Below are 114,769 nucleotides of genomic sequence, written 5' to 3'. Positions count from 1 at the left end.
CGCGCTGGCGTCCATGCGCGCGGTTTGCCGCTACCTGGGTATCGCGCTGGACAGCAAGTTTGTCGACTCGCCTGAGCTGGACATTCCCGGCCGCAATACCGACCGTGTGCTCGCCATCGTGAAGAAGCTGCAAGGCGACACCTACATCACCGGACACGGCGCCAAAAACTACCTGGCCCACGCCGAGTTCGAGCAGCAAGGCGTTGCCGTCGAATACATGAATTACGCCATGCGGCCGTATCCGCAGTTGCATGGCGCGTTCACCCCGTTTGTCAGCAGCCTGGATCTGATTGCCAATCATGGCCCGGCCGGCAAGCAGTACATGTGCCCTCAGACCCTCCACTGGCGCGAGTTCATCCAATGAGTGAAATCGAAGCAATCCAAACCGAAGCGCTACGAGACGTGGCGCCCGTGAAGCAGGCGGAGGCCATCCAGCAGGTTGCGCTGAGCGTCTGCATCCCGACCTACAACCGCGCCCGCTATCTCGACAACCTGCTCGCAGAACTGGTCTCGCAGATCGGCGAACTGAAGTTCAGCTACGAACTGCTGATCGGCGACAACTGCTCGACCGACGCCACCGAAGAGGTCGTCGGCCGCTATCAGGACAAGCTGAACATCCGGTACTTCCGCCGCCCATCCAATCTGGGCTCCGCAGAAAACCTGAACCAGCTTTATCGCAGCGCGCAGGGCAAGTACGTGCTCTACCACGCCGATGATGACCTGCCGATCTTGGCCGAGATCAACAACAACATCGACATCTTCGAGCGCAACCCGGGCGTGGATGTGATCTTTGCGCCGTGGTTCATTCACGACTTGCCGACGCGGCAGGATGTCACCGCGTTCTATCGGCAGGACGACAACTACCTGATCGAGCAGCACGACTACGCCAAACTGCTGGCGCTCGTCTTGTCGCACCACCTGTTTCCGGAGATCTACCTGGCACGCCGCGAGGTGATGGACCGCATCTACTTCAGCGCGCCGGAACACGCGTTCTACGCCTTCGTACACGCGGCAGAAATGCTCGGCTCCAGCGCCGTGTACTTCAGCAAGACGCCGTTCTATCGCTCGGTCTCGCGCTACTTTGCCGATGAGACCCGCGCCCAGGCAGGCAACGAAGAAGTGAAGCATGCGTGGGACCGCTATCGCGGCGGTCTGGAATACCTGTTCGGCAAGTTTTCGCACACGCTGCCGGCAGCCGAGCGCCCGGAGTGGCTGAACGCCATCAACCAGTTCGTGCTGGCGCGCATGAAGGTCGCGCTGCGCCTGCGCACGCATGAAGGCGGCAACTGGATCGACAACTATTACATCGCCAACCGCGTCCGCGCGCTGGGTGAAGTGTCCGATCTGCCCGCGCCGTATGACCTGTACCGCGTCAACGCGGCGTTCGAATACCTGACCAAGCTCGACCCGTTCAAGCCCGAGCCGCCCAAGTACGCCACCCTGCGCCGCGCGCCGCTGCAGGTCTTCCACCACGCGCACGGCTTTGCCGAAACCGAGTTTCTGGTGCTCGACGACGATGCTGCCATTCCGCATCACACCATCGTCGTGACGCCAATCCCGATGGACATTGCGGTGCCGGCCGGCCGCGAGGTCCGCTTCGTATCGGAACTCGAAACGCTCGCCAAATTCCCCTGAGTCACGTCACGCCAACATGGATCTCTCCAACGCCAATTCCGTGGTCTCGCTGATGAACAGCGTGCTGGCACCGTCAAGCGCCGTCGGCGGCAGCACCGCCAGCGGCGATGCCGGCAAACCCAGCGTCGACTTCGGCTCCGTGCTCAAGTCATCGCTGGACCGTGTCGACGCTTCACAACAAAAGGCCGAAGCCATTTCGCGCAGCTTTGAGATGGGCAACAACGACGTCGACCTGCACGACGTGATGCTCTCGCTGCAAAAAGCCAACATCGACATGCAGACTGCCGTGCAGGTGCGCAACAAGCTGGTCTCGGCTTATCAAAGCATCATGAGCATGTCGATCTGAGATCACGCCCCTCCGCCCCTCCGCCCTTCTCCACCTTCCGGAAGAGGGTTTCCGGTTGTCCTTGCCATTTATATTGTGTGCAATATAATTGCGCCATCGATTTTAAGATCGATTCCCGGCCGACGTGTCGCCGACCGGGCTTCCCATATAAGAGGACCCGACCATGAAGACGCTCTACCAGACCCAAGTCACCGCTGAAGGCGGCCGCGCCGGCCATGTTCGCAGCGCCGATGGCACGCTGGATCTGCCCCTGTCGCTGCCACGCGAACTCGGCGGCGCCGGCGGTGCCGCCACGAACCCGGAGCAACTATTTGCCGCCGGTTATGCCGCCTGCTTTGAAAACGCTGTGCTGCATGTTGCACGTGGCAAGCAGATCAAGCTGGCGTCGACATCGGTCACGGCCACGGTGGGCATTGGCCCGCGCGAAGATGGCGGGTTTGCGTTGACAGTGTCGCTGGCTGCCACCCTGGGCGGCGTGGATCAGGCGACGGCGGAGGCGCTTGTGACTGCCGCACACGGTGTATGCCCCTATTCGCATGCCGTCCGTGGCAATATTGACGTCCAATTGAACACGGTCACGCGCTGAGCCTCGCTTAGCCCTTTTCGGGCCGATGCGGCACTCGCCGCTCGAGCGCCAGACCGTCCCCCCGGGAGTTTTCCGTGAACGACGTGCTGGCGCTCGATCAGCAGCTTTGCTTTCCTTTGTATGCCGCCGGCCATTTGCTGACGCGCCTCTACCGCCCGCTGCTGGATGAACTGGGCCTGACCTACCCGCAATACCTCGTGATGCTGGCGTGCTGGCAGCAGGCGCCGTGCGCTGTGGGTGACCTCGGCCGCACGCTGTACCTCGATACGGGCACGCTGACGCCGCTGCTCAAGCGCCTGGAAGAACAGGGCCTCGTCACCCGCACGCGCGATCCCGATGACCAGCGTCGCGTCGTTATTGAGTTGACCGATGCCGGCCGCACGCTACGCGAACGCGCCGCCAAGGTGCCCGAAGCGCTTGCGTGCAAGATTCCGCTCGAACGCGATGAAATTGGCGCCACGCGCAACGTGCTGCGCAAGCTGCTCGACGCCCTTGCCACGGCGGAGGACCGCGAATGAGCGCCCCGTCCGCTTCTGCCGACGTGGCGTTGGTCGTCATCGCCCGCAATGAAGCCGCCAGCATTGCACGCTGCCTGCTGAGCGCGAAGCCGTTTGTCGATCGCATGGTAGTGCTGGATACAGGCTCCACGGATGACACCGTGGCCATTGCCCAGTCGTGCGGCGCGCTCGTCAGCCACATGGCCTGGACGAACGACTTTTCGGCCGCGCGCAACACCGCACTGCAGGCTGCCAATGCCGACTGGAACCTCATCCTCGACGCTGACGAATGGCTGGAAAGCGGCGGCGAACATCTGCGCACGCTCAGCGGTGCCGAGCCGGCCGTCGGCGTGGTGTGCGTCAAGAACGATACCGATGCGGCCGAAGCCGCCAGCCAACTGGTTGCGTGGATCCCGCGTGTGCTGCCCCGTGGCGTGCACTACACGGGGCGCATTCACGAGCAGCCCGTGTCGTCATTGCCTGCGGCGCGCGTGCCAATCGTGGTGCGCCACGACGGCTATACCGCGGCCAAGATGCAGAAGAAAGGCGAGCGCAATATGCAACTGCTGCTCGATGAACTCGCGCACAGGCCGGACGACCCATATGTGCTGTATCAGCTCGGCAAGGAAACCGAACTGCATCACGAAGACTACGCAAAGGCCGTGAATTACTACGCGCGCGCCTTCAGTCTGGCGCCGCCTGGTGCGCCGTACCGCCGCAACCTCACGCTGCGCTATGTGTACAGCCTGGGCAAGGCCGATCGCGTTGAAGAAGCGCTCGCGCAAGGCGATGTCGCCATCCAGACGTGGCCAGATTTTCCGGACCTTTGTTTTGCGCTGGGATTGGTCTTGCTGGATGCGGCGGCCCGGCACCCTGATGAGGCAGGTGCCCGGTGGCTACCACTGGCAGAACAGGTCTTCAACCGCTGCCTTGAGATCGGCGATCATCCGGAGATGGACGGCAGCGTCGTCGGCCGGGGCAGCTTCCTCGCTGCCCAGCAACTGGCGATCGTGTACCAGATGCAGAGTCACGCGCTCGCACGCAAGTCCGAGCACTATCTGACGCTGTCAAAACAACTGCAGGACGCTTCGTCTCAGTAACGCGCCATGCTGCCGTAAGCGTTGCTTGCGGTGGCGGCGCGGCGCGCCGTGTCGATACGCTTTTGCAGGCGGTCCAGGCGCGGATACACCATGGCGCGCACGCGGGCGTCATCTTCCAGAATGCGTACGAGCAGCGTGCGCTTGCGCTCCACGTCGGCGCGCGAGAGTTGCGGATGCGGCTCGGAACGGCGCAGCGCATCCACATAGGCGGCGCTCTCGCGTTCAAGCGTACTGACGACTTCCCAGTTACCCACTTCGGCCGCGCTGACCATTTCGGCGGTCAGGCGTGCGATGGCTTCGTAGCAGGTGAACAGACTTTCGCTGTCCTTGATCGGGATGTTGCGGTGCATATTGGCTCCAGTTGGGCCGAATTCAGTCAAAGGTCGCTTTACTAAAACGACCGGCAATCAGCTCACAACGCTCAGGTGGCTGTTCGCCACGGCGGCGCCAGGCTGGCCCATCTGGCCAATGGCGAGCCACGCATCCTGCAGCGGGACCAGCAAGCCATCCACTTCTGCAAGGATCGTCAGATCGTTGTTGCCGTTGGCCACCAGCAGGCGGCGCAGCATGTAGTCGTACAGCGTGTTCAGTTGCACGGCGATGTCGCCGCCGCGCTGGTGATCAAGGCTGGCCTGCAGGCCCTGGCCGATGATCGAGATGGCCTTGTCAAACGCCCTCACCTTGGCCAGCACGTCGCCACGCTGGATGGCGGCGCCAGCCAGGTTGATGGCGGCGCGCGCGCCTTCAAACAGCATGGCGATCAGGCGGTGCGGATTGGCGTCTACCACGGACGTCTCGATGCCGACTTGCGCATAGGCACCGATGGCACGGCGTGCAGCGTACATGGAAAAGGTCCTCGCTGTAGTCTGTTTTGTTTTGGGTTGTGCTCTAAACCTGAACCTGGCTTAGTTGCTGCTCGAAGTCTGCTTTGTAATGGCCGCGAGCTGCGTCGTCAGGTAATTGCTTGTGTTCGTCATGCTCGCCACCGCGGCCGACAACGCGTTGAACTGCGTGTAGTACAGCGCCTGCTTGTTATCCAGCCGCGTCTGCATGGCGGTGATCTGGCTGGCAAGCGAGGTGAGCGAGCTGTTGATCGAGTCCGTCTCGTTCTGCACCATGCCGCTGGACGACAGCAGGTTGGTCATCACCGTGTTGAGCTGGGCAGCGTAACCGCGCTGCACCGTGACCGTGCCACGGGCGCCCAGCGGGCCGCCGGCCACCTGCACCGTCAAGCCGTCGGTGGCCGAACCGCTGACGCCATACAGGTTCTGCCCCGAACCGGTGGCAGCAACGCCGTTGATCGTGCCCTGCACATCCACACCGTTGGCGGCCGTGGGGCTCGCGCCGAAGAGCGACGAAGCACCCGCCCCTGATACAGACACTGCCGACACCGAGCCGAACTGGCTATCGGTAACGCTCAGCACGCCGCTGGCATCAGCCGACACCGACGCGTTAACCTTGGCGCCTTGCAGCGTGGTCGATGCGTTGATCTGGCTCTGGATCTGCGCAGCCAGCGTCGCCGCGGTATAGCTGCCGGCCGCCAAGGTCACGTTGACGGACATGCCGCTGATGTTGAACGCGAGCGTGTCGTTCACACCCGCCGTGATGGTCGTGTTGGCGGCGGCCGAACCCGTAAGCGTGCCCTGCGTGGCCAACTGCGTCACGTTGACGGCGTAGCTGCCGGACTGCGTGGAATCCGAGAACGTCGGCACGCTGACCAGCGAATCGGTGGCCGTGCCGGTACCGGCAAACAAACCGGCCACCTGGCTGGGCGACTTTGCAACCGCAGCCGACAGTTTGGTGTTGTCAACCGACAGCGTGCCGTCGGAATTCATCGTTACGCCCACGCTGCCCAGCGACTGGTAATTGCCGTTGCCCACTGCCTGGCCCAGCACGTCGGTAATCTGGTTGATGAGCGTCTTGGTGCTCACATCGCCCGCCAGCGGGCCGTTGTTGGCCTTGTTGGTGGTGTCGATATTGGTGAGCGAGTTCAGTTGCGTGCGCAGCGCGTTGTAGCCGCTGACGAAGTTGTTGACGGCGGTGGTGGTGGCGGTCGGGTCGTTGGCGACCGTCACGTTCGTGCTGCCCGTCTTGGACAGCGTGAACGACGTACCGTCCACCACGTTCGACAACGTGTTGGTCGGGCTCTGCACGGCAATGCCGTTGATGGTGGCCAGGGCGTTCTGGCCCGTGGTCACTTCGGTCATGTTCTGTGTGCCTGCCGGGTCTTGCGAGAGCAGCGATTGCAGCGTCGAGTCGCCCGACACTGAAATCTTCATCTCCGAGCTGGAGCCGCCCGCGGTCGACGTCAGCACCAGGCGGTACGGGCTGCCGCTGCCGTCGTTCACGATGCTGGCCGAGACACCCACGTTGGCCGAGTTGATCGCATCACGGATACCCGCGAGCGTGTTGTTGGACGAGTCGATCGTGATCGAGCCACCCGCCAGGTTGCCGTTCTGCGTGAACGTCGAACCGGTGTACTTGCCACCCGAAAGCGAGCCGCCCGACACCGAGCCGAACGAGAACGAAATCGTGGTCGAGGCGCCGCTGCCGATGGCGGTCGTGGTGGACGTCTGCCCCTGCGCCGCCAGCACCTGCGATTGCGCAAGCTGCGTGACATTCACCGCGTAGGAACCTGCAGGCGCCGAGCCCGTCACCGACGCACTCAGCATCGAGGTGTCGTAGCCGCTGGCCTTCATCGCGCTGTAGTTCGACGCGCTCGTCAGGTTCGACAGCGCGGTCTGGAAGGTCGACAGCGCACTCTTGAGCGAGCCCACGGCCGACAGCTGCGTCTGGTACGAGCTTTGCTGCGTCTGCAGTTGCGTCAGCGGCAGGCTTTCCACCTTCATGAGGCTGGACACCAGCGAATTGACGTCGATGCTCGTCCCGATGCCGGGAATGGAGATCGGCGGTACGTAGCTGCTGGTTGAGGAGGTGGTAGTGGTAGTCGCCATGATCGGGTCCGATAAGCATCTGCGCCGGCGGAAGTCTCTCTACACAACGGCACGGGCTGCAGCTTCTTTAGGGCAGGTTATGCAGGCGCCACCCACGAAAAAGTGGGGTATCCGTCAAAAGAAAAAGGGCCGGCGCCCCGAGGAGCGCCGGCCCTTGGCCCAACCGCGAGGCGGCGGGGCTGCATCCAACTTACTGATTAACCCTTCAGCAGGCTCAGGATGCTGTTCGGTGCCGAGTTGGCTTGCGCCAGCATCGCCGTACCCGCTTGCTGCAGGATGTTCTGGCGGGTCATGTTCGACGTTTCCGACGCGTAGTCCGTATCGACCATGGCCGACTTGGCAGCCGACAGGGCGGTGTTCGACGAGGTCAGCGTGTTGATGGTCGAGCTCAGACCGCTTTGCTGTGCACCCAGGTCAGCGCGAGCTGCCTTCAGGCTGGCCAGATCGGTGTCGATCTTGCCCTGAGCGGCCGTTGCGTTGGCCGTCGACGTCACGCTCGTGCCGGTCAGCGTACCGAAGCTTGCCAGGTTGGCGTTGGTGACGGTTGCCACGTCGGTCGACGCGTTTTGGCCGTACTGGAACGTGGTCGAGCTTACCGAACCATCGAACAGCTTGGCGCCGTTGTAGTTGGCGTTCGTCTCGATGTTCTTGTTGGCCGTGGCCAGCTGTTGGTATTCCTTGTCCAGGTTGGCCTGGTCGGTGGTCGACAGACCGCCGTTGTTGGCTTCCACAGCCAGTTGGCGCATACGTTGCAGGTTGTTTTCAACCTGGCCCAGGTACGAGTCAGCCGTTTGCAGGTACGACTGTGCGTTGTTGGCGTTCTGGATACCTTGGGTTTGCGAGTTCAGCGTGGTCGTCAGGCTGGAGGCCACAGCGTAGGCAGCGGCATCGTCCTTCGCGCTGTTCACGCGCAGGCCGGTCGACAGACGTTGCAGCGAGGTCTGCAGCGCATCCTTCGAGGCCGACAGTGCTTGCTGCGTTTGCAGGGACGAGATATTGGTATTGAGGCTGAGGGACATGACGGCTCCTAAGTTTCCCGATGGTTTGTTGCCCGTGTTTGCTAATTCCGGCTAGGCCGGGCAACGTGACCTGCAACTTGAAGGGGATCAGGTCTGCGTTGTACTCAGGTTATCGGTGGCCTCTGAGGAAAGTTTAGGGTCGCCTTGACAAATTTGTGCGTCGGCGGCGGTTTGGGCTTGCGGGCGCCTGACTTCCGACACCCCCTCCAAAAGAGGCGGCAAGCCTGCTTCTTGGCCTGCAGACCCTCGGCTATACTCGTTCGACCAGTCCATAGGCGCCAGCATCCCTCTATATATAGAGCGCCACACAGTGCACAGATGGGGAGTTGCAAGCCCGCCAGTTCGGCCGGAAGGCCTGCGGGCGGAAAGAAGAGCTCGATGCGAGCCCGCGTTTGACCCGCAACACCCACCATGCTCAATGTCCTGATCGTCGAACCGCACGATATTGCCCGTGTCGGCCTGCGCCAGATCCTCAAGGATTCGCGCCTGGCCCGGCAGATCGAGGCCGTGCCGGACCTGCGCGATGCCAATAACGACCTGCTCGCCCAGCGCGAGTGGGACGTCATGCTCTTCTCGGTGGAATCGGCCACCGGAGACGAATTCCAGACCATCAAGACCGTGCGCCAGCAGCATGCGCGCCTGGCTGTGCTGGCACTGGGCCGCCACCCTGAAGCGCTGCTTGCCGTCCGGGCGCTCAAGGCGGGCGCCGCTGGCTATCTGCCGATGGACGCCAGCCAGCCGCAGTTGCTGGCCGCCGTCAACGCCATCTCCAAGGGCAAGAAATACTTGCCTTCGGACCTTGTGGAAGTCCTGGCCGACAACCTGAACGTCGACTGGGACAAGCCCCGCCACGACATCCTTTCCGACCGCGAATTCCAGACGCTGCGCATGCTCGGCTCCGGCCGCACGTTGGGCGAGATTGCCGAGGCGCTTCAGATCAGCGTCAAGACGGTCAGCGTGTACCGGGGGCGCGTGCTCTCGAAAATGAAGCTGCGCAACAACGCCGAGCTGACCATGTACGTAGTCGGCAACGGCCTCCAACTCTAGGGTGCCCCGTAAAGCTACTGCGCACCCCGATCTTGGCCTTGCGATGCTCGCCGTACACGTGTACGGCTGCGCTTCTCACGCCAACCTCGGGGCGCTCGCTACGCTTTCCGGGACACCCTAAATAGACTCAAGACTCATAGAAACCGGGGAACGCGCTCGCCGTAGCGGCGGGCGTTCTCGCGCACGAGATCCTGCACCGCTGTCGGCTCCAGCGGCCGCGTGAGCAGATAGCCCTGAAACTCGTCGCAGCCGACTTCGCGCAGGAATTCAAGTTGCCCGGTGGTCTCCACGCCTTCGGCCACGGTCTTCATGCCCATGGCCTGCGCCATCATGATGATGGCCCGCGTGATGGCCGCGCGCTCTGCCACGTGCGGCAGGTCTTGCACGAACGAGCGGTCGATCTTCAACGTATCGATCGGGAAGCGGTGCAGATACGACAGCGACGAATATCCGGTACCGAAATCGTCCAGCGCCAGCGACACGCCCATCGCGCGCAGCTCGGTCAGCAACGCATGCAATGACGGATCGTCGCGAATCAGAATGCCTTCGGTCATCTCCAGTTCCACCGCGTTGCCAGGCAAGCCGCTGGTTGATAGCGCGCCACGTACCATCGCGCTCAACTGCCCAGAGCTGAATGCCTGGCCCGACAGGTTGATCGACATGCGCAAGTCCGGCAGCCCGATGCGGCGCCAGCGCGCAAGCTGGTCGCAGGCGGCGCGCAGAATCCAGCGGTCGATCTCGACGATCAGGCCGGTTTCTTCGGCGTCCTGAATGAACTGGCCGGGCATCATGTGGCCGAAATCGGCCGAATTCCAGCGGATGAGTGCTTCCACGCCGACGATGCGGCCGCTTCTGACGTCGACGCGCGGCTGGTAATCGGCGTAGAACTCGTTGCGGTCGCTCGCACGCCGCAGGCCCGACTCAATGCGGAAGCGGCGCGAGACGCGGTCGTCCAGGTCGCTCGTAAAGGTCTGGAAGTTGTTGCGGCCGCGCTCCTTTGCCAGATACATGGCGGCATCGGCCTTGCGCAGCAGCGTGTTCGGGTCGTCGCCGTCGTGCGGCGCCACCGCAATACCGATCGACACACCCAGGTACAGCTCCTGCCCTTCGATATAGAACGGCGCGCTGATGGCCGAGAGAATGCGCTCGGCCACGCGCCGCGTGCCCAGGCCATCGAGCGCTTCGAGCATGACGACAAATTCGTCGCCGCCCAGCCGGGCCACGGTATCGGCCTCGCGCGCGCAGGCCTGTAGGCGGGCCGCCACTTCGCGCAGCAGCATGTCGCCAAACTGGTGGCCCAGCGTGTCGTTGACGTTCTTGAAACGATCCAGGTCGAGGAACATGACCGAGACGCGCGAGCGATTGCGGCGCGCGATCGCCAGCGCGTGCTCCAGGCGATCTTCCAGCGCGGAGCGGTTCAGCAAACCCGTGAGCGTGTCGTGCGTGGCCAGGTGCCGGATGCGTTGCTGCGCTTCGCGGATCTGCGTGATGTCGACCAGCGACACCAGCACCGAGTATGGCGTTGCACCAGCCTCCGAAGCCCGCGGGGAGGCCGTCATCGAATGACCACCATCGGCATACAGCGGCGTCCAGTTGCTGGAAACCCACACCGTGCGGCCGTCCACACAGTGCATCCCGAAGATCTGATTCAACTGCGGCTGCCCTTCGGCAATCACGTCCTGATCGGGCCAGTCGGTCTCGTGGATGGACGCGTCGAACTCGTCCACCGCGGCATTGACGACCGTGGGCAGCAAACGCCCCACCAGCGCTTCCACCGGCAAACCCAGCAGCCGCGCGGCGCTCGGATTGGCGTAAGTGACGCGACGGTCTGACCCACACACGAGAATGCCCTCTGTCAGCGCGTTGACCATCGACAGCAGATCCAGCTTCGGGCAGAAGCCCGGCGGCTCGCCGCGCGCAGGACAGTCGGCCGGCAAGCCATCGGCATCGACGAGCGCAAGGTCAATACGAGTGGAAAAGGGCAAGGAATTCAAGGCGGCTTCCGGCAAAACAATGCAGGTATGCAGGGCCGGACCATGCCGGCCTGTTCCTTCCTTACAACGGCAAGCACGGGCAAATCTTTCGGACCAACGTCACTTTTGCGGTGGAACAGACTTACAGGGGTACCGGTCAGGCGCCCGAGGCAACGTAGCCGCCACATAAAAGTGAACTAAAAATCACTTGTAAGAATCGTACGGTTTTGCACCGCACATCGCAAACGCCCGAGATAAGCGGGATTGACCGCGTTTCTTGCTGGAATGAGCTGGACAGAGGTGGGGAAGAATGCCATCCGAGAACCCGACTCTGTGCTTTGCGTTGATTTACGGTGTTTTGCGCGACGCGAGCCGGGAAAGCCCACCCCCCCCTAGTCCCCGAGTGATCCCCATGGCCGAAGCCGCTGCCGCCACTACCGCCCCCGCCCCAGCAAAGGGCGGCTCCACCAAGCTGCTGCTGATCATCCTGATCGTGCTCCTGCTCGTCGGCATGGGCGGCGGCGCTGCCTGGTTCTTCCTCGGAGGCGGCAATCACGCCGCATCCGGCCCCGCCGCACCGCCCAAGCCCAAAGAGCCTGTGTTCGTGGCCATGGAAACCCTGACCGTCAATCTGCAGCCCGAAGAAGGCAACGACCGTTACCTGCAGATCGGCATTACGTTCAAGAGCTTCGACAAGCATGCCGAAGACGAGATCAAGACCTATACGCCCGAGCTGCGCAGCAAGGTCCTGATGCTGCTGGCCAGCAAGACGCCCACCGAGCTGTACCCGGCGGAGGGCAAGGTCAAGCTGTCCAAGGAAATCGTTGAACTGTGCGAACACGTCTTCAAGGCTGTCGGCAAGGAATCGCCCGTGGCAGACGTCTTGTTCACCAACTTTGTGATCCAGTGACATGCTCAAGGAAGAGTTTCTTTCCCAGGAGGAAATCGACGCGCTCCTGAAGGGCGTGTCCGATGACGCCGACGACGACCCCGTCGAAGCCGCCGACCCCTCAGGCGTACGCTCGTACAACCTGGGCTCGCAGGAGCGCATTGTCCGTGGGCGCATGCCCACGCTGGAAATCATCAACGAGCGGTTCGCGCGCAACTGGCGCATCGGGCTGTTCAACTTCATGCGGCGCAACGCGGAAATCTCCGTCGGGCCGGTGAAGGTGCAGAAGTACAGCGAGTTCATCCGCAACCTGGTGGTGCCGACCTCGCTCAACCTTGTGCACGTCAAGCCGCTGCGCGGCACGGCGCTGTTCGTGTTCGACCCCAACTTGATCTTCCTGGTGGTCGACAACCTGTTCGGCGGTGACGGGCGCTTCCACATGCGCGTGGAAGGCCGCGACTTTACCGACGTGGAGCAGCGCATCATCCAGCGCATGCTGCACCTCGTCTTCGAGCACTACGCCAAGGCGTGGCAGCCGGTCTACCCGATCGATTTCGAATTCCTGCGCATGGAAATGCACACCGAGTTCGCCAACGTGGCCACGCCCAATGAAGTGGTGATCACCACCAGCTTCAGCATTGAGCTTGGCAACAATGGCGGCGACGTGCACATCTGCATGCCGTACACCATGATCGAGCCGATCCGCGACCGGCTCACCTCTGCCATCCAGGGCGAAGCGCTGGAAGTGGACAAGCGCTGGCTGCGGCTGCTGTCGCAACAGGTGCAGACCGCCGAGGTGGAGCTGATTGCCGACCTCGCTACGGCCAAGGTGCAGGTGTCCGACATCCTGAACATGAAGGTGGGCGACGTCATTCCGCTGGAGCTGGACGACTGCGTGACCGCCAAGGTAGACGGCGTGCCCGTCATGGAATGCAACTACGGCACGTTCAACGGCCAATACGCACTGCGGGTCAACCGCATGCTGAATATGAGCGGCAGCGAGTCTGCCACGGAGTCTGACGATGACAACTGAACCGACCATGAACCCCGAAGCCAACGCCGACGACATCGATGTCGAGATGACGATGGAAGAGGCCATGGCCCTGGAAGCCGCACAGCGTGCCGCGGCCAACCCGCCGGCCGCTGCGCCCGCCGCCGAATCCAGCACGGTGTTCAAGCCCCTGACGGCCGACGGCATGGGCGGCACCCAACGCCAAGACATCGACATGATCCTGGACATCCCCGTGCAGTTGACGGTGGAGCTGGGTCGCACCAAGGTGCCCATCAAGAACCTGCTGCAACTCGCGCAAGGTTCGGTGGTGGAACTCGACGCGCTGGCCGGTGAGCCGATGGATGTCCTTGTCAACGGCTACCTGATCGCCCAAGGTGAAGTGGTGGTGGTCAACGAGAAGTTCGGTATCCGCCTCACCGACATCATTACGCCGTCGGAACGTATCCGTAAGTTGAACCGATAAGCCACACAAGTGCGCCGTCAATCGGCACCCTGACAGCAACCAGTGCTCCCCCCGGGCAAGGTGTTGAAATGAACCATGCAGTGGATTGGGCCCGCACCCTAGGCGGGCTGTTTGTAGTGTTGGCGATGATCGTGGCGGCCGGCTGGCTGCTGCGCCGTCTGCAGCAGCGCGCGGGCATGGGCCCCGCAGGTTTAGGCCGGCGCCGCAGCCAGGTGATTACCGTGGTCGCACAGCAGATGCTGGGCGCCCGCGAGAAGGTCGTCGTCGTCGATGTGGAAGGCACTTGGCTCGTGTTGGGCGTGACTCAGCAGCACGTGCAGACGCTCCACACGCTGCCGCGCCCCGCAGAAGCTGCTTCCGCGCCGGACGACCAATCCGGCGACGGCACTTCCGGCTCCGGCAAGCCGCCCCGCTTTGCCGACGCGCTGTCCATCCAGCTCAAGCGTCACCTGACGGGAAAGTCGGAATGAGCGCGCGCACCTTCTTCCGTTGCCTGATTGCATTGGCGCTGCTGGGCGCCGCGCCCGCCGTATTCGCACAGGCGCAACCCGGTCTGCCGCTGCTCACGGGCACCGCCGGTGGCCAAAGCTATTCGCTGCCCGTCCAGACGCTGGTCTTCCTGACCTCGCTCGGGTTTCTGCCGGCGATCATCCTGATGATGAGCAGCTTCACGCGCATCATCATCGTGCTGTCATTGCTGCGCCATGCGCTGGGCACGCAAACCACGCCGCCCAACCAGGTGCTGATCGGGCTGGCGCTGTTCCTCACGTTCTTCGTCATGTCGCCGGTGCTCGACAAGGTCTACACCGACGCCTACGTGCCACTGCGTGACAACAAGATCACCGTCGAACAAGCCATGGATACGGCCGCCACACCGCTGCGCCAGTTCATGCTCAAGCAGACGCGCGAGCCAGACCTCGCCCTGTTCGTCAAGATGGGCAACATGCCGGCCATTGCCTCGCCCGAGCAAACGCCCATGCGTGCGCTCATCCCCGCCTTCGTCACCAGCGAGCTGAAGAGCGCATTCCAGATCGGGTTTGCCATCTTCATCCCGTTCCTCGTGATCGACATCGTGGTGGCGGCGGTGCTGATGTCGATGGGGATGATGATGGTCACGCCGTCGATCTTCTCGCTGCCATTCAAGATCATGCTGTTCGTGCTGGTGGATGGCTGGCACCTGCTGCTGGGCTCGCTGGCGCAGAGCTTTGTGCAATAAGCGCCGATAGGAAACCGACATGACACCCGAGTACGTTCTGGATATGGCCCGCCAGGCCATGCAGGTCGCCATGATGGTGGGCGCGCCGATGTTGCTGGTGTCGCTCGTCGTCGGCCTGCTGGTGGCAGTGTTCCAGGCCGCCACGCAGCTCAACGAGCAGACGCTGTCGTTCATCCCCAAGCTGCTGGCCGTTGCTGCCACGATGGTGCTGGCCGGCCCGTGGATCGTCGCCGTGATCGTCGACTACACGCGCGGCGTGCTGACCAATATCCCCAACTACGTCAACTGACGCGACGTAGCGCGCAGGCCACCGATGATCCAATTCACCGCCACGCAACTCAACGGCTGGATCGCCATGTACTGGTGGCCGCTGGTGCGCGTACTGGCGTTTATCGCCATTGCGCCCCCGTTTGCCAATACCGAGATCCCGACATCGATCAAGGTGGCATTTGGCGTGGTCATCACGGTGGCGCTGGCGCCCATGCTGCCGGTGCCTGCAGGCGTGTCGGTGGGCTCATACGAAGGGCTGTGGATCACGCTGGTGCAGGTGTTGATCGGGTTGGCGCTGGGCTTTTGCGTGCAGCTCGTGTTCTCGGCCATCAGTGGTGCCGGCGAGGTGATGTCGGTGCAGATAGGCCTGGGTTTCGCCTCGCTGCTCGACCCGACGCAAACCGAGAGCAGCATGCTGCTCGGCCGCTTCCTCAGCCTCACGGCCGTCACCGCGTTCATTGCCGGCGACGGCCATCTCGTGTTGCTGCACGCCCTGTTCGACAGCTTCACCGCCCTGCCCGTCTCAGCAGCGCCGCTGGCCAATCCGGGCTGGCAGACGCTGGCCGGCGGCGGCACGATCGTCTTTGCGCTGGCCCTGCGCATCGCCCTGCCCATCATCGCGATCATGATGATCGTCAACCTCGGCTTTGCCGTGCTCTCGCGCACGGCACAGGCGCTCAACCCGTTTGCGGTCGGCATCGCCGCCACGCTCGTGGTCGGGCTGATGCTCGTCATGGTGATGATGACGTCGCTGGCGCCGGTGGTGGAGCGGTCTGTGATGGATGCGCTGGATTTGGGTGGGCGGGCGTTTAGCGAGTTCAGTACCCTGCCGCGGTAAGCGTCCACCGCTCGCGCGGGCAAGCCCCCGGCTCATGCGATGATCGCGGTATTCAGCCGAACGATCTTCAAGGGAGTCTCACCACATGAGCCGCCGTGTTCTTGTGACGGGTGCGAGCCGCGGTATTGGCCGCGCCATCGCCTATCAACTGGCATCCGACGGGTTTGACGTTTCCGTGCATTGCCGCAGCAGCCGTGCAGAGGCCGATGCCATCGTCGCAGACATCCAGGCAAAGGGCGGCATTGCCCGCGTGCTGCAGTTCGACGTGCGCGATCGCGACGCCTGCCGCACACAACTCAACGCGGACCTTGAAGCACACGGTGCCTACTACGGCATCGTCCTCAGCGCAGGCGTCACACGTGACGCTGCCTTCCCCGCCCTGACCGACGAAGACTGGGACATCGTTCTTGAAACCGGCCTGGACGGTTTCTACAACGTTGTGCACCCCCTGACCATGCCGATGGTGCGTGCGCGCAACGGCGGACGCATCGTCACCATAGCGTCCGTCTCGGGTGTGATGGGCAACCGCGGGCAGGTCAATTACAGCGCGGCCAAGGCCGGCCTGATCGGTGCCACCAAGGCACTGGCAGTGGAGCTTGCCTCGCGCCACATCACCGTCAACTGCGTGGCACCCGGGTTGATCGAAACCGACATGCTGGCCCACCTGGAACACATCGACCAAGCCCTGCAAGCCGTGCCGATGCAACGTGTCGGCCAACCCGCAGAAGTGGCTTCCGTGGTCGGCTTCCTGATGTCGGATGCAGCGTCGTATGTGACGCGACAAGTGATTGGCGTAAACGGAGGCATGATCTGATGACCGCTGAAGCAACACACGTCGACGTCGCCATCATTGGCGCGGGCCCTTCAGGCGCGGTAGCGGCAGCCTTGCTGCAGCGCGCCGGGCGCAATGTGCTGGTGCTCGAACGCCAGCATTTCCCGCGCTTCTCCATTGGCGAAAGCCTGCTGCCCCAAAGCATGGCTTACCTTGAAGCGGCGGGCATGCTGCAAGCCGTTGTGGAAGCAGGATTCCAGTACAAGAACGGGGCGTATTTCGTACATCAGGACAAGCACGCCTCCTTCGATTTCCGAGACAAGCATTCCGCGGGTTGGGGCACGACGTATCAGGTCGAACGCGCGGTGTTTGATCAAACACTGATCACAAGCGCCGCCGAACAAGGCGCCGACGTTCGCTTCGGCCACACCGTGCGCACGATGCAGCCGGGCGATGCGCCTGTGCTGGAAGTTGAAGACGAAGCCGGGAACGCTTATGCCGTTCATGCCCGCTTCGTGCTAGACGCCAGCGGTTTTGGCCGCGTGCTACCGCGCCTGCTGAATCTTGAAGCGCCGACCCGCATGCCAACGCGTGCAGCGCTGTTCACGCACGTGCGCGACGCCTTACCTGCCGGTAGCACCGATCGCGACAAGATCTGCATCGCCGTTCACCCAGAGCGGCGCGATGTCTGGTACTGGATGATCCCGCTGGCCAACGGTCGCTCGTCAGTCGGCTGCGTAGCCGAAGCGAGTTTCCTCGACGTGCCGGATGCAGAGCGCGAAGCGACCTTGCGCAAGCTGATTCAGGCCGAACCGAATATTGCAGCGCTGATTGGCGACGCGCCATTCCTCATGCCCGTGCGACAGATCGGTGGCTACGCGGCCAATGTAGAGCGCCTCTATGGGCCAGGCTATGCGTTGCTGGGCAATGCGGGCGAGTTCCTGGACCCGGTGTTTTCGTCAGGCGTAACGATCGCATTGCGCTCGGCGGACCTGGCGACGCGCGTCCTCGTGCGTCAACTCAACGGCGAAACCGTCGATTGGCTTGCCGATTACGACAAGCCGCTACGCAAAGGCGTCGATACGTTCCGCGCCTTCGTTGACCGGTGGTACTCGGGCGAGCTACAGGACATCATCTTCCACCCGCGCCACTCGCCAGGCATTCGCCGCATGATCAGCGCCATCCTGGCGGGCTACGCCTGGGACGAAACGAATCCGTTTGTAGTCAATCCGGAGCGGCGCCTGAATACGCTGCACGAGGTATGCCGGCGGGAAATGGCCTAAGGGAAGCGCCGCGCGCGCAGGCCGATGCAGCCCGGGCCCGCTTACCACCTGCGCGCCAACAAATCATCCACCACCGGCACAACGGCCAGCAGCATCAGGATGGACGCCAGCGGAATCGTGGCGGCATAACCCAGATACTTGAAGCCCAACGCGCCTGCCACGCCGCCCACGAAGAACATCCCCAGCAACGACGCCAGCAGTCGCAGCTTGGGCCGGTTGGCCACGACGGCCGGCAGGTTGCGATGCCCGTGGTTCCAGTAGATCGCCTTGCCGATTTCGATGCCGATATCGGTGGCCAGGCCGGTCACGTGCGTGGTGCGGATTTCCGCTTTCGAAATCTTGGTGATGATGGCGTTCTGCAGGCCCATCAGGAAACACAGCAGCGCCACGGTGGCCGGCACGAACACGACCCGGTATTGCCCCAGCGACGTGCCCATCAGGCCGAAGAGCAACAGCAGCGCGGCCTCAAGCATGAGCGGCAACGCGAATTCGCTCTGCGTGCTGCGCCGGCGGCCCCAGTTGACGAGCACCGCCGTGCAGGCGGCACCACAAAGGAATGCCAGCAGCGAGGCGAAGCCGGCGAGCACAAGCACGATATCGCCCAGCACAAGCGAGTCGGCCATCGCCGAGACGATGCCGGACATGTGGGAGGTGTATTGCTTGACGGCGAGGAATCCGCCTGCGTTGGCGGCGCCCGCCACGAAGGCCAGCGACTGACCGAGGCGCCGGTTGGCGTCCTCTGAGCGTTCCGGGCTGGTCAGGCGGCGAAGATACTGGATAGGCATGACCAGTCCTGACTGTAGGTTAGCCGACATGATACGCCGCGCCACCCCACCGTCTGCCCGCGGCGGATCAAGGATTGATGTACTGGAACAGCGACATGCCCTGCATGGCCGTGAACGTCTTCTGCGCGGCCTGCAGCGACACCTGCTGCTGAGAAAACTGCGAAATGGCGGTGGTGTAGTCCACCGATTGCAGCTTCGAGATCTGCTCCTTCAACTGCTCGCCGTAGTTCGAGCCGCTGCTGTTGAGCGTGGTGATCTGCGCTTGCTGCGTGCCCACCGTCACCTGCGCTTGCAGGGCGACCTGATAGGCGTTGTCCAGATTGCCCTGCGCCGTCTGCACGGCCTTTTGCAGGTTCGCGACGTCGGTGGCCTGGGTGGCCGCGCTGATCGGGGTCGACAGCGCCGAGATCAGGTTCTCGTACGTCTTGAAGATGCTCTGGTTGGTGTTCGGGTTGGACGTATCCGAGTTGGGGATGCGCACGAACACCGAATCACCCGACACCGAATTCGGCATCGAGATGTTCTGGGATACCTGCACCGTGGGCGGCTGACCGCTACCAACGTACTGCACGGAACCGCTGGTATTGGTGAAAGGATCGGTCGTGCCGTTGGCGCCGCCAAACAGGGCCACGCCTGCGGCATCGCGCTGGTTGGCCGTCGACAGCAACTGCTGGTACTGCTGCTTGACCTGCGCCAGCACACCAATTCGCTGCGAATCCGTCATCAGCGAGGTGTTGGCCCCCACCAATGTCTGCTTGCCCTGCTGCAGCGTGGTCACCAGGTTGGTCAGCGCCGAAGACACGTTGGTCAGGCGCGCGTCGGTGGCGTCGCGATTGGCTTGGTATTGATCGTTGGCGTCCTGCGTTTGCTGCAGTTGCGCCATCTGACCAAACGCGCTGGGGTTGTCGCCCGCGCTGTTGAGCGCGATGCCGCTCGCAATCTGCTGCTGCAACGTGAGCAGGTTCGATTGCGTGTTCTGCATCGAAGCGGAAGACGCTGCAAAGAATTGGGCGGTACTGACTCGCATGATCGGTCCGGACGGTAGGGCTTTAGGACGTTATCGGCAGGCGGGGCGATTTCTTCAGCCGTCCCGATCAGCCGCCGGCAATCGACAGCAAGCTGGCGAACAGCGAATTGGCGGTCTGCATCACCTTGGCGGACGCCTGGTAGGCCTGCTGATACTTCATCAGGTTCATCGCTTCGTCATCGAGGTTCACCCCCGACACCGACTGCTGCTGTTGCGTGGAGCTGGCCAGCAGCGCCTTCTGCGAGGTCAGGTTGGTGCTGGCCCGGTTGGCCTGCACACCCACCTGGGTGACGAGGTTGTTCCACGCTGTGCCGATCGACGTCGTGCCGCCGTCCAGCAGGTTGCTGTTGCGCAGCTTGGCCAGCGCGCTGGCGTTGCCGTTGTCGGTGCTGTTGGCGGTGTTGGCCGAAATGGTGAACGTATCGCCGTTGCCGGGCGAGCCCGACAGCGTCATCTGCACGCCGTTGAACGCATACGTCGCGCCCTGCGTGTACGGTGCCGTGCCACCCGTGTACGTGGTGGACGTGCCGCCCGCCGTGACCGTCACGCTGCCTGGGAACCCCGACAGCGAGCCGCCGACGGCCGAGCTGTACGTCAGGTTGATTGGCGAAGTAAGCGGCGAACCGGCATACGTGCTGTCCACGCCCAACGACGACACCGCGGCGCTGCCCGTGTTGTTGCTGCCCTGGTTGAACACCACGGGCGAGGCCGCCGCCACGTTGTGGTAATCGGTGGTGAGCGTCTGCATGGTCGCGGCCGCGTTGGCGGTCGGACGCACCAGGAAGGAATCGCCGCTGTTCATCGTGCCCGACAGGTTCAGCGTGACACCGTCAATCGTGGTCGGCCAGCTCGACACCGTTACAGAGGCGGAGCCGTCCGGATAGTGCGAAACGGTGTAGGCGCCGCCCTGGTACTTGACCTGGTAGTCGTAGCCTTGCCCCGCATTGGCGTTGGTGATGCTGGCAGTGAGCGTGCCGCTGCCGGTGTTGTTCGTGCTGGGCGCAACGCTCGGGCTGGCCACGGAGAAGAGGTCCGTGCCCATCTTGCCGTTGGCGTCCATGCCGAGCTTGTTCTGCGCATTCACGTCGGCCGTCACGGCCGTGGCCAAGCGGCCCAGGCTGTTCTGCGCCGGAATGAGCGTATTGCTGCGGAAGTCCATCAGGCCGCCGAGCGCACCGCCGCCGAGCTGGCTGTCGTCGATGTTGACCGTGCCGCCCGGGCTCTTGTAGCCGACCGACAGTTGCGTCGGGTCGTACTGCGACGGCACCGCCGTCAACTGGTAGCTCTGGTTGCCCTGCACCAGCGCCTGGCCGTTGCCCACGTAGATGTTGAACTGGCCGTCGCCGGTCTGCACCACGCTCGCCTTGATCGACTGGTTGAGCGTCTGCACAAGCTGGTCGCGCTGGTCACGCAGGTCATTGGCCGGCTGGCCGGTCGACGCTTCCGCCTTGGAAATCTGGTCGTTCAACGAGGCGATCTGCTGCGCGGTGCCGTTGACCGAGCTGATCTGCGTCTGCACCTGCGTATTGACCTGGTTGTTGAGCGAACTCAGCTGCCCGGCAATCGAATTGAAGCGGCTTTGCAGGCCCGCAGCCGCGTTCAGGAAAACCTGGCGCGCGGTGGTATCCGATGGCTTGGAGGCCAGGCCATCGGCGGCATTGAAGAAACTGGTGAGCGACGAAGTCAGGCCGCTGTTGCTGTCCGACATGTACTTGCTCAGGCCCGACACCAGGCTGTTGAGCTGATCGGCCGCGCTGGTCGAAGCCTGGCCGCTTTGTACCTGCGCAGTCAGGAACTGGTCGTAGATGCGCTTGACGGTCGTGACATTGGCGCCCTGGCCGAGATAGCCCACGCCGGCGTACAGCGGAATGTTTTCCGTCTGCACGGCTTCCTGGCGCGAATAGCCGGGCGTGCTGGCGTTGGCAATGTTGTTGCCGGTCACTTGCAGGTTGATATCGGCAACCCGCAGGCCGGACGCGCCAATATTCAGAAGGGAGCTGCTCATAGTTGTCTCGGTGCGGGCAGCATGAAGCCGCCGAAATAAGCTCTAGAAACAACATCGGCCGGACAAGCGCAAACTTGAGCCGGCCGTCGTCGCCAAAATATGCTTCTTAGATCACTCAAACGATCTGTTTGAGCACCGCCATGATCTTGTGGGCGTAGTTCGGATCGGTGGCGTAGCCCGCGCGCTGCAAGCCCTTGGCGAACGACGCCGCGTCGTTGCCGTTGCCGGCTGCCACGACGTTGCTGTAGCGCGGGTTGTTGGCCAGCAGGTTGGCGTAGTCCTTGAATGCCTCGGCATATGAGCTGTAGGCGCGGAATTTCTCCTGAACCTTGTGGGCGACGCCGCCGATGTATTCGGTGGTGGTCACCGTGGCAGTTTTGCCTGCCCACGAGCCGCCAGCCTTGATGCCGAACAGGTTGTGCGTGTTCGTGCCGTCGCGTGCCTTGATCTCGCGACGGCCCCAGCCGGACTCCAGCGCGGCATGGCCGATCATGAAGTTGGCCGGAATGCCAGTTTCCTGCGCGGCCTGCGATGCGTGGCCGATCAGCTTGTTGTAGAAGCTGGTCATGCGCTCGCCACGCGGCTCAGCGGCCACCGTCGACAGGTCAACCTCGGGCGGTGCGCTCGGCGCCTGGGCTTGCGCATCCGCCTGCTTGCGCAGGGCGGCCAGTGCACGTTGCACGCGTTCTTCCAGGCCCGGGCGCGGCACGGTGCTGATGCCCGAACCGTCGTCTTCCGTGCCTGGCGCAACGGCGGCGGCCATGCTGTTGAGCGACGAACGGGCGATCGCCTTGGCGGCATCGCTCGTGGAGCCGGTCGCACCTGGCAGCGCGGTATTGGTGGCCGTGGTGTTGGACAGCGCGGTATTCACCTTGCCGCCCGCATCCGGGTTCACGTGCGTAGCCTGACGCAGCATCTGCTTCAGAAGCTGGTCTGCCACGCCCACGCCGCGCGAGGCCATCGTCTGCGAAAGCTGCTGGTCGAGCATCGACGTGTACATCTTGCTCGACGACGAATCGAGCGGCCCGTTCTGCGGCGTTGCATCGCGCATCTGCTTGAGCATCATGTTCACGAAGATCGCGTCGAACTGCTTGGCGACGGTCTTGGCGGCGCCGGTCGGGTCCGTACGCGCCGTTTGCTTGAGCGACTCGAAACCCTTGGAGTCGAGCGCCAGGCGGCTGGTGAGGTCGGTTTGGTTCATCGTGGCCTCCCCAGCGTCAGATGATTTCCAGATCGGCGCGCAGCGCGTTGGCCGCCTTCATCGCCTGCAGGATCGAGATCAGGTCTTGCGGGTTGGCGCCAATCGCGTTGATGGCCTTGACCACGTCCGCAAGGTTGGTGCCGCCCTTCACGTTGATAAGGCTGCCGCCTTGCTGCTTGACCTCGATGTTCGAGCGCGCTGCGGCCACCGTCTGCCCTTGCGAGAACGGCGCCGGCTGGCTCACGACCGGGTCCGTGCTGATGGTGACCGACAGGCTGCCGTGCGCCACCGCGCAGGGCTCGAGCTTGACGAGCTGGTTCATGACCACCGAGCCCGTGCGGGCGTTGATCACCACACGTGCAGCGGCCAGCGCCGGCGTCACGTCAATGTTCTGTAGCTTGGCCAGGAAGCCGACGCGGTCCGACGCCAGGGCCGGTGCGCGCACGTTGATCGTGCGGCCGTCCGCGGCTTGCGCCGTATCCGAGCCAAACTGCTTGTTGATGGCGGTAACGATGTTCTGCACGGTGCCGAAATCCGTCGTGCCGGTATCGAGCTGGATGCTGCCGGCCTCACCCACCGTGGCCTGCACGGCGCGCTCCACCGTGGCGCCATTGGCGATGCGGCCAGCGCCGAGTTGATTGATCTGCACCTTGCTGCCATTGGCCGATGCGCCTGCGCCGCCAATCACCACGTTGCCTTGTGCCAATGCGTAGAGCTGGCCGTCCACGCCCTTGAGCGGCGTGAGCAGCAGCGTGCCGCCACGCAGGCTCTTGGCGTTACCGATGGACGACACCGTCACGTCGATGGTCTGGCCCGGCCGCACAAAGGCAGGCAGCGTGGCCGTCACCACCACGGCAGCGGTGTTCTTGAGCTGGATGCTCGCACCGGGCGGCACGTTGATGCCGAACTGCGTGAGCATGTTGTTGAAGCTCTGGACCGTGAAGGGGGTCTGCGTGGTCTGGTCGCCGCTTCCGTCCAGGCCCACGACAAGGCCGTAGCCGATCAGCGCGTTGTCGCGCACGCCGGCAACGGTGGTCAGATCCTTGATGCGATCAGCGTGTGCCGTTGTCGGAACAACCGCGGAAATTGCGCTCAATGCCACCAGGGCCGCGCCAAGGGTTCGATAGAACCTCGTTCGATGCAAAGTCATGGCAGATCCCTTAGAACGGCGACACGGTCAGGAAGAACCGCGACAGCCAGCCCATCTGCTGCGACTCGGCCACGTAGCCCGTGCCGCGGTATTCCATGCGTGCGTCCGCCACCTGGGTAGACAACACGGTGTTTTGATTGTTGACGGTGGTCGGGTTGACCACGCCGGAGAACTTGATCGACTCGGTGCCCTGGCCAACGGCCATCTGCTTCTCGCCGCTCACCACCAGGTTGCCGTTGCCCAGCACTTCCACCACCGTGACGGTAATCGTGGCCGTGAAGTTGTTCTGTGCACCGTTGGCGCCCTTGCTGTCGAACTTGTTGGCGTCGCTGGCCGACACACCCAGCAAAGACAGCACGCCAGCGTTCATGCCGGCGAAGGTCGGCACCGAAGCGCTCATGCTGCCCGAGCGGTTGACGCTGCCGGAGGTCTGCTTGCTGGCCGCCGTGTTTTCTGTGATCACGATTGTGATTGTGTCGCCCACCATGTGGGCGCGGCGGTCTTCAAACATGCCGCGGAACCCGCCGCTGCCCGATGCCACTTCCTGGTAGATCGCCCCGTTCTGGCGCGGCGCCATCACCGGCATCGGTGGGCGCGCGGTTGTCGGACCCTGCACGATCGGGGCCGGCGGCGGCAGCATGCCGCACGCCGTAGCGAGCAAGGCGGCCGTGCCAAGCACGGCCAATCGAACGACTCGAACAGCAGACACAGCGCGGCCGCTGTGCTTGCCATTCTGGAGCGAGTAAACCGGGGGGGTATGCATCGCACTACATCCTCAAAAACTGCGCCGTCAGCTCAAAGCTGAGACAGCTTCTCCAGCATCTGGTCCGACGTCTGGACCGACTTGCTGTTGATCTCATACGCACGCTGCGTCTGGATCATGTTGACCATTTCTTCCACCACGTTCACGTTGGACGTTTCAACGTAGTTCTGATTGAGCGCGCCCACGCCGTTCGAGCCCGGGTTGGCCAGGTTGGCCGTGCCCGACGCTTCGGTTTCGGCGTACAGGTTTTCGCCCATGCTGCGCAGGCCGGCCGGGTTGATGAAGTTGGCCAACTGGAACGTGCCCACCTGCGTGTTGTTGACCGCGCCCGGCGTGGTGACCGTCACAACGCCGTCCTTGCCGATGGTCAGGCTGGTGGCGTTCTGCGGCACCGTCACGGCCGGCTGGACCGGGTAACCGCTCGAGGTCACGAGCTGGCCCTGCGCGTTGATCTGGAAGCTGCCGTCACGCGTGTAGGCCAGCGTGCCGTCGGGCATCTGCACCTGGAAGAAGCCGTTGCCGTTGATGGCCACGTCGGTCGAATTGCCGGTCTGCTGCAGGTTGCCCTGCGTGTGCAGACGCTCGGTGGCGACGATGCGCGTACCGGTACCGATCTGCATGCCCGAAGGCAGCGTGGTCTGTTGCGACGACTGCGCACCCGGCTCGCGCACGTTCTGATACAGCAAGTCTTCGAACACGGCGCGCGAGCGCTTGAAGCCCGTCGTGTTGACGTTCGCCAGGTTGTTCGAGATGACATCCAGCTGCGATTGCTGGGCGTCCATCCCGGTTTTGGAAATCCACAGGGAGCGAATCATGTTCGAGTCCTTGGTTGATTCAATTCATTGCGCCGGCCGCTCAGGCGTGGCGCAGCAGTTCATTGGCCGACTGGGCGTTCGTGTCGCTCGTGTGCAGCGACTTCATCTGCATTTCCAGTTGGCGCGAGATTTCGATCATGTTGACCAGCGAGTCGGTCAGGTTGACGTTGCTGCCTTCCAGCGCCCCGCCGGTCACACGAACTTTTTCATCCACGTCGGCGTCCTGACCGTCGCGCTGACGGAACAGGCCGTCGGCGCCGCGGTCGATGTTCGACGGGTCGATGCTCACCAGCTTCAGACGGCCCAGCGACACGGGCGGCGTACGGCTGTCGGCGCTGATCGCGTTGACCGTGCCGTCCTTGGCAAACTGCACCGTGGTATCGGGCGGCAGCGTGATCGGGCCGCCGTCACCCAGCACGGGCTGGCCGGAGAGCGTCTGGATCGTGCCGTCAGGACCGAGCTGGAACGTACCGGCGCGGGTGTAAGCCTCGCCGCCTTCGGGCGTCTGTACGGCAAAGAAGCCTTGCCCGTCGATGGCCACGTCCAGGCTGCGGCCCGTGGTCTCGATCGGGCCGGGCGCGAGGTCCGTACCGATGGCCGAGGCCATCACATAGCTGCGCGTCGGCGACCCATCGCCTTGCACACCCACCGTATGGAACGCGTCGATCTGCGCCTTGAAGCCGGTTGTGCTGGCGTTGGCGAGGTTGTTGGCGCTGGCAGCCTGTTGATCGAACAGGTGCTTTACGCCAGTCATCGACACGTAGATCGAGCGGTCCATGCGAGTGTCCTTGGTGTGCGGTCAGTCAGCTTCGGGCAACGACGATTACATCGTCACCAGGGTCTGCAGAATGGTGTCCTGCGTCTTGATGGTCTGCGCGTTGGCCTGATACGAGCGCTGGGCAATGATCATGTTGACCAGCTCGGCAGACAGGTCCACGTTGGATTGCTCCACCGCCGATGACTGCAGCAAGCCGAACGAGCCCATGCCCGGCGTACCCAGGTTGGGGGCGCCCGAGTTGGACGTTTCCACCCACTGGTTGCCGCCGATGTTCTGCAGGCCTTCCGGTGCCTTGAAGTTGGCCATGGCGACCTGGCCCAGCGTTGCCGTGCGGCCATTGGAGTAGCGCGCGGTGACGGTGCCATCGGTACCGACCGCGTAGCTGGCCAGGCGGCCAGTGGCGTAACCGTCTTGCGTCACGCCCGGGGCGGTGTCGTTATAGCCGCCGCCGTACTGCGTGGTGCCCGTGAAATCCATGCTGGCGATGCTCATGCCGGGGAAGGCCGTGGCGATCTTGCTCGGCGTGGAAGTCAGCTGGCCGCTGCTGTTGAAGGTGAGCGACGTAACCGGGTTGCCGCCGGTCGGGTTGTTGCCGTCCACTTGCGAGTACACATCCCAGCCCGCGGCGGTGCGCACGTAGTAGTTGGTCAGCATGTGGGCCGTGCCCGTGCCGTCGTACACCTGTTCCGAAACGGAGTGGTTGAACGTGGCCGAGTTGGTGGGCGAGAACGGCGTGGTGGTCGGCGCCGTGGCGGCCGCATCCAGGTTCACGCCGAACGCGGTGTTGGTGGTGGCCAGCGGCGCCAGGTCGTTGACGGGAATCTTCAGGTTGGTCAGCACGGCCGTGTTGACCTTGCCGGTGGAATCCACGCCGTAGCCGGTCAGGTTCTGGCCGGTGGCCGAGATGATGAAACCGTTCTTGTCGGTCTGGAACTGGCCGTTACGCGTGTACGACACCTGGCCGCTGGACGGGTCGACCATGCGGTAGAAGCCCGTGCCGTTGATGGCGATGTCCAGCGGGTTGCCGGTGTTGGTCACGTTGCCCTGCGTGAACGACTGCGACACCTTGGTCACACTCACGCCCTGGCCGATCTGGTTGTCGGACGCACCCACGAGCGAGCGTGCGTACACGTCGCCAAACTCGGCGGTCGATTTCTTGTAGCCGACAGTGTTGGCGTTTGCCACGTTGCTGCCGATCACGTCGAGGTTTGCAGAGGCGGCGTCGAGACCGCTGAGGCCTTGCTGGAATCCCATAATGTTCTCCCGTAGATAAAAAAGCGGGTTCGACCCGTTACTGAATGGTGGTGACGTCCGACAGCTTGGCCGTGTTGCCCGAGGCCAGTTGCAGCTGCGTCGTTCCGTTGGTGATGGTCACGCCCGTCACCTTGTCGGCGCCGGTGGCGTTGGCCGTTGTGATCTTGCCGCCAAGCGTGGCGGAAACCGAGATGGAGTACGAGCCGTCGGCCACCGTGGCGCCGCTGTCGTTCTTGCCGTTCCAGGTGTAGTTGCCGCTGCCGGCGGACATCTGGCCCAGATCGACCGAACGCACGGTGTTGCCGTTGGCATCCTTGATGGTCACGACCACATCGTCGGCGCCGTTGGGTACCGAGATGCCGAAGTTGGCCGTGCTGGAGGCCAGCGTCAGGTTGGACGACGGCACCTGCACGGTGCGGCCGATCAGCGACGAAGCCTGCGTGGCCGCGTTCTGCGTTGCCATGCTCGACATGGTGGTGTTCAGTTGCTGGATACCGTTCACAGTGTTGATCTGCGCAAGCTGCGAGGTCATCTGCGAGTTGTCCATCGGGTTGAGCGGATCCTGGTTTTGCAACTGCGCAACCAGCAACTGCATGAACGTGTTCTGCAGATCGGTGCCGCTGGTGATGGCAAGCTGGTTGCCGGAGGTCGTGCTAGAGGTGCCGGTGGTGCTGCTGGTTGAGCTGACGGTCATGTTCGTGTCTCGCGATGAATAGAGCCGCTTACTGGCCCAGAGTCAGAGCCTTGGAGGCCATCGTCTTGGTGGTGTTGGCGACTTCCACGTTGGCCTGGTACGAGCGCGACGCAGAAATCATGTTGACCATTTCGTCCACCACATCGACGTTCGGCATGGTCACGTAGCCGTCTGCATCGGCCAGCGGGTTGCCCGGCTGGTGCATGCGCTTCATGGGGGTGACGGTGTCTTCGACCACACGGTCGACCGACACGCCGGTGGCGTAGTCGTCAGACTCCTGCACGGGCGAGAACACCACCTGCTTGGCGCGGTACGCCTTGCCGTCCGGGCCCGTCACGCTTTCGGCGTTAGCCAGGTTGGAGGCGACCACGTTCATGCGCTTGGACTGCGCGGTGAGCGCGCTGCCAGCTACATCCATCACCTTGAATAGCGACATGTTGATTCCGATGTCTTCAAATACTGTTGCCGGCACCGCTGCCGGACCGATCCGGTTGTTCTGTATGGCGGCTTGCTCCGGACCGATATTTCCCGGCCCGGAGCGCCACACAGTTCCCGCCCCTCTTTCGCCGCGCGTGATTGCTGCGCGGTCGTCTTAATTGCCTGTCTGCTGCTCTTACTGCTCTGCTACGTCGCGCTAGCTGTTTTGAATCGCTGCCAGCATCGACTTGATCTTCTGCGTCACGATGCTCAGATCGGCCTCGTAGCGCACGGTGTTATCGGCAAAGCGCATGCGCTCGCCATCCATGTCCACCGTGTTGCCGTCGATGGACGGCTGCTGCGACGTGCGGTACTGCACTTCGCCCTGCAGCGCCTTGGTCTGCTGCGACAGCGACGCCTGCATCAGCGACACCTCGCCGGCCGGTGCGCCATCTACCGTCAGGTGGCCCGCAGCCGTTGCCGTCATCGGCAGGCTGTTACCGCTTTGCTGGCCGACCGCCTTCTGCAGCGCCGACTGAAAATCGAAGTCGCGCGCCTTGTAGTTGGGCGTATCGGCGTTGGCGATGTTCGAGGCCAGGATCTGGTGACGCTGCGAGCGCAAGTGCAGCGCCTGCTCCTGAAAACCGAACAACTGATCCAGCTTGTCGACCATGTCTGTCATTCCTTGCGCGTGGCGCCCTGGTTACTGCTGCCACCCGCCTGGGTTGCGTTCTGTTCTGTATTGCGTTTGCGTGTTGCGCGTTCCCTTCGGACGGAGAACTCGGCATCAGCGGCCCCTTCAAAACCGCCGATGCCGTCTCCAAAACCGCTGAACCGCTTGTCATGCTGAGTTGCCGTCATGCGACCTCAGTGGAAAAGACCTGTCTGCGAATCCGATATCTGGCCGAAGAACGAGCAACCTCGCCACCTACCGGAACAGGCTGTACGGCCAGGAACCGCACAACGCCAGGGACTTCACCACGTTGCAAAGTCTAGGGGCCGGTGTGCAAGACCATTCGTCCGAATAAGGGGGGGATTGGCCGACATTTCCGCATTTGGCGCTCGCGCACGCGTGGCTAAACTTCACCGGACTTTTGATGAAGGGGCTCTCCATGTCCACGCGGTTTGCACGCAGCGCGCACCACCCGACCCGAACTTCCGTCACGGCCATGCCGCTGGCTGGGCGCCAGCGCAAGCTGTTGTTGATCCTGGCGCTGGGCCTGCTGGCCAGCGTCGTGCACCCGATCCTGGCGCACGCACAGGGCATGGTGCGCGTCGGCTATCCGCCGGCCCAGGCCGTGCAACAGCCCGCGCAGCCCACCACCATCCAGGGGCCGAACGCCATCCAGATGCAGATTCAGCAGCAACTGCAGTCGCAACTGGACATCCTGGGCGGCACGAATGAGACGGGCGCGCCACGTGCGTCGGTGGAAGTTGGCCCCGTGGATGCACGCGTGGCCAATCAGCCCTGCGACCAGATCGACCTGATGCTGCCGGCGGCCAACCGCCTGCGCGGCCGTATACAAGTGGGCGTGCGCTGCCGCTCGCCGCACGCCTGGGCGGCCTGGGTGCCGGCCACGATTCAGATTACGGGGACGTATTACGTCGCGTCGCACCAGCTCTCGCCGGGCAAGACGCTCGATATGGGCGATCTGGAAGCCCGCACGGGCGACCTTTCGATGCTGCCGGCCTCGGTCGTGCAACAGCCGGCCGATGTGGTGGGGCGTGTACTGCTCACCAGCGTGGCTGCCAACCAGCCGCTGCGCGCCGAAAGCCTGCGCCTGCCGATTGCCGTGCAGGCCGGCCAGACGGTCAAGCTCCTCGCCGAGGGCGGCGGCTTCCAGGTCAGCAGCGACGGCCGGGCCTTGAACCAGGCGGCCGTGGGCCAGGTGGCGCAGGTGCGCACCGCCAACGGCAATGTCGTCTCCGGCATTGCTCAGTCCGCTGGCGTCGTGGCGATCCAGTTTTAAGACCAAATTGATAACGACTGATCACTTTTAACCGTGATGCGTTATCGATACCTGCCGCTAAAGTTTGAGCCGGGGTTGGCCGTTATGGGTGATAGGATGAACGCGCTCTTCGGAGACACCCGTGAAAATCAACCATATCGTGAACAACACGCCGGCCGTTGCGCCGACCAAGGACGCTGCGTCCGGGTCGACGCGCGCGACCGGCTCGTCCCCGGCCGCTACGACGGCTTCGGGCACCACGCGCCACACCGGCGATTCGCCGTCGCTGTCGGTCCAACAAGTCTCGCGCCAAGTGGGCAGCGGCGACTTCGACGCCGCACGCGTCGAGCAGATCCGCAGTGCTATTCAGAACGGCACGCTCAAGATGGACGCCGGCAAGATCGCCGATGCGGCGCTTTCCGACGCGCAATCGCTGCTCTCCACGCGCTCCAAGAAGGTCTGACGGGGGGTTCCCGTCGTCCGTCCCCTGTATTTTCTGACGCCGCCGGTCCGAGGGTTTCCGCCTCCGGACTGATCGCGGCGGGGCGGCGTGCCGGCCGGCGGCTGCCCAAGCTTCCCAGCCTGAGGTAGTCACCATGGACAACACACTGCTGATCCGCACCCTTGCCGACGAGCAGGAACTGCTGCGCGCAGCCACCCTCACCCTGGATGCCGAAGCGCAGGCGTTGCGCGACGGCGACATGGTGGAACTCGAGCACATCACCCAGACCAAGCAGAAACAGCTCGCTGCGTTGGGCGAAGCCGACCGCGACCGCCGCCTGTGGTGGGCCCAGCACGGCGGTGCCGATCCGTACGGGCTGGTCAAATACCTGCGCACCGACGAAACCGCCAGCCGCCTGTTCGACGAAAACCTGGCCCTGGCCCGCCTGCTGCGCCAGCGCAACATCGACAACGGCACCCTGATCGACCTGCGCCTGCGTGCCACGCAGAACGCGCTGTCCGTCCTGCATGCTGCCAACAACGGCGGCGGCACACCCTACGGCCGCGACGGCAAACAGCCGCTGTCGATGCCACGCTTCTCCGTCGTCGCGCAATAAGCCACCACAACACGTTTTTGGGTACAAAAGCCCCGCTTTACGCTTACGTCAATGGGCGTGAAGTGGGGCTAGCTGCTGCTGCCTGATCCTGCTATGTATAGAGGGTCCAGCACACCACCGATCGGGGTAAACAAAAAGGTTTACATCCCATTGATGGGTGCAACAAGCATGCTGGGGATTTATTCTGCGATTTTGGCGGGGTTAATCCTCCGCGCCTGGCGACATAAACAAGAAAAACCGGAAGGAAATTGCGCCTGAATGGCGTGCCAAGGTTTCGGCCCGGCGGCACCGCACTGCGGTGACTGCCGGTTGAACGGGGAATATACCGAGACCGCACGCCAGAAGCATTTTCCACAAGCACGGCTGCATTGATTTTGGACCCAGTGGTCCAAATAGGCGCGGCAACAAGCTGATTCCGGAAATGGGCAAACAAACCATAACCAGACAGGCGGCGCAGTGAAATCAATCGTAGTGGAGGCACACCCTTTGGTGCGTGCCGGCGCGACCCATGTGTTGCAATCCTTGCCGGCCATCACCGAAGTGGTCAGCGTCGAGCCGGACGAAGCTCTCTTTGAAAACCTCGCGGCGCATGCGGACGCCGAACTGGCCCTGATCGGCCTGCCCTTACCCGGCATCGACGATCTGCCAGCCCTCTCCCGGCTGCTTCAACAGCCGCATCCCCGACATGTCGCCGTACTGGGCGAAACCGATTCCGCTGCGCATGTGCGTACGCTGATGCAATTGAATGTCTCGGCATATCTGCTGAAAAGCTATTCCGGCAAATTGATTGCAGCGGCATTGGAATTGGTGCTCGCCGGCGGCCGTTATGTGCCGGCGTCGATCGTGCTGACACGGCCTGAAGCGATTGCGGCAAGTTCGGCCAACGGTAATGACGATGGCGCGTTGCTCGGCCTGACGCAGCGGCAATATGAGATTCTCGTCTTGCTCTCGCGCGGGCATCCGGTCAAAACCATCAGCCGCATGCTGAGTATTTCCGAGGCGACAACCAAGGCGCATATCAACGCGCTGTATCGCCGGCTTGAAGTGCGCAGCCGTACCGAGGCTGTCTTCGTGGCCACGCAGCGCGGCGCCATGCTGCTGAATCAGCCAAACATTGGAGCCGAGGCCCCAGCGCCGCTCTCGCCGCCGTTGCGCCTGGCGCGCACCGGCTGACGCCGCCGCCCTTTCGGTTTTTCCACATAACAAAAAACGGCGCCCGGAATCCGGACGCCGTTGCAAATGCCCGCCCACGCTGTCGACACGTGGGCGGTGACAAGGAAAAGCAGAACGCGAAGGCTTAGAACTTTGCGCGAATGCCTACACCGAAGGTGTCAGCCGTCGAGAGGTCCGACACCTTGTCGCGGAAGTAAGCCGCATACACATCGGTGCGCTTGGACAACGAATAGTCGTAGCCCACCGCCCAGGTGTTGCGCTTCACGTCAGCCGCACCCGAGGTCTTCGTGTAGGCATACGATGCCAGCACGGCGCCCGGGCCCACCGGAATCGACACGCCCAGCTGACCGCCGTTGCTCTTCGCGTCGCCGGTGCTGATCGTGTTCTTGATGTACTGGTATTGGCCGTACAGCTTGACCACGCCAAAGTCATACGTGGCACCCAACTGCCCCGCCGTCTGGCGCGCAAAGCCAGCCACCAGGCTGTTCAGGTCGCCAGGCGCGCCGTCGTAGCGCACCTGCTGGAACGCCGCCGTTGCTGCAAAGTTGCCACGGAAGTACAGCAGGCTGCCGCCCCACTTGTTCTGACCGTTGTGGCCGGCTTGCTCGCCCGCGCCGTAGATCAGGTTGGCCGTCAGGCCGCCCATGTCCGGCGTGGAATACATGATCGAGTTGTCCCAGCCAGAATCCCCCACCAGGCCCGAGATACCTGCGGCGCCCGTACGGCCGTTGCCGAGGTAGGTGTGGAACACCATCGGCGAGAACGTGTACGAATCGATGAACGGATTAAACAGGATCGTCGAAACGAAGTACGGCGGGGTGTTACGGCCGAGCTTGATCGAGCCCCAGCTGTTCGACTGCAGACCGACAAACGAATTACGGGCGAAGAAGTGGTCGCCATCAAAGCGGCCGGACTTGCCGGTGTCGGGACGGAAGAACGCTTCCAGCGTGAAGATGGCCTTCAGGCCGTTGCCCAGATCTTCGCTGCCCTTCATGCCCCAGTATGACGTCGACATGCCGCCCGAGTTGACGCCCCAGGCGCGGTCCTGGCCCAGGTTCTTGGTGGCGCCCGCCCAGGCATCCACCTGGCCATACAGCGTCACAGACGATTGGGCCTGCGCCGCGCCTGCAGTCAGGGCCGCCGCGGCAGCCAGTGCGGCCAGCGAAAAACGTCGCTTGAGTTGCATTGTTGATTTCTCCCTCTTGTGGTTCCGGTGTGTTGAATCGACTGAATCAGCGTTGAAGCGGCAGGTGGCTCAACCCGCCGCCGCTGAGATGGCGCCGTGAATGCAACTGCCGTGCCAATACGTTGTCGGCAAAGCGTCGCTTCACAAATAAATACGTTTTCTGGGGAAGGGGCGCAGACTAGCTTGAATACTTTAGGCGGACAAGTCCCCATCGCGGGGTGTGTGGCGCCGTTTCTGCACCGGTCTGGCGCAGTGCGCTTTCAGTCGTTTTGGAGCACGCGGATGTCGACTTCGCGCGTGTAGCGCTCGGGGGAAAAATCGCAGTACGTGAGGGAGATCGGCACGTCGGCCACGCTGTAGCCGATGCGGCGCACGCGCACCAGGGGCACACCCGCTTCCACACCGAGCTGCGCAGCCTGGTGGGCATCGGACACACAGGCAAGCGGCGCCTCGCGTGAGCGCGCGATAGTCAGATTGGCGCGCTGGAAGACCTGCACGAACAGGCGATCTTCAAAGTCGCGCGCCTCCAGCATCGCCGCGAGCCTGGACGTCAGCCAAGTACGCAGCAGCATGATGGGTTGCCCATCCACCTGGGCGCGACGCTCGACGAACGCCACCTGCGCGCCGACCGCCAGGTCAAGCGCAGCGGCCACGGTCTCGTCGGCCAACTCCAATCGAAATGCGCTGACCGTATAGACGGCCCCCGGCACGTATTCCAGCGCTGCGTCGGACTGGCCCGGCGCGTACAGCACCGGCCGATGCGGTCCCACGCGATCGAGCACCACGCTCCGCTGCCCCCGCGAGCGCCGGAGCAGCCCGCGCGCCGCCAGCTCATTCAGCGTGCGGCGCGCCGTCAAGCGCGATACGCCGTAGCGCTGGGCGACTTCGTTCTCGCTGGGCGCGATGCTGCCCGCCGGCAGCGTTCCGTGCAGGATGTCGAGCCGAATGCGGTCGGCCAGTTCAAGGTATTTGGGCAGGCGTGGCGTCATGCCGTCGTTATACAGGAACGATCATCGGGGGCAGCAATGCAAATGGCCCACCGGGCAGGTGGGCCATTTGCATTGCACGCTTGCGCGCGCGTCAGGCAGCGCCTGGCAGATCAGGCGATCAGGAATTTATCGCGGTTCTTGCCGATCCAGGCCGGAGCACGGCCGCGGCCGGACCACGTTGCGCCCGTCTTCGGGTCACGGTACTTGGCCGGCACCGGCGCTTTCGCACCGGCACGGCGGCCGCGACGCTGAGCCAGGCCCAGGTCTTCAGCCGTCAGGCCATATTCGGCAACCGTCTGGCGCACTTGCTGGATCACCGCTTCCAGCTCCTTGGCACGCGCAGTTTCGATCTGCTCTTCCAGTTTGGCCTTTTGTGCAACCAATTCCTTGTATGTCGCCATATGCGCTCCCAATAAATTCTGGTGTGAAGTCTGGTGTGGATCAGATATTAGATCAATTGTATTCATAACTGAAATCAAATTTCAACGTTTTTGATCATGTCCCTTCAAACCGTACCACTAAGCCAAAAATCAAATCGAGGCACACCGGATGCCCAGGTTTCAACCCGAAATCCAGATTGGCGCATCGGATTAGCGTGCGCGATCATGCAAGGCCGCAAGCCGGTATCGCGCTGCATTTCAGTGCCACCACCATAGCAAGCGCTGCCGGGTCCCGCAATTCCGGTTCTTGCTCCAAGCGGCAATCTGCGGCATCGCAGCAGTACAGCAAACGCAATTTCTATTCATACGCAAGCTGCTGGATGCCGGGCATGCCATTGCACCGCGATTGCGACCGCAGTGGCATGCTCATTTGAGCGAGCGGTAAAACGATTCAATGCGCCACCTTTCTTGGTTGCAGCTGGACGAGACAACGATGAATTCGCCCTGGCCATGTCGTTTTTACTCTCTGCTTTTGGTCTTTGGCGCGCTGGTCGGCTCCCTGTTTGTTGCCGCGACGCTTTTCTTTCCCGAACGTTCTGTCGAACGGATCAGCGCTTATTTGATCCTGACAATGGGAACATGCGTTTTGATGTGTGCAATCGGATTGGCACTGACGCATCGCTGGATCGATCAGCACTTCACCGTGCAGGAAAATGGAAATGGCCGGGATTCCGAAATGGAACCAGCGCCGCCAGCCAAGCCACGGCAAACCGATTTGAAACCCGCCACCCACCCGAACAACATCGGGACCGACAAACCGAATCCGCAATGTGTTGTATCGGCCACAAACTAGGCTTTGCGCCGCGCACGACTTTTGCGCATCATGAAGAGCATTGCCCTCGGCTTCCGGTAGCCGGCGTTCTCGTGGCCAGCGTCGCCCGAGGTCCATGCTGAGTGAGATATTGGGCAATACCTCAGGTTGGAGCGTGGGATGCCAGACGAAATTTCCTACCCGTTGTCGGCGCAAAGCCTTCCGGTTCCGCTCTATGTGGTGCTCGAAGGCCGCATCGTCTTTGCCAATGCAGCCGGTGTTTGCATGGTGCGGGCGCTTTCGTCCGACCAACTGCTCGGCGAGCCCTTTTCGCGCTTCTTCCAAGACGTGCCCGCCTGGCTCGAGACCCATACCGGCGGCGACGCCGATGCAAGCCCGCCCGATGCTGGCGCCACGTCGGCGGCGCAACTTGTCTCCGCCCTTTGCGCAGGCGACTCCAACGAGGTGGTCAGCGTTCGGCTGACGGTCACGCCAACCCGCTTTGACGGGCTGCCGGCGCAGCAGGTTGTCGTGCACGGATTGCCGCTGCCGCTCGATGCGCAACTGCCGGGCAAGGCCGGCGAACGCGTGCTCAGCGTCGAGGCCATTGGTGCCGCGCTGCCGCACGAGCATCTCGATCATCTGCTTTCCACACTGCCGTCCGCCGCCTCGCTGGGCGAGCGGTTGCATGCTGCGCTGCGGGCGCTGGAAGCAGCGTTGCCATCGACGCTCTGCGTGGTGGTGCGTGTCGTCTCCGGGCGCGCGAGGCTCTATGGCACGCAGCGCGCCCGGGCGAAGCTGGCATTGCGCGACGATCGTGCAGCGCACCTGCCCACCGCAGCGCAGGGTGAATTCGATATCGAACTGGCACGCATCGCGCCACTGCTCAATGAGCTGGCGCCCATCGAGCTGATTCGCGAAACCAATGCGCCCACGGCTGTGCGCGAAGCGCTCGTGCGCGTGTTGGATACCGTGCAGCCGACATGGCTGTGCCGCATCCCGGCCCAGCATGGCGGCATGGCCGTCGCCGATGATCTGCTCTGCCTCTTCTTCCCAACGGCCAACCCGACCGACGACGCAACGTTGCGCGCCGAGTGCGGCCGCTACATCGCCGCGCTGGTCAAGCTGCTGCGCCTGGAGAATGAATATCGCCAGTCCCGCGAGCTGCGCGATCAGTACCGGCTGGTCGTCAACCATCTGAGCGAGGGCGTGCTGACGCTGTCCACCGATGGCCGCGTGCTGTCGTACAACCGCAGCGCGGCCGAGATCCTGCGCATGTCGGGCCCGTCATGGAAAGGCCGCCCGCGTGTGGCACTGAACGACATGATGTTGGGCGAAGACGGCGCCATCCTGCCGCGCGCCGCATGGCCCTCCACGCTGGCCGCCCGCACGGGGCGCGCGATCAGCAACGTCGTCGTGGGCGTGCCGGCTGGCAATGGGCAGATCGTGTGGCTGCGTGAATCGGTGCTGCCGATGTTCTCGCCAGACAGCGCATCACCGCATGCGGTGCTGGTCATCTTTACCGACATCACGGCCGAGCGGTCCGCCTACGAGCAACTTCGCCTGCTGGAGACCAAGGATTCGCTCACGGGTCTGCCCAATCGGGCGGCGTTCATCGAGCGGCTCGATGCGCGGCTGACGCTGCCGTCCACGGGCGAATCCGCGCTGCTGTATATCGGGCTGGACCACTTCAAAACCGTGAACGAGGCGATGGGGCACCACGTGGGCAACCAGGTGCTGAACATGGCGGCGCAGCGCATCCGCGCCCAGGCGGGCCAGCGCGCGTTGCTGGCCCGCCTGGGTGGCGACCAGTTCTGCGTGGCCATCGATGACCCGAAGGCCGCCGACACACTCGCGCAGCAGGTGCTCGACGCGCTGGCCCGCCCCTTCACCGGCGGCGAACGCGAGGTGCATCTGTCCGCCAGCATTGGCGTGGCGGCCTACCCCGAAGACGGCGCCGATGCGGCCTCGCTAGTCAGTCACGCTGAAGCCGCCATGTACCGCGCCAAGGAAAACGGCCGCAACCGCATCACCCGGTATTCGCGCGCGCTGGAAACGCAGATGCTGCGCCGCTTCACGCTCAACGAGCGCATGCGGCGTGCGCTGGGGCGAGGTCAGGTGCGGCTGGTGTATCAACCCAAGTACGCGCTGGAATCTGGCGAACTGGTGGCGGTCGAAGCGCTGATGCGGTGGTCCGACCCCGAGCTGGGCGCAGTGTCACCCACCGAGTTCATCGACGTGGCGGAGGAGTCGGGCTACATCCTCGAACTCGGCCGCTGGGCGCTCATGCAAGCCTGCGCGCAGGGCGAGGCGTGGGCGCGCAAGTTCGGCTTCACGGGCCGCATGGCGGTCAACGTGTCCGCGCGGCAGTGCGATGCCGGCGTGATCGAGCGCGACGTCGACGAGGCACTCAAGTCCTCAGGCATGGCGCCGGGCCGGCTGGAGCTTGAATTGACGGAAAGCGTGCTGCTGGCCGACCGGCAATCGACACAGCGTCTGCTGATGAGTCTGGCCGCGCGGGGCGTGCGTATCTCCCTTGATGATTTCGGCATCGGGTTCTCTTCGCTGTCGTATCTGCGCAGCTTGCCGATCCACAACATCAAGATCGACCGATCGTTCATCAGCGGCGTACCCGGGGTGGCCGACTGCGTGGCACTCACCAAGACCATCATCGCAATGGCCCGCGCACTGAACATGACGGTCACGGCCGAAGGTGTGGAGACTCCCGAGCAATCGGCGTTCTTGTCCGCGCATGCATGCGACGAAGTGCAGGGCTTCCTGTTTGGGCGACCCCTTGAAGTGTCTGCACTGGAAGAGTTGCTGCGCACCCGAAGCCGCGCGCAGGCATAAAAAAACGGACCAAAGGTTTAACCTCGGGTCCGTTTCTTTTCAGTTCGACGCCCAGGTCGAACCGAAATCAACGCGTCGATACGTTGCCCACCAGGCCGCCCAGCGCGGCGCCGCCCAGCGTAGCACCGGGGCCGCCAATCAAGGCTGCGCCGGCCAAGCCACCCACACCCGCACCAATGGCGGTATTACGTTGACGTGCCGTCATGTCGGCACAGCCGGTTGCAGTCAGCAGCGTGGCACCGGCCAGCAGAATCGTCAGTACCCGAACCATGTTCTTCTCCTTGAATGCGTCGGTCGCGATCAGCCATCGCGTATCGGAAGTCTGGCCAACGGGCGCTCAATATGCTGTTTCAAGTTGTAATCAATCGTTGCAATGTGCAGACCGGCGTCTCCCGACAATCCCCTGCCACATTCGCGAGCAGCGCCGATCAAAACCCGTCACCACGCGGGTCGGATGATGTTTCCCACAGACTTATCCACATGTTCTGTGCATAACCTGCCCAAACGGCGAAGACCCAAGTCACAAAAGGGCTTGACGGGTTTGTGCAAACGTGCAGATCACGTAAAACGTATGCGCGCGGGGTGAGTTATCCACATCGAAGGTGCCTGTTACATCGTGCAACAAACCCTTGTGCGTCAAATGCTTGCGGGAGGTTCTGCAAGCGGTGCGCGCGATGCTGTGGACAAGTGGCATCGCCCTCAAAACGGCTGATGAAGTGATCGATTAGTTGCGGATACAGCGCTCGATTAGTTTGGGATACAGCGTGCTGGTGTCAGCTGCAGGGTCTTACGGGATGAGGCGTATCCGAAACTGATCAAAGACGAGTAGAACGCGCGCGGAAAACTGGCATATCGGGCAATGCTGCAATGCAGCGTGGATAGAAACTCTTTGAGCCGTGAACGAGGAAAAGATTGCCTCGGCTCAATTCGAACCACACAATCGCGGCCCGCTTCGATGACGTTGTTGGGAATGTACTGACGCTTCGACTCCCAGGACGAATCGTGTGCGGTCCCCTTTCCATGCCGACTTGCATTGCATCAGAACCTGCAGCGGGGTCGGCGTTTGACACCCCCTAGTTCTGAAAGGCAATGTGGCACTCGACAACAAAAGTCCCACCGACAGTAACTTTACCCAGATATGATATTCATCATATTTTGATCCAGAAAAAAAATGTGCTCCCGTCCGTGCCGGCGCCCCCTCTTAGACATCGCCGGCAGAAGTGACTTGCTTCAATGCAGCCGCAAGTAGCGCGTCGGAGAGCTTTGGGTCATCGACAGCACGTGCAAGCGTCAACGTGCCGACCATCAGCGCAACGGTGACCAGTGCATGTTCGTGCGCACTCGGTTGCCCCCAATCTGGCAACTGCCGGGCAACGAGATCGATCATCTCCTTGATGCGACGCGTTGCGGCACGCCGGACCTCTGGCGCCTGACGCGGCATTTCCGAGGCGAGTGCAGCGGTTCCACAGCCGGTTTCCACACCCTCAACGTGCTCTTTCGAGAGATAAGCTTGCGCCATCGCCCGCAACACTTCCTGAGGTGGCGTGGTGGCAGCGATGTGCTCCATGAGCGCCACGCCCTCTGCTCCCGCTTGGTCGGCTGCCTCTGCAAGCATCGCTTCACGGGATTCGAAGTGCGCGTAGAAACCTCCGTGCGTCAGCCCAGCATCCTTCATGATGTCGGCCACGCTAGTGCCGTTGTAGCCACTTCGTCTAATCGCGCGCGCGGCGGCCCCGACAATGCGCTGGTGGGTGATTTCTTTGGCAGTTGGAGTAGACCTTTTCATATGACGGCCAGCATATTCGAATGCTCTGGCCCCCGCAAGCAGGTGTTTCGCACGGTGCGAACGACCTCATCGTTATGCCGCAATGATGTACGTGTAGATGTGCAAGACGTATCGGTCAATCTGGACTGGGCAGCGGCTACGCCTTAGTTCACTTCCGCTTTCTTGATTTTCGTGCGCTCAGCACTTCTGCTTTCGTCTTTGACGGACCAGCCCAGTTAGTGAGAACGGCTGCGGTCGAAGCCTCTACCTTCTCGCGCACGGCGCCCAAACCAATCACCACATTGCTACACAGGGGGACAAGGATCTCCGACGGCGGGTCAGCAACCTCGGAAAAATGGCCGGCAAGTTCGAGCATGACAAATCCATGCACCGCGCTCCACAGTTGCATGGCTATGAGAGAAGGTTCCGTCTTGCGAACACATTTCGCGTCAACCATGCGCGTGCACGCGCTGACAAGGTGTGTATAGGCAACCTTGAACGCGGGTGAATGTTCGCTCGAAGCTTGCGACGCAGGACCCCATGAGGGTCCGTATCTGCCGTGAATGGAAAGACCAAACATCAGGTCGTACAGATGCGGGTTGCTTCGCGCAACGCCCCGACACGCCAAGGACAGCGCGCATAGATCGGCAAACGGGTCATCCGTAATCGGCACCTGCTCGAAGGCGGCCACCAACCTCTGCAGGCCCTCGTCTGCCACAGCGCGCAAAAGCTCTGGTACGCCACCAAAGTGCGTGTAGACGCCCATGGTCGAGACACCCGCCTCGCTCGTCACTGAACGGGCTTTGACTTCGCCCGGTCCATTCTTCGCAAGCAAGCGAATAGTTGCCTCGATGAGACGCATGCGGGCATCAGGGTTTGACCTATCTACGGACATATTGCAAGGGCTCCATAACATCATTATGATACCAAATAACGATGTTATGCTAGCGGCCTTTGAAAATGACATCCCTTCGAAGGATTGCAGTTAGGCGTTGCCCTGACACGTTGTCTGGCGCGATGGAATCACTTCAAGAGAGTGGTCCCATCTTTCCGCTCGCGCCCGCCGTCATAGCAGTCGTTGCGCCCCGCTTCTACCCGTGCACTTGACGCGCCGTGCGAAACGCGGTCGACGACAGCGGGGGCAAGAAACCACCAATGGAAAGCGCACCCGCTCTCCATGCTTCGGAGGAGACAGGACATGAAAAAGACACCCGCGATGCCCGGGCACCTCAGTGTGGAGACCCGCGGCGCTGTACTCATCGTGCGGCTCGAAGGAGGCTCACTCGGGCTGATGGGCCTGAACATGGCCAATGAGCTATCCACGTTGCTAGACAAGGTGGAATCAGACACCAGCGTCAAGGCAGTCGTGATGACCGGAACCCATCCCGGGCGATTCATCGGTCATGCCGATGTTCGTTGGCTGCAAGAAGGTGGAAAGAGCATCCCTGCGGTGGGCCGCGGCCTGGCGTCAGCGATCGCTCGGACTTCCGCCGCGGTGCGTCGTGTGCCACCACTGGCGGCAGTTGCGTCCGCCACGCCACTGGAGGGGGGGATGCAACTCGACAAGCTGCACGACACGTTCTTGCGAATGAACCGCAGCGGCATCATTTTCGTGGCAGCACTCAATGGTTCCGCGCTGGGACTCGGAAGCGAGTTTGCACAAGCCTGCGACGTTCGCCTGATGGCGGATGGAGACTTTTTCATCGGCCAACCGGAAGTGCTTCTGGGTATCAATCCAGGAGGGGGTGGTACGCAACGATTGACGCGCCTAGTCGGCGCCCATCGGGCGCTCATGATGATGCTTGAAGGCCGCCCCGTATCGCCGAAGAAGGCGCTCGAAATTGGCCTGATCGACGAAGTCGTCCCACCGGACTCGTTGCTCGATCGGGCCGTTGAGGTGGCTAGATACATGAGTTCTCGACCGAGGGACGCTATTGGAGCCATCAAGCGGGCGGTGTATCTCGGAGGTTCGATGTCCCTTGAAGAGGGGCTACACGTAGAGCGTACAGAGTTCATCACTATCTCACCTTCTGAGGCAGCGCAGTCTCTGATGGTCGAGTACCTCGAGCGCACTGACCGTGACGGAGACCTCCCGCTCTATGACCCGGCTGTTTACAAAGAAGCGCTCGCGAACGGTCGTTTCCCGTTGCCGGCCGGTGGATCTGAAACGTGAGCAAGACGAACATGTCACCAGTCTCCTACACATTCGCTCGCCGAGACGTTCGCTTTGTGTCCGGTGAAACCTATTGTTCGGCATGGCTTTACCTGCCGGTGGGCGTTGAAAATCCGCCCGTTGTGGTTCTTGGGCACGGACTTGGCGCAGTCCGCGAGATGCGTCTTGACGCCTTCTCGGAACGCTTTGCTGCCGCAGGAATTGCAACACTGGCATTCACCTACCGATACTTCGGCGACAGCGGCGGCACCCCCCGCCAACTGATGTCCGTGAGTCGTCAACTTGCAGACTGGGAGGCCGCGCTGAGCTTTGCCAAAGCATGCCCTGAGGTCGACGGCAGGCGCATCGCAGTATGGGGAAGTTCCTTTGGCGGCGGTCATGCGATCACTGTGGCCAGCCGGCATCCAGAGTTACGGGCGGTCATCAGCCAATGTCCGTTTACTGATGGCTTGGCCTCCGCTTCAGCGCTAGGACTAGCGGGGACGCTGCAAGTTACCCCGGCCATCCTGCGCGATTTCGCGGCCAAGCTACTGGGGCGGCCGCCAGTGATGGTGCCAATCGCTGCAGCACCTGGTCACCCAGCTTTGATGAACGCTCATGATGCCTTGCCGGGCTATTTGGCCTTGATGCCAAAGGGCATGGCGTTCGTCAATCACGTGGCCGCGCGCGTGCTCCCGGAGATTGTCACGTACCGGCCCGGACGTTCGGCTGCCAAAGTGGAGCCTCCGATCCTGTTTTGCGTGAGTACCACCGATACGGTGACGCCCCCAAGCCAGACCATCGCCCTGGCGCGCCGCGCACCGCGCGGCGAGATCAAGCTCTATGACGCCGGACACTTCGATTTCTACATGGGGGAGGCCTTCGAGCAGTTGGTGTCCGATCAGACTCAGTTCCTAACAAAGCACCTGCTTGGATCGGCGAACGCCTGATCCGACCGCTCACCTGCGCACACTTCCAGCAAGCAATCATGCATTTCTCCAGTCTTCCCGATTTGCGTGCTGCATCAGCACCCGATTCCCCATGCATTGCCGATGCCACTACCACCTTGTCAAACAGCGCGTTCCATTCCAGGGTTCTCTCAGCAGCGAGGAAATTCGCGGATCTGGGCGTCCAGATGGGAGACGTCGTCGCCGTCATGCTGCCCAATCAGGTGGAGTTTGTGGTGGCAATGTTCGCTGCTTGGCGCCTGGGTGCAGCAGTCACGCCAGTCAAGCCTAGCCTCACCACCAAGGAAGCAACCCATCAGATTGAGGACTCCGGGGCGAAGCTGGTCGTCAACGCGACTGGCGAAATCGTGGTTCGGGGCGTCCAGTCACTGCCGGACTTCCACCTGCGGGACGGCAAACCGCTCGACGAGGCGCCATGCACGGAGCCCGGGGCGCTTGCTCTGCTGATCTACACCAGCGGCACCACCGGCTTGCCGAAAGGCGTCATGCTCGATCACGCCAACATCGAAGCGATGTCCGAGATGGGGAGGAGCTCGCTCAAAGTTACGGCAGCGGACCACTGCCTGCTTGTGTTGCCACTGTTTCACGTCAACGCCATCCTGGTCAGCACGCTTTTACCACTCTCGGTAGGCGGACGCGTCACGCTTCGCGAGCGTTTTGACATCGAAACGTTCTTTGACGACATCGAGCAACTGCAGCCGACCTACTTTTCCGCGGTACCGACGATCTACGCCTTGCTCAATGCACTTCCCGCGCAAATTCAACCTGATACGTCTAGCCTGCGCTACGGCATCTGCGGCGCCGCGCCAGCATCAGCGGAATTGCTGAGAAACTTTGAAGCTCGCTATCGCTTTCCGCTGATCGAAGGCTATGGATTATCCGAGGGCACCTGCGGATCCACCATCAACCCTGTTGATGGTCTTCGCAAGGCCGGCACCGTCGGCCTGCCTTTCGTCGGGCAACGCATTGCAATCGCCGACCCGAGCGGTATGCATTTGCCACAGGGCGAAACCGGCGAGGTGTTGATCCAAGGAGCCAATGTCATGCGTGGTTACCTGGGAAAGCCAGAGGAGACCGCAAAGACAATTATTGACGGCTGGCTGCATACCGGCGACATCGGGCGTATTGACCGAGATGGCTATCTTTCCATCGTCGGGCGCCTGAAGGAAATGATCATTCGGGGTGGCGAGAACATCTATCCAAAGGAAATTGAAGACGTGCTCTCCGAGTTTCCTGGAGTATTGGAAACAGCCGTCATCGGCGCACCCCACGAGACCCTCGGCGAAATCGTCATCGCTTACGTCGCATTTCGCCCCGGATTCACCGGCACGTCGGCCGCATTGGATGAACACTGCGTCGCCCGGTTGACAAGGTACAAGCGGCCCGTGGCGATCAACATCATCGATAGCCTGCCAAAAAACGCGATGGGCAAGATCGATAAACCGAATCTGCGGGATCAATGGAGGGGGCAGGCGTTGAAGAACGTTACTGCTCATGCCTAGGCCCTCCCGGCGTCCACACACACCCCAAAAGAACGGGCCGGTCTAGAGAAGTTTGTCCCTAGGCTGCGTAACCGCCCCTTGATCGAGCAGTCCGGCAAGAGCCCGCCCTGAGCAAGTCTACGGATGCCCAGTTGCCGTGCCAGATACGGACTCCGACACGCAGAGGAGACTGTCAGAATGAATGCGCACGCCAGTACTGCACAGAACACGCGAACAGAGCAAACATCAGCCGGCGTTCGTTTAACGGGACCGAGGCCCGCGATCTTCGTGACAGGCGCTGCTTCCGGAATCGGCCGGGCCTGTGCGGAGTTGTTTGCGCGACGAGGATGGTTCGTCGGCCTCTATGACATCAACGCGGACGGCGTTGCCTCAATTGCTGCCGCCCTAGGTGAGCACAACGCCATCTCCGGTGCGCTCGACGTGAGCGATCCCAACGCGTGGAAACAAGCGTTGGCTGCATTCTGGGTACACAGTGGCGAGCGACTTGATGTGCTGCTCAACAACGCTGGGATTCTCTCATCGGGGCGGTTCGAGGAGGTTCCGCTGGAAAAGCACCACGCGATGCTCAGCGTGAATGTGCATGGAATGATCACTGGTTGCCACTCTGCATTTCCGTACTTGCGGGGCACGCCTCTTTCGCGCGTCATCAACATCGCCTCTGCGACCGCCATCTATGGCCAGCCCGAGCTTGCGACCTACTCGGGGACCAAGTTCGCTGTACGCGGGTTCACTGAGGGGCTCGATCTTGAGTGGAGCGAGTTCGGTATTCGCGTGAGCGATGTTTGGCCGAGCTTCGTGAAGACTCCAATGTCTGATGATTTCGGCCACATTCCCAGCGCGAAGTCATTGGGTATTCGACTGACGCCGATCGATGTCGCGTCCACCGTGTGGGCCTGTGCAACGACAAAGAGATTCCTCCACAAGACGCACTGGACTGTCGGTTTGCAAGCAAGCGTGCTGTCGCTCGCCACGCGCCTGGCGCCATCTGTACTCACCCGATGGGTTGTCCGACGCATTGCACTATGACGCGCTGTGTTTGGAGTTCCGTGGCCGGTCAATTTGCCGGCTGGATCCACGCGTGATTCTGAAGCAAAAGCGTGAGCTTCGATTGCGTTATCTCGCGCATGCACTGTGTCGCAAGCGGTGGCGCCGGCCATCGCTAGGCCGCGACGGAAGGTAGAGGATTTCATTGTGACAAGTACGAATTTCGACTTCGACTGGCTGGTGATTGGCTCCGGTTTCGGCGGTAGCGTCTCGGCGCTGCGGCTTGCAGAAAAAGGCTATCGCGTAGGCGTACTCGAGCGCGGCCGGCGTTATCGCGATGAAGATCTGCCTAAGTCTGCGTGGCAGCTCAGCAAGTACATCTGGGCGCCAGCACTGGGCTTGAGGGGCATCATGCGTATGTCGTTGTTTCGCCATGTCTTCTTTCCAAGCCAGGCGGGCGTCGGCGGTGGCAGCACAGTCTACGGTGGCGTGCTTTACCGCGCCAAACCGGAGTTCTTCGAGAATGAACAATGGCACACGCTTGGTCGCTGGAGCGAACTGCTGCAACCGCACTACGACACGGCCGAATACATGCTCGGCGTCGAGACGGTGCCCTTCGATTCGCCCAACCAACAACTGGCCCGAGAGATGGCGCGCCACTTCGGCGTTGAAGACACTTTGTCCCGTGCGTCTTGTGGGGTGTTCTTCGGCGAGGCGGGCAAGACCGTCAAAGACCCCTACTTTGGCGGCGAAGGCCCGGACCGCACGGGGTGCACAAGGTGCGGCGCCTGCATGGTGGGGTGCCGCGTAGGTGCCGTGAATTCGCTGCAGAAGAACTACCTATGGTTTGCCGAGAAGCGTGGCACAAGAGTCCTGGCCGAACGTGAGGTCGTTGACGTGGCCCCAATTGGCGCCGGCGACGGTAGTGATGGCTATCGAGTGATCACGGAGCGTCCTGGGGCCTGGTTCTCCCGTGACCGGCAAACGCATACCGCACAGGGCGTTGTGTTTGCAGGTGGGGCGCTCGGCACGAATGAGTTGCTGGCCAACTGCAAGCACGGTGGGTCACTGCCAAGAATCAGTGATCGCCTAGGACAACTGGTTCGCACTAACAGCGAATCAATCCTGACCGTGCGCCTGCCCGAGGACCTCAAAACGTGGAACGATGTCACGGCGAGTATCAGCGTCCACATCGACCACGACACCCACATCGAGTTCCTCACTTACGGCCGCAACGCCGACCTCCTTAGCCTCCTCTACACGCTGTTGGTCGGGAATGGCAATCGACTAACGCGGCCGCTCAAATGGCTGGGCAACATCGTGCTGCACCCGGTGAGGTGGCTGAGGACTCTGTGGCCGGTCGGCTGGAGCCGACGCATGGTGATGCTGTTGGTAATGCAGGCGCTGGACAACGCAATCACGCTGCGTCCGAAGAAGCGTTGGCTAGGCGATGGCTATCGACTAGTCACTGAGCAGAACCGTGACAGGCCCAACCCAACGTATATCGATGGCGGCAATCAGGCAGCCGAATGGCTGGCCAAACGGACAGGCGGCATAGCACAAAGCAACGTGCTGGAGGCCCTTGGGAACATTCCGACTACTGCTCACGTGCTCGGTGGCGCTGTCATCGGCTCCGACGCAGCGCGCGGCGTAGTCGACAGGAATCTGCACGTCTTCGGCTACCGGAATCTATTGGTGTGCGACGGCGCCGCGATGCCAGCAAATCCTGGCGTCAATCCGGCGCTCACTATCACAGCGCTCGCCGAGTACGCGATGGCGCAAATTCCCGCCGCGAGTACAGCTCAATCGCATTGACCCATTGCCGTCAAACCAACGTGATGCAAACGCTACTGAAGAGGCAGAGGCAGGAGGCTCCGCTCATCGAAATATGTATCAACCATAACCGTAAAAAACGGAGGAGATAGGATGTTGCAGAAGCGAGTGTTTGCCGGTGCAGCCGCACTGGTGATGAGTGCTGTGGCCCACGCGCAAAGCGCGGGAGATTTCGTCGTGAACGTCGGCTGGTTTCACTTCGCGCCACAAGATTCCAGCCAACCCCTTACGGTCAATGCCCTCGGCTCAAGCGTAACCGCAGTTGGTACCGGCGCATCGATCGCCGATACCGACACGGTGGGGCTGACCGCCACATATTTCGTTACCGACCACATTGCCGCCGCCGCTGCACTTGGTGTGCCCCCGAGATTCAGGCTGACCGGCACGGGATCTCTTAGTGCGCTCGGCCAAGTTGGCTCAGCGTATGAGTGGAGTCCGGCACTACTCTTGAAGTACTACTTCAACGATGCCAAGAGCAACATTCGTCCGTATCTTGGTGCGGGCGTGTCTTACGTCTGGTTCAGTGGTGTAAAGCTGGAATCGGCTGCTGCCAGCGGGGCCTTTCTTTACTCGCCTGCATTCGGGAATGCACTGGAAGGGCCCACAACCGCGAAGTTGAGCAGTTCGTTCGCCCCGGTGGTCAATGCCGGGCTCACCTACAACATCAACGACCACTGGTCGGTTGATTTTTCGGTCTCATATATGTGGCTTTCGACTCGGGCAACGTTGACCACGCAATCGGCGCTGGGGCCCGTGACCAGCACAACGAAGCTCAAGATCAATCCTCTGATCTCGCTGCTGTCCGTCGGATATAAGTTCTGACGGCAGCTACCTGGTATAGGGCCGGCGCAATGCCGGCCCAAGCTCCGACATCGTCTTCACACGTCACACTGTCTTTGCTCGCTAGCGAGCGAAGCGCTTTCAGCGCAATGTTGCGACGATGTCGGGCATGCTCATGGAGCGCTCCTTGTCGCGGAAGCAGGGTAGCTGAGGATCAGGCAGGTAGTGGTTGCATGGGCGTACAGCTTGCCGTCTGGCCCGACGATGCGTCCCTCAGCAGTGGCGACCTGGCGGCCTACATGGATCACCTTCCCCTCAGCACGCACAAGCGGCACATCGCTGCTGAGTGCCCGGACCATGTTCACCTTGAGTTCGAGCGTGGTGTACCCCTTGCCCGCCGGCAACATGGTGTGAATCGCACATCCAACGGCCGAGTCGAGGAGGGTCGCGAACCAGCCGCCGTGCACAGTACCTAGCGGGTTGTAGTGTCGACGTTGTGGCCGCCCTTGGAACACTGCCACACCGTGCTCCATGCGGATCGGAATGAAGTCGAGCGTTTCGCCCATCGGCGGCGGTGGAAGCTCGCCAGCGAAGATTGCCTCGAAGATTTCCATGCCAGATCGTCCGGCGACCTGCTCCTGAGGGGCTGCATCGGCTTCTCTCAACCGGGCACGTATTGCTGCCTCGTCTGCGTTCCAACGCTCGATAGTCTGATCGACGCTCATTGGCAGTACCTCATCCTGAATCTGCTTGGTGATCATCGGGAAGTGCGCGCGCGCGTTCCGGTTGCAGAAGATGGACTCAGCAGCGCGAGGATCGTGTCGCGGCACACTGATAGGATCTCATCTGCCAGCGGCGAATCGTCCGGACAGGCACGCGACATGACAAGGGCGCCGACGGCGTGCGCCAGTATGTCGAGAGACCGGGCTCTTGCCCTGCCCGCTTCAACACTGTCCACCTTGCACCCAACATTCAGTGCAGCGAGCTGCTTCTCGATACCGGCCGCAAAGGCCGTTCGGACGGATTCTGGTTGACGTGCGGCATCCCCGCCCAGCGCGGCCAGCGTGCAACCGGTCGAGCGGCTGTCGCGGTGATCGCGAGAGAGATACAGCCGTACGAATTCCGACATATTCACGCCGGTGGTCATTTCGGCTGTCTTTGCGATGCCGCAGGCGGCCGACTCTGCCATCAGGTCCGCCTTCGAGCGAAATTGTTTGTAAAAGCCGCCGTGAGTAAAGCCAGCGGCAGCCATCAAATCGGCAACGCCAACCCCGTCGTAGCCGCGCTCCCGAAACAGATTGGATGCCGTCTCAACAACGCGCGCGCGGTTGGCCTGCGCCTGTGCTTTGGTGACCTTCATGCTTTGTCTGCGTGTCTGCCTAATGTCCCAACTATACATTGATGTCAATCATCATCAAAGTGTTGACACGTTAGATTATGATGATCATCATAAAAGCCCCCCTTCATTTAGAGAGACCACACCAACATGATCGAAAAGTCGCTTTTCGAACCCTACGTCCTGGGTAATTTGAAGCTCGCCAATCGCATCGTCATGGCGCCCTTGACCCGTAACCGTGCGGGTGCGGGTCTCGTGCCCAGCGAATTGGCTCCGACCTACTACGGCCAGCGCGCCTCCGCTGGCTTGATCATTACCGAAGCCACTCAGGTGTCGGCCCAAGCCCAGGGCTATCAGGACACACCGGGCCTGTACACGCCCGAACAAATTGCCGGCTGGCGCAAGGTAACGGAAGCCGTGCACGCCAAAGGCGGCCTCATCTTCGTCCAGCTTTGGCACGTGGGCCGCGTCTCACATGTCGACGTCCAGCCCGGGGGTGCGGCACCTGTCGCGCCGTCAGCGATCCGCGCTGAGACCAAAACCTTCGTCAATAACGGATTTGTGGACGTGTCTGAGCCACGGGCCCTGCAACTCGACGAACTGCCGGGCATCGTGAACGATTTTCGCCAAGCCGCAGCCAACGCCATCGCTGCGGGCTTCGACGGCGTCGAGATCCACGCCGCTAATGGTTATCTGCTGGAGCAATTCATCAAAGACGGGGCAAACCAGCGCGCTGACGCCTATGGTGGCTCGATTGAAAACCGCGCTCGCTTGGCGCTCGAAGTTGTCGCCGCAGTTGTGAAAGAAATCAGCGCCGAGCGCACTGGGGTGCGTATTTCCCCTGTTTCGCCCGCGAACGGCATCTCTAGCAGTGACCCGCAGACACAGTACGAATACATCGTCTCGCAACTCAGCGCGCTAGGAGTCGTCTACTTGCACGTCGTCGAAGGCGCGACTGGTGGTCCGCGTGATATCGCCCCTTTCGACTATGACGCGTTACGCCGCCAGTTCAAGCAGACCTATCTGGCCAACAACGGGTATGACCTCGAATCTGCCACCGCACAACTGAACGATGGCAAGGCTGACCTGTTCGCCTTTGGCCGTCCGTTTATCAGCAACCCCGATCTCGTCGAACGCCTGAAGACCGGCTCACCGCTTACACAGATCAACCCGGCCACGCTTTACGGTGGTGGCGCTGCAGGCTACATCGACTACCCGACCATCTCGGGCTAAAGCACGCCAGTGCCTGCGCCTTGCCATAACGACCTTTAAAAAGGGGAGTACCTATGACCAGCCTTCCTACTGTCCTTATCACCGGCGCCTCCAGCGGCATCGGTGCCACCTACGCGAAGCGCTTCGCCCGCCGTGGCCACGACCTCGTGTTGGTTGCGCGCGACAAATCGCGCCTGGATGCCCTGGCTGCGCGGCTGCGCGAAGAAAGCAATGTGGCCGTCGAAGTCCTGCAGGCTGACCTCACACACTCCGCCGACCTGTCAGCGCTCGAAACTCGCCTGCGCGATGACTCGCGCATCGGCGTCTTGATCAATAACGCCGGCATGGCCCAGTCGGGCAGCTTCGTCCAGCAGACCGCTGAAGGTATCGACCGCCTGATCACACTCAACACCACGGCACCGACTCGGCTCGCAGGCGCGGTTGCCGCGCGCTTCGCACAGTCCGGTGCGGGTGCGATCGTCAACATTGGGTCGGTGGTAGGTTTCGCCCCTGAGTTCGGCATGTCCATCTACGGCGCCACCAAAGCCTTCGTGCTATTCCTGTCGCAAGGCTTGAACTTGGAATTGTCGCCCAAGGGCGTCTACGTCCAAGCGGTGCTTCCCGCATCGACCCGCACCGAGATCTGGGAGCGCGCCGGCATTGACGTCAATAGCCTCCCCGAGGTGATGGAGGTCGACGAGTTGGTGGATGCGGCACTGGTAGGTTTCGACCGCCGCGAGCTGGTCACGATCCCGCCGCTGCATGTTGCGGAGCGCTGGGATACCTTAGACGGTGCGCGCCAAGGACTAATGTCGGACATTCGACAAGCGCACGCGGCCGAGCGCTATCTGCCACGCGCCTGAGACTCACCCCGTCGTTCTCGAAACTCACGCCGTGCGTTATTCGCCAAGCACTACAAGTTACAGCGTTGCGCTATGGGTGACGCTTGTTTCACGGGTTGGGGCGGTGGTGGCGCAGAGCATCTCACCCTTGCGGCGGATCGAGCAGCCATTGGCTCATTTTTGGCCTATCCGCATGGGATCGACAAATGAACCCAATGCCCAAAGGGGCCATGACCATGACTTTCAAGGCGCTTCTCGCAGCCAAAACGGGCGATGCAATCTCCACCCCCTTGGTCGACTTCGACGAAGCCGACATGATGCCGGGCGACGTCACTATCGCGATTGAATATTCGGCGGTGAATTATAAGGACGCGATGGCGATCACTGGTCGCGCACCAGTGATTCGCCAGTTCCCATTGATTCCGGGCATCGACTTTTCGGGCATCGTCGAGGCATCGTCGGACGCAAGGTTCGCGGTGGGCGACCGCGTTGTCGCCAACGGCTGGGGTCTGAGTCAAACACACCATGGAGGTTTCGCGCAGAAGGCGCGCGTAAGCGGCGACTGGCTGATCAAACTGCCTGATGTGTTTTCAACGCACGATGCCATGGCCATCGGCACCGCCGGATACACCGCAATGCTGTCTGTGCTCGCACTGGAGCACGCCGGACTGACGCCTGACAAAGGGGATGTGCTCGTGACTGGGGCAGGTGGTGGAGCTGGGTCCATCGCAATCGCTTTGCTGTCCAAGCTCGGCTATAAGGTAGTGGCCTCCACTGGGCGCCTAGAGGAGGCCAAGTACCTACGGGAGTTAGGTGCCGCAGAAATCATCGATCGCCGCACGCTGTCGGAACCGGGCGCACCGATCGCCAAGGAACGCTGGGCCGGCGCGATCGACTCCGTGGGAAGCCACACACTGGCCAATGTGTTGGCCCAAACGCGCTACCGCGGCGCCGTGGCGGCCTTCGGGCTCGCGCAGGGCGCAGACTTGCCCGCTTCTGTGCTGCCTTTCATCCTGCGCAACGTAACCCTAGCAGGCATCGACTCTGTCAATACACCGCGGAACGTCAGGCTGCAGGCATGGGATCGCCTTGCCACCGATCTGGATCTGGTCAAGCTTGCACACGCCACACAGGTGATCGGCTTGACCGAAGTACCTGGCATCGCCAACTTAGTACTTCGAGGCCAGGTGCGAGGTCGCACCGTTGTCAATGTCAACGCATGAAAACCGAAACGCAAAGGAGGCAATGGTGACCAGGTTCAATCCAGAAACCCAATCGGCAATGCCTTATGCCGAAGCACCGAACAAGATGGTCAGGACAGAAAGAGGAGCCTTCGCTTACCGCGAACTAGGCCCTCGGGGCGGAATCCCCCTGATCCTACTCAATCATTGGGGTGCAGTGCTAGACAACTTCGACCCTCGTATCGTCGACGGCTTGGCCCGCAAGCACCACGTCATTGCCATTGACTACAGAGGGATTGGTTTATCTGGCGGCATCGCACCTGTGACCGTGGAAGAAATGGCCCGCGATACCGTCGCACTGATCCGCACCATGGGTTTCGATCAGGTCGATCTGCTCGGCTTTTCGCTCGGCGGCTTCGTGGCGCAGGACGTAGCTATAAAAGCGCCAACTCTGGTGCGCAAACTCATCCTCACGGGAACGGGTCCCGCGGGCGGTCAGAACATCGATCGTGTGGGGGCCATCTCTTGGCCACTGATACTCAAGGGCCTGCTGACGCTGCGTGATCCCAAGACTTATCTATTCTTTACCTCCACGGCCAATGGCCGGCAGGCAGCAAAGGCGTTCTTGGGGCGACTGAAGGAACGCAAGAACGATCGCGACAAGGGACCGACACCTCGCGCATTCCTCCGTCAACTCAAAGCGATCAAGGCCTGGGGCCAGCAAATGCCGCAGAACCTTACCAGCCTGCGGATGCCTGTCTTGATCGCCAATGGAGACAACGACATCATGGTCCCGACGGCGCTAAGCCACGACATGGCTCGCCGCATTCCCAATGCGCAACTCATCATCTATCCAGACGCGGGGCACGGAGGCATCTTTCAGCACTACGCAGACTTCGTACCCAAGGCATTGGAATTCCTGTCGCACGCTGAGAGCGGCGCAGCAGAGAACAATTAGCGCCGGCAATCCAATGGCTTCGAGCTGCCTCGAGACGACCAGCGAGCCGTCTCTTCTTAACCGTTCCTCAGGGGAACGGACTCCTCATCGCCAGCTTCCTAATCGCGGGAAATAGGTAGGAGCCGGTCAACGCCGTGCAACATGTGATGTTGAGGGTCGCCGAGGGGCGCTTTGGCAATCTTCCGAAAGGCTTGGCGGAAATTGAGGGCAGGCGGACACCAGCTCAGGCCAAGTTGGCGGAGATGCGCGAGTTCGCCGTGATTACCAGTCTGGCGAAGCCCTTGTCGACGCCAGTCTGCACTCGGCAGAGCCGGGGCAATTCACGCGCCAAACCGAATGATGAAAATCTGGAGCAAGACTGCCTCCGGAGATTCAAAGACGATTGCCGTCAATAAAAGAAGCCCCCGGGCGATCGTCTGAGCCCCACTAACGTCCTTCGCTTTGATCAGTTGGCACCCAGCCTTCCATCACCCATTCATGGATGGCCATCAACACCCCAAGATCGAGCTCCTTTGAATCTACTGCGCCGAAACGCCGGATCCACATTTCAACGGCTTCTGTTTGTTTCGTCGAATACTTCAACTCGATATATTCAGATTTATTAAGCAAAATATCCTCCAAGGCTTGTTGGCATCAAAATTTGGTGACCGAGAGGGCCTAAAACCAAAGCACGCGGAATCGCCTTTGTCAGGCGCCAAATTTTTCTTTATTCCGACTTCAAATAGTCAGCCAGCATTTGGAACCACATTACTTCAATAAAATCACCGCTGACGACGAGGTCCTTCTTCCCCAGCGCAGAGAGGAATGCCTCTTTTCCGTTCTTCGCCGAAAGAACAGAGAACCCACTTTTTCCATCTCTAAATGTCAATGTAAATTTTGGATTTTTCGCCAGCCCAGAAGTCGACGTTATTTCCCCATTTTTCACCATGAAATAACGCCCTACCCCTTGCACCGTGCGAATTTGGAATATCAAATCCTTCCCCTTTACATGACTCACACAATCCGGATTACTTTTTGCCGCTCGTTGCAATAGCTTTGCGAGAACAAACAGGACGATTTTGAATCTGAACATGATCTTATCTAAAATTCTTTATCAGAAAATTTAAGTCGTTGAAATCGATAAGACAATCAATTTTACTCATTAAGAAATTGGGTAGCGTGCTTCAAGAAGCGCGACGGATACTGAAACTGAGCCGCGTGACCTGCGTCTGGATAGATGAACAATTGGGCATTCGGAATGTTCTGCGCCATGTGCCACGAGTTAATTGTCGGAACCATAATGTCATTCACGCCGTTAAGAATGAACGTTGGCTGCTTGATCTCCCGCAAATGTGCAAAAGGATCTTTGGGATCGAGCTTCGGCAAGTAATACATGTTTGCTTCCATCTGAGCTTGCATGACTTCCGGGGAACTGGGCGGATCTTGATCTACGCGCTCATGCCTGCGTTTCCAGAAGTCAAGCCCGGCTTGTTTCGCCGCTTCCGACCGACCGAAGAATAGGAACAAGAAGTCCTCCACGGTGGGCACCGGACGCGGCCCCGCATCCATCACACCTGGGTCCATATCAGGATTGCCACCACGTGGCCCTGTACCAAGAAGCATCAGCTTTCGCACAAGGCTGGGATGGCGTCGCGTCAGATCTTGAGCCTGAAATCCACCCAGTGAGAATCCTAAGACGTCAACTTTGCGAAGACCAAGCGCACGTATAACAGCGGCCGCATCATCTGCCATATCCTCAATTCTGGTGCGTGGCTTTCCAGAAGAGGAAGCTATGCCGCGGCCGTTGTATAAGATCACTTCGCGCCCCGCGGCCAAGCCGTCCGTCATGAGTGGATCCCAATGATCCATTCCACCACGGAAGTGTTGGAGGAAGAACAATGGCGGCTCACCGGTCGTACTGTTACCCCAACGGCGGTAGGCAAATCTGTTTCCATCGACTTCCACGTAATGCGTCGGAGCAGTGAGGTGGGTATGAGTCATGTCGGTCTTCCTGTATAAATAGGAAAGAATCGCACTGGATGAGGAAATCAGGCGACAAAGCCAATTTTAAAAGTAAATTGATCAACTTATTTTCGGGTGCTGTAATGATTTACGGGCAAGAATGCAGTTGAGCTTCAGGTTATCGAGCGAGGAATTCCAGCGCCTTAGGAACAAAATCCGTGTAGTACTGAAAGATCCCACCATGGCCAGCATCGGGATAGATGATGAGGCTGCTATTAGGCAGACGTCGCGCTAGGTCTTCTGAGTTCTTAGTCGGAACCATGCGATCGTTATCGCCGTTAACGATCAGCACCGGATTTTTGACAACTGACAGATCCGCTGGCTCCTTCAATCCCCAGACGCGCAGCGCTTCCAACTGTGTCAAGAACGCAGATGTAGCGATCTCCTTGTCGCGGTTTTCCGAGCGTTCCTTCAACCGCTCCAGGAATGCCTTGCCGGCCTCAATACCGTTTGGTGTGCGGGTGAAGAACAAATACTGCTTTGGATCTTGGCGGGTGAGAGCACCACGAAGAATGTCGTAGAACGTTACGCCGGAAACCGTGCTGATACCCTCGCCACCAGCGGGCCCCGTGCCGGCGAGAATCATCTTGCGGACGAGTTGCGGCTCCTTGAGCACGATTTCTTGCGCAATCATTCCGCCCATCGAAAAGCCCAACAGATCGACCTGTTTGAACCCCATCGCTTTGATAAAAGCGATTGCATCATCTGCCATCGCCTCAATTGAACTCGGCGCTGAGCCGCTGGACGCACCGATGCCTCGATTGTCGAACGTGACAATATGATGTTCCGCCGCGAAACCATCCACGACGCGCGGGTCCCAGTTGTCGAGTACGGCCGCCAGGTGGGTAAGGAACACCACCGGCGTGCCGCCATGGTTTTTACCAAGCTCGCGGTATGCGAAGTCGACTCCGTCAACCTTGATGGTTTGCGTTGGCACATTCTTCCAGGTGACCGCTTGTTCTTGCTCCGATGGCGAGGTCATCTTCGGACCGTCCAGCGGAGTGTCGGCTGCGGCTCCTGTCGTTGAAATGAGCGTTGCTGCCAAGGCGAATCCGAGCAGGCTTGTCTTCAGTAGGTGATACATGGCTTCGATTCAGGTTAGATAATTGTCAAGGAGTGATTGGTGGCCTCCGCCACTCCGGACAAGAAAATTCGGCACTTGCGATTCAGTTCCTGCTTGTGTCCGCGCTGCGTGGCCGGCATAGCGACCATCAAAAGAAAAAGGGGCGACAATCAAGCTCTCATGCGCTTGGTGCGATAGTTGCCCCAACTGCTATTCACCAAACTTTTGAGAAAGGCCGTTAGGGCACTTTCGTTCGGGCGAGGGTTACCCCCCTCCGCGATACGCTTCAGTTGGCGCGTGTACCAGAGGACCTCCATAATTCCCATGCGGTCCACCGGCTTGATACCAGTCTTGATCGGCCGCACACGCTGAGAGCTGTCGCGTCCGTTTAGCAAAGCAGCCGGCGCATCCGGATCAATCGCCAAGAGGCGAGCGACACCAATGATGTCGAGTGCACCTGAACTTAGGGCACTGTTCATGCCCTCGGCCGTGCGGAAGCCTCCGGTTACCATCAGCGGCACTTGGACCTCAGCTCTGACCTTTTCGGCAAACTCTAAGAAGTACGCTTCGCGTGCCACCGTCGACGCTTTTTGCGGTTTTTGGAAGGCACCGCTCATGGCTGGCGCCTCATAAGTGCCTCCGGATATCTCGATCAAGTCGATGCCGGCCTCCACGAGTGCACGGATGGTGGCCATCGACTCCTCTTCGGTAAAGCCGCCGCGCTGAAAATCGGCAGAATTGAGTTTGATCCCAACCGGGAAATCTGCGCCGACTTGGCGACGGATTTCCGAGTAGACAGCCATTACGAAACGGCGACGGTTCTCGGGGGTGCCGCCCCATTCGTCGGTGCGACGATTGTGATGAGGGGACAGGAACTGGTTAATGAGATAGCCATGGGCGCCGTGGATCTGCACGCCGCTGAAGCCGGCTTTCTTGCAGATGCCTGCGCTGCGCCCGAAACGCCGGATGATGTCGTTGATTTCCGTGGTTGTGGCTTCTCGAGGCGTTTCAAAGAACGCTGCCATGTCTTCGCGAAATGGGACAGCAGAGGGCGATAGATTGCTCGCGTTCAGCCCCTTTGGGGACTGCTTTCCGGGATGGTTCAGCTGCACCCACAAAGCCGCGCCTTGATCGGTAGCCGCGCGAGCCCATTGCTGCAGGAGGAGCAGATCGGATTCATCTTCGATGACAACGTTGCCAGGTTCGCCCAGCGCGCGGCGATCGATCATCACGTTACCGGTCAGAAGTAGACCAATGCCCGATGCAGCCCAACGCCGGTATAACTCTACGAGTTTAGGCGTGACATGGTTGTCGTACGTTCCCAGCGTTTCGCTCATGGAAGATTTGGCGAGGCGGTTACGAACGATGCTGCCATTCGGCAAGCGTAAGGGCTGGTTCAACAAGCTGGCGTTAGATGTGGACTGATTGGACATGAGGAGTACTCGATAAGGTGCGTGGAGCGGGTGCTTTCGGTGGAACGTGGGACATTGCGTGTTCGGTCAGCGCAGTGATAGTCAAACTCGGGTTCACGCCTAGATTGGCGCTAAGCATCGAGCCATCGCAGATCAGCATGTTTTGATAACCAAAGACGCGGTTTTGAGCATCCATCACGCCTCGCTCTGGCGAGTCCGCCATTGCGCAGCCCCCCATGCAATGGGCTGTCGTAGGAATGTTGAACAGAATCTCGGTTAGCAACGTCGTAGGGATGCCGCCCAGCGCTTTTGCCCCCTTTTCAACAAACGCATTTGCCTCAGGGATAAAGGTGGGAATCGGGTTACCGCTGGTACACAGCTGCTTTGCGAAAGGCCAATACCAGCGGCGTTTGAACTGTATGTTGATGAACGCATCAACTGTCTGCATCACTACAAACAGGACGGTTTGCCGAGCGAACCCTATGGGGTTGTGCACGCGGATCGCTTGGACAGGGTGTTTCACAAGAGTCCACAGCCACGCGAAAATCCTCGTCCATCCAGCACGCCCCCCGCACAGCAAGGTCATCATGAGGCCTGTGGCGTCCGACCCTTCCGGATAACGCACTGCTCCTATGTGCGTTCGCTCGTCGATGTAGACCCCTGCACCACCAGCTACGCCAGGTGACATGCTCTTGTCCTTTGCAGGGAAGCGCACGCCGACGAGCGATTCGGCATTGGTCCGCACGCGCCTGCCAAGGTCGTCGCTAACGCGCGGCAAGGAGCCTCGTTGTTTCAACCGAAACAACAGTTCCATCGTGCCCAACGAGGACGCTGCGAACACCACACCCCGGCAGCGGAAGCTGCGCCGCTGCTTGTTAAACCAAGCGGTGGAGCGCTCGGTGAAAATCTCGTAGCCTTCACTACCGTCTTGCTTTCCGTTAAGGGGGCGCACGTCTACCACCTTGGTTTCGGCAAAGACTTGAGCACCGCGCTTTTCCGCGAAATAGAGATAGTTCTTATCGAGCGTGTTCTTGGCGTTGTGCTTGCAACCCACCATGCAACCACCGCAGCCAACGCACGTCCCACGCTCTGGACCATCGCCATCGAAATAGGGATCAGGGTAGGTTTGGCCGCCGGGTTCGCCGTTTGGCGCGAAGAAAGTTGCGACGCGGCCGCTGTGGAAGGTGTTGGCTACACCGTGCAACTCGGCCATCTTCTTCAGCCGCAGATCAGCCTCGCCCAGGAGCTTGTTTTCGGTCACACCCAACATTCGCTCTGCCATGGCGTAGTACCGTGGCATGATGTTTTTCCAGTCTTGCAAGTCGGCCCACGGACCTTCATCCCAAACTTTGTCGGGGGGAACTAACAGCGCGTTGGCATAGGTAATAGATCCCCCGCCAACCGCGTTGCCGCTCAAGACCATGACGTGGCGAAACAACCGCATGTTGTAGAAGCCGTGCATTTTCATACCCGGCAGCCACATCCAACGTCGTGCGTCCCAGTTGCTCTTGGGAAAGTCTTTGGCCGCCCAACGCTTTCCCATCTCCATAACACCCACTGAATAGCCCTTTTCGGTTAGGCGGCAGGCAGACACGCTGCCACCGAAGCCGGAGCCAATCACGATGTAGTCGAAGTCATAAGGAACGCTCATAGCCTGCACCTTGAGCTCAGGCTCGCGGCACGACCAGAGCGTGCTCCGAGGTTCCAAAGATTCATTGTGTGTCTCCAATTTATTGATCTATTTGTTCGGACTAGACGAGCCGAACTCGCACCTAAAGTCTGACGGCACCGCGACGGACAGGCTCCGTCCCGACCGACACCGGCAGCAATCCGGATCCATATTCGATTGCCCCCAGTTAGCGGAACTGTTTGCTAACCTTTGACAGGGGCGCTTCCTTCGCCAAGCGCAGGCGCAAGTTGAAAAAATGCGACTTTGTCTTATGTTCAACGCGGGACGATACGAGGCCGAGGGGCGGTAGATGGACTGATCACGACTAGGCCTCGTCGGACACGCTCGGTCTGAACGTCGGCAAAAAGTTCATCTAGCGACAACTGCGTTCCCAATCTTCAGGGCCACCTCCGAAGTTGCTGGTATCACACAAATTATGATGATCATCATATTTTTTGGCGCGCCGACAGGGATTGCGATACGCTGACGCCCCTACGAGGGCGCCGAGCGCGCCTGCGTCGGCGTGTCGTAGAGCTGAATCAATGAGTCCCGAGCCGCCGATAAAAGTGCTCGCCCTCGGGGGTTATCTCCCAACGTGCGCGCGAGTTGCAACGCACCGATGAGCGATCCAGCCACCATACTTGCCGCCTCACGATGTGACGCTGCAAGCGTGGAGCGCACCGTCAAAATAAGCTGCTGCACATGCACAACTGAGGCCTGCCGCACGGATCCCGATTGCCGCGGCATCTCCGTCGCGAGCGCAGCAACCGGGCAACCGCCATCCAGTGAGCTCAAAAACCGATCTGCCAAATAAACCTCGACTAGGCAGCGGAACCCGCTAATCTCCGGGCCCGCCCATTGCCGAGTTACAAGCGCGGCCTCACTGGCGATGTCGCGACTGGCGCGCTCGAGCGCTTCCACAAAGAGTGCGTCCCGCGACTTGAAGTGAGCGTAGAAGCCGCCGTGTGTCAGCCCGGCTTGATTCATCACCTCAGCAACTCCGAAGCCCTCATAGCCCCGGCTGCGAATGACACGCGCAGCTGCATCAAGGATGCGCTGATGTGTCTCTTCCTTGCGTCGGCTTCGGCGGTGGGTCATTAATCATTGACTCAGAATATGAGGATCATCATATGATGCCCATCATGGGCCGTCAAGGGAAATTTGGAAGCGTCGTCGGTCGACCACGAGAACGGCCGGATGCCTGACGCGATACCTAAGATCCCTAGCATCTCCAATATTGATGCGCCCTGCTAGTTAGGCCGTATTTGACGCCTCAGGACGGTGGACTCAGCTCTCTGTGGACGTTAGGGCGGAACGAAACCTCAACTTGCACTTCGCGGCGCATTGGAATATGCTAATCATCATATGAAAAGGATCGCCCAAAGCCCAAAGGAAATCACACACGAACGTATCGTCGAAGCGGCCGCGCGTGCCATCCGGCGCAGCGGTTACAACGGTACTAGTGTGGCCGATATCATGAAAGCTGCCGGACTAACACACGGCGGCTTCTACGCGCATTTCGAGTCCCGTGAGGCGATGCTTGCCGAGGCGGCTGACCGCGCGGGTGCAGAAAGCGTGGCGTTAATGGAGCATGTTGCTGCCGCTACGCCGCCCGAAGAAACACTCCGGGCGATGGCCCAAGCATATCTTGCACAAGAGCACCTGGAAGACGTGGAAACCGGCTGTGGTACTGCAGCGCTTGTCTCGGAAATGCCTCGCCAAACAGCCGAAGTCCGGCGAGCCGCCACGCGGCGGATCAAGGAAATGATTGACCTCGTAGCTCGTCAATTGCCTAACTGGGGACAACCTAGCGCGCATGAGCAAGCCCTCGTTATCGTCGCCATGATGGTCGGTACATTAACGCTCGCACGTGCCGTCGACGATCCCAAGCTTTCCGAGGCCCTGCGTGATTCCGCACTAAATCAACTGAGCCCTACCCGCAGCAACTGACCATCAATGCCGCTACTTTTGCGGCATTCTTTTGTCCACAAATATGACAATCATCATACGAAAATCAGGGCGAGCTTGCCGTGCCAATGAAAAGCGCCTGCCAGCCGCAACGCTTGGCAACCACCATCGGTAGTCACAGCGAGGACAGCATGGAAAGGATTTGGCACAAGATCTATGGGAGCGACATTCCGTCCGAGATCAACCATCGCCGCTACTGCTCAATCGCGCAGCTCATTGAGGAGGCGGTGGAACAATACGCGCCTCTTCCGGCTTTTGTCGCGCTCGGTGGCGAACTCTCCTACGGGGACGTCGATCGTCTGTCGCGGCAGTTCGCGGCCTACTTGCAGGGCGAGCTTGGAATCAAGAAGGGGGATCGCGTCGCGTTGATGTCCCCAAATATCTTGGCCTTCCCGGTGGCCATGTTCGGCATCATCCGCGCGGGCGCAGTGCAGGTGAACGTCAACCCTCTTTACACGGCGCATGAACTTGCACACCAGCTGGCGGATGCGGACGTCGACACTGTCATTGTTTTTTCCGGTGCGGCAAAAACACTGGTCGAAGCGATGGAGTCAGTATCCATCCGACATGTCGTTGTTGCCGAGGCTGGCGACCTGGGGCAAAGCCCGTCTCCACGCAGTCCGTTGCCGCCGAAGCTAACCGAGTTTGCGTGGTTCTCTGATGCAATCGATGCGGGCGCTGGACATGTCTTCCGGCCCGTCGATCTGAATCACGATGATCTGATCTATCTTCAGTACACCGGCGGCACAACGGGTGTCCCCAAGGGAGCTGCTCTCTCGCACGGCAACCTGATCGCGAACATCCTGCAGTTCAAGTCCTTCGCGCCGCGCATTTTCGAGGAGGGCCGCGATCTGGTGATCACTGCGTTACCGCTGTACCACATCTTTGCGCTGATGGTGAACTGCCTGAGCTTCTTTTCCGCCGGTGCAAAAAATGTACTCGTAGCCAATCCACGCGATATCGATTCACTCGTCGCGACTTTTGAGAGGCATCACATCTCCATCGTCACGGGCGTCAATACTTTGTTCGCCAACCTGATGGCACATCCCCGAATCCATCACATTGACTTCTCCCCCCTTCGCCTGGCTCTTGGAGGGGGAAGTGCAATTCTGAAAGGGACTTCGGACAAGTGGCACTCACTCACGGGGAAGCACATCAAGGAGGGATTCGGCATGTCGGAAACCTCGCCAATCGTCACCTTGAACCCTCTGCATCTTGAGGATTTCTCAGAGACCGTTGGTATTCCACTGCCGTCGACCGATGTGTCATTGCGCGACGATGACGGACAAGAAGTCGCGATCGGGGAGCCAGGAGAACTCTGTGTGCGCGGCCCTCAAGTCATGCGCGGTTACTGGCGCCGTGAAGAAGAGAATGCCACGTCCTTCTGGGCTGACGGGTTTTTGCGCACCGGTGACATTGCAATCTCCGATGCAAACGGATTCATCAAGATCGTCGACCGCCGAAAGGACATGGTGCTCGTCTCTGGTTTCAATGTATTTCCCAACGAGATCGAAGCCGCTGTGGCTTCCTGTCCCGGCGTGCTGGAGTCAGCCAGCGTTGGTGTTCCCGACGACAAGACAGGCGAGGCGGTGCATTTGTTTGTCGTCAAGGAGCCGCACGCGGATCTGACTGAAGAGCAGATCCGCGAACACTGTCGTGTTCGCCTAGCAGCGTACAAGCAACCGAAATATGTTGAGTTTGTTTCCGAGCTGCCGAAGTCAGCGGTTGGCAAAACACTGCGAAGAGCTTTGCGATCCCCGACGACAGGGGCGGAAACGTAAAAACATCATTCACAGCTTAACCAGAGCGACGAAGCCGTCCGTTGCATCAGTCTTGGATCGAAAGTCGCCTGGGTGCCGACGCAGCCGCGTCCTAGACATACTTTAGCGCCCACCTGAGATCTCGACGGGCTTCGTTTACAAATATTCGGGAAATAATTATGAAAGCATTAACATTGAAACGATACGGAAAAAGCGATCAGTTCGATTTTTCAGACATTCCGCGGCCCGTGATAAAGCCGAACGAGATCCTAGTTAAGGTTCACGCTGCGGGCGTGAATCCTATTGATTACATGATTCCGAAAGGAATGTTCAAGCCAATCCTGAAGTTTAAGCTTCCGACGACGATGGGCAGCGATGTTGCGGGGGTGGTGGTAGAGGCCGGGAATCGCGTGACGCGTTTCAAGCCCGGCGATGCCGTTTTTGCGAGTACCTTTGACCTCAATATCGGAACGTTCGCCGAATTTGCAGTCCTTCCTGAGAGTGCAGCCGCGCTAAAGCCGACGAGTCTAGACTTCGTTGAAGCAGCCTCGGTTCCTATGGTCGGGCTCACATCTTGGCAAGCGTTCAAAGAGCGGGCACGCCTCAAGCCTGGTCAAAAGGTGTTTATTCCGGCAGGTTCTGGAGGCATTGGTACATTCGCCATTCAGCTAGCCAAACACCTAGGAGCGAAGGTTGGAACGACCACCAGTACGGGCAATGTGAAACTCGTTCGTGACCTCGGAGCAGATGAAGTCATCGATTACAAAAAGCAAGAGTTTGAAACTGTCCTAAAAGGATATGACGTCGTCCTGGGCACAGTCAGGGGAGATGGGATTGAAAAATCTCTTCGGATATTGAAACCAAAAAGCAATGTCGTTTCGCTCATCGGCCCACCGGATGCCGCTTTCGCTCGAGCCAGAGGAATGAATTTCCTTATGAAAATTATATTAGGCTTGCTTAGTGGAAGCATAATTAGAAAAGCAAAAAATATGGATGTAAATTACTCATTCTTTTTTATGCGCCCTGACGGTCATCAGCTTTCAGAAATCGCCGAACTTATTGACGCGGGAGCTATTCACCCGGTGATCGACAAGGTGTTTCCATTCCATCAAGCGAAGGAAGCACTCGCCTATCTTGAAAATGGTCGAGCAAAGGGGAAAGTTGTACTACGGATGGCATAGCGGGAACCGCTTAATATGATATCTGCCCCCCGGGATGAAGCCCTCGAGCGACCCTAAAACGTCAACCGCGATATGAGAATCGGTTTTTGGCTCATCTATGCGGACATCAGGGCTGCATTGGAAGCAGCCCCCCCAATAAGCGAACGGGCATCTGTATGGACTCGAGGCTCCGGGCTGCATTTCGTTTGCCGGCCTAGTCGCTTCGACTTGACGACATCCATCGCTCGAACAATCGTTGTGTCTCCGAGCGCGCGTCTCTTTGTGAGCGCTTGGCTTTGGGCGTCGATGCAAATCGACGCTTCTTTTTTCATCAGTGCCGCATCCATGAATGCTGATCTCAAAGGCGATGGACCGGCGTACCTCGCCCGCAGTACGTTCGGGTGTTGTATTAGAGGCAACTACTGGCAGGCCTTCTGGCGACTGGCGTGACTCATTTGATGAGGATGGGATAATCTTTTAGACCAATTTTGTGCTTTTGTGATGTTGGTCTAATTCTCTAACCTCACTCACGAGAGTGAGTGCTCTGACGCACTTTGGACTGACTGCCTTCAATCATCTCGCGCGCCTCCCGCAATATTTCCTCAGACAGTTTCGGATCGTCAACGGCGCGGGCCAGCGTCAATGCTCCCACCATCATGGAAAGCGTCTGGATGGATTGGCTTCGCGCATTCTTCTTGACTCGCCACGGGAATAATCGCTGCAGCTTGTCAGTCATCGCGACAACATGACGCGTCAAGACAGAGCGCGCATCCTGTTCACGCGCAATCTCAGAGGCCAGTGCGGCCAATAGGCACCCCTGGCCAGGTGCATCGCGATGCTCCTTGCTCAAGTAGCCATACAGGTACGCCAGTAATTCCTCCGGTGTGCCAGACGCCGCATCCATGACCGCAAGCGCCTTTTCCGAAGCGTCATGAAGGCTCTCGGAAATCAAAGCCTCCTTGGATTCGAAGTGGTTATAGAACGGCCCATGAGTGAGGCCGGTGGCCTGCATGATCTTCCCCACACTGACGCCTGCGAACCCGTGCTCGCGGAACAGCGCAGATGCCGCGCTGAGGATTCGCGAATGTTTTTCTGCCGTCTCGGCCGCAGGGTAGCGCATCGGTGGTCTCCTTCAGATTTTCAGACGTAACACTTGACATCTTACATGATGAGCATCATGCTTTACACAAACATGATGCTCATCATGCTTAAAACCAAGCCCGTGCAATGCCTGCACATCACTGTTGGAGCACTAAATGTCTGATATCCAGAATCTGGGCACCGCCGTCATCACTGGCGCCTCCGCCGGCCTCGGCCGCGTGTTTGCAGATCGCCTCGCTCGGCGCGGGCACAATCTTTTGCTTATCGCCCGCCGGGATGATCTGCTCGAAGAAGCCGCAAAGAAACTCAGCAGCTTGTACGGAGTGACTGTCAATACGTGGGCCGCCGATCTATCCAAGCCATCTGAGCTTCAAGCCACGGCTGACAAGCTTTCGGCCGACTCGAGCATCAGCATGCTAGTGAACAACGCCGGCGTCTCGACTTTGGCTCCAGTGGGCAGTACCCGGGCAGCGGAAGCCGCAAACATGATTGCGGTCAATATCAGCGCTCTGACGGCACTGACCATTGCCGTTCTGCCGGGATTCAAAGCCCGGGACACAGGCACCATTTTGAACATCGGCTCGGTGCTGGGCTTTGCCGGCTTGCCTATCAGTAGCATCTACAGCGGCACCAAAGGCTATGTATACCTCTTCACCCGAGGTCTCCAAGAAGAAGTCTCGGGGACCAACGTGCGCGTACAACTGGTCGCGCCTGCCGCGACAGCCACCGACATCTGGGAACTGTCGGGCGTGCCACTTTCGAATCTCGACGCAGCAACCGTGATGACGGCGGAGAACTGCGTCGACGCTGCGTTGCGCGGAATGGACCTCGGCGAAGCCGTGACGATGCCGTCCTCCAACGAAGTGGGCCTCCTCTCCCAGTTCGATGAGCTGCGCGTCAAGCTCCTTGTTGCCGCACAACGCGGCAAGCCTGCAGACCGCTATGCCGCAGCCTAGTTGTGATACCCCATAGGGCATCGCAACAACCCAGGTGTCGCACCCGGCACTGACGCATCACACCGAAACACGAAGCGAACAAATTGCCATGAAGAACCCCAAGAACACAGCTCTTGTCCTGGTGGACCCTTACAACGACTTCCTCTCCAGACGAGGTCAGACCTGGATGATGCTTCGGAACGTCGCACTCTCCAACGGGATGATCGGCAAGGCGAGGTCCATCCTGGAGTCCGCACGGAAACAGCAGATGACTGTAGCCTACGCGCCTCACTATCGCTGGCGGCCCGGGGGGCTCAGCGGCAGGAAGTACCTGCATCCGACGCAATTCATGCAAGAGCGCTCTCATATCTTTGCAGAGGGTCGGTTCGGCGGCAGATTTCTGCCCGAACTCGCCCCCGCCGACGGGGACATCATCGCCAGCGAGCACTTGTGTTCAAGCGGCTTCGCGGGCACCAACCTCCACGAGCAGTTGCAGGCGCGCGGGATCACCCACCTCATCATCGTCGGCTTGATCACCAATACATGCATCGAAGCGACGGCGCGCAGCGCTGTAGACCTGGGTTACCACGTCACGCTGGTCACCGATGCAGTCGCGGCGTTCGCTCCCGTCGAGCATGACCTCGCGATCCGTGAGAACTACCCGCGCATCGGGCACCACGTGACCGATACATCGACTCTGCTCAATTCAATGGAGGCCTGACGGATGCTCAACCGCCTACTCAATGCCGCTCTTTCCTGGTATGCCCAGCGAGGGCTGCGTGCCTATCACCATTATCCGGCCGACAAGACCGCCGTGGTGTTCGTCGACGCGCAACGCGCATTCGTCAAGCCCGGGACAGTTCTCGCCGAGTCCTTGACCGGTCTCGCCCGGCTCGCCCGGACGCGGGGTTTTTTGGTCGTACATGCGCCGATGGCGACCCTGTCAGGCGTCTCTTTCCCCACGCTCGCACATCGCGAAATCGAGCGAGCGCTTTCAGTCGGGCCAGATGCTCCCGACATAGCGCCGGCTGCAGAGTTGTCGTCTTCAGATGTCTTGCTGCCGAAGCGCTCTACGCTCAGCATCTTCGGGCTTCCTGAGGTCGATGCTCTTATCAAATCGCGTGGTCTGGAGCATCTGATCCTCGCGGGGCCACTGGGCGATCTAACCCTTGATTCGTCTCTGCGTGATGCGGTGCAGCGGGATCTCCATGTCACGGTAGTAAGCGACTGCGTTGCCGCATCCTCCACTGCGGCCCTGGAGCTTGAACTGCGATACACGATGCCACGCTACGCGCATCTGGTGACGGGTATTGAAAACCTTGAGCGCCTCTTTCGCCCGTGATGGCTGGAGAAGCGCGGCATCAATGCGTGCGGCCACCGTCACGAAGTTCGGCACCACAGCCGCCGCACCTCCGTTGCGCCTGATCAATCCCCGGAGTGAGCGAATCTACGTAACGCCGCCAAATCCAGTATCTGAATCGACCCATACTCAGCAACCACCAACCCTGCGTCTTCCAGTTCGCGGATTGCCCGATTCGTGTTCTGCCTTGATAGTCCGCAAAGCCTCCCAATTTCCTCCTGGGAGAAGCCCAACGTCTTGTCCGTGGCTGGATAGAGCTGCTGATTGAAAAGCTCTGCCAAACAGAATGCCACTCGCGCAGATGCTTCATGCAGCCGAAGGTTGTGCACCAGTCCAACGTAGTAGCCACATCGAGCGTTGAGCTGATCGATCACATATCTACTGAACGAGTGGCTCTGCTCAAGAAGCCAAAGGAATGTCGACTTGGGTACGAATGCCAGGCGACTATCCCGGATCGCAACAACAGAATAGGGCCGTGGCTCGTCTTTCAACACAACACCCTCGCCGAACCAGGAGCCGGCAGGGACGCCCGCAAATGTGATGACCCGCCCCTCTTTCGATGCGGTATCGACTTTCACGATCCCTTCGATCACCGCAAGCCAGTGGTCGGCAGGGTCCCCACGATGGCATGCAACAGCACCGGCCTCGTAGGATCGATCAAAGCTATCACGCAACACTCGGGTCTTCTGCTCCACGGTCAGATTCGAGTACCACGGTGCTCGCAAGAGAAACGCCTCCAGAGTTAGATGGCCAGATTTGCTCGAGCCCTCATTGCGATCGCAAAGGGATGAGTCGACCAAGCTGCTGGATTTCGAGAGGACGATGGGCGGAACTCGCATCGTTTCCGCTCGCTGGGCTTGCATGCCATTCACGTGGTTCATCATTTGGAGCCAGTATTGCGCAGTTGCATGATCACTTTTTGCGCTGAGCACCCGAGCCGACGTGATACCGCTGGCACGTGGCAAGCCCTGTGCAAAACCCGCAGCCTTCCAGATTCCTGCCCAACCTCCGCTCTAGGAGACTGTCGAAACCAGATGAGACCGAGATTCTCTTTACGTGGAATCATGATTCGCTTTAGACTATGTCCCGAGAGGAAGGCTGTCAAGCAAAGCGTGGTTAGGTATTTGTACGGAGAGGGCTATAATCCCAGTCAACAGAGTGATCAGTGTACCGCTCAACCCCTCGCCGAGGAGCAGGCATAACTGAAATGGAAATTCCACATAGCCTTCCGCGCGTTCGGATTCGTCGCCGGGGTGCCGACAAACATCCGCTGATCCTCAAGGCGGCACGAGATTTGGTGGCGGAATCTGGGTTCCGAGAAGCTCAGATGTCCTTGATTGCCGAGGCTGCAGGTATCGCGATCGGCACGTTGTACCGCTACTTTCCGTCCAAGACCGAGCTGTTGGTAGAGCTCGTCAAAACGACGGCGCAACGGGAAGTCGACGTCGTGGCTGGTATCGCCATGCGTGATGGGACCGCACTAGAACGTCTTGGTGCGGCCGCATGGACGTTCGCGAGTCGCGCGTTGCGAGGCCGACGCTTGGCCTACGCCCTAGTCGCTGAACCTGTTGAGCCGGATGTCGAGGCTGCTCGGCTCACTTATCACCGAGCACTGGCCAGGGTATTCAAGACGATCATCGAGCAGGGTATGGCGATTGGAGAGTTCCCCGCACAGGATGCTGCCGCATCGGCAGACTGCATAGTCGGTTGCCTTTTCGAAGGCCTGGTGGCGCCGCTCACCAACAACGCTGCGGCTGATGCAGCTCAGACGGACGCCCATGGCTCGGCCATCATTACCTTTTGTCTGCGAGGTGTTTCAGGCTCACAAGCGCCCGCTTTTAGCATTCCAACTTTGTAGTGACTTCCTCCAGGAATCGCTTGGTCTCCAACGGTTAGCTGAGGAGGCGATCTCCATCCGCGACCCCGTCATTGACAGGGATCTCTGTCGCGGTAACTACATGTACAAGGTTTTGTTTGCGCGTGGCGGATGTGCTGCCAGCCGCCTCGCGGTTTGGGCCGGCAGCACAAGAGGGACTGACGTTGTGAAATGATTTGACCCGCCCGTGACAATGTCGCCACGGGCAGCGGATCAATTGGAGCAGATATAGCTGGTTGCGGCGTTCACGTCCCCGCTGACGTACTTCGGCCACTGGGGGTACTCGCACAGAGGCCGCGTCCGTCCCGCAGTGGGCGGGTTCAAGTCGGTAATGACGAGACTCTGCGGAGCCGTACCTTTGGTGACCCAGTTGTCCAAGGCAGTCAGACCATCATATGCCCCCTCAAACTGCCCGCCGAAGCCATGCGCGGCGCCGGGAACCAAATAGAATTTGAGGAAGGACGACAACGCGTTCTGCCCATAGTTAGCCAGCAGTCGGTTGTAGTAGTCAATCGACATTTGAGCCGGAATGTACTGGTCGGAAAGTCCGTGCTGGAGGATTACCTTCCCACCTCGGTTCTTGAAGTTATCCAGATTGACGGTTGTGGAATCCATCATTTGACTCACCGTCTGTGTTCTGGCGGTCAGCGCCCCCGGATCGGTGAAGTTGAACGACATCAGATCAAGTGAAGGATCCCTTGCAATTGCGTATCGCAAGAGGCTATTCGGGAAGGCATAGAAGAACGACCACTGTCCCTCTGCACTTGTCGCGGGATCCAGTACGGCGTCGGCTGCAGAATCACCCAGCGGAAACAAAAAGCCGCTCCAGAAATCGGTGCCTGCAAGAACGTTGTACTTCGGAATGTTGTGAATGCCGTTTGCGAAATCAAAGCTCGTATTCAGCGGCGTGGCCATAGTATTGACAGTGCTGATCTGAGCGTCAGACAGGCAGGTGTCGCCCGTGTCGGTACCCCCTGGGCATCGCAGAGTCGCCGGATCAAACGTGCAAAGGCCGGGGTTGCTGATCAGGCCGTCTGTCGCGCCGTCCAGGCTGTCACAGGCCGACATCACGGCCTTCTTGAGCACAGCGGCCTTGTTTGCATTGATGAAACCGCCTGGGGCGAGTGACGCCTGAGAGATGCGCCCCATTTGGAAGGCCAACCCCATGATCCCGGACGCAGGAAACGTCGAAATGATGCCATCGTAATCAGAGGCGTACTTCTGCGCAGCGATCAGTGCCTGGCGCCCGCCGCCTGAGCCACCAATGTAGTAGCTATGCGCGAACGTCGCCCCGTAGCGCTGCTTGGTCAAGAAGAGAGCGACATCGTGTGTTTTCTTGATGTGGTCGCCAGCATAGTTCGCCAACGCCTCATCGTTCTGAGCGAACCTGCCGTCCCCAAAGCTTCCTTCATGCCCGCTATCGCTCGCAAGCGTCACGTATCCGCGCGCCAGCGGGGTCAAAACTCCCTTCGGTTCGCCATAGAGTGTGAGGCCGGTGTTCGTGAAGCCCGTTGTGTCCGGGACAGACCCGTCAAGCCCACCACCACCGAAGTGAACAGATTTCCCGTTCCAGGTGGATGGCAAATCCACTTCGAATTTGATGTCCGGCGCGGCAGCGTCCACGGGATGAATTCCCCCCAAGACCTTGCAGAACTCGCCATTTGTATTGCCCGACGCTGTCGCACTGATTAGCGTTGCAGAAGAAATCGTGGCGCCGGTCGTTGGCAAACCAATCGCGGAGGCTGGTACGGCCGAACCCTGCAGCGCGGCGCACTGCTGCGCTGGTGTTAGCTGAGGCGTGGCATCGGCCACGACAGAGTCGCTGCCTCCTCCACAACCAACGACGAGCAAGGCCGATAGCGTTGCCACAGCGGGTGCAAGCCATTGTGGCCTGACTTTGGTGAACTTCATGACGTTGTCTCCTAGCAGACGCCGGGACTTCTACTTGTCCACGAGTCGCTTTCGTTCAAGTAAATGGTCTATCGAGGTACGCCGTCGCTGACGAGCTTGGTGACAGAGCACCTCGATACCCACCATACCGACCGGGCCTGCTGAGGATTGTCTTGCGCAAGACGATTCGGAATTTCGATCCGCGTCCAGTCGAGGACGTTGTGGTGGCCCAGCCCTCGGAACTGGGCAAGCGCTTGCTGTACGGAAAACCGTGTGCGAGCTGGCAGCCTTTTCCATTCGGAAATGCTGACTGCTTGATGGCCTCGACACGTCAGGTATTGGTCAGTTGTTAGCGGTGCTTGAACGCAGGTTGCCGCTTTGACAGGAAGGCGGACATCCCTTCCTTCTGATCATCAAGTCCAAACGTAGAGTGAAAGGCACGGCGCTCAAAAAGCAGGCCATCTGTCAAAGATGACTCATATGCCCGATTGATCGATTCCTTGATCATCATGACAACAGGTAACGAGCAATTGGCAATCAACTTGGCTGCTTCCAGCGTTTCATCGAGCAGCCGATCGCTGGGATAGACACGCGAGACGATACCCCATCGCTCCGCCTCGGCCGCATCGACCATGCGCGAGGTGAGGCACATGTCCATTGCCTTGGCTTTGCCTACAAGCCGGGGAAGGCGTTGCGTTCCCCCAGCACCGGGCATCGTTCCAATCTTGATTTCTGGCTGTCCGAAACGTGCTGTGTCAGAAGCAAAGATAAGGTCGCACATCATCGCCAATTCGCATCCGCCGCCCAATGCGTAACCTGACACCGCAGCCACAACTGGCTTTCTTGCTTCCCGAACCTTCTCCCAATTTCTCGAGATGAAGTTGCCTTTGTAGACCTCCTGGAAATCGAAATCCTTCATGTACTCAACGTCCGCACCCGCGGCAAACGCGCGCTCGTTGCCGGTCAGGACGATGCATCCAATGTTGTCGTCACGCTCGTACGTATCAACAGCGGCACCGATTCCGTCCATGACATCGTCATTGAGCGCATTCAGCGCTTCAGGACGGTTGATCTGAATCAGGCCGACCCGACCGATTGTTTTTCGCAAGACCACTTCACTCACTTTTCGCTCCGACCGACAACTTCATGACGCCGCCTGCCTCGCATCAATTGCGAGGCAGATGGCCTTTCCTTACAACAGCTCGACCGCCACCGCCGTTGCCTCACCGCCACCGATGCAAAGGCTCGCCACGCCTCGCTTTTTCGCCGTCTTCCTAAGGGCCCCAAGAAGTGTCACGAGGATCCGTGCGCCAGACGCACCGATGGGGTGCCCAAGAGCGCACGCTCCGCCATGAACATTGACCGTTTCGGGATCCAGGCGCAGGTCATGAATTGCCGCCATCGTCACTACAGCAAACGCCTCGTTGATTTCCCACAAGTCGACATCTGCGGTCGACCATCCAGTTTGACCAAGCAGCTTCTGGATGGCGCCCATCGGAGCGGTGGTGAAGTCCGCTGGCGCTTGCGCATGGGTTGCGTGGCCGACGATTCGGGCTAGCGGCTGCACACCCAGCTTCCGGGCAGTCGATTCCCGTGTCAGCACCAACGCAGCAGCGCCGTCAGAAATCGAGCTCGAGTTCGCCGGCGTCACCGTCCCCCCTTTTTTGAAGGATGGCTTCAACGTACGGATCTTCTCGAGATTGGCCTTCGGCGGCTGCTCATCGCTCTGCAGCGTGACGTCGCCTGACCGACCTTGGAGCGTGACCGACGTTGTTTCCCATGCGAAATCACCGCGCTCGATCGCTGCCTTTGCACGCTGGGTCGAGAGGATTGCCCATTCGTCCTGCGCTTCGCGCGAGAAGCCATATCGCTCGGCACAGTCTTCGGCGAACGTACCCATCAGCCGGCCGCGTGTGTCGTCTCGATAGTGGTCTTCCAACCCATCGAAGAACATGTGGTCCAGCAACTGTCCGTGGCCGAGCCGATACCCTTTGCGCGCCTTGGGGAGCAGATAGGGGGCGTTGGTCATCGACTCCATCCCTCCAGCAACCATCACCTCGTTGGTGCCAGCGGCGATCGAATCGTGTGCAAGCATCACGGCTTTCATGCCGGATCCGCACACCTTGCTGATCGTCGTACACGTCACCGACTCAGCAAGGCGCGCGTTCAGGCAGGCTTGACGCGTAGGAGCCTGACCCACGCCGGCCGGGAGAACGCAACCCATCAGGAGTTCCTGGATCGCTCCAGCATCGATATGCGCGCGCTCAACAGCAGCGCGGATAGCGAACCCGCCTAGTTCCGGCGCGGTGAGACTTGCGAGATCCCCCTGGAAGCCACCGATCGGCGTGCGCGCGGCGGACAGAATGACGACTGAATCGCTTGTACTCATGTGTGATCTCCGTTCTGGTGAGTTACTTTGCCGCCATACGAATGGCGCCATCGAGCCGGATGACCTCGCCATTCAGATAGCAATTGCCAATCACGTGCTCGACCAAACTGGCGAACTCCGTCGCCTTGCCCAAGCGCGGAGGAAACGGAACGGACCGACCCAGTGCCTCTTGCACATCGGCTGGCATCTTGAGGAGCATCGGGGTTTCCATGATCCCCGGAGCAATCGTCACGACCCGAATGCCGAACCAGGCTAACTCCCGCGCGAGAGGCAAGGTCATTGCAACCACACCACCCTTCGAGGCTGCGTAGGCGGCCTGCCCAATCTGGCCATCGAACGCAGCAACCGACGCGGTGTTGACGATCACCCCCCGCTCACCTTCGTCATCCGCAGGCTGCTGTTGCATGATCTCGGCAGCCAGCCGGACCATATTGAACGTGCCGCCCAGGTTGATGTTGAGGGTGCGCAAGAACGAGCCCATTGCGTGCGGCCCTTGCTTGCCCACGACCTTCTCCGCGGGTGCGACGCCGGCGCAGTTCACCAAGCCTCGCAGTGTTCCCAACGCAGTTGCGGTTTTGAATACGTCTTTTGCTCCGTCTTCGCTCGTCACGTCGGCACAGACAGACGCGCAGCGGAGTTCCTCAGCCATCGCCTCCGCGGCTTCTCGATCGAGGTCGACGATCACCACCTTGCCCCCTAGCTTGGAGAGCAATCGGGCAGTTGCGGCTCCAAGTCCAGAGCCGCCGCCGGTTACGACGAATACGTTGTTACTGATCTGCATCGGATGATTTCCTAAGAGGGATGGTCAGCTGCTTGCTGACGAAGGGAGGTCAGCGTGTGAGAGAAGCGCTTCCGCGCCATGTGTGTTGGCTGCACTGCGGCGATGGTCGATCATCATGACCGCGAGGGTGCCCAGTACGCCGGCCAGGCCAATCGCCAAGAAGTTCTGCTCCAGAGGCAGGCGCATCGCCACCAGCATGCCGATCAGCACGGGTGCCGCGATGGCGCCGAGGCGACCGATACCGGAGGCAAAGCCCACGCCGGTGGAGCGAATCGTAGCTGGGTAGAACTCAGCGGCGTATGCGTACGCCAGGAGCTGTGTCCCGAGGGTGGAGGCACCGACGACGAACACGACAAGGAAGAGCAGTTCAGTTGATTTCGTGTAACCCATCAACGCCAACGACACCGCACCGGTCGCGTAGAAGGCCACCAGCACATGTTTGATGTTGTACTTGTCGCCCAGCCAACCGCCACCCACAGCACCGACCATGGCACCAATATTGAAAACCAACACGAAGGTGAGTGCTGACCCAAGGCTATAGCCCGACATGGCCATCAACTTCGTCAGCCACGAGCTCAGCGAGTACACCATGAACAGCCCCATGAAGAATGCGACCCAGATCATGACGGTGCTGAATCCGCGTCCATCCTGAAACAGCTTGGCCACCGGTGCCTTGGTCACCATCGCCTCTTGCGGCATGACGAACCGGTCTCGGCTACTGACTTGAACCTCCGGCGCCATCTTCTTGATCACTTGTGCGAGTTTCTCGGTACGGTTTCTCTGCACCAGAAACGCCAGTGAGTCAGGCATAGTCAGCAAGATGAAGGGAATGAAGAGGATCGGCGTGCCGGCGATGAAGAACACGGACTGCCAGCCATAGGCTTCAATCAGTTGCTTGCCAGTGAGGGCCACGAGGATGCCCCCGATCGAGTACCCAGCGAACACCAAGGTGACGAGACGACCTCGGATTTTGCGCGGAGCAAATTCACCCATCTGAGCAGCCACGATGGGAAGCACGCCACCGATCCCCAGACCTGCGAGAAAACGGGTAACGCTGAAGCTCAAAGGATCGTGCGTCAGTCCGGCCGCGGCTGTGAAGAAACTGAACAGCGCGATGCACACACAAATCGATACAGGCCGGCCGATCTTGTCGGCCAGTATGCCGAGGTAAATCGCCCCGAGCATCATGCCGAACAGAGCCGAGCTCGCCATGAATCCGGCCTTTGCTGCATCCACCCCCATCTGTTTCATGATGGACGGCAATGCCGCACCCACAACGGCCAAGTCGTATCCGTCGAGCACGAGAATCAGAACACACCAGAACAGGATCAAACCGTGGAAGCGCGAGAACCTCGCGTTCTGCGTGATCTTTTGAACATCAACTTCGTTACTCATGGTCTCCTCCATTTATGAATGGATATCGTTGGTGCTGCTATTGGTCCGTCTACGGGTAAAGCTAGGTGGCGTGATAAACCGTAAAGGTGGAAGAAGGCGCCCTTTCAGAGACGAGCGAGTTCTCAATGCGACTCTCGTCGGCATAGCCGAGGCTCATGCCCACCAAGAACATTTCCTCTGGCGGCAAGCCGAGCTCTTGCTCGATGACCTTGTGGTACTTCATGAAGGCGGCCTGCGGGCAAGTGCTCAGGCCGTAGGTGCGAGCAACAACCATGATGTTCTGTAGGAACATCCCGTAGTCGAGGAGACTGCCGCGCTGCATCACGCGGTCGATCGTGAAGAACAGCCCAACTGGCGCATCAAAGAACTGGTAGTTCCTGCCGTGCTGCGCGTGCATCCTCGGCTTGTCGCCTTTCTCGATGCCAAGAAGGCCATAAAGTTTCCAACCGATGTCACGACGCCTGTCGATATAGGGCGACACCCACTCTTCGGGGTAGTAGTCCCATTCATCGGCATGCGCTTCTGCCAACGCGGGATCGTTGTCCACTTTGGCAATTGCGGCGCAGACCCTGTCTCGGGCGTCGCCCATGAGCACGTGCACCTTCCAGGGTTGAATGTTTACCCCCGTCGCCGCATAGCGCGACACATCAAGAATCGCCTTGATGGTCGCGTGTGGGACAGGCTTCGGAAGATAGGCGCGAACGCTACGTCGCGTAGCAATTGCCCATTCCACAGCAGACCGGATCGATGAAAGTTCATCCGGTGGCGGTCCAGCTCGTTCCATCTACAACCTCGCTCAACTGTCGTGCGGACATCGCGTCCACTCGAATTCAGATTAGCGAGCGTTTCTCGGCCCCAATGTCTCGCAGCCGACAATCGTTCCCATCTTTGAAGATTGGCGCGCGGATCATAGGAATGTCTCAGGGGTGACATTCATCCCCGTTGGAGCAACGCTAGATTGGAGTGTGGCTTGAGGGGTCCGGGGACCCTCAGGACCAAGCATTCATAACCCGACGTGGAGACATTGCTATGACCGGAAACATCTATCAGCGCGGGCTTGACCGTACCCCTGCAAATCACCTCCCATTGACACCGCTCCACTTCCTTGACAGGTGCGCTGACCAGTATCCTGACCACATCGCGATCATTCACGGTTCGCTGCGGCAAACGTGGAAGCAAACGCGAGAACGCTGCCTGCGGCTGGCCAGCGCCCTCGTCAAACGAGGGATCAAGCGCGGAGATACGGTTTCGATTCTCGCGCCCAACACTCCGGCCATGGTCGAGGCACATCACGGCGTCCCTTTGTCCGGCGCAGTGCTCAACGCGATCAACTGCCGACTGGATGCCGAAGGCGTCCGCTTTATCCTGCGCCACGGTGAATGCAAGGTGCTCCTTGTCGACAGGGAGTGCTCGTCACTTGCTGCGAAAGCGCTCGAGCAGATCGAGGACAAGCCACTGGTCATTGACATCGCTGACATCGAAGCAGCCGACGGTGATCTGATTGGCGAGATGGAGTACGAAACCTTCCTCGCCGAGGGAGACGCTGACTTTGCGGGCGTGTGGCCGGAGGACGAATGGGATGCGATCGCCCTGAACTACACATCCGGCACGACATCGGACCCAAAGGGCGTCGTACCAAGCCACCGGGGCGCCTATCTGATGAGCCTGCTCCAGCTGACGGATTGGGGCATGCCCCGTCGGCCGGTGTATCTGTGGACGCTCCCCCTTTTCCACGCAAACGGCTGGTGCTTTGCATGGGCAATCACCGCCGCTGCCGGCACACACGTCTGCCTGAGAAAGGTGACCGCAGCAAATATCTTTAGCGCCATCCAGCAGCACGGCGTGAATCACTTCTGCGCAGCACCGATCGTATTGGCGTCGCTCGCCAGCTCGTCTGACGCCGAGCGTTGTCAACTGCAGCGCACTGTCAGAGTTAGGACTGCCGGCTCACCGCCGCCTGCGGCAGTGCTGAAGTCAGTGATCGAGATGGGCTTCGAAGTTGAACACGTCTACGGCATTACGGAAGCATCCGGCACCCCGGTGAGCAGCTTCATCAACCCGGCTTGGAGCGATAAGCCTATGGAAGAGAAAGCACGCCTCATGGCCCGCCAGGGCAATCGGGCGTCGGGCCTGGAGGGGCTTCGCGTTGCAGATCCGGTCACTTGCGAGCCTGTGCCCCCAGATGGCAACACCCAAGGTGAGCTCTTGCTTCGCGGCAACATCGTGATGAAGGGTTACCTTAAAAATCCCGAAGCCACTGCCAGTGCGTTTAATGGAGGTTGGTTCCACACAGGTGACGTAGCTGTGATGCATCCGGACGGCTATATCCAGATTACGGATCGGTCAAAGGACGTCATCATCTCTGGTGGTGAGAACATTTCTTCGGTGGAAGTCGAAGATGTTCTCCATCGGCATCCGGCTGTCCTGATCGCCGCGGTAGTCGCTCAGCCAGACCCGAAGTGGGGGGAATCGCCTTGTGCGTTCATTGAATTGAAGCCCGGCGTCGCTGCCCCAGACCAGGCTGACATCATCCGCTTCTGCCGTGAGCGCCTAGCTCACTACAAGTGCCCGGTGAGGGTCATCTACGGGGCTCTTCCAAAGACGGGAACCGGCAAGATCCAGAAATTCAGATTGCGGGAACTGGCGGGAAGCCGCGAGGCCATCACGGACCTGTCGAACGTTTAGGCCTTTGGCAAAGTCTGCATCCCGAGCGTTATCACCCGCGTGCTTGCCTGCCTACGATCTTGCTTGGCCCACGTTTGCTTACCGAGCTTAAGCCTCTCGGCGCCATCAGGATCGAGAGGCAGCGATGACCGGACAATCGAAATCGCGCATCCTGGGTATGCAGGCCACGCATACCCTCTGCGACTCCTCACGCAGGCATTGCCTTCGTTGATGGCGCTCCTTAGGTGAACCGGGGCCACATCCCTTTCCGGGCCGAGTGCCGTCGGATGCCTGACGCAGGGCTTGCGCGACGCAGCGCGCGTTGCCCGCCGGCCATCATTCTTTTGAAGCGTTCGTCAATGAAGCTCCCTTAGCTCGATCAGGAGGTCCTTCGCGGCGATGCGATCACCCACCTGGACGTAGACTGCGGCAATCTCGCAACTGCGTTCGGCAGTGATGTGGGTTTCCATTTTCATTGCCTCGAGTGCGATCAGCGTAGTACCGGCGGAAACTCGCTGGCCTGGCGAAACGGCCACCGTCACCACCGACCCCGGCATTGGCGCTGCGATATGCAGGGGGTTCGTAGGGTCGGCGACCGGTTGACTATGTCGTACTCTGCTTGCCTGTGTAGCGCTACGTTTCTCGATCAGTGCCGTGCGAGCCTGCCCGTTCAACTCGAACTGTACCTTGACCATTCCTTCTTCGACATCGTCATGCTGTCCCTGCAAGGAAACGAGCAGGGTTTTTCCAGGCTCAATATCAATTGCAACTTCTTCCTGTGGGCGAAGGCCATACAGGTAAGCGGCAGTTGGCACAATCGAAGTATCGCTGTAGGTCCGAACGTGCGCGAAATAGTCCATGGTCTGCTTCGGATACATCAAGTACGAAGCAAGCTGACGGTCATCAAGCACGCACTCGCAAGCGGACTCGCCTTGCGCTCGGACCACTTCTAGATCGACTGCCGGAATCTGATCGCCAGGTCGATAGGGAGCAGGCGGCGTGCCCTTGAGCACCTTGCGAGCGAGACCCTGTGGAAACCCGTCCGGTGGAAAGCCCAGCTCCCCTTTGAAGAGCGAGACGACAGACTCGGGAAATGCGATTTCTTTGGCGGGGTTGCACACATCGTCGGCGCTGAGATCGTTCGCCACCATCATCAGAGCCATATCGCCGACCACTTTGGAGGTTGGGGTCACCTTGACGATATCGCCGAAGATCCGGTTCACGTCGGCGTACGCGCGTGATACTTCCGTCCAGCGATGCTCGATGCCAAGCGAGCGGGCCTGTTCTCGCAGGTTGGTGTACTGGCCGCCTGGCATCTCGTGCCGGTAGACGTCGGCGGTGCCGGCGCGGATCTCGGACTCGAACGGCCCGTAGTAGCGGCGCACGCCTTCCCAATACATCGACGCTTCGTGCAGGCGATCCATGTTGAGCCCTGGATCGCGCTCGGTGCCCGCCAGCGCAGCGGCAATGCTCGACAGGTTCGGTTGGGACGTCAGACCGCTCATCGCATCGAGCGCACCGTCCACGGCATCGCAGCCGGCAGCGATGGCAGCGAGTGCCGACGCCGCCGAGATGCCGCTTGTATCGTGCGTGTGGAAATGCACCGGCAAGCCCGTTGCCTCCTTCAGCGCCTTGACCAGAGCAGCGGCGGCCGCTGGGCGACAGATACCTGCCATGTCCTTGATACCGAGCACATGCACGCCGGCCTGCTGCAATTCACGTGCAATGCCGACGTAGTACTTGAGGTCGTATTTTCCGCGAGAGGCGTCGAACAGATCGCCGGTATAGCAGATGGCGCCTTCGCACAAGGCGCCGCTCTCACACACGGCGTCGATCGCGACGCGCATGTTGCGCACCCAGTTCAATGAATCGAATACGCGGAACAGGTCAACGCCTGCGCCGGCCGCCTGCTGGACGAAGAAGCGCACCACGTTGTCCGCGTAGTTGGTGTAGCCCACGGCGTTCGATCCACGCAGCAGCATCTGGAACAGGATGTTTGGCACTTGCTCGCGCAGTTGCGCGAGGCGCTGCCATGGGTCCTCCTTGAGGAAGCGCAATGCGACGTCGAAGGTCGCGCCACCCCAGCACTCCAGCGAGAAAAGCTGCGACAACTCGCGCGCATAGACCGGCGCGATCGGTAGCATGTCGGCGGTACGCATGCGGGTAGCGAACAGCGACTGGTGCGCATCGCGCATCGTCGTGTCGGTCAGCAGCACCTGCTTCTGGTCCAGCATCCAGTGGGCGAATTTCTCTGCCCCAAGCTCGCGCAGCCGGTCGCGCGTCCCGAAAGGAAGCGGGCCGCTCGTGTCCGCAGCGGGCAGTACCGGGTTGGGCAGCGGCAACAGTGGCAGCGACCGGCCAGTCATCTCGGCATGCCCATTGACGCTCACTTCGCCCAGGTATCGCAGCAGCTTGGTCGCCCGGTCACGTCGTTTTGTAAAGGCAAGCAGTTCAGGCGTCAGGTCGATGAAGCGCGTCGTGACATCACCCGCACCGAAGGCCGGATGATTGATGACGTTTTCAAGGAACTGTAAGTTGGAGGCGACACCGCGAATGCGGAACTCGCGCAGCGCACGGTCCATCCGCCGGATGGACTCTCCGGCCGTGGGTGCCCAGGTTGTCACTTTGACCAGCAATGAATCGTAATATGGCGTAATCACCGCGCCGCCATAGGCGGTTCCGGCATCGAGCCGCACGCCAAAGCCCGCCGCACTGCGGTAGGCGGTGAGCCGCCCATAGTCGGGCAGAAAGCCGTTCTCCGGGTCCTCGGTTGTGATCCGGCATTGCAGCGCGTGACCATTCAGCGGAATGTCCAGCTGGGGTGGCACGCCCGCCGCGCGATCCGCAATTGCGCCCTGCGCGTCGAGCACATCTTCAGTCATGCCGATCCTGCCACCTTCGGTGATGCGAATCTGCGCCTTGACGATGTCCACACCGGTGATCATCTCGGTCACTGTGTGCTCGACCTGGATGCGCGGGTTGACTTCGATGAAGTACAGCTGGCCGGTGTCGGCATCCATCAGGAACTCGACAGTACCGGCATGGCTGTAGCCCACGGCACGCATCAGTCGCAGGGCCGATTCGCACAGCGCCTCGCGCGAAACAGCGTCAAGGTATGGCGCTGGCGCACGCTCGACGACCTTCTGGTTGCGCCGCTGAACCGTGCAGTCACGCTCATACAGATGCACGAGATTTCCGTGCATGTCGCCCAATATCTGAACCTCGACGTGGCGCGCGTTGCGCACAAGCTTCTCGACATAGACCTCGTCGTTGCCGAATGCGGCGAGCGCTTCCCGGCGTGCCGCCGCGAGAGAGGTAGCCAGATCCTGCTCGCTCTCCAATACGCGCATGCCTCGCCCACCGCCACCCCAGCTCGCCTTGAGCATCAGGGGATAGCCCACCGCTGCAACCAGTCGCCTACATTGTTCAAAGTCGTGGGGTAGCGGTTCGGTGGCAGGCATCACCGGCACGCCTGCTGCAATCGCCGTGTTGCGGGCAGAGACCTTGTTGCCGAGTGTACGCATGACCACGGGTGGCGGACCGATCCAGCGGATTCCAGCATCGATGACAGCCTGGGCGAACTCTGGATTCTCGGAGAGAAAGCCGTATCCGGGATGGATCGCGTCCACCTTTGCTTGCCGCGCAACGCGGAGGATATCGTCGATGTCGAGGTACGCTGCGAGCGGCTTCTTGCCATCCCCTACCAAATAGCTTTCATCGGCCTTGAAGCGATGTAGAGCTAGGCGGTCCTCCTTCGAATAGATCGCCACTGTCCGGATGTTCATCTCGGCGGCCGCGCGCATCACGCGGATCGCAATCTCCGACCGGTTGGCAATCAGTAGGGATTGGATGGGGGTGTAAGTCATGAGAGTCAAGGCTCGGAAGAATGAGAGGCGGCACGGCAATGCGTTCGCTGTGGCAGCGCTGGCCAAACCGACCTGCAATGCAGACTAGCCTTTCGAAAGGGAACGGCGTGTCGCGAAGGCATCAGCCCTGGTTGTTGTCGAGGCGTATCCCGCGACGACCGGTACCCCGCTACGCTGAGTATCGGACAGGGCAATTGTCAGGCTAGCCAAACGTCACTGTGAGGAGAGTACGAGTCCATCCAATCGTGGTGTCGACAGACTGGTGCCCACGCCCAGTTGGATGGCACAGCAGCTTGGTGCTTATTCCGATCCTCTCGCACGGAGCAGGTATGCGTCGTATCAGTACTGCAAACGGACTCCGCTGGAGTTGAACTTGCTTTGTGATTCGTCATTACGTGGTTTCCGCAGAAGACGCCTTCGTTGCTGTCTCTAGACGATGGCATTCGAATGTGCCGATGAAGCGTCACTTCGACGATCCTTCCTCTACCCAAGGTAGCCTTCTTCGCTGGCACACGCCTGCAATCCTAAAGGCCCCACGTTTTGACAATGTCACGCACAGGACATTTGCTAGTTCCTGAAACTCGTAGAGTCAAATGAGGTTACCTAACCACCAGGGTCTGGTGCAAAGCCAAGCCTTGGGGAGTCGAAAAAGGAAGACGCCACGAGAGCCGGTCTCCCTATGTAAGAGATCGCAATCAGCTGCTCCAACTACATCTATCAGCTGGTTCATTGGAGACACCGCAATGCAACGACAATCCGAGCATCACTTTCATCCGCATCCTGAGCGTCTCATACGCAGCAGGCGGCGAAGGTGTCGGCTCCATCTATTTGCATGGAACAGGAGCGGTCATCGGCATGGCGTCGGCACTGGACCGTGCGTGCGCCTGAGAGCTGCGCTGTAGACGCTCATATCCGTTGGTTTCGCTAGTTGTAGTTGGGACGATCTCGGCTCGAGGCCGACGATCGCCTGCGCGCAGACACTCAATGCTGAGCACGATGATCCGAATCCGCTCGATTTCAGGCCGTGTCCACCGGCTATACGCTTCCCTGAAAAGCCGCTATCCCGATGGTTTCTCCATCGACCCTGAGCATCACGTCAATGTCGGCGATCACGCAACACCGTTGCTGATGAGCGGCTCTCGGCAAGTCACGTTGGAGCATGCGCCACTGGACCAGTGGGGTGGTCAGACTGGCGCCGTTTCTTCAATTTTCGTGTTGGCCGGCGATGACTTAGTCCGCATCGCGACCAACATCAAGAGCGCCGATGGCGTGCGTGCAGTCGGTGTGGTTATGGATCGCTCGCATCCGGCCTACCTGTGCAACCGTGCTGGAGGTCCTTACTATGGTTATGCAGTCCTAGCGGGCAGGAAATTCGTCGTTGACTACCGACCAATCCTGGACGGCAATGGGCGGACGATTGGCTGCTTCGCTGTCGGACTCGACGTTAGCAACATGCGTACGCTAACGCTTGCCGAGAAGTTGGGGGCTGGTGTGGCAATCAGCACAGCGACACTGCTTGTCGCGCGGGATTTCATTGAGGCTGCACTTGGCTATACGCAAGCGCCGGGAGCCGTGCAGTGGGTAGCCTGCATTGGCATCTCCGCTTTGTCAGGTCTGGCTGTGCACGCCGCAATTGAGCGGGTTGCCGGCCGCCCATTGCGAGAGGCGGCGGAGGCAGCTCGACGATTGGCCTCTGGCGATCTTTCCGCACAGATTCCGGTCAAGCGTGGCGATGAGATCGGCGGTATCCTCGATGCGCAGAACGGAGTCAACATCGGTCTTGCTACGTTGATCGGCCGAGTACGCGAGTCGACCAGCAACCTCACCTCCGCAGCCGCGGAGATTGCAACTGGCAACGCAAACCTGTCCATGCGCACTGACGCACAGGCTAGTTCGCTAGAACAGACCGCCGCAGCCATGGACGAACTCACCTCTACCGTCCGGAACAATGCGGACAATGCACGACAGGCTCTCACATCTGCGCAGTCTGCTACTCAACTGGCGAATGACGGCTCAACGTTGATGGAGCGGGCGGTCGGCACAATGGACGAGATTCGAGAGGCCTCGCACCGCATGTCAGACATCGTCAGCACGATCGAGGGCATTGCATTCCAGACCAACATCCTTGCGTTGAACGCCGCAGTTGAAGCAGCACGTGCCGGCACAGAGGGCCGTGGCTTTGCTGTGGTCGCACAGGAAGTACGCATGCTAGCCAAACGTAGTGCCGATGCTGCGCACGAAATTAGGGAGTTGATCGGTACGGCAGTCGGCAAGATTGACACAGGAGGGCAGCTTGTCGACCAAACTGGGCGGAACATGTCACAAATCGCCGTCTCGATTCAAAACGTGACGCACCTAATGGCGGAGATCAGTCGCGCTAGCGATGCGCAGAGCGCCGGGATTGAGGAGGTCAATCATGCGATCGCCCATTTGGATGACATGACTCAGCAGAACGCGACGCTAGTCCAGCAGGCGGCAACTGCATCTGCCGACATGCAACTGCAGGCTAGCGCGCTTAGGAGTGCCGTGAAGGCTTTCAAGCTCGCTGCGGACTGAGCTGGCGCCAATATCTGTTTCGCATCTTCGGTAGCCCCGAACCTAAACCGCAACGGGAGAAGACCGATGTAGGCCTAGCCATAATGTCGGACAGGTCGGTTCGTCCGGGAGCGTCGCCGTAGCGTTTGCCACGGTCAATTTATCCAACTCGATCCCAAATAAGCTTGTGCAGATGGCGTTCAGTGCGCGCGCCGACCGAATGCCAGCCTGCCGGGCAAGCGCCTCCATTGTCTCTGCACCGCACGCAGCGTCGGCGTCCAGCGTGGCTAGCCAATAGATCGCCCACGCGGCCCGTTGTTCGCGCACCAGCGCATGCAGCGCTTCGCCTTCTGCAAACAGTCGGGCACGCACGTGTCGCTCGCATATTTCCCAACTGTCGCTTAGCAACGCCGCATTCCACACCTGCGCTGGGCGCTCGAACACCAAGCGGGCCAACGTACGTGACCACGGCTTGTCATGATGGATCGCCGCCATACGGGGGCAGCCGGAATCCGGCACGGCTACGAGCGAGATGGCGCACGGCTGCCACAGCGTGCCCGGCAACTCGCAACCGAAATGCGCGAAGGCCGGCACGACAAAAGGATCCCCCGGGCGCACCTCGCGCCGACCATTGGCGTCACGCATGCAGACACTGCCCTGCTCAGCCTGTACGCGTACGGCAAAGGGAAAGCGCAAGCGCGAGATGCGAACGTGGGCGCGACTGATGAGGGGCATGGAGAAAAACGGCTAGCAAACGAACGGTCCCAAGACTCGCCATTGTCTTGGGATTCCGGACATGGTTACGCCCCTTGTCGTTATGGCGCTGACAACGTAACGCAGTGGCTTCGTCTAGGTGCAATGCAATGCAAAGCGCCTCGTCCAACGAGACGACTCCTCGTGCTCCTGACAGTTCGGCTTGGGACTTACGTGCCGGGTAACACAATGACCTTTCCGTGCCTACCCCGGTCACTTGTGGCCAGAACGGCGTCCCTGGCGTTTGCGAGAGCAAAGGTGTTGGTCGCAGGTGGCGAAAGGTCACCTCGGGCAACCATCGAGAAAAGCGCGCTACGTATGCGCCGCGCTCGCTCCGGACGGCTGGACAGGAAATACCGTATATCGACACCGTGCAGCGTGGCGTTCTTGAGTAGCGCCAAGTTGACCGGAAGCGATGGAATGGCTCCACCCGCAAATCCAACCACCAGGTATCGACCACCTTTGGCCAATGATCGAAATGCAGGCTCGAACTTGTCGGCGCCGACAGGATCGAGTACGACGTCGATGCCGCTGGGGGCCACCTTCTTGAGTGCTTCGCGCCAATTGGGAAGACTGTAGTCAATCGCGTCCACTGCGCCGAGTGCGCATGCTGCGTTGCGTTTATGCTCACTAGAAGCGGCAGCAATCACTCGGGCACCACTACGGGCCGCAAGTTGGATGGCGGCGGAAGCCACCGCGCCTCCCGCACCGAGTACCAGCAGTGTATCGGCAGCCGTTAATTTTCCTTGGTCCAACAGCGCATAGTGAGCCGTCTGATAGTCGACCAGCATGGCGGCAGCAACGGGAAGCGGTAATTGGTCTGGAATGACGTCAACATCTGCCGCCTCGACGACCACATACTCGGCTAGACCGCCTCCCAGTTGCCAAGTAACAACCCGCTGGCCTACCAAGGCCTGCGCTACCCCTGGACCTACGGCATCGACCACACCCGCAATTTCCCCTCCGGGGACATAGGGCAGCGCCGGCTTGATTTGATAGCGGCCTTGCATCATCAAACCGTCCACAAAGCCAAGCGCCGTTGCCTCGACGCGAATGCGCAATTGCGCTTCGCCCGGCTCCGGTATCGGCCGATCGACGATCGAGTACGAATCAAGATCAAATTCCGTACCTAAGAAGCTCTGCATACCAATCTCCTTATAGCCACCATCGGCCGTCAAGGCTTTTGTATGGCACCTACAGTGTCCTGAATTCCATTCGCGGCCTTGCGCCTCTCCCGCCGAAACAGGCGATCGACAAGTTCGCCCACGATGCCCTTACGGAACAAAAGGACGCAGATGATGAAAATGAGGCCCGTAATGATGGTGACTGATTCCCCAAAGGCCTGAAACCAACTAACGCCCGTCAGATTGGCAAGTGCGTCCCCCAGTTCTCCCAGCCGGTCTTCAAGCAGCAGAATCGCCAGGGCTCCGACAATAGGGCCGAAAAGTGTCCCAACGCCACCAATAAGCGTCATCAACACCACAAGGCCCGACATGCCCCAATGCACGTCAACCAATGTCTCAAAGCCCAGCACCACACACTTCGTTGCTCCAGCGAGACCCGCCAGTGCGGCGGACAGAACAAAAGCCAGGAGCTTGTACTTGTCTACGTCGTACCCGAGGGAAATGGCGCGTGGCTCATTCTCCTTGATGGCATTCAGCACTCTACCGAAAGGGGAATGCACGATGCGTACGATAGCCGCATAGCCGGCAACTGTAATCGCCAAAACCACGTAGTACATGGCCAGATCGCTGCTCAGATCGACGATGCTAAACAGGCGTCCGCGCGGTATGTTCTGCAGCCCATCCTCGCCGCCCGTGAATGGGGCTTGAAGACAGAAGAAGTAAACCATCTGCGCAAGCGCCAACGTGATCATCGTGAAGTAGATTCCCTTGCGCCGAATTGCCAATGCGCCCATAACCAAGCCCATCGATGCGGCACCAAGTACGCCCGCAAGCAGACCGACCTCAAAGGGATATCCCATGTCACGCAGTACGTAGCCAGCGATGTATCCAGCTCCACCAAAAAGCGCGGCGTGCCCAAATGACAGCAATCCTCCGAAGCCGAGCAGAAGATTGAAGGCACAAGCCAAGAGGGCGAAGCAAAGAAGCTTCATCAACAGCACGGGATAGACAACCAGCGGTGCCAGCAACATCGCGCCTAGGGTCATTCCGTAGGCAAGTTTCTTGTTCATGGGGAGTCTCCTCAGTTCTCTTTGCCAAACAGCCCTGCGGGACGAACTAGCAGTATGAGGGCCATCACAATGAACACCACGGTGGAGGAGAGCTCCGGATAGAACACTCGGGTCATGCCCTCGACAACGCCCAATCCGAGCCCAGTAATGACGGAGCCCACAATTGAGCCCATGCCTCCGATGACCACGACAGCAAACACGGTGATTGTCAGGTTCGATCCCATCAATGGAGATACTTGAACCACCGGGGCCGCCAATACGCCAGCCAATGCAGCCAATCCCGCGCCAAACGCATAGGTCAGAGTGAACATGACAGGCACGTTGATGCCGAACGCTTCAACCAGCTTTGGGTTTTCAGTGCCCGCTCTAAGGTATGAGCCAATCTTCGTGCGTTCGATAACAAACCATGTCAGAAGGCACACGAGCACGGAAACAGCGACCACCCACGCCCGGTACATAGGCAGCGTCATGAAGCCGATGTTGATCCCGCCGGTAAGAGCCTCAGGCGCAGAATAAGGTTGACCTGAAGCCCCATATACGGAACGAAACAGGCCCTCCACCACTAGCGTGATACCGAAAGTCAACAACAGGCTATACATGTGATCGACTTGATAGAGCCAGCGCAGCATCGTTCTTTCTATAGCGATAGCTAAGATGCCGACGATGAGCGGCGCGAGAACCAGCATCACCCAGTAACTTAGACCGAAGTAACTCAAGCCCATCCATGTCAACATGGCGCCCAACATGTACAGCACGCCGTGAGCAAAGTTGATGACATTGAGCAATCCGAAAATTACCGCAAGGCCAAGCGAGAGCATTGCATAGAAGGAACCATTGACGAGGCCGAGCAGGATTTGGCTTAGCAACGCTGGCAGCGGAATTCCGAAAATTGCGTCCATATTCTTCTCCCACTAAACACCAAGCAGTTGATGCAACACGGGCTTCTTCTCCTCAAGCTCGGCTGCGGTGAAGTGGTCGATGGTCCGTCCGTGTTCCACCACGTAGAAGCGGTCAGCCAGTGGAGCCGCGAACCGAAAGTTTTGCTCTACCATCACGATCGTGAAGCCCTTGCTTTTCAATGTGAGAATCATGCGAGCCAGCGCCTGCACGATCACGGGGGCCAACCCTTCCGATATTTCATCCAGTAACAACAACCGTGCGCCGGTCCGCAGGATGCGCGCCACCGCGAGCATCTGCTGCTCGCCACCTGACAGACGTGTGCCCTGGCTGCTTCGCCGCTCGGCGAGATTCGGGAACATTTCGTAGATCTCGCCGATCGACATCCCCCGCTCAGTGCTCGAAAGCATCGGCGGAAGCATCAGGTTTTCCTCAGTTGAGAGCGCGGAGAAAATGCCACGCTCCTCGGGGCAATAGCCAACGCCGAGGTGGGCGACCTTGTGGGTTGGCAGACCAACCGACTCCACGCCATTGACTTTGATGGTCCCCTTGCGCAAACCAGTCAGACCCATGATGCTGCGCAGTGTGGTGGTGCGCCCTGCGCCGTTTCGCCCCAACAGCGTGACCACTTCACCCTTGTTCACTGAAAGACTCAGACCATGCAAGATGTGCGACTCGCCATACCAAGCATGGAGATCCACGATTTCAAGTGCTTTATCCATGCGTATTCCCATCTGTTGTTTCAGCCCGCACGGAGCTTCTTGAATCGCCAGACTCCAGCGTGTCACTGGCAGTCCCCATGTATGCCGCCATGACCTCTGGAATTATGGAAACTTCTGCATAGGCGCCTTCCGCAAGGACAGCACCACGTTGCAGCACAGATATGCGATCACAAATGCCGGAGACGACGCTCATGTTGTGCTCGACCATGAGGATGGTTCGGCCAGCCGACACCTTCTTGATAAGGTCCGTAACGCGGGACACATCCTCATGCCCCATGCCTTGGGTCGGCTCGTCGAGAAGCATCAGCTCCGGTTCCATGGCTAGCGTCGCGGCGATCTCCAGCGCGCGCTTTCTGCCGTAGGGGAGGTCGACAGTAATGGTGTCTGCAAAGCCCGCGAGATCAACTTGCTCCAGAAGGGACATCGCCATGTCGTTCAACCCGGCCAGCGCCCGCTCGCTTCTCCAGAAATGAAAGGATGTGCCAAGCCGGCGCTGCAGACCTACACGGACATTCTCTAGAACCGATAGGTGCGGGAATACCGCTGAGATTTGAAAGGATCTGATGATCCCTTGTCGGGCAACCTGCGCGGGCTGCTCAGTGGTGATATCGCGTTGATTGAAAAGAATCGTTCCACTGGTCGGCGCCAGGAACTTGGTCAGAAGGTTGAAGCAAGTGGTTTTGCCAGCTCCATTCGGCCCGATCAGCGCATGAATATCACCACGCCGTACCCGCAGGTTCACATCTGAAACGGCTGTGAACCCCTTGAATACCTTTGTCAAGCCGCGTGTCTCCAGGATGATGTCTGTCATCATCACCTCTCGTCTAATAGTGTGATCCCTTGTGTGGAGGCGCAACTCCTTGTGGGAATGTGTCGCTCCACGAGGGAAGTGCTACGCCCTAGGAGATGCTTGGTAGCTCAAACTACCGTTGGTCCATGAAGAACCCGGTGAAGTCGGTAAGGCGTGAGACGGCGCTGCGAGATATATGCCCTGCGACGCCAACTCCGACTTGCCGCAATTGCGAACATTGAGTGCGCGATGATGTTCAAGCACCGGAACAGCCGCGAGCCCGTGCATCCATGGCACGCACAAATAAGGCTCGGCAAGCGCAACTCCATGAGAAGGATGCGCCTGCATCCGAAGCAGTGAACGGTGCGACGCGCGACGCGTTGCCGCCTTCACCCAGACAAGAACCGATCACCGGTCCTTATGAACCCTTCTTAAGCAGCGGGCACTTGCTTTCGGCGACGGGAATCGTCACCGTGCTAGCAGGCAGAGTCTTCAGAATTTTGTAGTAGTCCCACGGATACTTCGACTCGCTCGGTGTCTTCACTTGTGCCAGGTACATGTCATGCACCATTCGGCCGTCCTCACGAATCCTTCCGTTCTTAGCGAAGAAGTCGTTGATCGGCATCTCGCGCATTTTTGCCATCACCGCTTTGGCATCGTCCGTACCGGCTGCTTGCACAGCCTTGAGGTAGTGCATGACAGATGAATAGTCGCCCGCATGAACCATGTTGGGCATCTTGTGCATCTTTGCAAAGTAGCGCTTGGACCACTGCCTGGTTTCGTCATTCAGATCCCAATAGAACGGCGTGGTGAGCGTCAGGCCCTGAGCGGTGCTCAGGCCCATGCTGTGGACATCGGTAATCGTGGTGGCCAGCCCCACAACTGTCTGCTTGCCACCGCGCGTTACGCCAAATTCCTGAGCCGACTTCATGGCATTGACCGTGTCAACGCCAGCATTGGCCAGCCCGATCACTTTCGCCTTCGAGTTCTGTGCTTGCAGCATGAAGGACGAGAAATCCGATGCCCCAAGGGGATGCTTCGCCGAGCCGACTACCTTGCCGCCATTTGCGCTCACGGTAGCCGTGAGGCGATCGAGCATCAGCGTACCGAATGCGTAGTCGGCAACCAGGATGTACCAGGAATTCCCGCCGTGATCCAGGAGGGCCTTCGCCGTGCCATTGGCAAACGCATAGGAGTCGGCGACGTAGTGCACCGTGTTGGGCGTGCATTCTTCGTTGGTGACTTTTTCCGTCATGGCGCCGGCAACGATCGCAATGCGTTGCTTGTCCTTGGCCAATTTGCTGACCGCCAACGCCACAGAAGAGTTGGTCAGATCCGCAATGACATCCACCTTTTGCGTATCAAACCATTCCCTGGCCTTCGTCGATGCAACGTCCGTCTTGTTGAGATGATCAGCCACCACCACCTCGATCGGCTTGCCAAGGACCTTGCCTCCGAAGTCCTCAACCGCCATCTTGATAGCCGTAACGGCGCCTTGACCGGCGAACTCCGAATACGTGCCGGACAGGTCCGTCAGTACGCCGATCTTGACGACGTCATCCGAAATGCCCTGCGCCTGGGAGGATGCACACACGACGCCCAGTATCCCAACGATAGCCGTCTGCTTGAGTTTGAATTTCATCTTTGTCTCCTTTTATCTTCTTGGTCGTGGCCGTAAATTGGTCGGCTCTATTTCTTAAACATCTCCACGATGGCGGAGATGTCCTTATCCCCGTGCCCCTGATGACTGAGCAGTTGAAACAACTGCTTGGACACCGAGGTCATGGGCAACGGCTGCCGTGTTCCATGCGCAGCATCCAGCGCAAGAGAGAGGTCTTTGATCATCAGATCGCACGCGAATCCGCCGGCGAAGTTGTTTGATGCGGGGGCGTCCTTGACGACACCGGGATAGGGGTTATAGAGCTCGGAGACCCAACAGCGGCCCGATGACGTGTTGATGATCTGTGCCAGAACCTCGGGTTCGAGGCCCAGGCTAGCCCCAAGGCACATGGACTCCGACACGGCCACTGTCGACACCCCAAGCAGGAGGTTGTTGCAGAGCTTGGCGGCTTGACCGCTGCCGGCCGCTCCGCAATGCACGATGTTCTTGCCCATCGCGGAGAGAATCGACTTGGCAAGCAAGAAGCCATCTTTTGAGCCACCGACCATGAAGGTCAGCGTGCCAGCCTTGGCTCCTAGAACGCCACCGGAAACCGGCGCATCGAGAACAATCTTGCCGGCGACTGCTCCCAAGGCCTCAACTTCAACGGCAGTCTGTGGATCGCTTGTGCTGCAGTCGATGATGAGGGCGTTCTGCTTGGCATTCGCAATCACCCCGCCCGGCACGCACAGGACGCTGCGTACCACTGCAGGCGTCGGCAGCATGGTGATGATCGCGTCGGCGCTTTGCGTCAGATCGATGAGCGACTGGGCCGCCATCGCACCCTGTTCGACTGCTTTAGCTACCGCCGCATCCGATGTGTCGTAGACGCGCACGGCATAGCCGTTCGCCAAGAGATTGGCCACCATGGGAAAACCCATGTGCCCCAATCCAATGAATCCAATTTCCATGCTGTCTCCTATTTGTTTATTGGTAGTTCTAGGCTGTGCTGCCGGTTCTAGGGGTGCAGAAGGAACTTTCCGAAATGCTCGTCGCGAGCCATGGTGTCCTGCGCGTTCAGCGCATCGGACAACGGATAAGCGGCATGAATCACTGGCAGAAGCGTGCCAGCGACGAACAAGGGATAGACATCGCGTCGGAATTGCTCGAACAACGCTGCCTTCTGCTCAACAGTGCGCGTCCGGAAGGAGACGCCGACCAGGGAAATCCGTTTACGTGCAAGCGTGTCCAGGTCGATCTCGCCCGTGGCGCCTCCAACCCATCCAACGTTGACAATGCGACCGCCCAGAGCCACCGCAGCCAAGTTGTCTGCGATTGCCGGCCCGCCAACCATATCGACGACGACATCTACACCGCGACCGCTTGTCTCGTTCATGACCTCGGTCACCACGTCGTCACTGCCGTTGATCAGGAATCGGTCGAGGCCGATATCGGTCAGCGCGCTGGCGTTATCGGTCGTACGGCCTGTACCGATAATCTTCCCTGCTCCGATCGCCCGGGCGATTTGCAGCGCGGCGATCCCTACAGCAGATGCCGCCCCTTGGATCAGTACGCTCTGGCCCGCCGAGAAATGGCCATTCGTCACAAGCGCGTTGTGTGCCGTAGGGTAGACAGTCGCTACAGCCGCTGCCTGGTCGTAAGAGAACGACGAGGGGATCGGCATCGCGAAGCGGTAGTCGATCGTCGCCATTTCGGCGTAGGCGCCAGTGGTCATGCCCATGACCTTGTCGCCCACCTTGAAGCCCCTGACTTCGCTACCGACAGCGATGACATCGCCAGCCATTTCGAGGCCTGCGACCATCGGCTTGCCGGCGGCCGGCCCACCGTGCGCGGTGGAGCGGGCCAGATCAATGCGGTTGATGCCCGCAGTCTTGACGCGGACGAGCAGATCAGTGGGCCCGGCCTCCGGATCCGGTACGGTTTGATATTCAAGCGTTGGTCTTTTCTGACCATCCTGTTGAACGATAACTATGGCTTTCATGGCATACCTCTTGTAAGCGCAGGGTCGCGCGCATGGCCGAGAGGAATGGCCATGCCGTCCCGGCTCGCCGGGCACACAGTGCGCGGATATTCGGATAGAGAATCAGGCGCTGGGATTGAATGCGAGGGACACCGGCATGGCGTCGTCATCCGGCTCCGGCCAGCGTTGTGAGACGGTCTTGAACTTCGTGTAGAAGCGAACAGCGTCTGGCCCGTACAGATGCCCATCGCCGAACTTCGAGCGCCGCAATCCGCCGAAGTTGAAGTAGGCCGAGGGAAGCGGAACCGGTACGTTCACGCCGATCATGCCGGACTCGATCTCCATCATGAAGCGGTGAGCGGACTTGCCATCGCGCGTGAAGATGACTGAGCCGTTGCCGTATTCGTGGCGGTTGGTAATTTCAATCGCCTCTTCAAAGGTCGATGGCCGCATGATGCCGCGTACCGGGCCGAATATTTCTTCTCGGTACAACTGCATATCGGTTGTGACCCGATCGAACAACGTTGGCCCAAGGTAGTAGCCGTTGGGGTGTCCTTGCACCTCCAGGCCACGCCCATCAACGACGAGCTCTCCCCCTTCCTCAAGGCAGCGGGCAATGGCACGCTCAACAGCGGTCTTCGACTCTCGGGACACCACCGGGCCGTAGTCTGCGACTGCATCGTTGTAGGGCCCGACCTTCAAGGCTTGAATCTTTGGGATGACGAGTTCGCGCAGGCGCTCGGCGGTTTCCACGCCAACCGGGAGCAAGAGCGACACGGCCATGCATCGCTGACTCGCGGAGCCAAAACCCGCAGAGACAAACGCGGAGGCTGCGGCCTCAAGATCCGCGTCGGGCATGACAACCATATGGTTCTTGCCACCCGTGAAGGCCGCAACCCGCTTGTTGTGGGCGGTGCCTTTTTGATAGATGTACTCGCCAACCGCCGTGGACCCGACAAAGCTCACTCCGGCAATGCCTGGGTGCTCAAGAATTGCGTCCACCACTTCCTTGTCACCTTGCACGACATTGAAGACCCCGTCTGGCAATCCCGCCTCCTTCCAAAGGCGCGCGAACTCAAGTGCCGCGCTGGGTACCTTCTCGGAGGGTTTCCAGACAATGCTGTTGCCCACAGCCACCGCCATGGTCATCATGACTGCGGGAACCATGATGGGGAAATTGAACGGCGTGATGCACCCGACCACGCCAATCGGTCGGCGCATGGAGAACACCTCAATGTCTCCGCCGACGTTGTTGGTGTACTCCCCCTTGGAGACATGCGGCGCGTTACAGGCGAATTCGATTCCCTCGATTGCACGCCCAAGTTCGCCCTTTGCGTCCGGGATGGTCTTACCGTGCTCGCGTCCGATGACCTCGGCGAGCAGATCCAGGTTGGCGATCATCAGCTCGCGCAGCTTGAAGATCACGGCTTGGCGCGCGGCATGGGAGGCACGCCCCCACTTGCGACCGGCCTCTGCCGCCACAACAACAGCGTGGTCCACAGTGGCATGCGTTCCGTATGCGCAACGGCTCGTTTCCTCGCCCGTCGATGGGTTGTACACCGGGCCACTTCGGCCTGCGGCCTCGGAATACGGTTTGCCGGCGATGAAATGCTCGATGAATTGACTCATGACTGCCTTGTCTCCTGTTTGGAATAGGGCCGCATCTGATTGGCGACTGCGTGGACCGTTGCGCCAATTTCGACCATAGGAGTCATCTTAATGAGCATTTCTGCAATCGGAATACCTTAAAATGGAACTACGTTATCCATATTTGCATAAATAGGGTAGGAGATGGGATGAAACAGTTCGATTGGGACAACCTGCGGATATTTCTCGCGGCAGCGCGTGCACAGTCTGCGCTGGAGGCGTCACATGCATTGAAAATGAGTCAGTCGACGATCTCGAGGCGCATTCAGCGACTAGAGCGCGATACCGGCTCGAAGCTCTTCGATCGCAGCTCGCAGGGGCTCCGCTTGACAAGCGCTGGGCATCGGCTACTGGAGCATGTGGAGGTGCTTGAGGGCACGCTCACGGCTGTCGAGTCGAGCATGATCAGCGATGAGGTCGCCCTGACAGGCGAGATTCGTCTAGGGGCCACTGAAGGCTTCGGTACTTTCTTTCTGCCGCCCCACTTGACGCACTTTTGCGCTAGGCACCCGGCACTCACTGTTGACGTCTTGCCGCTGCCGCGCAACCTGAACCTGTCGAAGCGGGAAGCCGACGCATCGGTGGCCATCGATCGCCCGAGCGCCAACAGCTTCGTTACCCGCAAGCTTTCCGAGTACCGGTTACTCCCGTACGCTACACGCGAGTACCTGGACGGTCGCCCACCGATCAAGGATATCGATGATCTGATCGAACACCGTTGGATAGCCTACGTCAACGATCTGATTTTCTCGCCGCAGCAATTCACGTTGGAACAGTGGCTTCCTGGCGTCAAGCCGTGCTTCAGAAGTACCAGCGTTAACGCGCAAGCGCAGGCCGTGAAGGCAGGTTGCGGTATCGGGGTGCTACCTTGTTTTCTCGGCAGCGTGATTGATGGTCTGGTCCCTGTGCTTCCCAGCAAAGTCGACATTACCCGGACTTTTTGGCTGATCGCCCCACCCGAGCGAAGGGAAGTCGCGCGCGTGAAGGCTTTATGGGATTACATATGCGAAGTGGTTGAATCCAATCGTGACTTTTTGATGGGGCAAACAACGCGCATTACGTGGGTCAGGTGACAAAGCATCTATGCAAGTCAGTATCAATAGATGCTACTCATTGTGTAAGCCCGTACAAACTCAGGCCTCCAGTTGGGAGCAAGTTCTAATGCAACTCCAGCGCTGTCAATGGACGCAACTGGTGGTTGCGCTCGATACTCGTGGCGTATTGCAACGTCGACAGCAAACGTCCGGTGCCCCTTGCGAAGATCTCCGTCCTCGTAGTGGATCTAAAAAATGCATTCGCCCTGTAAGCAACTCTTGTATCCATGCCATTTTCAGGTTCTCGTAAGCGGCCGCTTATAAGCGGTGAAGCAGTGTGGCGGAGTGACACGCACCTGATGCTGAAGAACTCGACCTTGGGGTGCTACCTGCTCACCGGCGATGCCGGCCACACCGACCCGGTGTGCGACAAGACGCCTGATCATGAAGCGCTGCAACAGGTCGTGCTGCACAGCCGTGTGGCCGTATTGAATGCAGTAGGCCCCGGCAAGGCGCTTCACGAAGTCCCACTGGTGTTCCGCTCCGATGCCACCACACGGCGCCGGAGTGAGCCGCTGCACAGCGAACGGCGATCGGAGTGACGTAGCGACTTTGGGCACCTCCGGGCGGCGGCTATCGACGCTCCAAAAAGCGCAGTGTGTTGGTCTGTAGCGGGTGAGCGGAATCCTGCTCCTGCCCGGCACCTCGCTCTTGAGCCACAACACCTCGCTCGGCACACGATCGAACAGCACGAACGTGTAGCGTTTAGCGGCCCGCTTACGTTGCGAGAACTCTCGTCACTTTTGAATTCTCGCGTCTGAGTATCGCGAGAGCAACGGAGACCAAAAATATCAAAAAGCCCGGTATGTAGGCCCAGCGCAAGACACGCTGCACAATTTCCGCAAGAGCATGTCGAAGAAGCATGTCGACCTACACGTCAAATACACTGTCGGGGAGGGCTGGAGCCGATGAGCGCCGTTGAATCCACACATGTCCACACCTCGCCATGGACAAAGCCATGCTGCCTCTCCCCATTGACAAATTTTCGTCGCGAAATCAGGCAATCAAAAACTTGTCGCGATTCTTGCCAATCCATGCCGGAGCTCGACCACGCCCTGACCAACTAGCTCCGGTCTTCGGATCGCGATACTTCGGCGCAACGATTGCCTTCTTCGCTGCAACTCGACCACGTCGAGATGCAAAACCAAGGTCCTCCGCGGTCAGTCCATACTCAGCCACGACCTGACGGACTTGTTGAATCACAGTCTCAAGCTCTTTGACGCGCGCGCTCTCGAGTTGCTCTTCCAACTTTGCCTTCTGAGCCAACAACTCTTTGTAGGTCGCCATGACCGATCCTCATGAGGGTTTTGGAAATCGAATCATAGCTGAATGCATTCTGAAACCAAAAAAGATGCTGACCGTGCACCACTATCCCATCCCGTTTTCCTGCTGAAAATTTCCGCTAGCCTTTGACTCATCTTCGGCGCGAGTGACCATACAGCGGAATTAGTACCGTCCAGAAGTGGAGATTTCCATTCCAGCCGCTCCACGTGCCGCTCACTTCGGGGCGTGATGAACGTATCGGATACGCCCCCCCCTTCTGGCTGGCCTAAACATCGACACTGGAAGTAATGGCAGCCGCGCAAGTAGCTTGCCCGCGACTTGTTGCGAAGGCGCCCCAGCGAATAGAGCGGCGACTTGCTCCAGACCGAGAACGACAAAAGACTCCCCTCGCTGCATCCGAATCCTGAACTCGGCGCCACCCGCCCGGACCCACCGGAGTATTGCAGTGCGAGGCTTGCCGAACACCCACACCGATGTTCCTGAAATTCTTACCGGTGGCGCAGCAAGATACGCGGCGAGTTCACCGACAGCGGCGCGAAAGCGCCTACGCCCCCGTTTCACCGTCACCAAACTGCGGGTTTTGATGGCACCCAAAAGATCACGCATGGCACGACACCTCTAATTTCACGCGGGAAAATAAACTCATATAAATCAATATCTTGAAAAGCACATCGACGTCCGATTATTGGGACATACATTTACAAACATTAGGCACATGTGCCCATTTTCTTGATGTGAGTGTCGCAGCTCCAATGGTATGAGTTTAGTACACCGTTCGGGACTTTATTTGTCCCATTCCTAAAATGAGACTCTGAGTCACGCTTTTTATTTTTTTCTGAACATATACTCGCCTCGACGACTTAAGCAGTCGTCGGCGCGATCTGCTGAAACCTTGGTACGACAGGGATTCCTTCCCAGACACGGTCGCAGCCAATGTTGCGTATGCAATAAAAAAAGCGCACATAAATCCACTCAACAGGCCAATTGCGGACAGTCACCTCAAATAAGGCTCTGGCATGAAAAGTACATCCTCGCTAGCAAATTTAGATGTTGGCAATTCTGATGGCCTGGTGGCCCCGGGCAACCCTCTGCTGGACAACATGCCAGCGGTCCCAAAGCTATCTGAGGCCATGCGGCTCATGGATCAAAAAGCCACAAGCAACTACAGCTACTCCTCACGCGAAGAGAGCATCCTGCGCCAAGCATCCAACATCTACGTTTCTAGCGCCAAGTCTGCGGGCATTGTGAGCACCGTTGTTGCTCAAGTGCGTGCCTCCTATATGGATAGGGATCTACGCATGCCCGACTATCGGAACCACACCATCGCAGCAAACAATTTCTTGCATGATCGCCCGACAAGAAATAGCGCCACACCCCCATCTCGATCTGGGATGGGACCGCGAGCACGTCCGCGCGGCATAGTAGTTGCCGCGCCGGTTCGCATGGGGCGACGCTGCCTTGCCGATATCGTCGAATCGGTTATCGGGCGAGGCTGCGTAATGACTCGCGTGCAAACGCATAGTGGCTTTAGTGAGTACGCTCAACTTCGATCCTTGCGCGTACAGTGGCCGATCGAAGGTAAGGTTTTGGGGTTTGCGCAGGGGTTCTTAGGGGCTTTCGACTCGGTTTTTAATACAGGATATGCAAACCGTATTGGAAGCCCGCAGTTTCGGGAAAGCCAGGTTGTGGCAGCAGTCACCGCGCTTGGCGTAGTGTCTAACCTTGGCTTGCTTATCGTCGAGGGAATTGGTACCGAAACCTCCACCAGTAAAGCCGCCCACGCAACCTGGGACGCACTTGCTCACTTCACGCGAACCACGGGCATCCCTGTGCTCTGCCTTGCAACCCCGGGAGCCGTGATATGTGGCTTATCTCAGCTTCCAAGTGTCGCCGGAGCTTTGGCACCGCAGGGCCTATTCGAAATCACACGCTCAGGACGAGCCGAGGAAAACCACTGGAAGGCGGTTTGCAAAGCTCAGTTCGATGCCACGCTGCGTGTCGCCGGCATTGCCAGGATGCCTGAATGGCTGCCTGCCGCCGCATACGACTTGACGTTTGGGTATCCTGGCCTCCTTGCAACGGCGCTAAGCAGCATCTCGCTGCAACTCTTGTCACTCGACGTAAAAACGCTCAACGCCGACACATTCCATACGTACGGCAAGCAGGCGCTCGCTCTGCACGAAGGCGATATCAACGCAGTTCGGCAGATCGGAAGGGGGGGTCTTTACCGGGAACCTAGTCTAGTTCGATGCGGTGACTGGCTCGGTGTTCGGCAGTTGTCGTCAACGCATCCCGCGCCACAACTGGCTCCTAGGTAGGCCCCCTATGCTCCGGACCCTATATACCGCCGCCGCCCTCGAGACGCCAGTCAGCCTTCTCATGGCACTGGCTGCCACCACAACAGATTCCGGAGTGCGGCAACTGCGTAGCCGAGTGTTGCTACACGGTGCACCTCTTCTACAAACCGCACCCTGTCGACTACGGCTGTTCTGTGACTTGACCAACCGGTGCTATGGCAACGCGGCCCAAGTTTTGGCTGAGCGCACTCTTTTCCCGTTCTATGCGGGGTGCCTCACCACCTCTTCGGCTGCAACGCTTGCAGCGCAAGTTTGTGATAGCAAGTTCAGCCGAGTGAGTTGCCCCTCACCGCCAATCCATCTACAGGTCGGGAATCGCTACGGATTGGAATGCCCGGAATGTTCGAGATTGAATCGCCAACTCACTGGCAGGCGCTGCTCCCTCACTCTGCATTGCATCCCTTTCCTGACAAGGTGCCCAGTACATCAATGTCAATTGCGACTCGCTGCGAATTGCAGCGATAGCGAGCTGATATTCCTTGCGACCGCTAGTCGCGGCCGAAGGCGCAATAGTTTAAGCCTCGCCGAGACATGCCTAGAGCTTCTGCGGGGCACTTCCTGTCACGGTGCATTGGATACAACGGCTAAAACGTTGCACGAGCGAGGCTATGTGTCTGAAACCCACAAGTTCAGGACGGCAGCCCTAATAAGAGATTGCACGGCGGCGCTTTCCAATGGATTTGAAGACGTAAGACTTGACATGTGGCTTCACTCCGAAGCTCTGCTAGTTCGCCTGTTACGTTACCTTGAGCGCCCGATGGCGGCCCCGCATCCGACGGCCGTTGCTGTTCTGCAAGTTGCTCTGTCTCGGATCGAATATTCACCTACGCTGACTTCACCTGCTGCAGCGAAACGCAACGCGAAGGCTCCTGCTTCAGAGCAGAAGCTACAAAGAATTCAAGATAATCGAGACTTATGGATTGCCCATCAGACAAAGCAAGCTGGACGTCCACGGAAAACTATCCGATCAACAGCCGCCGCTCTTTGGATGTGGCTATATCGAAACGATCGCCAATGGCTCAACTGTCATCAAGCGCAGTCGACAGGGAATGCATCGCCGAAAATCGGGTCATGTCGCGATCCCACGAGTGTCTAGCGTCCCTTACTTGGAAAGAGCACAGGCAGCGAATTGAGAGTTGGCATTGCGATGCAGACGCTCAACTTGCGCGGTCAGTCACTCCAGAACCTACGGATTCATGCCCGATATGCAAACTCATCGTCATACTTTGATTGGTGTTTTTTCAGCGTCATCCATCTGCAAGGGTGAGGTCTTCGCTGGATACGTTGCCAGGCACAACTTGCGCGCATTGGAGCCCCTACATGTGCAACTCCTAGGTCGCCGAAATGCCTCCCTGCCCTGGCTAATGCCCACCCGTCTCCAAGAACACGTTCCGATCTTGGGCGATCGCGTCGGCTCACTCGAATCAGTTCTCGCCAACAACACGCTTGTCCCCGGCTTCAATCGATTCCTTTCTGCAGCACAGTCGGAACTCATGCACCGGCACCATATCGGCACGGGGGTCGCGGGACTGACTTCAACATTGGGGCTCATGTCCAGTAGGCATCGCGACCTAGCCCGTTCTGTGTGGGGCCCCGCAATCTGCCTCGACTGCCTTGAAGAGGACATCGCTCCAAGTGGAGACCCGTTCTGGCGGCGGGATCTACTGATGCGGCACATCCGTGTTTGTCCACGACACGGCACGCCGGTCTACGACCTATGTGGTACATGTCTTCACGGTTTTTCAAGCTCCATAGCCTTAGGCGCGCCTCGCAGTAGATGCATGTGCGGCGGGCCACTAAAGCAAAGAGAGCGCCATCGCGGCAAGACCATGGAGCGCCTCGAGTTCTCACTCGCCCGCGGATGGCATCGTCTATTGGACGCCGATTTCGCCCCGCACGCTCAAGGGCAACTGATTGCTGCTATTGCCTCACAAAAGGCACGCGAGATCGGATTGGTAAAGGGACGGCAAGTCAAGTGGGAAAAATATACCCAGACCTTCATGAGTCCTTTCATGGGCAGACTGGGCGACGGCGTGCGGTTCCCCTTCAAAAGCAGACGAGTAAGTGCGTTCCTGCTCGGCGAACCTACTCTTCGGAATCCGTTCCACGCCTTATTCGTTCTGCTCGCCATGTTTGGAAGCTGGCAAGAGATCGAGTCCGTGCTATGTGCTACCACTAGCGCACCCGACATTTCCATCTCCGCGACCCGCCCAACAAAGCATAGGAGTAGCGCCGAAGATCGGGTACGTTGGCTGGCTGCCTCCATCAACATACTTCCTGAGACATGCCGGCTTTACGAATCGTTGCGTAGCACTTACCCGTATCTGTCGCACAGTGCGATCCGCGCGCAACTGCCATCCATGAACGCCTTGGCAGCCTCAAAAGAGCGCCTCAGCGCGTGCGGTGTCCAGTTTCCCGAAGAAGACATTTCGCAACTGTTGGACGCTACAGGTGCCGCTCACATTGAGAAGCAAGCGCAATCTCTGATACGAGCCGGCGTCGCTTATCGCCTATCCAGGATGCGCCTATTGAAGGACCACCCTCTTCGGAACTCCTGGCAGCATGAAGATGTACGTGCCCGGTCGCCCAAAACAGCCGCAGCACTGAAAGAGCACCTTGAGACCTGGGCTATGTTTCGGCGGCGGCTGTTACCTGAAAAGATCCGCAGCGGACTGGTCCCCGGTTTGCTCCCAAAGCAAGCCGGCGAGGTGGACAATTTCACAGACCAAGAAGTGCACGCCCTGTGGCTAAGCCACAGCTGCTTTGTTCGAAGAACATGCAGATCCTAGAGCTGACAGCGCCATTTGTGACACCACGACACGTCGCATTGCCCGCACGCGACGCCTACGGAGTTCCTCATGGCGGCCGATATGTCCCATTGCGCGACGCTACCGATATCAGTTGGGCAACACGAGCTAGCTTCAGCGCAATCAAGTTTAGACGCACCCACCAAGCGCTGTCCCTCAACGAGATGCGCCCCTTGTTCGCATTCGGGTTCAACCCCTATGTCGTTGATATTCGCGATCAGTATCCAGTCTACGATCAGGAAGATTACAACCGAGCAAAGCGTCGTGGTAAGCGCATGCCGATTTCCGCTGTCCAGACCTATGACATCGTCCTGACCTTAACCCTTCCGCCGGACAACAGCCTGCACTATCACGGGGTGTCCATCAAGGATGCCAGAGACCAGCTAACCGAGCAGGACTGGAAAAGGCAGGAACGAGAACGAAATCAGTTTGCCGAGCGTGGCTGGACCTGGGAGCTGCTGCGCGGCGATCAGTTCAGCAAGCTGATGTGGGGGAATCACGCGTTGATGCGTACGTGGATCGTGAACATCGATGTGTGGGAGGCGTATGACGAAGCCCTCGTGCTTGCAGAACGCGTTAAAACTCGTTCGCAGAACGGCACACTCGATTCGATTCTGACGCGGCATGCCCGATGTCTCCAAATGCCGATCAATCGGGCATTTGAGCTGTTTGCCATCGCCAATTGCTTCGGATTCCTACGCCTGGACCCGAGTCACCCCCTGCGAGTTGACCACCCACTCCATTTGCTGGATGCGTAATCATGGACAACACGACTGCTCTACCGCGGATACTGCCTCCCACTGCCGAGGCAAGTCTTATTGCACATTTGCGAGAACTCCATTACGCAACATGGCCGGCAGGCTTGCGGCGGTTTGCGCCATTCGCACTGACTGGGGAACCGAATGACAAGGCATATGTTGCAGTAGCCTGGCAGCCAAGCGGGAGAATTCTTTACGTTCAACCAATTACACTGGACGAGCCGCCGCCAACGTGCAGGGTACCGATTCCCGTTGCAGTGGATCAAGAGGAGTGGCTGCCTCGTGTCACACCGGTTCGCAGGCCCATCAGGCCTCCTTGCATGCGGCCACCCATTGATAAGGTCCAAGCCAGCATGCTCGAAGGAACCGACCAGCGGATGATGCTCGTCAATGCGCTTCTCAAGGTTGATCCAACAGGACTGGGGCGAGAGGACGACTACATCATCAACGACTACATCTTTTGGGATGCGCAAGTACGCGCCGCTCGCATCGAACAGATGCGGCAAGAGCTAAACGCGGGTGCCGGCTTTCGTGCGTATCTGCTGAAGCTATTCACTAAGCACATGCGCTATGGCGGTGGCCGCAAGTCTATGCTTCAGTTGACACCGCTTCGAGGTGGTCCGGGAAAAGCCCGACTTTCACCCGCGGAAAAGCCCGGCACCCTGTCTACGAAGGAACAACTGAAGCGTTCAAAAGCACGTGCAAAGGGCAACACCGAGCCCAAACGAGGCAAGCGCGTCGATCAAACAGATATCGACTTCATGACCGAGTCTCTTGAGACGGAATGGGCTGGGAACCAAACTTCGCTAAAAACAGCACACAGTCGAATGTGCGAAACGCACTATGCAAAAGCAAAACCAAACCAAGTTCCAAGCTATGGCAGATTCTGGTACCGCCACAAGAAGATCGTGCAAGAGAAGGGGTTACAGAAGAAGCGCTTTGGGCGCGTTGCAACGGAGCAGTATTTTGAGCCCAGGACGGGCAGTTCGAGCGACATCACCCAAGGTGTGCTGGAAATACTCGATGTCGACGGATTTCGGCCAAAGATCCCCATTGGCGCGGTAGTCAACGGCAAGATGGTACCCATGGAAGTTACGATCATCTTCGGCGTATCAAGACTATCCGGAGGAGTAAGAGGCTATGAGATATGTCTAAGTAAGGAGAAGGGTGAGGGATACCGACGATGCCTGATATCTGCCATTCTTCCAATGGATGACCGTGCCACATCGCTCGGTTTGGGTCATTTGCCGGGCCTTTTATGCGGAAACATAGATGGTGTGTTCGTCGACAATGGCCCAGGCAAAGCGAAGGACGTGCGATCCGTCGTGAATGAAGACCTTGGCGGAATCATGTTAAATCCGCCGGGTGCACGCGGCGATCTGAAAGCGATAGGAGAGCGTCTAAATAGGACCATGATTCATGTCATGGCTGAAGAGACCAAGGAAGGTCACACCCGCGACAAAAGCCTGCTCGAAAAAATAAAGCGAAGAATCAGAAGGAATGCAAAACCAATTGCTCTCGATGATTTCGAGCGTTTGATGCTGAAAACAATCAATCATGTCAACATGACGGCGAACAAGCGCAAGCTGCGCTCTGCTGTCATGCGAAGGGCCAACGTCGACATCACTGCAGCCTCGATACATCAATACTATCAATCCTCAAGAAGGGGACAAGCTGCCGGAGGTTGGACGGAGCGAGAGCTTTATGATGCCCTCATACCCTGGCAAGAAAGGGTTTGTTCGAAGGGCCTCGTCAAGTTTGCAGACGCCTCCTACACGTCGAACGAGCTGGTCGCTCTTTCGTCCGAGTGGGCCAAACTACCCGGAAAGAAACCTCCCCTCAAAGTCGGCGTCAAACGGACGACGCAGCTCTCTCAATCGCTCTTGTGCAGAGATCAGGACGAAAACGTATTCGAGATAGAGATGATCGAAGAGGACAAACGGCGTTTCGGTTTGCTCTCGTGGAAAGCACATGAATTCGCCCGTATCGACGAACTGGTTAGAGAGGAGGAGCTCAAGAAGAAGCGCGCAAAATCATCAGGCACGTTGAAAGCGACCAGGCAGGAAGAGATCGATTCAATCGAATATGGTCGGGGCAACGCTTATGCAGGCGCTGGCGGCGCTACCGTGACCCAAGCCAAACAGAATGGGACCGCTTGGCGGGACGCTGAACTGGCAGGACGCCAACGTGCTGTTTATGGCGTATCGCCGCCTTCAACAGGAGATGCGGCTCAAGTCAACGCAGCCAACGAGCCGATCGAAGACGCCAGTGACGATTTGCTCGCGGCAGCCGCGAGGAAGGCTGAGGAAGCATACCGTAGAACCGCACAATGATCGGTGCACGCTATCGGAGCCGCAATGCCATGCAAGCTAATTTGGAAGTGCTACGCGATTTGAACATTGGCGCAAGTGGCCGCAGATAAAACGCACTACGTCCGTCTGATCGATATCCCTGAGCCATTTCGGGCGGAGTTTCGCGCGTGGATGCGCCTAGGGCAGTGCCCCGTAATCGAGGGCGAAGACTCGCGCGGTTGCATGTACCAGCATGACTTCGAGGGCTACCGCCAGGAACGGCTAAGCGGTGTCTACTGCAAGTGGCAGGGCAAGGCACCATGGGAGTTATCGCACTATCAGCCGCCGGCGAACGACAACCACAGTTAAGAGACCGGCGCACCGGCCTTGCCTGTTGGGTGACACGGGTGATCCAACGATGCGGGAGCATTTCCATGAAGATTCTCGTGGAGACGTATCTCAGCGTGGGGGAGCCATCGAGCTCAGCGGTGCGTGTGAGAGCGCTGCCAGTGCAGCGTCTATAGATGATGTCCGTCACCCAGGACTGGTTCGGGCCGTCGACCGTGATCCGCCTACTACGGCCTGGTGATGAACGCACTAGGCTATGTTTACCATTGATCACCCTTCACATACTGCACAGAGGAAGGTCATGCGCGAATATCGCTCCGTTACTGCCAGCGAGCTGGCAGCATGCACCTGTGACCGATGTCACCGTCGGCTGACTCCTGACAATCCGGGCGAATGGCAGGAACGACTGTCGATCGACCACCACTGCGGCTTCGATTCCATCTTTGGTGACGGCAACTTGGTGAGCCTCGACCTGTGTCAGCACTGTGTGAGGGAACTGCTCGGCGAATGGCTGCGTGTCGGCCCGCCGAAAGACCTACAAGAAGCCGGAAAACTTGCATGGGCGCTAGTGAATATGCCGAACGTCGGTGAGGACGAAGACTTTGAACGCCCCCACGAATGAGGGTAATGGAGCATGCATACCATCATCGCTGCTAGCGGTCATCGCGGCATTGCTTGACACCACGATCTGACGAGCACGCTGAAACGCGTCCCCTCCGGCTCGCTACAGACGACGGGGTGCCGCGTTACATGAACTCGCTGAGCACGGATCGACTTGCTTACACCGAGACATTTAGGGGAGGCCTTCATGCAGGCAGATCTAGAAGTTCTGCGTAATTTGAACATTGCGCGGCGGACGGCCGACAGAACGCACTACGTTCGCTTAGCTGATATCCCGCAACCCTTTCGAGCGGAGTTCCGCGCGTGGATGAGATTAGGGCAATGCCCCGTCGTCGAGGGCGAGGAACGGTTCGGCTGCATGTACGAGCATGACTTCGAGGGCTATCGGCAGGAGCGGCTACGGGGCGTTTACCGCAAGTGGCAGGGCATGGCACCGTGGGAGTTACCGCACTATCAGCCGCCGGCGAGCGATAACCACAGTTAAGAGGCTGGCGACTATCGAACTTATTGCCACATCGGACTGAGCGGCCCTCTGATCCTCAACACCACCGGTCGAGACGCGCAGGATTGCAAATGCTCGGATGAGACACATCCGCATGCTTTGGTCTGATAGTAAGCGGCGCGACATCGGAATCAGTAACAGCACCCACCCACAGCGCATCGGGAAATTCAGATGTACCCACAATGACCATCAGCACACAATTGAGGTCATGATGGGAAGCGCCGAAAATCTGCATCATCTTGTTCTCGTCACTTAGAGAAGGCGAAGGACGAGGCTCCGGATGCGAATGCCAATCCCCAAGATAGTGAAGGCCCCTCTGGTGGAACGACTCAATCTCGCGTTTCTCGGCCGCTCGATTCGGGTGAAAAGAGAAACGGGAGCGAAGCGAGCCACGGCTGGGACCCGTGGCGACGCTGACTCGGACAGATCGGGGTTCGGTAAAGACCCCGAAAAGCTGACCACCCGCCTCTGCGCTGGAAACTTTTTTCTGCTGGAATGATTCGAAGACTGCCAAACAGCCTGCACTGAAGATTACCTCGCCAAACCGCGACTGGAATACGATGTCTGTCATTGACACTCCGCGCAGACGCTTTCGGCCTGCAGCGCAGCAGTGTACGTCCGCTCGAAGCCATCTTGTTCGCTGAGCTGTTCGTACCAACCCGGCATGATGCCCGCACCGGTGGAGACGAACCCGGACTTCGCGCCAACCCAGGTTTTGCGCACGCTCTCATTGTGCGCGCCACCCAAGGCTTCAAGCGTGAGTCGTGTTGCCATAGCGACCGTCACAGACGCGTCGCAAGCCGAGTATGGCTGGTAGAAGGCGCCGCAACCGGCCTCCCTTGGAAGCTCACCACCAAGCCGTGACACCTGGCAAACGTAGTCGCCGGTCGCATTGGTCACACAACGCAGGCACCCGCTGCCCGACACGACGTAGAGCGAGTGACCGGCAAGAGCGAAGCGTTCCACCCATGTGAACACCGTCGGCGGAGCACGGTCTGCCGCAATCATGCTGTTGAGTTTTACGTCTGTGAGCCAGTCGCCGGTGGCCGACACGATGATGTCCACCCTAGTCCAAAATGTGTCATCTAATTCTGCTTTATCCCAATTCGTCGGCAGCGCCTCTACATCAAGGTCTACGAACCGCGAAAGCAACTCATCTTTGACCGCTGTTGCCTTGTTCATACCAACATACTTGGTCCCAAGCACATGCCGGCCAATGTTCTGCATTGTTAGATACTCGCCGTCGGCCAAAATTAGCCTGCGAACTCCCGCCTGCGCCAACTGCACGGCAATGGAAGCTCCAAGCGCGCCACAGCCGAAGACCGCCACTGTTGCATTGCTCCGTTCTTGCGCGCGAGCACCAGTTGTGCGCGAAAGCAAGAAATCTGAATCGATGCGCGTCACCTCCGCGCGATGTACGGGAAAGGAGGCATCCCGAATACGGCGGTAAAGGAGCGTGGAGGAAAAGCGCCTCTTCCTCATGCCTGAAACAAGTTGCTGGCCATGCCCTCGCGGATGAGGAAAGGAACGCTTGAGCTCGACAATGCATGCCCCCATCATCGTTTCGCCCTTCCACTCGAAGGCAAGCACCACAAGCAGCTGCCAACTGCGCCCAAGTGCTTCGTGGACGAAGGCCAACTGCTCAGGCGCAACGCGACGCAGTAGGTCCAACAGATCACGAGAGTTCTTCGGGTAGTCCGCTGGATACAGCGGCTCATCAAGATGAACCAGGAGGCCCTCGGTAAGCTTTTCCTTGTCAACGGCAATACCGCGCTGTCTCAAGACGCGTTTCACATCATCTTTCGAGCTCGCCACATATAACGTATGCCGGGCCTGCTGAAACCAAATGGGCGAGGTCTCCTCCCTACGCTTCAACCAGGCTTCCACCTCATAGAATTTCTCAGAGCCTAGCGTCCAGTACGTGACGAATTCGTCAAGGAAGTCTTCGCGATTCTCACCGGATGACCCCGAGGCATACAGCCTGACGGCCCTGTCGAGCATGTGGTCCAGATGCCCAAATGCCAAGGGAATGGCCGGGGAGTTGATTCCGGCGATTAGGCAGAAAATGCCGTCGAACTCAACATGCGGCATCTCACAGGGGGTGGCCTTCCGTACTAGGCCGAACCGCGGCAGACTGTGCGGATACTGCGCGTCAACCCCGACGACCAAGTCCTCCTGCAAACCAGTCAGCGCCGGTGGCAAAACCCAGCCCGACACCAGCTTCCGGAGAGGAAAGCGTTCGCGTAGCCACACGCCATCGACCTGAGTCGCAGATGGCCATGCGACGGCAATCGCCTCGGCCAGTGAGGCGACTGCCTGTTCATGCTCGGCAGGCGAGTGGGTGTCAGGCATACCGCCCTTCGCCCCCGTCCTTGAAGAACTGCGTCTGCGGTTCCTGCGAGCCACTGCGAACAAAGCCCGTTGCCCCAACGGCTTGGGACTTCTTAGCGTTCTTCTGGTCTTCGATGGCCTCATCGAAGTAGTCTGTGTTGAAGAAGCTTTTCAGTGCTTCCATCGCTTCCTGCTCGGTGGCGTTCGAATCGCCGAGTGGCGCCAACGTCGTCTTGGCGTCCGCAAGTTTGTCCCGCATGTTCCGCATGTCGGCATCGTCATTCGTCTTCGTCACCGAGTCGTAGGGTGCCACCGGGCGAGTCACCGTAAGATTCCACTGAAGGCGAGCATGGATGTCGCACACAAGGTTGTAGAGTGCTTGGTCGTCACGGTCCTTCCAACCACCCTGCGGATACTTCTCGTTGGTGAGAATGGAGAGAACGAATCCACTCGGCAGTGTCCAGGAAGCACGACTCTTGCTCCAGGCCTTGAGCAGACGAACCATTCGACGAAGCTGCCGCCCGTTGGTTTCGTCGGGGCTCTTCTTTGTCGCGCCCACAAACCACTCGGTTACCGCTTCAGGGTCCGATTCTTTCCATTCCGTCGCGGCCAACTCATAGACGGCCTTACCGTTGCGTTCCACTTCGCGGTAGACGGGCATGTCGATGGTAAAACCATCTGCATAGTAGACACGCACGCAGTTGGTCCTGACCTCGGGCGGCGTTTTGAAGTCCTGCTTTTCGTTCAGCGCGTCGCACACCATGTTCTTGGCCTGGAGCGGGGTGAACTCGCCACCGCGCTCACCTACCAAGTCGCCCTTTGCGAAGACGACACCGTCGTCAATGTCTGACGTAGCAGCATTGGCCTGAACCATCGTGTGCATGGCGTAAGAGCCCTGCTTCACGAAGCGCAACGGCGACCGCCTCTTTTGAGATCTCAAGCCATCTTTCAAGCGCGTTTCGTTGGACGTGCGACGCTTGCGCATCAAGTCCTTTTGGTCTTCCTTAAGGGCAACCCTTTCGAGGAAGTAGTTGAGCAGATGCTTGTGCACATTAGCCATTCATAGCTCCTTCGGATTGTTGAGCAGGAAACGCCTTGATGTTTTGGAAAAACTGCGCGATGAGAGGCTGCGGAGGAGGTGACCCCGCTGTTGCCAGGGAAACGTTCAAGTCAATGGCATGGTTGGCGAGTCGCGACAGCAAATCCAGGCACTTTTTGGACGGGTTGTCCAAGGACAGATGTGCCACGTCGTTGACCGGCACGTCAGGGTCCTTCAGCCTTACGTAGGCGACTTTCCGGCCAGTGAACTGCGCTACAGTCTTCGTCACATAGTCATACGCATATGACTGCGCGTCCAAGGCGACCTCGACAATGCCCACGCCGATCTTCCATCCCAGTGCACCTCGGTCCGCCTGGCGCGGGGTGATGCTGCGGCCCTGGAACGGTGGACAGGTGCTGACAGACATCAGCTCGATAGGTTGTTCTCCATCGGACATCGACAGTGCTTCGGTGAGGGCAACAAGAGAAGGGTTGTTCGCCCACAGGCCACCGTCTGCGAACCAGTTGAAGGCGCCGTCCTTGTCAGCCGGCGATGCGATGCCGTGAATCGGCAAGACCATCGGCGCAGCGGTAGAAGCCAAACAGACGTCAACGAGACGATAGTTGTTGTCTCTGTTCAGTCGATTGCCCTTCTTGTCGTGCGGCGTCTTGAAGACCCACGACTTGCTGGTCTCGACGTTGACCGCCGGAACGCAGAGTCCGATGCCGCGACGCGCGTACATCTCGCCGACGGTTTCATCTTGCAGAACGTCGTGGAGGGCCTTCTCCAATGGTTTGGGGCTGTTTGCAGCGTGGCCAGCATTCTTCATCGCCCACAGGGCCGCTTTCCTTCCTGTGCCTGCAGGGTCGGTGAAAATGTCTTTGGCCTTTTGGCGATACAGATCAATAACGCGCTTCAACGGCACGCCTGCAGCCAACGCGGTTGCCAGAATTGCTCCGGTGCTGGTGCCGACAATCAAGTCAAACTGTGCACCGAGGTCGAACGACTCGGCGTTCGGCAGTCGTTGGTTTGCAGCGAACCGCTTTGCAAGCCCCTGGAGCAGCAGCGCTGAGTAGAGTCCGCGCACACCTCCACCATCTAGCGAGAGTACCCGGTACGGCCGAACTTCCCCTGCGGCGTTGGCAACCATGTGCATCCCTAAAGTGACGATGAAGCCAATTTATGGGCTTTGATTCATGTTTTCAATAATTCACAAACAACCAGCATAGTTTGGCCACTTATTACAATGTGACGTCACTTATCCACAGGCAAGGCAGTGAGAACTAATGAATTAGTTAGTCTTGAGTCACTTTCAGCAAGCCAAGTGGCGAAAGAGGTGGGGGTTCGGCTTCGAGCCGAACGCATCCGGCGAGGTATGTCCCAAGCCGAGATGGCCGAGCGCGCGGGCCTGAGTACTAGGACCTATCGGCGCCTGGAGGCCGAGGGCGCGGGCACCGTTGCGGCGTTGCTGGCAGTGCTGCGCGTTTGCGAACGATTGCGGGCACTCCAGGTGTTCCTTCCGCAGGCGCACCTGCCTGAAGTTCGCACACCGCTATCGGCGTCCACATTGCCGCGTGTTCGGCGTAGCGCCAGTCGGTCGTTAGATGGGGAAAATAGCGGGCGGGATGCAGCCGCGCCATGACTGGCTTTCACTCAATGTCGGCACAACCGGCGCAGATTCCTGCCCGACGCAAGCATGAGTCGCTTCAACCCCAAAGGTACGCTTTGCGAAGCACCTCATCGATTTGCTGCGGCGGAATGGCCCCGCGCCAGATGCCAGACACGTGGCTGCTGCTCCCAGGTGACTTTCGGCGACAGGTCATCCAGTTCTAGCGAAAGCAGCGTTAGCGTCTGCAGCTTGTCTTCTGTGTCAAATCGGATTCGCGTCATTCTCGTAGCCGCGATATCCGAAACTAATCAATATCTCGCGCGCCAGCACTGCACGCGCAAAGTGTCGAGCCCTTGACGCTGTTGAAGCACAGGTGCCCAACCTCAAAAGCCATTAGACAAGCCAGTATCCGGAACTAATCAACAGCGTGTATCCGGAACTAATCGAGAGCCTCACTGAAGCACTCGATCAGTTCGGAATCCAGGGCGCTATGGCCACCCGTAATGCCTTTTTCGAGCCCGTACCCGGTGAGGAAGATGGTCTCGGCTCAATTCAAACCTGAATCGCCCCGGCCTCGGTAGACACCTGCAAGCCTCAAACTAGAGGTTAGACAGGAGAAGC

The 114,769-nt window shown here is 59.6% G+C and carries 106 protein-coding genes (1 of these 106 cut by a window edge); 49 read left to right on the top strand and 57 right to left on the bottom strand.

Annotation, left to right across the window (positions count from 1 at the left end; all coding sequences use genetic code 11):
- The 6 genes from NKG59_RS21770 to NKG59_RS21745 all read left to right on the top strand — a co-directional run.
- Positions 1-364 carry the 3' portion of a WbqC family protein gene (locus NKG59_RS21770; RefSeq protein WP_253541313.1) on the top strand. 350 nt of this gene lie to the left of the window's left edge, so only the last 364 of its 714 coding nucleotides appear in the window; its start codon lies off the left edge, out of view; the stop codon is at positions 362-364.
- Positions 361-1,635, top strand: coding sequence for a glycosyltransferase family 2 protein (locus tag NKG59_RS21765; protein ID WP_253541310.1), 1,275 nt, complete (start codon positions 361-363; stop codon positions 1,633-1,635). The genes NKG59_RS21770 and NKG59_RS21765 overlap by 4 nt, the downstream gene beginning before the upstream one ends.
- 16 nt (positions 1,636-1,651) lie before the next feature.
- Positions 1,652-1,981: a flagellar hook-basal body complex protein FliE gene (gene fliE, locus NKG59_RS21760; RefSeq protein ID WP_253541307.1), complete on the top strand. Its 330-nt coding sequence runs from the start codon at positions 1,652-1,654 to the stop codon at positions 1,979-1,981.
- A gap of 163 nt (positions 1,982-2,144) precedes the next feature.
- On the top strand, positions 2,145-2,567 hold the full coding sequence (locus tag NKG59_RS21755; RefSeq protein WP_092971075.1) for an organic hydroperoxide resistance protein: 423 nt from the start codon (positions 2,145-2,147) through the stop codon (positions 2,565-2,567).
- Between the two features lie 74 nt (positions 2,568-2,641).
- Positions 2,642-3,085, top strand: a complete 444-nt coding sequence (locus tag NKG59_RS21750; protein ID WP_045203492.1) for a MarR family winged helix-turn-helix transcriptional regulator — start codon at positions 2,642-2,644, stop codon at positions 3,083-3,085.
- Positions 3,082-4,164, top strand: a complete 1,083-nt coding sequence (locus NKG59_RS21745) for a glycosyltransferase family 2 protein (RefSeq protein ID WP_253541290.1) — start codon at positions 3,082-3,084, stop codon at positions 4,162-4,164. The genes NKG59_RS21750 and NKG59_RS21745 overlap by 4 nt, the downstream gene beginning before the upstream one ends.
- On the opposite strand, the gene NKG59_RS21740 is transcribed toward NKG59_RS21745, so the two are convergent.
- The 4 genes from NKG59_RS21740 to NKG59_RS21725 form a co-directional block, all read right to left on the bottom strand.
- Entirely contained in the window at positions 4,158-4,514 is a 357-nt protein-coding gene (locus tag NKG59_RS21740; RefSeq protein ID WP_253541287.1) for a flagellar protein FliT, read from the bottom strand. The two genes, NKG59_RS21745 and NKG59_RS21740, sit on opposite strands and share 7 nt — an antisense overlap.
- A 57-nt stretch (positions 4,515-4,571) precedes the next feature.
- A complete protein-coding gene (gene fliS / locus NKG59_RS21735) occupies positions 4,572-5,009 on the bottom strand; it encodes a flagellar export chaperone FliS (RefSeq protein WP_045203494.1) in 438 nt (145 codons plus the stop codon).
- Positions 5,010-5,069: 60 nt separating this feature from the next.
- On the bottom strand, positions 5,070-7,118 hold the full coding sequence (gene fliD / locus NKG59_RS21730; RefSeq protein WP_253541277.1) for a flagellar filament capping protein FliD: 2,049 nt from the start codon (positions 7,116-7,118) through the stop codon (positions 5,070-5,072).
- 197 nt (positions 7,119-7,315) lie between these two features.
- Complete coding sequence (locus NKG59_RS21725) at positions 7,316-8,137, bottom strand: flagellin N-terminal helical domain-containing protein (RefSeq protein WP_045203496.1); 822 nt, start codon at positions 8,135-8,137, stop codon at positions 7,316-7,318.
- A 411-nt stretch (positions 8,138-8,548) separates the two neighbouring features.
- Here NKG59_RS21725 and NKG59_RS21720 point away from each other — a divergent pair, with 411 nt between their 5' ends.
- Positions 8,549-9,184, top strand: a complete 636-nt coding sequence (locus tag NKG59_RS21720) for a LuxR C-terminal-related transcriptional regulator (protein ID WP_253541275.1) — start codon at positions 8,549-8,551, stop codon at positions 9,182-9,184.
- 134 nt (positions 9,185-9,318) lie between these two features.
- On the opposite strand, the gene NKG59_RS21715 is transcribed toward NKG59_RS21720, so the two are convergent.
- Positions 9,319-11,055 (bottom strand): sensor domain-containing protein, encoded by a 1,737-nt coding sequence (locus NKG59_RS21715; RefSeq protein ID WP_253541791.1) that lies wholly within the window; start codon positions 11,053-11,055, stop codon positions 9,319-9,321.
- Positions 11,056-11,569: 514 nt separating this feature from the next.
- Between NKG59_RS21715 and fliL the strand changes: the two genes are divergently transcribed.
- The 9 genes from fliL to NKG59_RS21670 all read left to right on the top strand — a co-directional run bounded on the left by fliL (position 11,570) and on the right by NKG59_RS21670 (position 17,900).
- Positions 11,570-12,067 (top strand): flagellar basal body-associated protein FliL, encoded by a 498-nt coding sequence (gene fliL / locus NKG59_RS21710; RefSeq protein WP_045203497.1) that lies wholly within the window; start codon positions 11,570-11,572, stop codon positions 12,065-12,067.
- Between the two features lies 1 nt (position 12,068).
- Entirely contained in the window at positions 12,069-13,079 is a 1,011-nt protein-coding gene (fliM, locus tag NKG59_RS21705) for a flagellar motor switch protein FliM (protein WP_045203498.1), read from the top strand.
- Positions 13,069-13,521 carry a flagellar motor switch protein FliN gene (gene fliN / locus NKG59_RS21700; protein WP_253541273.1) on the top strand — a complete coding sequence of 151 codons (453 nt, stop codon included), beginning with the start codon at positions 13,069-13,071 and terminating at the stop codon, positions 13,519-13,521. Before fliM ends, fliN begins: the two co-directional genes overlap by 11 nt.
- Positions 13,522-13,589: 68 nt before the next feature.
- Positions 13,590-13,991 (top strand): flagellar biosynthetic protein FliO, encoded by a 402-nt coding sequence (gene fliO / locus NKG59_RS21695; RefSeq protein ID WP_253541271.1) that lies wholly within the window; start codon positions 13,590-13,592, stop codon positions 13,989-13,991.
- The gene (fliP, locus tag NKG59_RS21690) at positions 13,988-14,737 is read left to right on the top strand and encodes a flagellar type III secretion system pore protein FliP (RefSeq protein WP_045203501.1); all 750 of its coding nucleotides are present in this window, start codon (positions 13,988-13,990) and stop codon (positions 14,735-14,737) included. The genes fliO and fliP overlap by 4 nt, the downstream gene beginning before the upstream one ends.
- 19 nt (positions 14,738-14,756) lie before the next feature.
- Entirely contained in the window at positions 14,757-15,026 is a 270-nt protein-coding gene (gene fliQ / locus NKG59_RS21685; RefSeq protein WP_004631435.1) for a flagellar biosynthesis protein FliQ, read from the top strand.
- Between the two features lie 24 nt (positions 15,027-15,050).
- Positions 15,051-15,845, top strand: a complete 795-nt coding sequence (gene fliR / locus NKG59_RS21680; protein ID WP_253541269.1) for a flagellar biosynthetic protein FliR — start codon at positions 15,051-15,053, stop codon at positions 15,843-15,845.
- Between the two features lie 85 nt (positions 15,846-15,930).
- On the top strand, positions 15,931-16,659 hold the full coding sequence (locus NKG59_RS21675; RefSeq protein WP_253541267.1) for a 3-ketoacyl-ACP reductase FabG2: 729 nt from the start codon (positions 15,931-15,933) through the stop codon (positions 16,657-16,659).
- On the top strand, positions 16,659-17,900 hold the full coding sequence (locus NKG59_RS21670) for an NAD(P)/FAD-dependent oxidoreductase (RefSeq protein ID WP_253541265.1): 1,242 nt from the start codon (positions 16,659-16,661) through the stop codon (positions 17,898-17,900). Before NKG59_RS21675 ends, NKG59_RS21670 begins: the two co-directional genes overlap by 1 nt.
- Before the next feature lie 41 nt (positions 17,901-17,941).
- On the opposite strand, the gene NKG59_RS21665 is transcribed toward NKG59_RS21670, so the two are convergent.
- From NKG59_RS21665 to NKG59_RS21605, 13 genes are all read right to left on the bottom strand, one after another.
- Positions 17,942-18,685: a YoaK family protein gene (locus NKG59_RS21665; protein ID WP_045203505.1), complete on the bottom strand. Its 744-nt coding sequence runs from the start codon at positions 18,683-18,685 to the stop codon at positions 17,942-17,944.
- 67 nt (positions 18,686-18,752) lie between these two features.
- Positions 18,753-19,712: a flagellar hook-associated protein FlgL gene (gene flgL, locus NKG59_RS21660; RefSeq protein WP_024977574.1), complete on the bottom strand. Its 960-nt coding sequence runs from the start codon at positions 19,710-19,712 to the stop codon at positions 18,753-18,755.
- A gap of 67 nt (positions 19,713-19,779) precedes the next feature.
- Positions 19,780-21,717 (bottom strand): flagellar hook-associated protein FlgK, encoded by a 1,938-nt coding sequence (flgK, locus tag NKG59_RS21655; protein ID WP_253541263.1) that lies wholly within the window; start codon positions 21,715-21,717, stop codon positions 19,780-19,782.
- Positions 21,718-21,832: 115 nt separating this feature from the next.
- Positions 21,833-22,918, bottom strand: a complete 1,086-nt coding sequence (flgJ, locus tag NKG59_RS21650) for a flagellar assembly peptidoglycan hydrolase FlgJ (RefSeq protein WP_253541260.1) — start codon at positions 22,916-22,918, stop codon at positions 21,833-21,835.
- Between the two features lie 16 nt (positions 22,919-22,934).
- On the bottom strand, positions 22,935-24,068 hold the full coding sequence (locus NKG59_RS21645; RefSeq protein WP_253541257.1) for a flagellar basal body P-ring protein FlgI: 1,134 nt from the start codon (positions 24,066-24,068) through the stop codon (positions 22,935-22,937).
- A 10-nt stretch (positions 24,069-24,078) separates the two neighbouring features.
- Complete coding sequence (locus tag NKG59_RS21640; protein WP_253541222.1) at positions 24,079-24,831, bottom strand: flagellar basal body L-ring protein FlgH; 753 nt, start codon at positions 24,829-24,831, stop codon at positions 24,079-24,081.
- A 32-nt stretch (positions 24,832-24,863) separates the two neighbouring features.
- Positions 24,864-25,646 carry a flagellar basal-body rod protein FlgG gene (flgG, locus tag NKG59_RS21635; RefSeq protein WP_112187279.1) on the bottom strand — a complete coding sequence of 261 codons (783 nt, stop codon included), beginning with the start codon at positions 25,644-25,646 and terminating at the stop codon, positions 24,864-24,866.
- 40 nt (positions 25,647-25,686) lie between these two features.
- Positions 25,687-26,424, bottom strand: coding sequence for a flagellar basal-body rod protein FlgF (gene flgF / locus NKG59_RS21630; RefSeq protein ID WP_045203511.1), 738 nt, complete (start codon positions 26,422-26,424; stop codon positions 25,687-25,689).
- 45 nt (positions 26,425-26,469) lie between these two features.
- Positions 26,470-27,678 (bottom strand): flagellar hook protein FlgE, encoded by a 1,209-nt coding sequence (gene flgE, locus NKG59_RS21625; protein ID WP_045203512.1) that lies wholly within the window; start codon positions 27,676-27,678, stop codon positions 26,470-26,472.
- 37 nt (positions 27,679-27,715) lie between these two features.
- Positions 27,716-28,372: a flagellar hook assembly protein FlgD gene (locus NKG59_RS21620; protein WP_253541218.1), complete on the bottom strand. Its 657-nt coding sequence runs from the start codon at positions 28,370-28,372 to the stop codon at positions 27,716-27,718.
- Positions 28,373-28,400: 28 nt separating this feature from the next.
- The gene (gene flgC, locus NKG59_RS21615) at positions 28,401-28,808 is read right to left on the bottom strand and encodes a flagellar basal body rod protein FlgC (protein WP_024977566.1); all 408 of its coding nucleotides are present in this window, start codon (positions 28,806-28,808) and stop codon (positions 28,401-28,403) included.
- Positions 28,809-29,006: 198 nt separating this feature from the next.
- Positions 29,007-29,462, bottom strand: coding sequence for a flagellar basal body rod protein FlgB (gene flgB, locus NKG59_RS21610; RefSeq protein ID WP_253541789.1), 456 nt, complete (start codon positions 29,460-29,462; stop codon positions 29,007-29,009).
- 5 nt (positions 29,463-29,467) lie between these two features.
- Positions 29,468-29,650, bottom strand: a complete 183-nt coding sequence (locus tag NKG59_RS21605; protein ID WP_253541215.1) for a hypothetical protein — start codon at positions 29,648-29,650, stop codon at positions 29,468-29,470.
- A gap of 251 nt (positions 29,651-29,901) precedes the next feature.
- Here NKG59_RS21605 and flgA point away from each other — a divergent pair, with 251 nt between their 5' ends.
- The 4 genes from flgA to NKG59_RS21585 all read left to right on the top strand — a co-directional run bounded on the left by flgA (position 29,902) and on the right by NKG59_RS21585 (position 32,969).
- The gene (flgA, locus tag NKG59_RS21600) at positions 29,902-30,759 is read left to right on the top strand and encodes a flagellar basal body P-ring formation chaperone FlgA (RefSeq protein ID WP_045203515.1); all 858 of its coding nucleotides are present in this window, start codon (positions 29,902-29,904) and stop codon (positions 30,757-30,759) included.
- A gap of 121 nt (positions 30,760-30,880) precedes the next feature.
- On the top strand, positions 30,881-31,201 hold the full coding sequence (gene flgM / locus NKG59_RS21595; RefSeq protein ID WP_024977563.1) for a flagellar biosynthesis anti-sigma factor FlgM: 321 nt from the start codon (positions 30,881-30,883) through the stop codon (positions 31,199-31,201).
- 133 nt (positions 31,202-31,334) lie between these two features.
- The gene (locus NKG59_RS21590; RefSeq protein WP_045203516.1) at positions 31,335-31,796 is read left to right on the top strand and encodes a flagella synthesis protein FlgN; all 462 of its coding nucleotides are present in this window, start codon (positions 31,335-31,337) and stop codon (positions 31,794-31,796) included.
- A gap of 456 nt (positions 31,797-32,252) precedes the next feature.
- Positions 32,253-32,969 (top strand): LuxR C-terminal-related transcriptional regulator, encoded by a 717-nt coding sequence (locus tag NKG59_RS21585; RefSeq protein WP_253541213.1) that lies wholly within the window; start codon positions 32,253-32,255, stop codon positions 32,967-32,969.
- A 124-nt stretch (positions 32,970-33,093) separates the two neighbouring features.
- Here NKG59_RS21585 and NKG59_RS21580 read toward each other — a convergent pair whose 3' ends face one another.
- The 3 genes from NKG59_RS21580 to NKG59_RS21570 form a co-directional block, all read right to left on the bottom strand.
- Entirely contained in the window at positions 33,094-34,155 is a 1,062-nt protein-coding gene (locus NKG59_RS21580) for a porin (RefSeq protein WP_045203518.1), read from the bottom strand.
- Between the two features lie 260 nt (positions 34,156-34,415).
- Positions 34,416-35,144, bottom strand: a complete 729-nt coding sequence (locus NKG59_RS21575) for a GntR family transcriptional regulator (RefSeq protein WP_253541211.1) — start codon at positions 35,142-35,144, stop codon at positions 34,416-34,418.
- A gap of 110 nt (positions 35,145-35,254) precedes the next feature.
- A complete protein-coding gene (locus NKG59_RS21570) occupies positions 35,255-35,545 on the bottom strand; it encodes an H-NS histone family protein (protein ID WP_004631395.1) in 291 nt (96 codons plus the stop codon).
- A 472-nt stretch (positions 35,546-36,017) separates the two neighbouring features.
- On the opposite strand from NKG59_RS21570, the gene NKG59_RS21565 reads away from it, so the two are divergent.
- On the top strand, positions 36,018-36,377 hold the full coding sequence (locus tag NKG59_RS21565; protein WP_253541209.1) for a hypothetical protein: 360 nt from the start codon (positions 36,018-36,020) through the stop codon (positions 36,375-36,377).
- Positions 36,378-36,515: 138 nt separating this feature from the next.
- Positions 36,516-39,185 carry a putative bifunctional diguanylate cyclase/phosphodiesterase gene (locus tag NKG59_RS21560; protein WP_253541207.1) on the top strand — a complete coding sequence of 890 codons (2,670 nt, stop codon included), beginning with the start codon at positions 36,516-36,518 and terminating at the stop codon, positions 39,183-39,185.
- Positions 39,186-39,252: 67 nt separating this feature from the next.
- Here NKG59_RS21560 and NKG59_RS21555 read toward each other — a convergent pair whose 3' ends face one another.
- From NKG59_RS21555 to NKG59_RS21545, 3 genes are all read right to left on the bottom strand, one after another.
- On the bottom strand, positions 39,253-39,456 hold the full coding sequence (locus tag NKG59_RS21555; RefSeq protein WP_009277078.1) for a hypothetical protein: 204 nt from the start codon (positions 39,454-39,456) through the stop codon (positions 39,253-39,255).
- Between the two features lie 930 nt (positions 39,457-40,386).
- A complete protein-coding gene (locus tag NKG59_RS21550; RefSeq protein WP_253541195.1) occupies positions 40,387-40,971 on the bottom strand; it encodes a TetR/AcrR family transcriptional regulator in 585 nt (194 codons plus the stop codon).
- Between the two features lie 148 nt (positions 40,972-41,119).
- Positions 41,120-41,812 carry a TetR/AcrR family transcriptional regulator gene (locus tag NKG59_RS21545; RefSeq protein ID WP_253541192.1) on the bottom strand — a complete coding sequence of 231 codons (693 nt, stop codon included), beginning with the start codon at positions 41,810-41,812 and terminating at the stop codon, positions 41,120-41,122.
- Positions 41,813-42,148: 336 nt separating this feature from the next.
- Between NKG59_RS21545 and NKG59_RS21540 the strand changes: the two genes are divergently transcribed.
- The 6 genes from NKG59_RS21540 (at position 42,149) to NKG59_RS21515 (ending at position 49,211) form a co-directional block, all read left to right on the top strand.
- Positions 42,149-43,123 (top strand): enoyl-CoA hydratase/isomerase family protein, encoded by a 975-nt coding sequence (locus tag NKG59_RS21540; RefSeq protein WP_253541189.1) that lies wholly within the window; start codon positions 42,149-42,151, stop codon positions 43,121-43,123.
- Positions 43,120-44,052: an alpha/beta hydrolase gene (locus NKG59_RS21535; RefSeq protein WP_253541186.1), complete on the top strand. Its 933-nt coding sequence runs from the start codon at positions 43,120-43,122 to the stop codon at positions 44,050-44,052. Before NKG59_RS21540 ends, NKG59_RS21535 begins: the two co-directional genes overlap by 4 nt.
- Positions 44,053-44,090: 38 nt before the next feature.
- Positions 44,091-45,572 carry a class I adenylate-forming enzyme family protein gene (locus NKG59_RS21530; RefSeq protein ID WP_253541183.1) on the top strand — a complete coding sequence of 494 codons (1,482 nt, stop codon included), beginning with the start codon at positions 44,091-44,093 and terminating at the stop codon, positions 45,570-45,572.
- 177 nt (positions 45,573-45,749) lie between these two features.
- Positions 45,750-46,598, top strand: a complete 849-nt coding sequence (locus NKG59_RS21525) for an SDR family oxidoreductase (RefSeq protein ID WP_253541180.1) — start codon at positions 45,750-45,752, stop codon at positions 46,596-46,598.
- 165 nt (positions 46,599-46,763) lie between these two features.
- Positions 46,764-48,371, top strand: a complete 1,608-nt coding sequence (locus NKG59_RS21520; RefSeq protein ID WP_253541177.1) for a GMC oxidoreductase — start codon at positions 46,764-46,766, stop codon at positions 48,369-48,371.
- A gap of 111 nt (positions 48,372-48,482) precedes the next feature.
- Positions 48,483-49,211, top strand: coding sequence for an OmpW/AlkL family protein (locus tag NKG59_RS21515; RefSeq protein ID WP_253541174.1), 729 nt, complete (start codon positions 48,483-48,485; stop codon positions 49,209-49,211).
- A 131-nt stretch (positions 49,212-49,342) separates the two neighbouring features.
- On the opposite strand, the gene NKG59_RS21510 is transcribed toward NKG59_RS21515, so the two are convergent.
- Both NKG59_RS21510 and NKG59_RS21505 read right to left on the bottom strand, forming a co-directional pair.
- Entirely contained in the window at positions 49,343-49,894 is a 552-nt protein-coding gene (locus NKG59_RS21510; RefSeq protein WP_253541787.1) for a PaaI family thioesterase, read from the bottom strand.
- A 32-nt stretch (positions 49,895-49,926) separates the two neighbouring features.
- Positions 49,927-50,529, bottom strand: a complete 603-nt coding sequence (locus tag NKG59_RS21505) for a TetR/AcrR family transcriptional regulator (protein ID WP_253541171.1) — start codon at positions 50,527-50,529, stop codon at positions 49,927-49,929.
- A 126-nt stretch (positions 50,530-50,655) separates the two neighbouring features.
- Between NKG59_RS21505 and NKG59_RS21500 the strand changes: the two genes are divergently transcribed.
- The 4 genes from NKG59_RS21500 to NKG59_RS21485 all read left to right on the top strand — a co-directional run bounded on the left by NKG59_RS21500 (position 50,656) and on the right by NKG59_RS21485 (position 54,698).
- On the top strand, positions 50,656-51,738 hold the full coding sequence (locus NKG59_RS21500; RefSeq protein WP_253541168.1) for an alkene reductase: 1,083 nt from the start codon (positions 50,656-50,658) through the stop codon (positions 51,736-51,738).
- Between the two features lie 53 nt (positions 51,739-51,791).
- The gene (locus NKG59_RS21495) at positions 51,792-52,580 is read left to right on the top strand and encodes an SDR family NAD(P)-dependent oxidoreductase (RefSeq protein WP_253541165.1); all 789 of its coding nucleotides are present in this window, start codon (positions 51,792-51,794) and stop codon (positions 52,578-52,580) included.
- Positions 52,581-52,795: 215 nt separating this feature from the next.
- Positions 52,796-53,782, top strand: a complete 987-nt coding sequence (acuI, locus tag NKG59_RS21490; protein ID WP_253541785.1) for an acrylyl-CoA reductase (NADPH) — start codon at positions 52,796-52,798, stop codon at positions 53,780-53,782.
- A 22-nt stretch (positions 53,783-53,804) separates the two neighbouring features.
- The gene (locus NKG59_RS21485) at positions 53,805-54,698 is read left to right on the top strand and encodes an alpha/beta fold hydrolase (RefSeq protein ID WP_420804045.1); all 894 of its coding nucleotides are present in this window, start codon (positions 53,805-53,807) and stop codon (positions 54,696-54,698) included.
- A gap of 426 nt (positions 54,699-55,124) precedes the next feature.
- Here NKG59_RS21485 and NKG59_RS21480 read toward each other — a convergent pair whose 3' ends face one another.
- From NKG59_RS21480 to NKG59_RS21450, 7 genes are all read right to left on the bottom strand, one after another.
- The gene (locus NKG59_RS21480; protein ID WP_253541162.1) at positions 55,125-55,319 is read right to left on the bottom strand and encodes a hypothetical protein; all 195 of its coding nucleotides are present in this window, start codon (positions 55,317-55,319) and stop codon (positions 55,125-55,127) included.
- Positions 55,320-55,404: 85 nt separating this feature from the next.
- The gene (locus NKG59_RS21475; RefSeq protein ID WP_253541159.1) at positions 55,405-55,770 is read right to left on the bottom strand and encodes a helicase; all 366 of its coding nucleotides are present in this window, start codon (positions 55,768-55,770) and stop codon (positions 55,405-55,407) included.
- A 62-nt stretch (positions 55,771-55,832) separates the two neighbouring features.
- Positions 55,833-56,678: an alpha/beta fold hydrolase gene (locus NKG59_RS21470; protein WP_253541156.1), complete on the bottom strand. Its 846-nt coding sequence runs from the start codon at positions 56,676-56,678 to the stop codon at positions 55,833-55,835.
- A 139-nt stretch (positions 56,679-56,817) separates the two neighbouring features.
- Positions 56,818-57,783: an alpha/beta fold hydrolase gene (locus NKG59_RS21465; RefSeq protein ID WP_253541153.1), complete on the bottom strand. Its 966-nt coding sequence runs from the start codon at positions 57,781-57,783 to the stop codon at positions 56,818-56,820.
- 149 nt (positions 57,784-57,932) lie between these two features.
- Complete coding sequence (locus NKG59_RS21460; protein WP_253541150.1) at positions 57,933-59,195, bottom strand: NADH:flavin oxidoreductase/NADH oxidase family protein; 1,263 nt, start codon at positions 59,193-59,195, stop codon at positions 57,933-57,935.
- Entirely contained in the window at positions 59,173-60,825 is a 1,653-nt protein-coding gene (locus tag NKG59_RS21455) for a GMC family oxidoreductase (RefSeq protein WP_253541147.1), read from the bottom strand. Before NKG59_RS21455 ends, NKG59_RS21460 begins: the two co-directional genes overlap by 23 nt.
- A gap of 510 nt (positions 60,826-61,335) precedes the next feature.
- On the bottom strand, positions 61,336-61,941 hold the full coding sequence (locus NKG59_RS21450) for a TetR/AcrR family transcriptional regulator (protein ID WP_253541145.1): 606 nt from the start codon (positions 61,939-61,941) through the stop codon (positions 61,336-61,338).
- A gap of 267 nt (positions 61,942-62,208) precedes the next feature.
- Here NKG59_RS21450 and NKG59_RS21445 point away from each other — a divergent pair, with 267 nt between their 5' ends.
- The 3 genes from NKG59_RS21445 (at position 62,209) to NKG59_RS21435 (ending at position 65,752) form a co-directional block, all read left to right on the top strand.
- Complete coding sequence (locus NKG59_RS21445) at positions 62,209-62,793, top strand: TetR/AcrR family transcriptional regulator (RefSeq protein WP_253541142.1); 585 nt, start codon at positions 62,209-62,211, stop codon at positions 62,791-62,793.
- Positions 62,794-62,942: 149 nt separating this feature from the next.
- Positions 62,943-64,592 (top strand): AMP-binding protein, encoded by a 1,650-nt coding sequence (locus NKG59_RS21440; protein WP_253541766.1) that lies wholly within the window; start codon positions 62,943-62,945, stop codon positions 64,590-64,592.
- A gap of 158 nt (positions 64,593-64,750) precedes the next feature.
- On the top strand, positions 64,751-65,752 hold the full coding sequence (locus tag NKG59_RS21435; protein WP_253541139.1) for an NADP-dependent oxidoreductase: 1,002 nt from the start codon (positions 64,751-64,753) through the stop codon (positions 65,750-65,752).
- Positions 65,753-66,254: 502 nt separating this feature from the next.
- Here NKG59_RS21435 and NKG59_RS21430 read toward each other — a convergent pair.
- Positions 66,255-66,851: a TetR/AcrR family transcriptional regulator gene (locus NKG59_RS21430; protein WP_253541137.1), complete on the bottom strand. Its 597-nt coding sequence runs from the start codon at positions 66,849-66,851 to the stop codon at positions 66,255-66,257.
- 136 nt (positions 66,852-66,987) lie between these two features.
- Between NKG59_RS21430 and NKG59_RS21425 the strand changes: the two genes are divergently transcribed.
- The 3 genes from NKG59_RS21425 to NKG59_RS21415 all read left to right on the top strand — a co-directional run bounded on the left by NKG59_RS21425 (position 66,988) and on the right by NKG59_RS21415 (position 69,109).
- Positions 66,988-67,788 (top strand): SDR family NAD(P)-dependent oxidoreductase, encoded by an 801-nt coding sequence (locus NKG59_RS21425; protein WP_253541134.1) that lies wholly within the window; start codon positions 66,988-66,990, stop codon positions 67,786-67,788.
- Between the two features lie 88 nt (positions 67,789-67,876).
- On the top strand, positions 67,877-68,488 hold the full coding sequence (locus tag NKG59_RS21420; RefSeq protein WP_253541131.1) for a cysteine hydrolase family protein: 612 nt from the start codon (positions 67,877-67,879) through the stop codon (positions 68,486-68,488).
- Between the two features lie 3 nt (positions 68,489-68,491).
- Positions 68,492-69,109, top strand: a complete 618-nt coding sequence (locus tag NKG59_RS21415; RefSeq protein ID WP_253541128.1) for an isochorismatase family protein — start codon at positions 68,492-68,494, stop codon at positions 69,107-69,109.
- Between the two features lie 83 nt (positions 69,110-69,192).
- Here NKG59_RS21415 and NKG59_RS21410 read toward each other — a convergent pair whose 3' ends face one another.
- The gene (locus NKG59_RS21410; RefSeq protein WP_253541125.1) at positions 69,193-69,822 is read right to left on the bottom strand and encodes a Crp/Fnr family transcriptional regulator; all 630 of its coding nucleotides are present in this window, start codon (positions 69,820-69,822) and stop codon (positions 69,193-69,195) included.
- 512 nt (positions 69,823-70,334) lie between these two features.
- Here NKG59_RS21410 and NKG59_RS21405 point away from each other — a divergent pair.
- Positions 70,335-70,985 (top strand): TetR/AcrR family transcriptional regulator, encoded by a 651-nt coding sequence (locus tag NKG59_RS21405; protein ID WP_253541122.1) that lies wholly within the window; start codon positions 70,335-70,337, stop codon positions 70,983-70,985.
- A 231-nt stretch (positions 70,986-71,216) separates the two neighbouring features.
- Here NKG59_RS21405 and NKG59_RS21400 read toward each other — a convergent pair whose 3' ends face one another.
- From NKG59_RS21400 to NKG59_RS21375, 6 genes are all read right to left on the bottom strand, one after another.
- Positions 71,217-72,914, bottom strand: coding sequence for a tannase/feruloyl esterase family alpha/beta hydrolase (locus NKG59_RS21400; protein WP_253541119.1), 1,698 nt, complete (start codon positions 72,912-72,914; stop codon positions 71,217-71,219).
- A gap of 328 nt (positions 72,915-73,242) precedes the next feature.
- Positions 73,243-74,016, bottom strand: a complete 774-nt coding sequence (locus NKG59_RS21395; protein WP_253541118.1) for an enoyl-CoA hydratase — start codon at positions 74,014-74,016, stop codon at positions 73,243-73,245.
- A gap of 69 nt (positions 74,017-74,085) precedes the next feature.
- On the bottom strand, positions 74,086-75,282 hold the full coding sequence (locus tag NKG59_RS21390; RefSeq protein ID WP_253541115.1) for an acetyl-CoA C-acyltransferase: 1,197 nt from the start codon (positions 75,280-75,282) through the stop codon (positions 74,086-74,088).
- Between the two features lie 22 nt (positions 75,283-75,304).
- Entirely contained in the window at positions 75,305-76,063 is a 759-nt protein-coding gene (locus NKG59_RS21385; RefSeq protein WP_253541112.1) for an SDR family NAD(P)-dependent oxidoreductase, read from the bottom strand.
- A 24-nt stretch (positions 76,064-76,087) separates the two neighbouring features.
- A complete protein-coding gene (locus tag NKG59_RS21380) occupies positions 76,088-77,458 on the bottom strand; it encodes an MFS transporter (RefSeq protein WP_253541108.1) in 1,371 nt (456 codons plus the stop codon).
- 61 nt (positions 77,459-77,519) lie between these two features.
- Positions 77,520-78,242: a nitroreductase gene (locus NKG59_RS21375; protein ID WP_253541105.1), complete on the bottom strand. Its 723-nt coding sequence runs from the start codon at positions 78,240-78,242 to the stop codon at positions 77,520-77,522.
- A gap of 245 nt (positions 78,243-78,487) precedes the next feature.
- Here NKG59_RS21375 and NKG59_RS21370 point away from each other — a divergent pair, with 245 nt between their 5' ends.
- On the top strand, positions 78,488-80,143 hold the full coding sequence (locus NKG59_RS21370) for an AMP-binding protein (RefSeq protein ID WP_253541102.1): 1,656 nt from the start codon (positions 78,488-78,490) through the stop codon (positions 80,141-80,143).
- Between the two features lie 335 nt (positions 80,144-80,478).
- Here the strand turns inward: NKG59_RS21370 and NKG59_RS21365 are convergent, their stop codons facing one another.
- The gene (locus tag NKG59_RS21365) at positions 80,479-83,988 is read right to left on the bottom strand and encodes a pyruvate carboxylase (protein ID WP_301288229.1); all 3,510 of its coding nucleotides are present in this window, start codon (positions 83,986-83,988) and stop codon (positions 80,479-80,481) included.
- A 984-nt stretch (positions 83,989-84,972) separates the two neighbouring features.
- Between NKG59_RS21365 and NKG59_RS21360 the strand changes: the two genes are divergently transcribed.
- Complete coding sequence (locus NKG59_RS21360) at positions 84,973-86,544, top strand: methyl-accepting chemotaxis protein (protein WP_253541098.1); 1,572 nt, start codon at positions 84,973-84,975, stop codon at positions 86,542-86,544.
- Positions 86,545-86,586: 42 nt separating this feature from the next.
- Here the strand turns inward: NKG59_RS21360 and NKG59_RS21355 are convergent, their stop codons facing one another.
- The 10 genes from NKG59_RS21355 to NKG59_RS21310 form a co-directional block, all read right to left on the bottom strand.
- Positions 86,587-87,258, bottom strand: a complete 672-nt coding sequence (locus NKG59_RS21355; RefSeq protein WP_253541095.1) for an AraC family transcriptional regulator — start codon at positions 87,256-87,258, stop codon at positions 86,587-86,589.
- 188 nt (positions 87,259-87,446) lie between these two features.
- A complete protein-coding gene (locus tag NKG59_RS21350) occupies positions 87,447-88,421 on the bottom strand; it encodes an NADPH:quinone oxidoreductase family protein (RefSeq protein ID WP_253541092.1) in 975 nt (324 codons plus the stop codon).
- 29 nt (positions 88,422-88,450) lie between these two features.
- Complete coding sequence (locus NKG59_RS21345) at positions 88,451-89,470, bottom strand: branched-chain amino acid ABC transporter permease (RefSeq protein ID WP_253541089.1); 1,020 nt, start codon at positions 89,468-89,470, stop codon at positions 88,451-88,453.
- Between the two features lie 11 nt (positions 89,471-89,481).
- Positions 89,482-90,369, bottom strand: coding sequence for a branched-chain amino acid ABC transporter permease (locus NKG59_RS21340; protein WP_253541072.1), 888 nt, complete (start codon positions 90,367-90,369; stop codon positions 89,482-89,484).
- A gap of 12 nt (positions 90,370-90,381) precedes the next feature.
- The gene (locus NKG59_RS21335; protein ID WP_253541069.1) at positions 90,382-91,089 is read right to left on the bottom strand and encodes an ABC transporter ATP-binding protein; all 708 of its coding nucleotides are present in this window, start codon (positions 91,087-91,089) and stop codon (positions 90,382-90,384) included.
- On the bottom strand, positions 91,082-91,900 hold the full coding sequence (locus NKG59_RS21330) for an ABC transporter ATP-binding protein (protein WP_253541761.1): 819 nt from the start codon (positions 91,898-91,900) through the stop codon (positions 91,082-91,084). The genes NKG59_RS21335 and NKG59_RS21330 overlap by 8 nt, the downstream gene beginning before the upstream one ends.
- A 397-nt stretch (positions 91,901-92,297) precedes the next feature.
- A complete protein-coding gene (locus NKG59_RS21325) occupies positions 92,298-93,521 on the bottom strand; it encodes an ABC transporter substrate-binding protein (protein WP_253541066.1) in 1,224 nt (407 codons plus the stop codon).
- 47 nt (positions 93,522-93,568) lie between these two features.
- The gene (gene mmsB, locus NKG59_RS21320) at positions 93,569-94,450 is read right to left on the bottom strand and encodes a 3-hydroxyisobutyrate dehydrogenase (protein WP_253541063.1); all 882 of its coding nucleotides are present in this window, start codon (positions 94,448-94,450) and stop codon (positions 93,569-93,571) included.
- A 47-nt stretch (positions 94,451-94,497) separates the two neighbouring features.
- Entirely contained in the window at positions 94,498-95,481 is a 984-nt protein-coding gene (locus NKG59_RS21315) for a zinc-binding dehydrogenase (RefSeq protein WP_253541060.1), read from the bottom strand.
- Between the two features lie 102 nt (positions 95,482-95,583).
- Positions 95,584-97,089: a CoA-acylating methylmalonate-semialdehyde dehydrogenase gene (locus NKG59_RS21310; protein ID WP_253541056.1), complete on the bottom strand. Its 1,506-nt coding sequence runs from the start codon at positions 97,087-97,089 to the stop codon at positions 95,584-95,586.
- A gap of 167 nt (positions 97,090-97,256) precedes the next feature.
- On the opposite strand from NKG59_RS21310, the gene NKG59_RS21305 reads away from it, so the two are divergent.
- Together NKG59_RS21305 and NKG59_RS21300 are read left to right on the top strand one after the other, a co-directional pair.
- Positions 97,257-98,180 (top strand): LysR family transcriptional regulator, encoded by a 924-nt coding sequence (locus tag NKG59_RS21305; RefSeq protein ID WP_253541053.1) that lies wholly within the window; start codon positions 97,257-97,259, stop codon positions 98,178-98,180.
- A gap of 320 nt (positions 98,181-98,500) precedes the next feature.
- Positions 98,501-98,743 carry an SPASM domain-containing protein gene (locus NKG59_RS21300; protein WP_253541048.1) on the top strand — a complete coding sequence of 81 codons (243 nt, stop codon included), beginning with the start codon at positions 98,501-98,503 and terminating at the stop codon, positions 98,741-98,743.
- Between the two features lie 454 nt (positions 98,744-99,197).
- On the opposite strand, the gene NKG59_RS21295 is transcribed toward NKG59_RS21300, so the two are convergent.
- Positions 99,198-99,488 carry an H-NS histone family protein gene (locus tag NKG59_RS21295; protein WP_253541046.1) on the bottom strand — a complete coding sequence of 97 codons (291 nt, stop codon included), beginning with the start codon at positions 99,486-99,488 and terminating at the stop codon, positions 99,198-99,200.
- A 1,013-nt stretch (positions 99,489-100,501) separates the two neighbouring features.
- Here NKG59_RS21295 and NKG59_RS21290 point away from each other — a divergent pair.
- The 5 genes from NKG59_RS21290 (at position 100,502) to NKG59_RS21270 (ending at position 108,668) form a co-directional block, all read left to right on the top strand.
- On the top strand, positions 100,502-101,803 hold the full coding sequence (locus NKG59_RS21290) for a hypothetical protein (protein WP_253541043.1): 1,302 nt from the start codon (positions 100,502-100,504) through the stop codon (positions 101,801-101,803).
- A 1,868-nt stretch (positions 101,804-103,671) separates the two neighbouring features.
- Complete coding sequence (locus tag NKG59_RS21285; protein ID WP_253541040.1) at positions 103,672-104,631, top strand: hypothetical protein; 960 nt, start codon at positions 103,672-103,674, stop codon at positions 104,629-104,631.
- Positions 104,619-105,407 carry a PDDEXK family nuclease gene (locus tag NKG59_RS21280; RefSeq protein WP_253541037.1) on the top strand — a complete coding sequence of 263 codons (789 nt, stop codon included), beginning with the start codon at positions 104,619-104,621 and terminating at the stop codon, positions 105,405-105,407. Before NKG59_RS21285 ends, NKG59_RS21280 begins: the two co-directional genes overlap by 13 nt.
- Positions 105,408-105,760: 353 nt before the next feature.
- Complete coding sequence (locus NKG59_RS21275; protein WP_253541034.1) at positions 105,761-107,740, top strand: hypothetical protein; 1,980 nt, start codon at positions 105,761-105,763, stop codon at positions 107,738-107,740.
- A gap of 562 nt (positions 107,741-108,302) precedes the next feature.
- Positions 108,303-108,668 carry a hypothetical protein gene (locus NKG59_RS21270; protein ID WP_253541032.1) on the top strand — a complete coding sequence of 122 codons (366 nt, stop codon included), beginning with the start codon at positions 108,303-108,305 and terminating at the stop codon, positions 108,666-108,668.
- Positions 108,669-109,206: 538 nt separating this feature from the next.
- Here the strand turns inward: NKG59_RS21270 and NKG59_RS21265 are convergent.
- Genes NKG59_RS21265 through NKG59_RS21250 form a run of 4 tightly spaced genes read right to left on the bottom strand, consistent with a single transcriptional unit; the run spans position 109,207 to position 113,689 of the window.
- Positions 109,207-109,740 carry a Mov34/MPN/PAD-1 family protein gene (locus tag NKG59_RS21265; protein ID WP_253541029.1) on the bottom strand — a complete coding sequence of 178 codons (534 nt, stop codon included), beginning with the start codon at positions 109,738-109,740 and terminating at the stop codon, positions 109,207-109,209.
- Positions 109,737-111,521 (bottom strand): ThiF family adenylyltransferase, encoded by a 1,785-nt coding sequence (locus tag NKG59_RS21260; RefSeq protein WP_253541026.1) that lies wholly within the window; start codon positions 111,519-111,521, stop codon positions 109,737-109,739. The genes NKG59_RS21265 and NKG59_RS21260 overlap by 4 nt, the downstream gene beginning before the upstream one ends.
- Positions 111,514-112,560 (bottom strand): cyclic GMP-AMP synthase DncV-like nucleotidyltransferase, encoded by a 1,047-nt coding sequence (locus NKG59_RS21255; RefSeq protein WP_253541023.1) that lies wholly within the window; start codon positions 112,558-112,560, stop codon positions 111,514-111,516. The genes NKG59_RS21260 and NKG59_RS21255 overlap by 8 nt, the downstream gene beginning before the upstream one ends.
- Positions 112,553-113,689, bottom strand: a complete 1,137-nt coding sequence (locus NKG59_RS21250) for a CBASS cGAMP-activated phospholipase (RefSeq protein ID WP_253541020.1) — start codon at positions 113,687-113,689, stop codon at positions 112,553-112,555. The genes NKG59_RS21255 and NKG59_RS21250 overlap by 8 nt, the downstream gene beginning before the upstream one ends.
- A 126-nt stretch (positions 113,690-113,815) precedes the next feature.
- Here NKG59_RS21250 and NKG59_RS26540 point away from each other — a divergent pair, with 126 nt between their 5' ends.
- On the top strand, positions 113,816-114,181 hold the full coding sequence (locus tag NKG59_RS26540) for a helix-turn-helix domain-containing protein (RefSeq protein WP_420804044.1): 366 nt from the start codon (positions 113,816-113,818) through the stop codon (positions 114,179-114,181).
- The last annotated feature ends 588 nt before the right edge of the window (positions 114,182-114,769 follow it).

Source organism: Ralstonia chuxiongensis, from assembly GCF_024158925.1.
GTDB lineage: Bacteria > Pseudomonadota > Gammaproteobacteria > Burkholderiales > Burkholderiaceae > Ralstonia > Ralstonia chuxiongensis.
Note: the sequence above shows the minus strand (reverse complement) of the source record. Positions and strands in the feature narration are given on the sequence as shown.

Excerpts from the sequence above, each read along its gene's own strand:
- NKG59_RS21765 (WP_253541310.1), top strand. The coding sequence starts at position 361 with ATGAGTGAAATCGAAGCAATCCAAACCGAAGCGCTACGAGACGTGGCG.
- fliE (WP_253541307.1), top strand. The coding sequence starts at position 1,652 with ATGGATCTCTCCAACGCCAATTCCGTGGTCTCGCTGATGAACAGCGTG.
- NKG59_RS21755 (WP_092971075.1), top strand. The coding sequence starts at position 2,145 with ATGAAGACGCTCTACCAGACCCAAGTCACCGCTGAAGGCGGCCGCGCC.
- NKG59_RS21745 (WP_253541290.1), top strand. The coding sequence starts at position 3,082 with ATGAGCGCCCCGTCCGCTTCTGCCGACGTGGCGTTGGTCGTCATCGCC.
- NKG59_RS21740 (WP_253541287.1), bottom strand. The coding sequence starts at position 4,514 with ATGCACCGCAACATCCCGATCAAGGACAGCGAAAGTCTGTTCACCTGC.
- fliS (WP_045203494.1), bottom strand. The coding sequence starts at position 5,009 with ATGTACGCTGCACGCCGTGCCATCGGTGCCTATGCGCAAGTCGGCATC.
- fliD (WP_253541277.1), bottom strand. The coding sequence starts at position 7,118 with ATGGCGACTACCACTACCACCTCCTCAACCAGCAGCTACGTACCGCCG.
- NKG59_RS21725 (WP_045203496.1), bottom strand. The coding sequence starts at position 8,137 with ATGTCCCTCAGCCTCAATACCAATATCTCGTCCCTGCAAACGCAGCAA.
- NKG59_RS21720 (WP_253541275.1), top strand. The coding sequence starts at position 8,549 with ATGCTCAATGTCCTGATCGTCGAACCGCACGATATTGCCCGTGTCGGC.
- NKG59_RS21715 (WP_253541791.1), bottom strand. The coding sequence starts at position 11,055 with ATGGTCAACGCGCTGACAGAGGGCATTCTCGTGTGTGGGTCAGACCGT.
- fliL (WP_045203497.1), top strand. The coding sequence starts at position 11,570 with ATGGCCGAAGCCGCTGCCGCCACTACCGCCCCCGCCCCAGCAAAGGGC.
- fliM (WP_045203498.1), top strand. The coding sequence starts at position 12,069 with ATGCTCAAGGAAGAGTTTCTTTCCCAGGAGGAAATCGACGCGCTCCTG.
- fliN (WP_253541273.1), top strand. The coding sequence starts at position 13,069 with ATGACAACTGAACCGACCATGAACCCCGAAGCCAACGCCGACGACATC.
- fliO (WP_253541271.1), top strand. The coding sequence starts at position 13,590 with ATGAACCATGCAGTGGATTGGGCCCGCACCCTAGGCGGGCTGTTTGTA.
- fliP (WP_045203501.1), top strand. The coding sequence starts at position 13,988 with ATGAGCGCGCGCACCTTCTTCCGTTGCCTGATTGCATTGGCGCTGCTG.
- fliQ (WP_004631435.1), top strand. The coding sequence starts at position 14,757 with ATGACACCCGAGTACGTTCTGGATATGGCCCGCCAGGCCATGCAGGTC.
- fliR (WP_253541269.1), top strand. The coding sequence starts at position 15,051 with ATGATCCAATTCACCGCCACGCAACTCAACGGCTGGATCGCCATGTAC.
- NKG59_RS21675 (WP_253541267.1), top strand. The coding sequence starts at position 15,931 with ATGAGCCGCCGTGTTCTTGTGACGGGTGCGAGCCGCGGTATTGGCCGC.
- NKG59_RS21670 (WP_253541265.1), top strand. The coding sequence starts at position 16,659 with ATGACCGCTGAAGCAACACACGTCGACGTCGCCATCATTGGCGCGGGC.
- NKG59_RS21665 (WP_045203505.1), bottom strand. The coding sequence starts at position 18,685 with ATGCCTATCCAGTATCTTCGCCGCCTGACCAGCCCGGAACGCTCAGAG.
- flgL (WP_024977574.1), bottom strand. The coding sequence starts at position 19,712 with ATGCGAGTCAGTACCGCCCAATTCTTTGCAGCGTCTTCCGCTTCGATG.
- flgK (WP_253541263.1), bottom strand. The coding sequence starts at position 21,717 with ATGAGCAGCTCCCTTCTGAATATTGGCGCGTCCGGCCTGCGGGTTGCC.
- flgJ (WP_253541260.1), bottom strand. The coding sequence starts at position 22,918 with ATGAACCAAACCGACCTCACCAGCCGCCTGGCGCTCGACTCCAAGGGT.
- NKG59_RS21645 (WP_253541257.1), bottom strand. The coding sequence starts at position 24,068 with ATGACTTTGCATCGAACGAGGTTCTATCGAACCCTTGGCGCGGCCCTG.
- NKG59_RS21640 (WP_253541222.1), bottom strand. The coding sequence starts at position 24,831 with ATGCATACCCCCCCGGTTTACTCGCTCCAGAATGGCAAGCACAGCGGC.
- flgG (WP_112187279.1), bottom strand. The coding sequence starts at position 25,646 with ATGATTCGCTCCCTGTGGATTTCCAAAACCGGGATGGACGCCCAGCAA.
- flgF (WP_045203511.1), bottom strand. The coding sequence starts at position 26,424 with ATGGACCGCTCGATCTACGTGTCGATGACTGGCGTAAAGCACCTGTTC.
- flgE (WP_045203512.1), bottom strand. The coding sequence starts at position 27,678 with ATGGGATTCCAGCAAGGCCTCAGCGGTCTCGACGCCGCCTCTGCAAAC.
- NKG59_RS21620 (WP_253541218.1), bottom strand. The coding sequence starts at position 28,372 with ATGACCGTCAGCTCAACCAGCAGCACCACCGGCACCTCTAGCACGACC.
- flgC (WP_024977566.1), bottom strand. The coding sequence starts at position 28,808 with ATGTCGCTATTCAAGGTGATGGATGTAGCTGGCAGCGCGCTCACCGCG.
- flgB (WP_253541789.1), bottom strand. The coding sequence starts at position 29,462 with ATGGTCGACAAGCTGGATCAGTTGTTCGGTTTTCAGGAGCAGGCGCTG.
- NKG59_RS21605 (WP_253541215.1), bottom strand. The coding sequence starts at position 29,650 with ATGACGGCAACTCAGCATGACAAGCGGTTCAGCGGTTTTGGAGACGGC.
- flgA (WP_045203515.1), top strand. The coding sequence starts at position 29,902 with ATGTCCACGCGGTTTGCACGCAGCGCGCACCACCCGACCCGAACTTCC.
- NKG59_RS21590 (WP_045203516.1), top strand. The coding sequence starts at position 31,335 with ATGGACAACACACTGCTGATCCGCACCCTTGCCGACGAGCAGGAACTG.
- NKG59_RS21580 (WP_045203518.1), bottom strand. The coding sequence starts at position 34,155 with ATGCAACTCAAGCGACGTTTTTCGCTGGCCGCACTGGCTGCCGCGGCG.
- NKG59_RS21575 (WP_253541211.1), bottom strand. The coding sequence starts at position 35,144 with ATGACGCCACGCCTGCCCAAATACCTTGAACTGGCCGACCGCATTCGG.
- NKG59_RS21570 (WP_004631395.1), bottom strand. The coding sequence starts at position 35,545 with ATGGCGACATACAAGGAATTGGTTGCACAAAAGGCCAAACTGGAAGAG.
- NKG59_RS21565 (WP_253541209.1), top strand. The coding sequence starts at position 36,018 with ATGAATTCGCCCTGGCCATGTCGTTTTTACTCTCTGCTTTTGGTCTTT.
- NKG59_RS21560 (WP_253541207.1), top strand. The coding sequence starts at position 36,516 with ATGCCAGACGAAATTTCCTACCCGTTGTCGGCGCAAAGCCTTCCGGTT.
- NKG59_RS21555 (WP_009277078.1), bottom strand. The coding sequence starts at position 39,456 with ATGGTTCGGGTACTGACGATTCTGCTGGCCGGTGCCACGCTGCTGACT.
- NKG59_RS21550 (WP_253541195.1), bottom strand. The coding sequence starts at position 40,971 with ATGAAAAGGTCTACTCCAACTGCCAAAGAAATCACCCACCAGCGCATT.
- NKG59_RS21545 (WP_253541192.1), bottom strand. The coding sequence starts at position 41,812 with ATGCGTCTCATCGAGGCAACTATTCGCTTGCTTGCGAAGAATGGACCG.
- NKG59_RS21540 (WP_253541189.1), top strand. The coding sequence starts at position 42,149 with ATGAAAAAGACACCCGCGATGCCCGGGCACCTCAGTGTGGAGACCCGC.
- NKG59_RS21530 (WP_253541183.1), top strand. The coding sequence starts at position 44,091 with ATGCATTTCTCCAGTCTTCCCGATTTGCGTGCTGCATCAGCACCCGAT.
- NKG59_RS21525 (WP_253541180.1), top strand. The coding sequence starts at position 45,750 with ATGAATGCGCACGCCAGTACTGCACAGAACACGCGAACAGAGCAAACA.
- NKG59_RS21515 (WP_253541174.1), top strand. The coding sequence starts at position 48,483 with ATGTTGCAGAAGCGAGTGTTTGCCGGTGCAGCCGCACTGGTGATGAGT.
- NKG59_RS21510 (WP_253541787.1), bottom strand. The coding sequence starts at position 49,894 with ATGAGCGTCGATCAGACTATCGAGCGTTGGAACGCAGACGAGGCAGCA.
- NKG59_RS21505 (WP_253541171.1), bottom strand. The coding sequence starts at position 50,529 with ATGAAGGTCACCAAAGCACAGGCGCAGGCCAACCGCGCGCGCGTTGTT.
- NKG59_RS21500 (WP_253541168.1), top strand. The coding sequence starts at position 50,656 with ATGATCGAAAAGTCGCTTTTCGAACCCTACGTCCTGGGTAATTTGAAG.
- NKG59_RS21495 (WP_253541165.1), top strand. The coding sequence starts at position 51,792 with ATGACCAGCCTTCCTACTGTCCTTATCACCGGCGCCTCCAGCGGCATC.
- acuI (WP_253541785.1), top strand. The coding sequence starts at position 52,796 with ATGACTTTCAAGGCGCTTCTCGCAGCCAAAACGGGCGATGCAATCTCC.
- NKG59_RS21485 (WP_420804045.1), top strand. The coding sequence starts at position 53,805 with ATGGTGACCAGGTTCAATCCAGAAACCCAATCGGCAATGCCTTATGCC.
- NKG59_RS21475 (WP_253541159.1), bottom strand. The coding sequence starts at position 55,770 with ATGTTCAGATTCAAAATCGTCCTGTTTGTTCTCGCAAAGCTATTGCAA.
- NKG59_RS21470 (WP_253541156.1), bottom strand. The coding sequence starts at position 56,678 with ATGACTCATACCCACCTCACTGCTCCGACGCATTACGTGGAAGTCGAT.
- NKG59_RS21465 (WP_253541153.1), bottom strand. The coding sequence starts at position 57,783 with ATGTATCACCTACTGAAGACAAGCCTGCTCGGATTCGCCTTGGCAGCA.
- NKG59_RS21460 (WP_253541150.1), bottom strand. The coding sequence starts at position 59,195 with ATGTCCAATCAGTCCACATCTAACGCCAGCTTGTTGAACCAGCCCTTA.
- NKG59_RS21455 (WP_253541147.1), bottom strand. The coding sequence starts at position 60,825 with ATGAGCGTTCCTTATGACTTCGACTACATCGTGATTGGCTCCGGCTTC.
- NKG59_RS21450 (WP_253541145.1), bottom strand. The coding sequence starts at position 61,941 with ATGACCCACCGCCGAAGCCGACGCAAGGAAGAGACACATCAGCGCATC.
- NKG59_RS21445 (WP_253541142.1), top strand. The coding sequence starts at position 62,209 with ATGAAAAGGATCGCCCAAAGCCCAAAGGAAATCACACACGAACGTATC.
- NKG59_RS21440 (WP_253541766.1), top strand. The coding sequence starts at position 62,943 with ATGGAAAGGATTTGGCACAAGATCTATGGGAGCGACATTCCGTCCGAG.
- NKG59_RS21435 (WP_253541139.1), top strand. The coding sequence starts at position 64,751 with ATGAAAGCATTAACATTGAAACGATACGGAAAAAGCGATCAGTTCGAT.
- NKG59_RS21430 (WP_253541137.1), bottom strand. The coding sequence starts at position 66,851 with ATGCGCTACCCTGCGGCCGAGACGGCAGAAAAACATTCGCGAATCCTC.
- NKG59_RS21425 (WP_253541134.1), top strand. The coding sequence starts at position 66,988 with ATGTCTGATATCCAGAATCTGGGCACCGCCGTCATCACTGGCGCCTCC.
- NKG59_RS21420 (WP_253541131.1), top strand. The coding sequence starts at position 67,877 with ATGAAGAACCCCAAGAACACAGCTCTTGTCCTGGTGGACCCTTACAAC.
- NKG59_RS21415 (WP_253541128.1), top strand. The coding sequence starts at position 68,492 with ATGCTCAACCGCCTACTCAATGCCGCTCTTTCCTGGTATGCCCAGCGA.
- NKG59_RS21405 (WP_253541122.1), top strand. The coding sequence starts at position 70,335 with ATGGAAATTCCACATAGCCTTCCGCGCGTTCGGATTCGTCGCCGGGGT.
- NKG59_RS21400 (WP_253541119.1), bottom strand. The coding sequence starts at position 72,914 with ATGAAGTTCACCAAAGTCAGGCCACAATGGCTTGCACCCGCTGTGGCA.
- NKG59_RS21390 (WP_253541115.1), bottom strand. The coding sequence starts at position 75,282 with ATGAGTACAAGCGATTCAGTCGTCATTCTGTCCGCCGCGCGCACGCCG.
- NKG59_RS21385 (WP_253541112.1), bottom strand. The coding sequence starts at position 76,063 with ATGCAGATCAGTAACAACGTATTCGTCGTAACCGGCGGCGGCTCTGGA.
- NKG59_RS21380 (WP_253541108.1), bottom strand. The coding sequence starts at position 77,458 with ATGAGTAACGAAGTTGATGTTCAAAAGATCACGCAGAACGCGAGGTTC.
- NKG59_RS21375 (WP_253541105.1), bottom strand. The coding sequence starts at position 78,242 with ATGGAACGAGCTGGACCGCCACCGGATGAACTTTCATCGATCCGGTCT.
- NKG59_RS21370 (WP_253541102.1), top strand. The coding sequence starts at position 78,488 with ATGACCGGAAACATCTATCAGCGCGGGCTTGACCGTACCCCTGCAAAT.
- NKG59_RS21365 (WP_301288229.1), bottom strand. The coding sequence starts at position 83,988 with ATGACTTACACCCCCATCCAATCCCTACTGATTGCCAACCGGTCGGAG.
- NKG59_RS21360 (WP_253541098.1), top strand. The coding sequence starts at position 84,973 with ATGCTGAGCACGATGATCCGAATCCGCTCGATTTCAGGCCGTGTCCAC.
- NKG59_RS21355 (WP_253541095.1), bottom strand. The coding sequence starts at position 87,258 with ATGCCCCTCATCAGTCGCGCCCACGTTCGCATCTCGCGCTTGCGCTTT.
- NKG59_RS21350 (WP_253541092.1), bottom strand. The coding sequence starts at position 88,421 with ATGCAGAGCTTCTTAGGTACGGAATTTGATCTTGATTCGTACTCGATC.
- NKG59_RS21345 (WP_253541089.1), bottom strand. The coding sequence starts at position 89,470 with ATGAACAAGAAACTTGCCTACGGAATGACCCTAGGCGCGATGTTGCTG.
- NKG59_RS21340 (WP_253541072.1), bottom strand. The coding sequence starts at position 90,369 with ATGGACGCAATTTTCGGAATTCCGCTGCCAGCGTTGCTAAGCCAAATC.
- NKG59_RS21335 (WP_253541069.1), bottom strand. The coding sequence starts at position 91,089 with ATGGATAAAGCACTTGAAATCGTGGATCTCCATGCTTGGTATGGCGAG.
- NKG59_RS21330 (WP_253541761.1), bottom strand. The coding sequence starts at position 91,900 with ATGACAGACATCATCCTGGAGACACGCGGCTTGACAAAGGTATTCAAG.
- NKG59_RS21325 (WP_253541066.1), bottom strand. The coding sequence starts at position 93,521 with ATGAAATTCAAACTCAAGCAGACGGCTATCGTTGGGATACTGGGCGTC.
- mmsB (WP_253541063.1), bottom strand. The coding sequence starts at position 94,450 with ATGGAAATTGGATTCATTGGATTGGGGCACATGGGTTTTCCCATGGTG.
- NKG59_RS21315 (WP_253541060.1), bottom strand. The coding sequence starts at position 95,481 with ATGAAAGCCATAGTTATCGTTCAACAGGATGGTCAGAAAAGACCAACG.
- NKG59_RS21310 (WP_253541056.1), bottom strand. The coding sequence starts at position 97,089 with ATGAGTCAATTCATCGAGCATTTCATCGCCGGCAAACCGTATTCCGAG.
- NKG59_RS21305 (WP_253541053.1), top strand. The coding sequence starts at position 97,257 with ATGAAACAGTTCGATTGGGACAACCTGCGGATATTTCTCGCGGCAGCG.
- NKG59_RS21300 (WP_253541048.1), top strand. The coding sequence starts at position 98,501 with ATGCTGAAGAACTCGACCTTGGGGTGCTACCTGCTCACCGGCGATGCC.
- NKG59_RS21295 (WP_253541046.1), bottom strand. The coding sequence starts at position 99,488 with ATGGCGACCTACAAAGAGTTGTTGGCTCAGAAGGCAAAGTTGGAAGAG.
- NKG59_RS21290 (WP_253541043.1), top strand. The coding sequence starts at position 100,502 with ATGAAAAGTACATCCTCGCTAGCAAATTTAGATGTTGGCAATTCTGAT.
- NKG59_RS21285 (WP_253541040.1), top strand. The coding sequence starts at position 103,672 with ATGGAGCGCCTCGAGTTCTCACTCGCCCGCGGATGGCATCGTCTATTG.
- NKG59_RS21280 (WP_253541037.1), top strand. The coding sequence starts at position 104,619 with ATGCAGATCCTAGAGCTGACAGCGCCATTTGTGACACCACGACACGTC.
- NKG59_RS21275 (WP_253541034.1), top strand. The coding sequence starts at position 105,761 with ATGCTCGAAGGAACCGACCAGCGGATGATGCTCGTCAATGCGCTTCTC.
- NKG59_RS21270 (WP_253541032.1), top strand. The coding sequence starts at position 108,303 with ATGTTTACCATTGATCACCCTTCACATACTGCACAGAGGAAGGTCATG.
- NKG59_RS21265 (WP_253541029.1), bottom strand. The coding sequence starts at position 109,740 with ATGACAGACATCGTATTCCAGTCGCGGTTTGGCGAGGTAATCTTCAGT.
- NKG59_RS21260 (WP_253541026.1), bottom strand. The coding sequence starts at position 111,521 with ATGCCTGACACCCACTCGCCTGCCGAGCATGAACAGGCAGTCGCCTCA.
- NKG59_RS21255 (WP_253541023.1), bottom strand. The coding sequence starts at position 112,560 with ATGGCTAATGTGCACAAGCATCTGCTCAACTACTTCCTCGAAAGGGTT.
- NKG59_RS21250 (WP_253541020.1), bottom strand. The coding sequence starts at position 113,689 with ATGGTTGCCAACGCCGCAGGGGAAGTTCGGCCGTACCGGGTACTCTCG.